The sequence below is a fragment of the Xenorhabdus hominickii genome (assembly GCF_002632725.1).
In the GTDB taxonomy this organism is placed as follows: domain Bacteria; phylum Pseudomonadota; class Gammaproteobacteria; order Enterobacterales; family Enterobacteriaceae; genus Xenorhabdus; species Xenorhabdus hominickii.
The window spans coordinates 12,483-125,113 of record NZ_NJAI01000005.1 but is presented as its reverse complement, the minus strand read 5'-3'; the positions used below and the strand labels follow the sequence as shown (position 1 = coordinate 125,113).

General features: G+C 43.2%; 84 protein-coding genes, 1 tRNA gene and 5 pseudogenes. 44 read left to right on the top strand and 46 right to left on the bottom strand.

Features of this window, described 5'->3' with window-relative positions:
- Window positions 1-757: 757 nt before the first annotated feature.
- The 4 genes from Xhom_RS39980 to Xhom_RS15440 all read left to right on the top strand — a co-directional run bounded on the left by Xhom_RS39980 (window position 758) and on the right by Xhom_RS15440 (window position 3,145).
- Window positions 758-889: a hypothetical protein gene (locus Xhom_RS39980; protein ID WP_257784750.1), complete on the top strand. Its 132-nt coding sequence runs from the start codon at window positions 758-760 to the stop codon at window positions 887-889.
- Window positions 890-1,439: 550 nt separating this feature from the next.
- Window positions 1,440-2,111 (top strand): CsgG/HfaB family protein, encoded by a 672-nt coding sequence (locus Xhom_RS15450; protein WP_069318138.1) that lies wholly within the window; start codon window positions 1,440-1,442, stop codon window positions 2,109-2,111.
- A gap of 21 nt (window positions 2,112-2,132) precedes the next feature.
- Window positions 2,133-2,489: a DUF4810 domain-containing protein gene (locus Xhom_RS15445; RefSeq protein WP_069318139.1), complete on the top strand. Its 357-nt coding sequence runs from the start codon at window positions 2,133-2,135 to the stop codon at window positions 2,487-2,489.
- Window positions 2,489-3,145 carry a DUF799 domain-containing protein gene (locus Xhom_RS15440; RefSeq protein WP_069318140.1) on the top strand — a complete coding sequence of 219 codons (657 nt, stop codon included), beginning with the start codon at window positions 2,489-2,491 and terminating at the stop codon, window positions 3,143-3,145. Before Xhom_RS15445 ends, Xhom_RS15440 begins: the two co-directional genes overlap by 1 nt.
- Before the next feature lie 92 nt (window positions 3,146-3,237).
- Here the strand turns inward: Xhom_RS15440 and Xhom_RS15435 are convergent, their stop codons facing one another.
- The 9 genes from Xhom_RS15435 to Xhom_RS15395 form a co-directional block, all read right to left on the bottom strand.
- Window positions 3,238-4,578: an MATE family efflux transporter gene (locus Xhom_RS15435; protein WP_069318141.1), complete on the bottom strand. Its 1,341-nt coding sequence runs from the start codon at window positions 4,576-4,578 to the stop codon at window positions 3,238-3,240.
- Between the two features lie 787 nt (window positions 4,579-5,365).
- Window positions 5,366-6,406 carry a ferric ABC transporter ATP-binding protein gene (fbpC, locus tag Xhom_RS15430; protein WP_069318142.1) on the bottom strand — a complete coding sequence of 347 codons (1,041 nt, stop codon included), beginning with the start codon at window positions 6,404-6,406 and terminating at the stop codon, window positions 5,366-5,368.
- Between the two features lie 15 nt (window positions 6,407-6,421).
- Window positions 6,422-8,500: an ABC transporter permease gene (locus Xhom_RS15425; RefSeq protein WP_069318143.1), complete on the bottom strand. Its 2,079-nt coding sequence runs from the start codon at window positions 8,498-8,500 to the stop codon at window positions 6,422-6,424.
- Window positions 8,501-8,607: 107 nt separating this feature from the next.
- Window positions 8,608-9,639, bottom strand: coding sequence for an ABC transporter substrate-binding protein (locus Xhom_RS15420; RefSeq protein ID WP_069318144.1), 1,032 nt, complete (start codon window positions 9,637-9,639; stop codon window positions 8,608-8,610).
- A gap of 1,283 nt (window positions 9,640-10,922) precedes the next feature.
- Complete coding sequence (gene uhpC / locus Xhom_RS15415; protein WP_069318145.1) at window positions 10,923-12,251, bottom strand: MFS transporter family glucose-6-phosphate receptor UhpC; 1,329 nt, start codon at window positions 12,249-12,251, stop codon at window positions 10,923-10,925.
- A gap of 77 nt (window positions 12,252-12,328) precedes the next feature.
- Window positions 12,329-13,876 (bottom strand): MASE1 domain-containing sensor histidine kinase, encoded by a 1,548-nt coding sequence (locus Xhom_RS15410; protein WP_069318146.1) that lies wholly within the window; start codon window positions 13,874-13,876, stop codon window positions 12,329-12,331.
- Between the two features lie 3 nt (window positions 13,877-13,879).
- Window positions 13,880-14,509 carry a response regulator transcription factor gene (locus tag Xhom_RS15405; RefSeq protein WP_069318147.1) on the bottom strand — a complete coding sequence of 210 codons (630 nt, stop codon included), beginning with the start codon at window positions 14,507-14,509 and terminating at the stop codon, window positions 13,880-13,882.
- A gap of 291 nt (window positions 14,510-14,800) precedes the next feature.
- Entirely contained in the window at window positions 14,801-15,019 is a 219-nt protein-coding gene (locus Xhom_RS15400) for a hypothetical protein (RefSeq protein ID WP_069318148.1), read from the bottom strand.
- Between the two features lie 60 nt (window positions 15,020-15,079).
- Window positions 15,080-15,520, bottom strand: a complete 441-nt coding sequence (locus Xhom_RS15395; RefSeq protein WP_069318149.1) for a hypothetical protein — start codon at window positions 15,518-15,520, stop codon at window positions 15,080-15,082.
- 468 nt (window positions 15,521-15,988) lie between these two features.
- On the opposite strand from Xhom_RS15395, the gene Xhom_RS15390 reads away from it, so the two are divergent.
- A complete protein-coding gene (locus Xhom_RS15390) occupies window positions 15,989-16,537 on the top strand; it encodes a cysteine hydrolase family protein (protein ID WP_071933902.1) in 549 nt (182 codons plus the stop codon).
- A gap of 99 nt (window positions 16,538-16,636) precedes the next feature.
- On the opposite strand, the gene speD is transcribed toward Xhom_RS15390, so the two are convergent.
- The 3 genes and pseudogenes from speD to Xhom_RS15375 all read right to left on the bottom strand — a co-directional run bounded on the left by speD (window position 16,637) and on the right by Xhom_RS15375 (window position 18,804).
- Complete coding sequence (gene speD, locus Xhom_RS15385; RefSeq protein WP_069318150.1) at window positions 16,637-17,431, bottom strand: adenosylmethionine decarboxylase; 795 nt, start codon at window positions 17,429-17,431, stop codon at window positions 16,637-16,639.
- A 25-nt stretch (window positions 17,432-17,456) separates the two neighbouring features.
- A pseudogene (gene speE / locus Xhom_RS15380) lies at window positions 17,457-18,316 on the bottom strand (polyamine aminopropyltransferase).
- A gap of 140 nt (window positions 18,317-18,456) precedes the next feature.
- Entirely contained in the window at window positions 18,457-18,804 is a 348-nt protein-coding gene (locus Xhom_RS15375; RefSeq protein WP_069318151.1) for a YacC family pilotin-like protein, read from the bottom strand.
- Window positions 18,805-19,079: 275 nt separating this feature from the next.
- Here Xhom_RS15375 and hpt point away from each other — a divergent pair, with 275 nt between their 5' ends.
- Window positions 19,080-19,619 (top strand): hypoxanthine phosphoribosyltransferase, encoded by a 540-nt coding sequence (gene hpt, locus Xhom_RS15370; RefSeq protein ID WP_071933903.1) that lies wholly within the window; start codon window positions 19,080-19,082, stop codon window positions 19,617-19,619.
- A gap of 140 nt (window positions 19,620-19,759) precedes the next feature.
- On the opposite strand, the gene can is transcribed toward hpt, so the two are convergent.
- The gene (gene can / locus Xhom_RS15365; protein WP_069318153.1) at window positions 19,760-20,413 is read right to left on the bottom strand and encodes a carbonate dehydratase; all 654 of its coding nucleotides are present in this window, start codon (window positions 20,411-20,413) and stop codon (window positions 19,760-19,762) included.
- A 181-nt stretch (window positions 20,414-20,594) separates the two neighbouring features.
- Between can and Xhom_RS15360 the strand changes: the two genes are divergently transcribed.
- The 6 genes and pseudogenes from Xhom_RS15360 (at window position 20,595) to Xhom_RS30340 (ending at window position 25,284) form a co-directional block, all read left to right on the top strand.
- Window positions 20,595-21,518: an ABC transporter ATP-binding protein gene (locus Xhom_RS15360; RefSeq protein WP_069318154.1), complete on the top strand. Its 924-nt coding sequence runs from the start codon at window positions 20,595-20,597 to the stop codon at window positions 21,516-21,518.
- Complete coding sequence (locus tag Xhom_RS15355; protein ID WP_069318155.1) at window positions 21,518-22,288, top strand: ABC transporter permease; 771 nt, start codon at window positions 21,518-21,520, stop codon at window positions 22,286-22,288. Before Xhom_RS15360 ends, Xhom_RS15355 begins: the two co-directional genes overlap by 1 nt.
- A 795-nt stretch (window positions 22,289-23,083) precedes the next feature.
- On the top strand, window positions 23,084-23,206 hold the full coding sequence (locus Xhom_RS45970; RefSeq protein ID WP_418384816.1) for a hypothetical protein: 123 nt from the start codon (window positions 23,084-23,086) through the stop codon (window positions 23,204-23,206).
- 140 nt (window positions 23,207-23,346) lie between these two features.
- A pseudogene (locus Xhom_RS15350) lies at window positions 23,347-23,862 on the top strand (LLM class flavin-dependent oxidoreductase); the annotation flags it as partial.
- 144 nt (window positions 23,863-24,006) lie between these two features.
- Complete coding sequence (gene sfnG / locus Xhom_RS15345; RefSeq protein ID WP_099139802.1) at window positions 24,007-25,098, top strand: dimethylsulfone monooxygenase SfnG; 1,092 nt, start codon at window positions 24,007-24,009, stop codon at window positions 25,096-25,098.
- Between the two features lie 39 nt (window positions 25,099-25,137).
- Window positions 25,138-25,284 carry a hypothetical protein gene (locus tag Xhom_RS30340; RefSeq protein ID WP_157104632.1) on the top strand — a complete coding sequence of 49 codons (147 nt, stop codon included), beginning with the start codon at window positions 25,138-25,140 and terminating at the stop codon, window positions 25,282-25,284.
- A 70-nt stretch (window positions 25,285-25,354) separates the two neighbouring features.
- Here the strand turns inward: Xhom_RS30340 and Xhom_RS30335 are convergent.
- The 8 genes and pseudogenes from Xhom_RS30335 to sfsA all read right to left on the bottom strand — a co-directional run.
- Window positions 25,355-25,471: pseudogene (locus Xhom_RS30335) on the bottom strand (hypothetical protein); the annotation flags it as partial.
- Window positions 25,472-25,689: 218 nt separating this feature from the next.
- On the bottom strand, window positions 25,690-26,547 hold the full coding sequence (gene panC, locus Xhom_RS15340; protein ID WP_069318157.1) for a pantoate--beta-alanine ligase: 858 nt from the start codon (window positions 26,545-26,547) through the stop codon (window positions 25,690-25,692).
- A gap of 38 nt (window positions 26,548-26,585) precedes the next feature.
- Entirely contained in the window at window positions 26,586-27,380 is a 795-nt protein-coding gene (gene panB, locus Xhom_RS15335; RefSeq protein WP_069318158.1) for a 3-methyl-2-oxobutanoate hydroxymethyltransferase, read from the bottom strand.
- A gap of 234 nt (window positions 27,381-27,614) precedes the next feature.
- Complete coding sequence (gene folK, locus Xhom_RS15330) at window positions 27,615-28,097, bottom strand: 2-amino-4-hydroxy-6-hydroxymethyldihydropteridine diphosphokinase (RefSeq protein WP_069318159.1); 483 nt, start codon at window positions 28,095-28,097, stop codon at window positions 27,615-27,617.
- Between the two features lies 1 nt (window position 28,098).
- Window positions 28,099-29,460 carry a polynucleotide adenylyltransferase PcnB gene (pcnB, locus tag Xhom_RS15325; protein WP_211287899.1) on the bottom strand — a complete coding sequence of 454 codons (1,362 nt, stop codon included), beginning with the start codon at window positions 29,458-29,460 and terminating at the stop codon, window positions 28,099-28,101.
- Between the two features lie 305 nt (window positions 29,461-29,765).
- Window positions 29,766-30,650, bottom strand: coding sequence for a tRNA glutamyl-Q(34) synthetase GluQRS (gene gluQRS / locus Xhom_RS15320; protein ID WP_069318161.1), 885 nt, complete (start codon window positions 30,648-30,650; stop codon window positions 29,766-29,768).
- A 55-nt stretch (window positions 30,651-30,705) separates the two neighbouring features.
- Window positions 30,706-31,161, bottom strand: coding sequence for an RNA polymerase-binding protein DksA (gene dksA / locus Xhom_RS15315; protein ID WP_069318162.1), 456 nt, complete (start codon window positions 31,159-31,161; stop codon window positions 30,706-30,708).
- Between the two features lie 194 nt (window positions 31,162-31,355).
- Window positions 31,356-32,066, bottom strand: a complete 711-nt coding sequence (gene sfsA, locus Xhom_RS15310) for a DNA/RNA nuclease SfsA (protein WP_069318163.1) — start codon at window positions 32,064-32,066, stop codon at window positions 31,356-31,358.
- Window positions 32,067-32,227: 161 nt separating this feature from the next.
- Between sfsA and hrpB the strand changes: the two genes are divergently transcribed.
- Window positions 32,228-34,717 (top strand): ATP-dependent helicase HrpB, encoded by a 2,490-nt coding sequence (hrpB, locus tag Xhom_RS15305; protein WP_069318577.1) that lies wholly within the window; start codon window positions 32,228-32,230, stop codon window positions 34,715-34,717.
- Window positions 34,718-34,777: 60 nt separating this feature from the next.
- Window positions 34,778-37,231, top strand: coding sequence for a bifunctional glycosyl transferase/transpeptidase (gene mrcB / locus Xhom_RS15300; protein WP_069318164.1), 2,454 nt, complete (start codon window positions 34,778-34,780; stop codon window positions 37,229-37,231).
- A 79-nt stretch (window positions 37,232-37,310) separates the two neighbouring features.
- Here mrcB and Xhom_RS15295 read toward each other — a convergent pair whose 3' ends face one another.
- Both Xhom_RS15295 and hemL read right to left on the bottom strand, forming a co-directional pair.
- Window positions 37,311-38,060, bottom strand: coding sequence for an NAD-dependent epimerase/dehydratase family protein (locus tag Xhom_RS15295; RefSeq protein ID WP_069318165.1), 750 nt, complete (start codon window positions 38,058-38,060; stop codon window positions 37,311-37,313).
- 332 nt (window positions 38,061-38,392) lie between these two features.
- Complete coding sequence (hemL, locus tag Xhom_RS15290) at window positions 38,393-39,676, bottom strand: glutamate-1-semialdehyde 2,1-aminomutase (RefSeq protein WP_069318166.1); 1,284 nt, start codon at window positions 39,674-39,676, stop codon at window positions 38,393-38,395.
- Window positions 39,677-39,931: 255 nt separating this feature from the next.
- Here hemL and erpA point away from each other — a divergent pair, with 255 nt between their 5' ends.
- Window positions 39,932-40,276, top strand: a complete 345-nt coding sequence (gene erpA / locus Xhom_RS15285) for an iron-sulfur cluster insertion protein ErpA (protein ID WP_069318167.1) — start codon at window positions 39,932-39,934, stop codon at window positions 40,274-40,276.
- Window positions 40,277-40,374: 98 nt separating this feature from the next.
- On the opposite strand, the gene Xhom_RS15280 is transcribed toward erpA, so the two are convergent.
- The 4 genes from Xhom_RS15280 to mtnN form a co-directional block, all read right to left on the bottom strand.
- Window positions 40,375-41,274: a DMT family transporter gene (locus Xhom_RS15280; RefSeq protein WP_069318168.1), complete on the bottom strand. Its 900-nt coding sequence runs from the start codon at window positions 41,272-41,274 to the stop codon at window positions 40,375-40,377.
- A 169-nt stretch (window positions 41,275-41,443) separates the two neighbouring features.
- Window positions 41,444-42,337: a hypothetical protein gene (locus Xhom_RS15275; RefSeq protein WP_069318169.1), complete on the bottom strand. Its 894-nt coding sequence runs from the start codon at window positions 42,335-42,337 to the stop codon at window positions 41,444-41,446.
- 403 nt (window positions 42,338-42,740) lie between these two features.
- Window positions 42,741-43,610: a vitamin B12 ABC transporter substrate-binding protein BtuF gene (gene btuF, locus Xhom_RS15270; RefSeq protein WP_084023267.1), complete on the bottom strand. Its 870-nt coding sequence runs from the start codon at window positions 43,608-43,610 to the stop codon at window positions 42,741-42,743.
- Window positions 43,611-43,637: 27 nt separating this feature from the next.
- Window positions 43,638-44,336 carry a 5'-methylthioadenosine/S-adenosylhomocysteine nucleosidase gene (mtnN, locus tag Xhom_RS15265; protein ID WP_069318170.1) on the bottom strand — a complete coding sequence of 233 codons (699 nt, stop codon included), beginning with the start codon at window positions 44,334-44,336 and terminating at the stop codon, window positions 43,638-43,640.
- 136 nt (window positions 44,337-44,472) lie between these two features.
- Here mtnN and dgt point away from each other — a divergent pair, with 136 nt between their 5' ends.
- Window positions 44,473-46,008: a dGTPase gene (dgt, locus tag Xhom_RS15260; RefSeq protein ID WP_069318171.1), complete on the top strand. Its 1,536-nt coding sequence runs from the start codon at window positions 44,473-44,475 to the stop codon at window positions 46,006-46,008.
- On the opposite strand, the gene Xhom_RS15255 is transcribed toward dgt, so the two are convergent.
- On the bottom strand, window positions 45,992-48,403 hold the full coding sequence (locus Xhom_RS15255; RefSeq protein ID WP_069318172.1) for an ATP-binding protein: 2,412 nt from the start codon (window positions 48,401-48,403) through the stop codon (window positions 45,992-45,994). The genes dgt and Xhom_RS15255 overlap by 17 nt on opposite strands.
- Window positions 48,404-48,456: 53 nt before the next feature.
- Between Xhom_RS15255 and rlmD the strand changes: the two genes are divergently transcribed.
- From rlmD to Xhom_RS15210, 9 genes are all read left to right on the top strand, one after another.
- Complete coding sequence (rlmD, locus tag Xhom_RS15250) at window positions 48,457-49,794, top strand: 23S rRNA (uracil(1939)-C(5))-methyltransferase RlmD (protein ID WP_069318579.1); 1,338 nt, start codon at window positions 48,457-48,459, stop codon at window positions 49,792-49,794.
- 13 nt (window positions 49,795-49,807) lie between these two features.
- Window positions 49,808-52,045: a GTP diphosphokinase gene (gene relA / locus Xhom_RS15245; RefSeq protein ID WP_069318173.1), complete on the top strand. Its 2,238-nt coding sequence runs from the start codon at window positions 49,808-49,810 to the stop codon at window positions 52,043-52,045.
- Between the two features lie 23 nt (window positions 52,046-52,068).
- On the top strand, window positions 52,069-52,902 hold the full coding sequence (mazG, locus tag Xhom_RS15240; protein WP_069318174.1) for a nucleoside triphosphate pyrophosphohydrolase: 834 nt from the start codon (window positions 52,069-52,071) through the stop codon (window positions 52,900-52,902).
- Window positions 52,903-53,152: 250 nt separating this feature from the next.
- A complete protein-coding gene (gene pyrG, locus Xhom_RS15235; RefSeq protein ID WP_069318175.1) occupies window positions 53,153-54,790 on the top strand; it encodes a glutamine hydrolyzing CTP synthase in 1,638 nt (545 codons plus the stop codon).
- Window positions 54,791-54,878: 88 nt separating this feature from the next.
- Window positions 54,879-56,180: a phosphopyruvate hydratase gene (gene eno / locus Xhom_RS15230; RefSeq protein WP_069318176.1), complete on the top strand. Its 1,302-nt coding sequence runs from the start codon at window positions 54,879-54,881 to the stop codon at window positions 56,178-56,180.
- Between the two features lie 351 nt (window positions 56,181-56,531).
- Complete coding sequence (locus Xhom_RS15225; RefSeq protein WP_069318177.1) at window positions 56,532-57,917, top strand: SLC13 family permease; 1,386 nt, start codon at window positions 56,532-56,534, stop codon at window positions 57,915-57,917.
- Window positions 57,918-58,106: 189 nt separating this feature from the next.
- Window positions 58,107-59,072 carry a ferrochelatase gene (gene hemH, locus Xhom_RS15220; RefSeq protein ID WP_069318178.1) on the top strand — a complete coding sequence of 322 codons (966 nt, stop codon included), beginning with the start codon at window positions 58,107-58,109 and terminating at the stop codon, window positions 59,070-59,072.
- A 99-nt stretch (window positions 59,073-59,171) separates the two neighbouring features.
- A complete protein-coding gene (wzz(fepE), locus tag Xhom_RS15215) occupies window positions 59,172-60,275 on the top strand; it encodes an LPS O-antigen length regulator Wzz(fepE) (RefSeq protein ID WP_069318179.1) in 1,104 nt (367 codons plus the stop codon).
- A 157-nt stretch (window positions 60,276-60,432) separates the two neighbouring features.
- Window positions 60,433-61,743 carry an inosine/guanosine kinase gene (locus Xhom_RS15210; protein WP_069318580.1) on the top strand — a complete coding sequence of 437 codons (1,311 nt, stop codon included), beginning with the start codon at window positions 60,433-60,435 and terminating at the stop codon, window positions 61,741-61,743.
- An 89-nt stretch (window positions 61,744-61,832) separates the two neighbouring features.
- On the opposite strand, the gene ybaL is transcribed toward Xhom_RS15210, so the two are convergent.
- Window positions 61,833-63,545, bottom strand: a complete 1,713-nt coding sequence (gene ybaL, locus Xhom_RS15205; RefSeq protein WP_069318180.1) for a YbaL family putative K(+) efflux transporter — start codon at window positions 63,543-63,545, stop codon at window positions 61,833-61,835.
- Between the two features lie 726 nt (window positions 63,546-64,271).
- Between ybaL and ushA the strand changes: the two genes are divergently transcribed.
- Window positions 64,272-65,930, top strand: a complete 1,659-nt coding sequence (gene ushA, locus Xhom_RS15195) for a bifunctional UDP-sugar hydrolase/5'-nucleotidase UshA (RefSeq protein WP_069318182.1) — start codon at window positions 64,272-64,274, stop codon at window positions 65,928-65,930.
- 328 nt (window positions 65,931-66,258) lie between these two features.
- Here ushA and ybaK read toward each other — a convergent pair whose 3' ends face one another.
- The 3 genes from ybaK to copA form a co-directional block, all read right to left on the bottom strand.
- Entirely contained in the window at window positions 66,259-66,735 is a 477-nt protein-coding gene (gene ybaK, locus Xhom_RS15190; protein ID WP_069318183.1) for a Cys-tRNA(Pro)/Cys-tRNA(Cys) deacylase YbaK, read from the bottom strand.
- Window positions 66,736-66,787: 52 nt separating this feature from the next.
- On the bottom strand, window positions 66,788-67,600 hold the full coding sequence (locus Xhom_RS15185; protein WP_069318184.1) for a TraB/GumN family protein: 813 nt from the start codon (window positions 67,598-67,600) through the stop codon (window positions 66,788-66,790).
- A 131-nt stretch (window positions 67,601-67,731) separates the two neighbouring features.
- Window positions 67,732-70,509, bottom strand: coding sequence for a copper-exporting P-type ATPase CopA (gene copA, locus Xhom_RS15180; RefSeq protein ID WP_069318185.1), 2,778 nt, complete (start codon window positions 70,507-70,509; stop codon window positions 67,732-67,734).
- Window positions 70,510-70,588: 79 nt separating this feature from the next.
- Here copA and cueR point away from each other — a divergent pair, with 79 nt between their 5' ends.
- The gene (gene cueR, locus Xhom_RS15175; RefSeq protein WP_069318186.1) at window positions 70,589-70,993 is read left to right on the top strand and encodes a Cu(I)-responsive transcriptional regulator; all 405 of its coding nucleotides are present in this window, start codon (window positions 70,589-70,591) and stop codon (window positions 70,991-70,993) included.
- Here the strand turns inward: cueR and Xhom_RS15170 are convergent.
- From Xhom_RS15170 to Xhom_RS15160, 3 genes are all read right to left on the bottom strand, one after another.
- Window positions 70,984-71,445, bottom strand: coding sequence for an NfeD family protein (locus Xhom_RS15170; RefSeq protein ID WP_069318187.1), 462 nt, complete (start codon window positions 71,443-71,445; stop codon window positions 70,984-70,986). The two genes, cueR and Xhom_RS15170, sit on opposite strands and share 10 nt — an antisense overlap.
- A gap of 2 nt (window positions 71,446-71,447) precedes the next feature.
- Window positions 71,448-72,377: an SPFH domain-containing protein gene (locus Xhom_RS15165; RefSeq protein ID WP_069318188.1), complete on the bottom strand. Its 930-nt coding sequence runs from the start codon at window positions 72,375-72,377 to the stop codon at window positions 71,448-71,450.
- A gap of 170 nt (window positions 72,378-72,547) precedes the next feature.
- Window positions 72,548-73,426 carry a co-chaperone YbbN gene (locus Xhom_RS15160; protein ID WP_069318189.1) on the bottom strand — a complete coding sequence of 293 codons (879 nt, stop codon included), beginning with the start codon at window positions 73,424-73,426 and terminating at the stop codon, window positions 72,548-72,550.
- Between the two features lie 306 nt (window positions 73,427-73,732).
- Between Xhom_RS15160 and Xhom_RS36735 the strand changes: the two are divergent.
- From Xhom_RS36735 to Xhom_RS15100, 12 genes and pseudogenes are all read left to right on the top strand, one after another.
- A pseudogene (locus Xhom_RS36735) lies at window positions 73,733-74,169 on the top strand (IS1634 family transposase); the annotation flags it as partial.
- A 354-nt stretch (window positions 74,170-74,523) separates the two neighbouring features.
- A complete protein-coding gene (blsG, locus tag Xhom_RS15150) occupies window positions 74,524-75,705 on the top strand; it encodes an arginine 2,3-aminomutase (protein ID WP_069318190.1) in 1,182 nt (393 codons plus the stop codon).
- Between the two features lie 122 nt (window positions 75,706-75,827).
- Entirely contained in the window at window positions 75,828-77,000 is a 1,173-nt protein-coding gene (locus Xhom_RS15145; RefSeq protein WP_232326182.1) for a pyridoxal phosphate-dependent aminotransferase, read from the top strand.
- A gap of 25 nt (window positions 77,001-77,025) precedes the next feature.
- Complete coding sequence (locus Xhom_RS15140; protein ID WP_069318191.1) at window positions 77,026-77,988, top strand: TauD/TfdA family dioxygenase; 963 nt, start codon at window positions 77,026-77,028, stop codon at window positions 77,986-77,988.
- 91 nt (window positions 77,989-78,079) lie between these two features.
- Window positions 78,080-83,047, top strand: coding sequence for a type I polyketide synthase (locus tag Xhom_RS15135; protein ID WP_069318192.1), 4,968 nt, complete (start codon window positions 78,080-78,082; stop codon window positions 83,045-83,047).
- A 4-nt stretch (window positions 83,048-83,051) separates the two neighbouring features.
- Window positions 83,052-88,724 (top strand): non-ribosomal peptide synthetase, encoded by a 5,673-nt coding sequence (locus Xhom_RS15130; RefSeq protein WP_069318193.1) that lies wholly within the window; start codon window positions 83,052-83,054, stop codon window positions 88,722-88,724.
- Window positions 88,721-89,971, top strand: a complete 1,251-nt coding sequence (locus tag Xhom_RS15125) for an MFS transporter (protein ID WP_069318194.1) — start codon at window positions 88,721-88,723, stop codon at window positions 89,969-89,971. The genes Xhom_RS15130 and Xhom_RS15125 overlap by 4 nt, the downstream gene beginning before the upstream one ends.
- Before the next feature lies 1 nt (window position 89,972).
- Window positions 89,973-90,995, top strand: a complete 1,023-nt coding sequence (locus Xhom_RS15120) for a ketopantoate reductase family protein (RefSeq protein ID WP_069318195.1) — start codon at window positions 89,973-89,975, stop codon at window positions 90,993-90,995.
- Window positions 90,995-92,203 carry an aromatic ring-hydroxylating oxygenase subunit alpha gene (locus tag Xhom_RS15115; protein ID WP_069318196.1) on the top strand — a complete coding sequence of 403 codons (1,209 nt, stop codon included), beginning with the start codon at window positions 90,995-90,997 and terminating at the stop codon, window positions 92,201-92,203. The genes Xhom_RS15120 and Xhom_RS15115 overlap by 1 nt, the downstream gene beginning before the upstream one ends.
- Window positions 92,196-95,588, top strand: a complete 3,393-nt coding sequence (locus Xhom_RS15110; RefSeq protein WP_232326183.1) for a non-ribosomal peptide synthetase — start codon at window positions 92,196-92,198, stop codon at window positions 95,586-95,588. The genes Xhom_RS15115 and Xhom_RS15110 overlap by 8 nt, the downstream gene beginning before the upstream one ends.
- 23 nt (window positions 95,589-95,611) lie before the next feature.
- Window positions 95,612-96,352 (top strand): thioesterase II family protein, encoded by a 741-nt coding sequence (locus tag Xhom_RS15105; protein ID WP_069318583.1) that lies wholly within the window; start codon window positions 95,612-95,614, stop codon window positions 96,350-96,352.
- A 125-nt stretch (window positions 96,353-96,477) separates the two neighbouring features.
- Window positions 96,478-96,624: pseudogene (locus tag Xhom_RS15100) on the top strand (DUF4225 domain-containing protein); the annotation flags it as partial.
- Window positions 96,625-97,551: 927 nt separating this feature from the next.
- Here Xhom_RS15100 and tesA read toward each other — a convergent pair.
- On the bottom strand, window positions 97,552-98,181 hold the full coding sequence (gene tesA / locus Xhom_RS15085) for a multifunctional acyl-CoA thioesterase I/protease I/lysophospholipase L1 (RefSeq protein WP_198148727.1): 630 nt from the start codon (window positions 98,179-98,181) through the stop codon (window positions 97,552-97,554).
- On the opposite strand from tesA, the gene ybbA reads away from it, so the two are divergent.
- Together ybbA and ybbP are read left to right on the top strand one after the other, a co-directional pair.
- The gene (ybbA, locus tag Xhom_RS15080) at window positions 98,152-98,838 is read left to right on the top strand and encodes a putative ABC transporter ATP-binding protein YbbA (RefSeq protein ID WP_069318198.1); all 687 of its coding nucleotides are present in this window, start codon (window positions 98,152-98,154) and stop codon (window positions 98,836-98,838) included. The two genes, tesA and ybbA, sit on opposite strands and share 30 nt — an antisense overlap.
- The gene (gene ybbP / locus Xhom_RS15075; protein ID WP_069318199.1) at window positions 98,835-101,267 is read left to right on the top strand and encodes a putative ABC transporter permease subunit YbbP; all 2,433 of its coding nucleotides are present in this window, start codon (window positions 98,835-98,837) and stop codon (window positions 101,265-101,267) included. Before ybbA ends, ybbP begins: the two co-directional genes overlap by 4 nt.
- A 146-nt stretch (window positions 101,268-101,413) precedes the next feature.
- Here the strand turns inward: ybbP and Xhom_RS15070 are convergent, their stop codons facing one another.
- On the bottom strand, window positions 101,414-102,691 hold the full coding sequence (locus tag Xhom_RS15070; RefSeq protein WP_198148728.1) for an MFS transporter: 1,278 nt from the start codon (window positions 102,689-102,691) through the stop codon (window positions 101,414-101,416).
- A gap of 54 nt (window positions 102,692-102,745) precedes the next feature.
- The gene (locus tag Xhom_RS15065; protein WP_069318201.1) at window positions 102,746-103,558 is read right to left on the bottom strand and encodes an outer membrane protein OmpK; all 813 of its coding nucleotides are present in this window, start codon (window positions 103,556-103,558) and stop codon (window positions 102,746-102,748) included.
- Between the two features lie 471 nt (window positions 103,559-104,029).
- Between Xhom_RS15065 and Xhom_RS15060 the strand changes: the two genes are divergently transcribed.
- A complete protein-coding gene (locus tag Xhom_RS15060) occupies window positions 104,030-104,644 on the top strand; it encodes a riboflavin synthase (RefSeq protein ID WP_069318202.1) in 615 nt (204 codons plus the stop codon).
- 220 nt (window positions 104,645-104,864) lie between these two features.
- Here the strand turns inward: Xhom_RS15060 and purK are convergent, their stop codons facing one another.
- The 4 genes from purK to ppiB form a co-directional block, all read right to left on the bottom strand.
- Complete coding sequence (gene purK, locus Xhom_RS15055; protein ID WP_069318203.1) at window positions 104,865-105,932, bottom strand: 5-(carboxyamino)imidazole ribonucleotide synthase; 1,068 nt, start codon at window positions 105,930-105,932, stop codon at window positions 104,865-104,867.
- On the bottom strand, window positions 105,929-106,507 hold the full coding sequence (gene purE, locus Xhom_RS15050; protein WP_084023269.1) for a 5-(carboxyamino)imidazole ribonucleotide mutase: 579 nt from the start codon (window positions 106,505-106,507) through the stop codon (window positions 105,929-105,931). The genes purK and purE overlap by 4 nt, the downstream gene beginning before the upstream one ends.
- Window positions 106,508-106,644: 137 nt before the next feature.
- A complete protein-coding gene (locus Xhom_RS15045; protein ID WP_069318204.1) occupies window positions 106,645-107,367 on the bottom strand; it encodes a UDP-2,3-diacylglucosamine diphosphatase in 723 nt (240 codons plus the stop codon).
- Window positions 107,368-107,390: 23 nt separating this feature from the next.
- Window positions 107,391-107,885: a peptidylprolyl isomerase B gene (ppiB, locus tag Xhom_RS15040; RefSeq protein ID WP_069318205.1), complete on the bottom strand. Its 495-nt coding sequence runs from the start codon at window positions 107,883-107,885 to the stop codon at window positions 107,391-107,393.
- Window positions 107,886-108,428: 543 nt separating this feature from the next.
- Here ppiB and cysS point away from each other — a divergent pair.
- Window positions 108,429-109,811, top strand: a complete 1,383-nt coding sequence (cysS, locus tag Xhom_RS15035; RefSeq protein WP_069318206.1) for a cysteine--tRNA ligase — start codon at window positions 108,429-108,431, stop codon at window positions 109,809-109,811.
- A gap of 127 nt (window positions 109,812-109,938) precedes the next feature.
- Here cysS and sra read toward each other — a convergent pair whose 3' ends face one another.
- From sra to folD, 3 genes are all read right to left on the bottom strand, one after another.
- Window positions 109,939-110,175 carry a stationary-phase-induced ribosome-associated protein gene (gene sra, locus Xhom_RS15030; RefSeq protein ID WP_071933904.1) on the bottom strand — a complete coding sequence of 79 codons (237 nt, stop codon included), beginning with the start codon at window positions 110,173-110,175 and terminating at the stop codon, window positions 109,939-109,941.
- 735 nt (window positions 110,176-110,910) lie between these two features.
- Entirely contained in the window at window positions 110,911-111,123 is a 213-nt protein-coding gene (gene ybcJ, locus Xhom_RS15025; protein ID WP_069318207.1) for a ribosome-associated protein YbcJ, read from the bottom strand.
- A complete protein-coding gene (folD, locus tag Xhom_RS15020; protein WP_069318208.1) occupies window positions 111,123-111,998 on the bottom strand; it encodes a bifunctional methylenetetrahydrofolate dehydrogenase/methenyltetrahydrofolate cyclohydrolase FolD in 876 nt (291 codons plus the stop codon). Before folD ends, ybcJ begins: the two co-directional genes overlap by 1 nt.
- Before the next feature lie 188 nt (window positions 111,999-112,186).
- Here folD and Xhom_RS15015 point away from each other — a divergent pair.
- Window positions 112,187-112,263, top strand: a tRNA-Arg gene (locus tag Xhom_RS15015).
- Window positions 112,264-112,333: 70 nt separating this feature from the next.
- Here the strand turns inward: Xhom_RS15015 and Xhom_RS15010 are convergent.
- Window positions 112,334-112,516, bottom strand: a complete 183-nt coding sequence (locus tag Xhom_RS15010) for a helix-turn-helix transcriptional regulator (RefSeq protein WP_069318209.1) — start codon at window positions 112,514-112,516, stop codon at window positions 112,334-112,336.
- Window positions 112,517-112,631 lie beyond the last annotated feature (115 nt).

The window sequence follows — 112,631 nt, the reverse complement described above, 5'->3', positions numbered from 1 at the left end:
GCGTCCAGCCGTATCCGGATGGATCTTCAATAATTGACCGATTTCGCGAAAGGTTTTTTTCTCTTGGCGAAATCGAATAGCTTGCTGCCTCAGCAGCTCTAGTTGCTCAATCGTGAGCTTGCGTGCATCTGTTTTCATTGACACAGTATATCAGATATAAATAGCCGCCGAGTTAATAATATTATGGAGTAATTAAGAATATTAATCTAGATTTTTTTGATGATGAAATTGCACGATGTTTAACCTGATACCTGTATCCAGATTGGATTTAGTTATAGTTACACTTGCTTTTTCTAATGATTTTTCTTATTAATAAACGCCATCTTATTGTGGTTTTTTGTAGGTGGCAATTTTTAACACCTCAAATTAGGGTTCTATGTTTAAGACATGATATGTGAATTTTACTCATCTGCTAGGAGAGTGTTTTTATCGGTTATTTTTTAAGGTATTTTAAATTAATTTAAAAAATGTGAGTTTTTTTATATTATATGTTTTTTTAGTGATGAAATTTGATATGACAATTTCATATATAAAATAGCTTTAGTAATTTATGCTATATCTCTTTGCCTAATTGAAAATTATTTTTGTACTGAGGTGATGTTGAATTAATTTCTCCAGAGGTCGGAAAATATCAAGTTAGCTTTTATGTGGCACTTGTGCATGTACATGCTGGATATGAAGTGCCAAAAGTATTCAAAAAGGATTATATTGCAGTCGTGACCTCCACAAGATTTTTATCCATACAGGAGCACCTTGCATGTGGGATCGGTTTGGAAAAGAAATTAATGCTGCGGATAAAATCCATCATGTTGGTCATAAAATAGGAAATATTATTACCGTATCTGTTCCATTTGATATTGCACATGCCATTACAAAATGGGTTAGTTGAAAGAGATCAGCTCTGTATGGGATGGACAGGTAGTGGCGGTATGGTTTTTTCTGCATTGTCATTTAAATTGTAATTTATCAATAAATATAACAATAATTCAGGTTAATATAATCAATAAAATTATGCATTTTTCTTTTTAAGAATAAATATGTCTTTCTAATATTTTTTTCTAATGTCTATTATTCCTGCTATCTGTTCTCTCTACTATTTTTTTACTATCTGTTTATATAATGACAGAAATTTAAATTAACTTATCCGCTAATTCTTCATATGAATGATTAGAAAAAATACCAAATAATTTACTTTCTGTGAGGCTCAACCACGGTAGTTTTCAGGTGATTAATGAATAAATGTATTCAATTCATCAATGGGAGGATGCTTCACCTATTTAATTGAATAGACTTTTCCTATAACAATATTTATTATTCGATCACTTTATGTTGTCGGTATCTGCCTTATCCCCAATAAATTTCAAGTAAAACTTGAAAGATGAAGGGCATATCAGAAATTGGACAGGCATATTTGATCACTCATTAAGGGAGACACAATAATGAAAAGCAAACTCACATTAGCCTCGCTGTGCCTGGCTTCTCTCATGTTGTCTGGTTGCGCGACTGAATCTTCATCAACGCTGCAAGTGCAAAAAGTTTCGTCTTATAACACCACTTATACAGGAATTCGTAGCCCGATCGCTGTAGGCAAATTTGAAAACCGTTCAAGTTACCAAAATGGCATTTTTTCTGATGGTATTGATCGTTTAGGAAACCAGTCAAAAACGATCCTTGTAACCCACTTACAGCAGACTGGGCGTTTTAACGTTTTGGAACGCACCAATCTGGCAGAATTGAAAGCAGAAGCGGGGTTGCAGGGTAAGGCCCAGAAATTAAAAGGGGCTAATTATGTGATTACAGGATCTGTGACTGAATTTGGCCGCAAAGAAGTCGGTGATCATCAGTTATGGGGCATTTTAGGACGTGGTAAATCACAGGTTGCTTATGCAAAAGTGATGCTGAATGTCGTGAATGTTGAAACATCTGAAGTTGTTTTCACTTCTGCAGGGGCAGGGGAATATAAATTGTCCAGCCGAGAGGTTATTGGTTTTGGTGGCACTTCCAGCTACGATTCAACCCTGAATGGCAAGGTATTAGATCTGGCGATCCGCGAAGCGATCAATGATTTGGTTGCTGGTATTGAAAATGGTGCGTGGGAGCCAGTTAACTAATTATATAGGAAAGTGAATCGCATGTTTGTGATGAAAAAGGTAGGGATGTTGTTAGGCGTATTCTTATTGGTGGGATGCGTACAGGCGCCTGAGGCCATGTACGTGTGGGGAGATTATCAGCCAACCCTTTATCAGTATTACCAGCAGGACAAAATGGGGCCACAGGAACAGCTTCAGGCTTTGCAAAAAGTTATCGAGCAGGCTAAGTCCAAAGATAAACCTGTTCCACCTGGGCTACATGCACAAATGGGACTGCTTTATAGCAAAATAGGTAATATTGAAGACGCCTTCCAGCAGTTCGAAATAGAAAAAAAACTATTTCCTGAGTCAGCACCTTATATGAATTTTCTGCTAAGCAAGAATAAGGGAGTGAAATAATGAAGCGTTTTTTAGCGTTCAGTGCCTTATTATTGCTGATCCTAACAGGATGTGCCGAACACACACCCTATGATTATTCAGCGTTGAGGGAAAGCTCACCTAAATCTATCTTGGTTCTGCCTGCCGTGAATGCATCTGTGGAAGTACAGGCGTCTGGTAGTTTGCTGTCTCAGGTGACTTATCCGTTGGCAGAATCCGGTTATTATGTTTACCCCGTTGCGTTAGTTGAAGAAACATTTCGCCAAAATGGGATGACAGAAGCACAGGATATCCATAACGTCAGTTATAAAAAGCTGTATGACATTTTTGGTGCTGATTCCGCCCTTTACCTGAATATCACACAGTACGGTACGCAATACCAAATCATTAACAGTGATACCCGCGTCAGTGCGACAGCCAGATTGGTCGATTTGCGTACAGGTAAACAACTGTGGAGTGGAGTCGCGACGGCATCTTCTGTTGAGAATGACAACGATTCAGATGGCGGGCTTGTAAGTATGATGATATCGGCAGCCATCTCCCAGATTGCAAATACTGTGATGGACAGAGGCCATGATATTGCAGGCATTACCAGCCACCGTTTGTTGAGTGCAGGTGGATATGGTAGCTTGCTGTATGGGCCTCGTTCGGAATTCTACGGCAAAGAACAACAATAATTTGCTGACTGAAATAAAAATGCCGCAAACAAACTTGCGGCATTTTTTTACATTTAATTCAAAACGAAATTTAATTTAAAACTTGGTTTAAATCAGACATTCAGCCGCTTGGTTTGCCACCTTTTTGACTTCCAACGCCAAGCGTTAACCAGCCCTCTGATCCATTCGTCGCAGAAAAAGCCAATCCAGATCCCCAAAATGCCCATACCCATCGTAATTCCGAGAAAATAACCTAGAGGAATGGAGATACCCCACATGAAAATAATCGCAGTATAGAACGGGAAACGGGCATCACCGGAAGCACGTAAGGCATTGACCATCACAATGTTGAAAGTACGCCCCGGCTCCAAAAAGACCGAGAGCAGGAACAATGGCAGCAGAAGTTCGATAATCTTCTGATCCTCTGTCATGATGGCGAGGAGTGGTTCCCTGAAAATCCAGAATGCCAATACGACCCCCACTGTGACAATAACACCAATCCGCAGACTTTTTAGCCCTCGAATATAGGCATCCTCGAAGCGTTTTGCCCCAACAAGATGACCGACCATAATCTCATTACCAATACTGGTGGAGATACCGAACAGCATAATAAATAGAGACAATTGGAAATACAGCGTTTGCGCAGCCAGAGACGTTTCACCCATCAGGCCGATAAACGCCTGTGCGGTCATATATTGCAGGATCCACACTAAATTTTCACCGGCGGCCGGTAAGCCGATATGCAGGATTTTGCTCAGTATATTTTTAGACCATTGTACGAACAATTTAAATTCGATCTTGATATTCAAACCACAGAACAGTAATCCACAGAGCAAAATAACGGCGATAGTACGACCAAATACCGTAGACCACGCTACGCCTTCCAGCCCATATTGAGGCAATCCGAAAAAGCCATACAAAACAATCATATTACCGACAATCGTAAGTACGTTGGCAATCAACGTGACATACATTGCTGATTTTGACTTGCCATAAACCCGCAGACACGCCGCCAGAATAATTGAAATGGCTTCGGGGATTAGACAGATGCCGAGAACATGCAGATAAGCAAACCCATCTTCCATCAGATTCTCGGGCAGGTTCATGATATACAGGATCTTATAACCGAAGAATACCGTAATCAGGGCACAGAAAAACCCCAGCAAAAAATTAAAGGCAATGGAAATGTGGATTGCCTGACTGGCTTTTTCACGTTTTCCTGATCCCAAATATTGTGCGATGACAACGCTGCAACCGACACTGATAAAATTGAAAATCGTAATAAAAAGATCAAAAACATGATTACCTACGCCCATCGCGGCGAGATAAGCAGAAGAAATATGGCTGATCATGTACGTATTGATTAATAACGTCGCCATATGCAGAAAGATATCAATGAAAATCGGCCAACTTAATGAAAAAAGCGAGCGATCAACAACATCAGACTGATGCATTGTAAAACCTATGTATTGAAGTGAAATGAAGGGTCTTTTTGTGGTGTGACATACCCAGAAAGCATAGAAGATTTTACAGGGTTTATTGAGGGGGAGATAGACAGAATGGGGTATTTATCGCTATGGTTTGCGGAAGAGTCTCATTGAGCAAAAAAAACATTACCCTGAGTTGTGAAACCCATCGATTTTTTAGCCGATTTTTTATCGCTTTCTGGTTATATAGACAATCTGTTTTTCGAGTTGTTTTCAGAGGTAAGAAAAGCGGAATTATTTCATTATGACCAAAAAAATCTCCTGCGGTGAGAGCCGCAGGAGTCTGGTGTTGTGGAGCTGTTCTCCAAAAAAGAATTTAACAAACACAGCAAGTTTGGTTGTTTTATAGTGAGTTTGTTAATTCTAATTTTCCAGTTTTTTTATTATTGAGGTGTTCTGAAGCTTCCTTCATATTACTGATCATTGGTATTTGAACATCCTGAGTTGAATTGCTGTTTCTCGGGATGTCAGTAAAAACTTCATTGAAGTTGCATCCACAGAAGCCATGATAGCCAGAGCTGTTTTTCTGAATATACTAATCATTCTTTGCTGTTGCAACCGAGTTACTATTCATAATGGAAATAATATTCAAGGTGTTTATTTAAACCGCGAGGGTTAGCTCTCAATAGAGTATCTGGAGACATCGTGGGATGGTCAGGGTTGAATCCAATTTGTTGAAGTTAAATAAATAATCGTTATATGCCCTGACCAAAAAGTCAGGACATAATTTCATATCAATCGCACCTTGTGTCTATCACTCCAAAACAAACATTCCAATTGGGTAAATTTCCAGATAATAGTCCTCACCCACTTTGGGCTGCAATTGCGTTGCATTGATTTGCAATAATAGAGTTTGCCCATGCCAGTCAACGGTTACCTCATATTGTGCACCCATATACGCGACATGATTGACCGTACAACGTTGGCCTTCATTTCCTTGTTGGCTTAGGGTAATAGCTTCCGGGCGGACGCCAACGGTAATAGAGGTCCGAGTTGTTGTGAAATTGGCAGGGCGTGGTAGGCGATATTGGAAAATTTCCACATAGTCCTCTCCTTGTATAGCTGGAAAAATATTGGCATCCCCCATAAAACTCGCCATAAATTTTGATGCTGGCTGGAGATAGAGAGCCTGTGGTGAGCCAATCTGCATAATCTTGCCCTTGTTCATGACCAATACTGTATCAGAAACGGCAAAGGCTTCACTTTGATCATGCGTTACATAGAGCGATGTAATATTGAACTGTTGCTGCAATTCACGGATTTTTTCACGCATACTGCGGCGCAGGTTGGCATCAAGGTTGCTCAACGGCTCATCAAATAAGAGCACTTTGGGTTTGAGGATCAAAGCTCGCGCTAAGGCAACACGCTGTTGTTGTCCGCCGGAGATCTGGTCAACATAACGATCTTCAAATCCTTCTAAATCAACTAATTCCAATGCTTCTCTGACGCGTTCTCGGATCTCTGCTTTTGGTCTTCCCTGCATTTTCAGCCCATAACCAATGTTTTCTCCCAACGACATATGTGGGAAAAGGGCATAAGACTGAAAAACCATACAGATATCCCGCTGTTGAATTGAGCGGTCAGTGACATCTTCGCCATCAATGAAAATATTACCTTCAGTTGGTTTTTCTAACCCGGCAACCAGCCTGAGAACCGTTGTTTTACCGCATCCTGACGGTCCCAGCAAAGTGACCATGTGTCCTTGTGGGATGGATAAATTCAGCAAGTCGATTACAGAGTTATTACCGAAACGTTTCGTTACATTTTTTAATTCGACAAAATGTTGCTGTGTCATATCGTCACTCCATGATTACTGGGTATTTTGGGCTTTTGAACGAGAAACCCGTGCTTCGCCAACAAAATAGTCAAATAGGAAAATTACCGCCAACATGACCACAATCAGAATTGAGCCATAAGCGATTGCCAGACCGTACTCTCCATCTTCAACACGGTTCAGGATATAGGCTGTTGCCACACGTGTATCTGGCGTGACTAAAAACACGATAGCGCTGACCGTGGTTATGGCGCGGACAAAGCTATAAATCAGCGCGGATAAGATCGCCGGGCGTAAGAGTGGCAGCAGAATATGCAGGATAGTTCTCATCGAACCCGCCCGTAGGCTGAGAGAGGCTTCATCCAGCGACTTATCAAGCTGCCCGAGTCCTGCAATACCAGCCCGAATACCGACAGGTACGTTTCGCATTGTCATAGAGATGATGATAATGAATGCCGTACCTGTGAGATAGAATGGCGCATTATTGAAAGCCAGAAGATAAGATATTCCTGCTACTGTGCCGGGAACGGCAAAACAGAGCATGGTAGTGAATTCAATGACTTTCTTGCCTCGGAATTGTTGGCGTACCACGATATAGGCAATCAACAGCCCGAAAATGGCGGTGATTGGCGCGGCAATTCCAGCGTATAACAGAGTATCCAATAGAGAAGGCCATGCTCCGTCACTCATTCCTTGACCGAATAGTTTGATAAAGTTATCCAGCGTCAGGGTGTAATCCACTCCCCAATTCACGGTGAAACTGCCATAGAAAATACTGCCATAGAGCAGGATATTGAAAATCACCCAGATAAACAGCATGGTGCAAACACTCCACACCAGCGAAACTGGCAAGGGTTGTACATCACCACGGTAAGATTTACCGGAAACCGTGACATAGGAACGTTTGCCAATCCAGAGATATTGAATGCAGAAAACTAACAGTGAGAAAACCAGCAGCGATGCCCCCAATGTGCTGGCTGACTGATAATCGAGCTGTGAGCCTGTGATATAGAAATAAATCTGGGTGGCTAATACGTCAAAGTTACCTCCCAAAACCAGTGGATTGCTGAAATCAGCCAACGATTGAACAATCACAATCAGAAAAGCGTTGGCAAGAGCAGGTTTCAGTAGCGGGATAAAAACATGGAAAAAAGTTTGGTAACGATTGGCTCGTAGCGTGTACGAAGCCTCTTCCAGAGAAGGATGGATCGTCTTGATGGCACCATCCAGAATCATGAACGCCATAGGAGTAAATGCCAGAACTTGGGCAATCCAGATCCCCGTAAAACCATATAGCCAGTTTGTGTTAGTTAAGCCAAACCACGTAGCCAGAAACTCCGTGATATAACCGGAACGCCCCATCATAAGTGTGACACCTAATCCGACAACAAACGGCGGAGTGACAATCGGCAAAATAGAAAATACTCGGCCAATAATAGCGGAACGTTTGGCGATTCTGGCAGTGTAAATCGCCAGTATCAGCCCAAATAACGTACAACCCAAACCAACAGTGACAGAAAGCAGCACTGAATTGGCAATAATTTTCAGGATATGGGATTGTCCGAGTATCGACAGAAATGCGAATGGCGCGAAATGACCAGACTCATCCGTAAACATAGGAATGAAGATGGCAATGCTGGGAAAAAGAATAAAAATGCTAATCAGTGCGACGATCGATACCAGCGAACCAATAACGAAACTATCACCACCAAGCCATTCTAAACGAGCAAGGGCGAGGGTAATGACTGCGCCCAGTGCAATAAACAGGATAATAGTGGAATAACCAAGCCCGCGTCCGGTTAGTGTTGCACTAGTGATAATAAACAGCGCACATAGCAAGGCATATCCTGCATCAAAATAGTGGCGCTGGCGGGCGTCCAGCTTGGCTGGAAAACGTGAGCGCAATAACAAGGCTGAAGGCAGTAAAAACCATAATATGCTGATATTAATACTGTACCAGCCGTAAGCGGCCAGAACTTCTTCCAGTGTTGAATCAAAAAGGCCGTAATCCAGACTCCATGATGGCAACAGGGCAAATGAGATCAATGCCAGTATAATCCACCAGAAAACAGAATCCCGACCTTGCTGTTTCTGCAAGGTAAGGGTGTGAGACATAATTCCCCCAATAAAAGTTCATGTTGAGCGTACATAAATCGCATTATTAGCAGCGAGCACATATTCAAGGCCCGCTACTTGAGTGGTGTTATTGATGGTTGAGGGGCTTAATTCCCCATCTTGATTTCAGTCACCCATTTGTTGATCAAACCTTTACGAATTTCATGGGAACCATATTTCTCCATATCGTAATTGATTAGGTTTAATTCAGCGGGATTCAGTGTCATGGGGGAAGATTCTGCCGTACTATTGGTGAGGATTTGGTAAGACTGCCCTTTTTTCCAACTCAACTCTTGTGCCTCTTTGGATAATACCCAATCGACAAATAATTTAGCGTTATCCATATTGCGGGCATTTTTGATAATACTGACTCCACCAATTTCATAACCGGTTCCTTCGCATGGTGCTATCAGCTTCATTGGTGCACCGTTTTCAACTTCCAGAGAATAATCATGTAGGAAGCCGATCCCAATAGCCGTTTCACCGCGAGCGGCATTGCGAGCAGGAGCAATGCCGGATTTGGTGTATTGGGAAATATTGTTATTCAATTTTTTCAGGTAATCAAAAGCTTCATTTTCTCCCCACAATTGGATAAACGTCGCGAGTGCTGTGTAGGAGGTGCCCGAACTTTGTGGATCAGCAAGTTGGATCTCACTTTTATATTCTGGTTTGGTCAGATCTTTCCAACACGTTGGGATGGGTAGGTTTTTTTCTTTCAGCCGTTCTGTATTCACGCCAAAACCTAAGATTCCCATATAAACCGCGGAAGTATAATTACCTTTGCGTTTTGCCGGATCACGGAACTGAGGCATAATTTGAGACAAATTGGGCGATTGATAAGGTTGCAGGAGATCCATTTCACCGGCTTGAGAATGCGGATCGAGCGTACCGCCATACCATATATCAGTCTGTGGATTGCGCTTTTCTGCTTCGATCTTGGCTAATGTGCTGCCTGTACCATTTCGGATAAATGTCGTTTTGACATTGTATTTTTCGCCGAAGGCACGGGTTTCTGTTTCACACAGGGCGTTGGTGCCACTGCAATAAACAATCAGCCGACCCGCTGCCTGGGCATTGCTGGTAATAGCTGCTGCTGTGAATCCTAAGGCAATGAGTGTGGAGAGATAAGTGAGTTTCATTAATGATGTCCTTATGTTCAAAATTTCTATTTAGGGTTGGCGAATATGAATATTAATAAACGAAACTCTTATACCCTTCATCTTTCAAGTTGCAGCTTTTTGTTGGTTGTCTTCACTCATCCTAGTTACATAGTTACATAGTTACATAGTTACATAGTTACATAGTTACATAGTTACATAGTTATCTATGTTCTTAGGGATCCGTTCTCTAGCCTCAGCGTGCTGTAATTTGAAATCTGTTTGGATATATTATTTATTTAATTTAAAAATAGAGTCCTGCTAATTAATTCATGATATATCATGATGTGGTTAACTATATTATGCAAATTAATAGGATAAATTTGCAAACTAGGTAACAATTTTCATTTCTTTATTAAATGTCATTGGTTTTTTAGTGTGTTTATTAATTTTTAAAGGTAGGTTTAGTATGTTAATTTTATTTGTTTTTTTATAATGATGAATTGGCGATATATTATTTTGTTTTTTGTTGTTTGTTTAATTTAAAGTGACAATCAAAGACATTAATGTTCATATGTTATTTTTTAATTTATCCATTTCAAGGGGATTTTATTATATTGAGATAAAATCATTATTTTATCTCAAAACATATTGTTTAAATTATCTAATGTCTCATTTGATTCTGGTTTTTTCTATATTTTATTACCCATAAGTGGTATTTGGCACAGAAATTATCTTGCAATAAATTATAGTCGATGTGGTTGTCTATGATTGAATAATTACAAATTATAGTTGTTCTTGTAGTTAAAAGTGTGTTTTAAATGGTTATTTTTGTTTTTTAATTCTTAATTTCATGGTATGGCAGAAAAAATATGCTGTATAATTAAATGTATATATAATTTTTTAATCTATATTATTAAAAATTAATAGAAATATAATAATATATCTTTATTTGTCATTTTTTTAATTATTTTTAAATTAAAACAATAGGTTATGTTTAATGTGTGAATTATAAGCTAGTCACTGCATGATTTTTAATAACTTTGAGATTATATTGGTTGTAAAAAATTCAATAATGTTAACCATGGGTTATCATTCTGTTTACATTGCAAATAAAGTGAGAACTATTTGGTGTAAAGGGATATGAATTCAAAGGTGCTGGAGCAGATCATCTCCATATCTCTGATATTTGAGGTAAGTCATTAAATATGAGTAAAACTTATAAGTTAGAAAAACTGCTCAATTGGCAGGAAAAGCCACTGTATATTAAGTCGGATCACTGGTGGCTTTGTGGAATAGTTCCTTCTAATTCATAGAGGGGCTACCTAGAATTTTCTAGGTGAGCTGTAGCTACTTGGTTGAGATAATTTGCTGTATTTTTTAATATCCGCTATCAATAGAGGCATAAGTAACAATCCCATTAGCGCGGCAGCTAGGGTTAGTAAAGCGAACATTCCAGACCAATCATAGTGGAGAATTATCTGACTTAACGGCCACCCTGCAATTGCAGCACTAAGGTAGGCATATAATCCTAAATATCCAGTGATCGTACCAGCTGCTTTTTTGTGGCAATATTCTGTTGCTGCTAATCCGATTAACATCTGTGGGCCAAAAACGAAAAAGCCGATGCTGAAAATACAAGTAGACAGTAAAATATAGTGTTGCATGGGAGCTAACCATAACGCTGTTACTGAAAAAAATAGGCCAATAGAAAACAGTAGGATCATCGGGGCTCGTTGACTACGAAAGAATAGATCAGACCCCCATCCTGAACACAGTGCCCCTAATAGACCACCTAGCTCAAACAGAGAAAGAGTGAGATTTGTGCTGAGTAAATTAGCACCATGTTTTTCTGATAACCAAAGATTTCCCCAATCATGTATTGCTATTCGAATGAAGTACACCAGAATATAAGAACAACCAAGGATCCAAATAGTACGATTGAAGAAAATTGTTTCTTGCAGAATCTTCATCATTGACATTGGTGGAGATAATTGTTCTTGTCTCAGTTCCATTTCATCTTGTCGCCAGCTTCCAACGCTAGGTAAACCATGCTCTTGTGGAGTACCGGGTAGCCGCCGACATAACCAGATGCCCAGTATAATGCTAATGATGCCAGGCAGTAGTAGTGCAGCTCGCCAGCTATAGGTTGTCGTTAGAACTGCTGATAGTAGCGTTAGAAGAATTCCACTTATATTGATAGAGATATTCCAACATCCCCACCAAAATCCTCGTTCATTGCGGGAATACCAGTGAGTGAGTAGGCGTGCACAAGGAGGCCATCCCCATCCCTGAAAGAAACCATTTAATGTCCAGACAATCAGCAAGGCTGTTAGGGATGAGCAAAATGTAAAAACAATATTAAGCAATCCGGTTGCTAATAATCCAACTCCCATAAACCAGCGATAGCCAGTATGATCATGGAAAATTCCTGATACAAATTTTGAGCAGCCATAAGCTAGATAAAACAGGCTAGCTATCCAGCCAATGTCATCTTTATCTAGTGTTAATTCTACCTGCATTTCTGGCATGGCAATATTTAAGCTTTTACGTGTCAGTTGAAATGCGGCATAACCAATAATCATCGATACCAGTAAGTAACTTCGCCAATAGCGATAATTCTGTGAGATCTGTTCATTGCTATTGGCTTGCATAATGTGTCTCCATCAGAGTGAGTAAACGCGGATAAAAGTATTAGGTTATCGCTTTAGAACATTGGAATTGAATTTGGTTATTTAATACATTCATTTGAATTTGTAGGTAAATTAACCACTACGTGAGTTCCTTGCTGAGTATTTAAGCTCCAATTTCCACCAAGCACTCGAACACGTTCTTCAATACCTTTTAAGCCAAATCCTGTGTTTTTCTGATCATCTATGATGCCAATTCCATCATCACTGATTTGAAGTTCGATGAAGTTTTCTTTTTGTTTTAATTCGATTGTAATGTTATTGGCATTGGCATGTTTGCTGATGTTGTTCAGTAGTTCTTGGATAAGCCTATAAAGAGTTAAAGTAGTGGTGCTATTCTTCGGTTCCTGTGGTAATTGATAATCAAACTGACAGGTAATGTTTTGTTCTGCAAAAGCGAATTCATTCACCAGATGATGAATTGCTTGTTCAAATGGCATTTCATCTAGGGCAGGAGGACGTAATTCGCGTAGAAGTTGACGAGTGGCTTGATGAATCTGTTGAGATAGATATTTGATTTGTTCTGCTGCTTTTATGACTAGCGGTGAATTTGCTGTACGTTTTACCAGAGTGGACTGAATTTGAATGGCTGTAATATTTTGCCCGATTTCATCATGTAATTCTCTGGCAATATTTTTGCGTATATCCTCCTCAATATGTACTAAGTTTTGCATCAAATTATGGCGCACAATTAATTCTTTTTCCAACTGTGTCCGATAGAGATTCAGATTACTTGCTAGTTGTTGTTGGCGACTGGTTGCTATACCAAGCCCAATTCCTAACAAGGCTTGAGTAGTTAAAAAGATCTCCATTTCTTGTAATTCATTGAATGAGCCGCTGAATTGGCGGGCTAAAGTCACTATCAAACTTCCTAACAGTGCAGAGAAAACACCGCCTTGCCAGCCATAACGATAGGCCATAAATACATTGGGAATAAGAACTAAAATTGACAAAAGTCCTTCAATTTTAGGTGATAAAAAGAATTGCCCACTGACGCCTAATAAGCTGAATAGAAAACACCACATTAAAAAAGGTGTTCGCAATTGTGGGTAAAATGATTCATCTGTTATTTGGTTGCTTTCTAAGCTTTGCTTGTATAAATAGATATATATTAGGTAAAAAAATGGAGATAATAAAACACCACCAGTAAGTGAAGAAAGGAAAATAAGACTTGTTTTGTTTGATAATGAAAAACCGAGGCAAAGAGTTTGTAACAGGCTATTTATAATAACACCAGCTAGTAGTATGGAGAGTTGTTGCCAATAAAGAGAGTAACGCTGCCATACTTTTCTAATTCCTAATATTGTAATAAAGCTAATAATAGGGGAAAGTAAGATGATAGGATTTGTGATGAGCTGATCGTTATTTAACAATGCGAGAATGCAAGTTTCACTAATAATAAGAAGTGGTAAATAACGCTTCCATAATAGGATCATTAGAACTAGCCTCAATCCTTGTGGCAAAAAAAGGACTGCTTGTTGCCCATTTTTGTGTAAATAAAAACTAATAACCCATAATGAAATCCAGATAAGTGAGTAAAAAATAAATATAAATAGAGACTGTAAACCGAACCGTGCTGTTCCATTCATCGACTAACCTGTAATAATTTGATGTTGTAATGCATAATGAACCAGCTCAATAGTAGAATTACACTGTAATTTACTAAGGATATTAGCACGATGGACATGGACTGTTTTGTGGCTCAGTTCAAGTTGTTCAGCAATGTTTTTTACGTTAGTTCCACGGATTAGCAGATTAAAAATCTCCTTTTCCCGTGAGGTTAATAATTTTAATGCATTAACCTCATGAGGTTTTTGGCGTAGTGCCTTCAATGCATCAGCACAAAGGTAAATTTCGCCTTTATGAACAGTGCGTACTGCCTGAATAAGTTCTTCTGGCCCACAACATTTTGTCAGATAACCGCGAGCACCAGAGTCAAGCGCACTTTGAACCAGAGCGGCTGTGTCATAAATACTGAGCATGATAGTCCGGAAATCAGGGTATTTGGGACGTAATCGTGTTAGGAGTTGAAGTCCATTTTCATCGGGCATGGCAATGTCCATGATAACGATATCAATTCTCTTTTTCAGTAGGTTTGGCCATGCTTCACTGGTACTACTGTATTGGCCAACGATTGTAATATCATTTTCCAGTGTTAATAATTGAGCAAAACCTGAGCGGACAACAACATGGTCATCAATAAGGACAATTTTTATCTTCATTTTTATTGTATATTGTATATTGTAGAGTAATTATTATAAATTAAGTTAGATATCATAGTGTTCATAAAAGAAAAATCATGCAAATAAATACACTAAATTTGCTATTCAGATAACAAATTTAATTGTAATTCTACTAAACTATATTTTTTTAACTATTTTTTATTGTTATTACTTTTACATATAAAAATAATTTATTGTTATTTATTGTTAGATATATTTCAAGTCGTCACTTTGTTATTACTCTGTAATTTGAAAAATGAAGGGTATACAATGGCTTTGTATTTTATAGCATTAACCGCAAGCACAATGAATTTTATTTGTTAATAAATCTATTTGAGCAACACTATCTCCTCCTATATTGAGAGAGCCGAATGATTCATCAAATTCAAAGTAATACTCGCTTAACTCATTTGGAATAGATTGAGCTGGGTGTAAAGTGCCACCAAAATGGTGTTCATAAAAATATCTTTCTAAATTTAGATTTAACTTCTCATCTACCTCATGGAACATGGGGATATACCCTTTAATATCAGATAAATTTATTCCATTGACATTTTCAATCTCATTTAGCTAATGTGGATACTCTTTTGGTTTAATGCCTGTATTGGGATCTTCTGTGTGGGATTCTAAATTGAAATATTTAGCTGGTTGATCAGAGAGAAAGCAATTGGTTTCATGCATCAAATTATAGTCAAGTGGCAAGCAGTCTTTATTTGGTAATTCACACTGCTTTTCTGAAAATTCCTCTTCTGTGATATAAATAAAACACCAACCACTGCCAATATCATCTTCTTGATATATTTCACTATGGTGAATATTATTAAGATAATCAATCAATTCACGCCAAAATAGATCATCACCCAGAGCGATATCACCTTCTTGTAAAAATTTATTTACGCCTTCGATGCTATCCTCTTCAAAATCATCGGATTTAAAAACAGATAAATATTCCGTTTTTGAGCTTCTGACGTTGTATTCGGTTGGAATTTTGATTGTAAAAATATGAGCCATTGGGATCCCATTTACTCTGCTTCTTGGCTATTGACATGGTTAATACCAGAAAGTCGCTCATAAATCCATCCATCAGTACCGGTATCAGAGAACTGTACTAAATATGTATTTAGGGGTTTTTGCATGATTTTTCCTTAAAATTTAACCAATAATTCATATTATTTTATAAAAATAATATATTATCATAATTAATTGTTTTCTTATATTTCATCTATAACGAGGTGTCTTTTTTTGGAATTTTAAATCTATTGCATATAAATGAAATTATTAAATAATGAACAGTAAATTAAATTATTATTTAATATTTATTAAAAAACAATTATATTACATTTTGTTTTTTATTTAAAGAAATTTAATATTTATTTTCTATATTGGAAATAACACGCAGTCATTATAGAATGCAATTTACTCTTTTTATTATTCTTGTTTTTTCTAAGAGCATTACCAATAAAAAATAAGGTATTACAAATGAAAGCACTTATTGTCATCGACATGTTGAATGATTTTGTGACAGGTGTTCTTGCTAATGAAGAGAACGCGAAGAAAATCATTCCGGTAATTCAACGAATGATCGAGTATGCAAGAAATCAGCACGATTGGTTAGTGGTGTATTCCAATGATGCACATCATATAGAGGATCGAGAAATAGATATTTGGGGTGAACATGCCTTGGCGGGAACATGGGGAGCGGATGTTATTGATGCTCTGGCTCCCATTGGGGCAGAGCGTGAAATTGTATCTCCTAAGCATTTTTATAGTGCTTTTGATAAAACCGATTTGGAAAATACCTTTGAGCGATATGGGGTCACTGAAGTTATTCTGACCGGTCAGCATACCCATTGTTGTGTCCGTCACACTGCTTACAGTGCATTTCTTCTGGGTTATGACATCACAGTATTATCCGATGCTGTCTGTGTTTTTCCGGGCATTGACCATCATGATGCTCTAGATTATCTGAAAATAAATTATGGCGCTAAAATTTCAACGAGTACAGTATTTGGTGTGCCGCTAAAATAATGCCTGCTGAGCGGAAGAGGGAAAAAGCTTGATAAATAAAATCATAACCACTGGCAGATTAATAACCTGCCAGTAAACGAGGTTAGAGTGTATAAATGTCTATAGATCAGATAAATTCTGACCATAATATATTTCTTGTATCTCTTTTTTAAGTAAACGGGTGATTTCTTTCTTTTCCGTTTCGCTTAATTCTTCTGCTGTGGTATTGAATAAATACTCGTTCAGATCAAATTCTTCCAACATCATTTTGGTATGGAAGAGATTTTCCTGAAAAATATTCACATCAATCATATGGTACTGAGACTGGATTTCTTCCGTCACATAATTCTGAATGGAATTGATTTCATGGTCGATATAGAGTTTTATGCCATTAACATCTCGGGTAAAACCACGAACACGATAATCCATTGTGACAATGTCAGATTCCAGTTCATAAATAAGATAATTCAAAGCATTAAGAGGGGAAATAACGCCACAGGTTGAGATTTCAATATCTGCCCTAAAAGTACAAATGCCACCATCAGGATGGCTTTCTGGATAGGTATGTACACAAATATGGCTTTTATCCAAGTGGGCGACGGCAGAGTCCGGAAGTGGCCCAGGGTTTTCCGTATTATCCACTAACTTGGGGTTTATGGGTTCTTCACTAATCAGAATGGTTACGCCCGCCCCTTGCGGGTTATAATCTTGGTGGGCGATATTAAGAATGTTTGCACCAATGATTGAATAGGTTTCACTGAGAATTTCAGTCAGGCGGGTCGCATTATACTGTTCATCAATGTACGCGATATAACTGTCGCGATCGGCCTTCGTTTTCGCATAACAAATATCATAGATACAAAAAATTAAGCTTTTTGTTAGATTGTTAAAGCCGTGCAATTTCAGCTTGAGCAATTTAGTTCACCCGGCTAATGAGGGATTATTGACTTCCAGACAGGGCATTCAGCAAGTACTGTTGCAAGGCAAAACTTCCTGCATGTATGGCTGGTGTGTAGTAACGGCAGGTTATGCCCGAATTCTCAAAACGCTGTTGTAGTGCTGCTAAAGGCACTTGTCGCAATGTTGGGTTCTGAGTAGCCCATGCAAACGTCATAATCCCACCGTAATAGGTTGGAACGGTAGCTTGATAGAAACTACTATCAGCAAAATAGTGGCTCAGTTTTTTATGGCTACTGATAGCTTCATCTTGTTGCAGGAAACATACGCCATTTTGGGCGACAAAAATACCGCCTTCGTTCAGGCAACGAGCGCAGCGTTCATAAAATTCAGAGGTAAATAAATTTTCACCAGGGCCGATGGGGTCGGTGCAGTCAGAAATGATGATGTCGAATTTGTCAGACGTTGTTTTAACGAAGTTGATACCATCATGACCAGTTTGAAGCGGGGGTCATCATAGGAGCCTGCGTTGTGGCTGGGTAAATATTGACGGCAAAATTCTACAACATCCACATCAATTTCCACCATTATGATATTGTCGAGATATTGATGACGACAAACTTCACGTAACATCCCGCCATCGCCTCCCCCAATGATCAAGACACGCTTGGCCTGACTGTGGGCAAATAGTGGAACATGGGCCATCATTTCATGATAAATACACTCATCGCGCTCTGTCGTTTGTACTACACCGTCAAGCGCCATAATCCGGCCTAACTCTGCATTTTCAAAAATAACCAGATCTTGATGCTCTGTTTTATTGTGATAGAGCACATTTTCAACGGTAAAATACTGACCAAAATTGGCATGTAATGTTTCATACCAAATTTTTTTCTGTGACATGTTCTGGTATTCCTCCATTGTAATGTTCACAGGAATTGGGTGCACATAATAGCCAACTATTAATTGGGTTGCGCCGCGAAATTTACCTGTAGAGGCATTTAACCAAAGAACTATTTAACAACAAACTGTTTTACAAGGAACTATTTTACATAGGCAAGTAAACTGAGGGAATTTCGGGCAAGCGAGCGGCATTTTAGCTCATGAGGCAGATGGATTCCTTTCAGATCGTTGTAGCCTGACTGATTTAGTTCTTCCATTAGCTGGCTGTCGTAATTGCTGAGATCCAAATTTTTATGTTGAGCAAAATAGATAATTGTACGCCGAATCTCTCGATCAGGGATTTGACTATAACCACAATCATATTTTAAGAAGATATAGACAGCTGTCAGATCAGCAAGATCTTCAGCATCTTTCTCAGATAGGGCTTGTGCGGGTTGTGCTAAACCAAACAAAACCAGGATGTAAGTCAATAAGGCAATTTTTTGCATAATTTCTATTATACTGATTTTCTACCGTTTCGCCTAAGTTAACATATTAATATCTTTGTTAGCCAAACTTTATTTTCTTAACTTTGAGAAAATTACCTTTTTTTCTGTCAGTAAAAAAATTTAACTGACCATATCACGAATAGGGTTTGTTCTGATGGCATTGAGTGTTATTTTATGCGTTTGGTGAGCTTATGGTATTGAGCAGTGTGTAAATAATCACACCAAATTTTGGTTTGCTTTGTGATTATTTAAAACAAAATCAAATGGTTATATTGATGAAGAAACATATTGTAGAAGTGATGATCTCCGAACAAGAGATTAAACAACGTGTTGCTGAACTGGGGCAACAGATTACCGAACATTATCGTGATAGCAATCGTGAACTGGTGTTGGTTGGTTTGCTAAGAGGATCATTTATCTTTATGGCAGATCTATGTCGTGAAGTACAGGTTCCTCACGAAGTGGATTTTATGACTGCATCCAGCTATGGCAATGAAATGAGTTCTACCCGCGATGTGAAAATCCTCAAAGATCTGGATGAAGACATTCGTGGCAAAGATGTGTTGCTCGTTGAAGATATTATCGACTCAGGTAATACGCTGAACAAAATCCGTGAGATTCTGGGGCTTCGTGAACCGAACTCACTGGCGATTTGTACCTTGCTGAGCAAACCATCTCGTCGTGAAGTCGATGTGCCAGTAGAATGGATTGGCTATTCGATTGAAGATAAGTTTGTGGTTGGTTATGGCATTGATTATGCTCAACATTATCGCCATCTGCCTTATATCGGGCATGTCACCCTGCTGGAAGATTAATTTTTACGATAAGTCAAAGTCGCTTAGCGAAAAATGCTGTAAATTCTTGCTTAATGTGGCGAGGAGCAATCACTAACGTAATCAGCGCAACAGTGAGAAAATGGCAGCGAAATGCTGCCATTTGTTTTTAATTCAATCTGTTATTTTTTCTGCGATAGTGTAGAAATGGCCTGACGATAATTAAGTTCCAGTGTTTCACGGCTGTTAGCCGTAATATCCAAATTATGTAATTCACCATCTTTCAAACCATACACCCAGCCGTGGATTATGACCTTTTGGCCGCGTTTCCACGCAGATTGCATAATGGTTGAGTGGCCGAGGTTATAAACCTGCTCAATCACATTCAATTCGCACAAGCGGTTCAGTCGTTCGTTCGGTGATAGCTCACCAAGCATTGAACTGTGTTTGTACCATAAATCACGAATGTGGAGCAGCCAGTTATTAATTAAGCCCAACTCAGTGCCATTCACGGCAGCTTCAATACCGCCGCAACCGTAATGACCGCAGATGATGATGTGTTCAACTTGCAAGACTTCAACCGCATACTGAACAACTGATAAACAATTTAAATCGGTATGGATCACAAGGTTAGCAACGTTCCGATGAACAAACAGATCGCCGGGTGCAGCATCAATCAATTTCTCGGCAGGTACTCGGCTATCAGAACAGCCTATCCACAGGAAATGAGGCTTTTGTGCTTTCGATAGTTCTTTGAAAAAATGCGGATTTTCTTCATTTACAGAATTTGACCACTGTTTGTTCCTGGCAAACAGTTCTTCAATTTTTCTCATCATAACTAATAGCCTGATAACGTTTATGAGATAGAATCATATACAACATTACTTGAGAATTTAATATTTAATTGAGTAATGTTTTTTATTTTATCTCTGTCACGGCGAAGAAAGGTAGGAAAAATAATGGCATAATTTCTATCTTGCACTCAAAAATAGCAAAAAATAAAGGTATTTTTTACTTATGGCTTATGCATTGGAATTGACGCAGCTCACGAAAACCTACTCGGGAGGAGTGAAAGCGCTGCGGGGGATTGATTTACGTGTAGAAGCAGGGGATTTTTACGCACTTTTGGGGCCAAATGGTGCTGGGAAATCTACTACGATTGGTATCATTAGTTCCCTAGTTAATAAAAGCAGCGGTAAGGTTAAAGTATTTGGTTACGATATTGATACTGATCTTGTCAATGCTAAACGGCAACTCGGACTTGTTCCACAGGAATTTAATTTCAACCAATTCGAAACAGTGATTCAAATTGTATTGAATCAGGCTGGATATTATGGTGTCCCGCGCAATGTAGCGCAGCACAGGGCTGAAATTTATCTTACTCAACTGGATCTCTGGGGAAAGCGTAATGAACGGGCCATTCGTTTGTCCGGAGGCATGAAACGGCGTTTGATGATTGCTCGTGCTTTGATGCACCAACCGAAGTTGCTGATCCTTGATGAACCCACTGCGGGAGTGGACATCGAACTGCGCCGCTCCATGTGGGAATTTTTAAGAGAGTTGAATGTGCAGGGAACCACTATCATCCTGACGACCCACTATTTGGAAGAAGCTGAAATGCTGTGCCGTAATATTGGCATTATCCAGCATGGCGCGCTGGTTGAGAACACCAGCATGAAAGATCTGCTCCGCCAACTTGAATGTGAGACATTTTTATTTGATTTAGTATCGAAAGGAACGATGCCTATCGTTGAAGGTTACGATTATCGTTTGATCGATGCAGCCACGCTGGAAGTAGACGTAAAACGTGGGCAAGGGTTGAATGACATTTTTTTCCAGCTGAATACGCAGGGTATTCAAATCAGCAGCATGCGCAACAAAGCGAACCGTCTGGAAGAGCTGTTTGTTGGGTTGACCAATAATAATCAAGGAGGTAGTTAATGATCCAACTGTACTGGGTGGCTTTGAAAACCATCTGGATTAAAGAAATCACCCGTTTTGGCCGTATTTGGGTGCAAACTTTGCTTCCTCCCGTGATCACCATGTCCCTTTATTTTGTTATTTTCGGCAACCTGGTTGGTTCCCGTATTGGTGAAATGGGTGGGTTTGGCTATATGCAGTTTATTGTGCCAGGGTTGATTATGATGTCGGTGATCACAAACTCCTACTCAAACGTCTCTTCTTCCTTCTTTGGCGCTAAGTTTCAACGTAGCATCGAAGAAGTATTGGTTGCGCCAGTTCCGACACATATTATTATTACTGGCTTTGTTGGCGGCGGCGTGGCACGTGGTGTATTCGTCGGGATTCTGGTGACACTGGTTTCCCTGTTGTTTGTACCGTTACAGATCCAATCATGGGGCATGGTGGTGATCACTTTGCTGGCAACGTCCATTCTGTTTTCATTGGCGGGATTGCTGAATGCCATTTTTGCAAAAAGCTTTGATGATATCAGCATCATTCCGACCTTTGTTTTGACACCTCTGACTTATTTGGGCGGCGTATTCTATTCTCTTACTCTGTTGCCTGATTTCTGGCAATCAGTATCAAAGCTTAACCCAATCGTCTATATGATCAGTGGCTTCCGCTATGGTTTTCTCGGTATTGCTGATGTTTCTGTGATGATGACATTAAGCATGTTAGGGGCCTTTATTGCCGGGTTTTATTTATTGGCTTGGTATTTAATTGAATCAGGCCGAGGTCTGAGAAACTAATAGGCAAACCAAACAAACACTCCGCCGTTAATTTCGGTGGAGTGAGCGTAACCAACAAAGCTGTAACTTGAAATATTATGAGTATATAGATAATAAAATTGATTGATCGCATCCCTCCAATTTCAATTTTGAATAATCTAATATCTCATAAATTCATTCCATCAATATCCCCAGAAAAATATATCGCCAATATAAGAAACATGTAGCGCAGCTAATAAATAACTTAATAATAAAAGTTATTCTCTTAGGTAATATATCCTTCGTTTTTCTAAATTGCCGCTTTGTTGGCTATGCTCATTCATCCCAGTCGCATAGTTAGTTAATGGTTTTCTATTGCAGTTTTTTAGATTTATAAAATACAAATATTTATTTCTCTTCTACGGTTCCGAGCTTTAAAAATGAAACCATCATTTTTAGCTGCATGGGTGGAGTTTATATGCGCATTCTCTTTTTGGGTGACAGTCCGGTTCCTGTGTCGAACTCATTTATTTTATTGGATGATGCTTGTCAGTAGCGAACCAAGAAAGGCATTGAAATTACCAGGGTCAAAGTGGGGGACTTCGATGCTGAGGCATTAATAAAAGCTGAAGAAATGATCAGTGGCGTTCATGCCTGCTATAGTCAGATTCAATACTATGATGAGAAAACATCACCTTTCATTTATACCGAAACCCTCAGCCGTCTGAAAAAAATCTCAAAGCTTTCTTTCGGGTAATTCAACGTCGTCTATTGCAGGCAATTATAGCACCTCAATTGTTAATGGTTGGAGGCACATAATACTGTAATAAGAAATCAATGATTACAGTCCGTTTTCTGCCTTGGCTGATGCCCATATTACTGGTTGTGATTTGGCAGATTGCTGGCAGTGAAGGCTGGTTGTCGAGTCATATATTACCTCCCCCTGAAAAAGTACTGTAAGCTGGATAGATACTGCTGAAAAGTGGTGAATTATGGAGCAATATCTACATTAGTACCTGGCGTGCATTGTGTGGTTTTGCTATTGGTGGAGCCATTGGTCTTGCTTTGGGATTATCAAAAACTGGTGAACGTCTGCTGGACAGTACGGTATCCGTTTGCATGTCATTGTCCGTGAAACAGAAGAAGAGGCTTGGGCGGCGGCTGAGCGTTTGATCTCTCATCTGGATGATGACACTATTACTCAGGCTCAGAATGTTGCCCGTATGGATTCAGCAGGACAAGCGCGAATGAGCGTATTACATCAAGACTTAAGGGATAATTTACTGATTGGCCCCAACTTGTGGGCGGGAGTAGGGTTGGTAGGGAGTGGCGCGGGAACCGCTTTGGTCGGGAATCCAGAACAGGTGGCAGAAAGAATACGTGAATATCAGGCGTTGGGGATCAGTAATTTTATCTTCTCCGGCTATCCACACCTTGAAGAAGCACACCGTTTTTCAGAGCTGGTCATGCCATTGTTACAAGTTAATCAGCTACAGGGAAATCAGAGTTGCTCGTCAATTCGTTCAGCTAATACGGGGCCTTTTGGCGAGACCATCGGTAACGATAAGCGTCCAGTCAAACAGGATAATGCAGTGAACAGCCCCCCAATTATGTAACAGCAGTGTCGAACCTTATTGATGATTGTTTATTAATGGCTGTTTATTGATGAATCTTTACATTTTACTAAAGGGTGAGGGCTGAAAGGTTGCTAAGGCAGTGGTCTTGTCTGGCAAACGGGATGCGTTCATATGCCAATTATGATGACAAATCAACGTCCATTGCAATTTGCCTACTGGGTACCCAATGTTTCCGGAGGGTTGGTAATCAGCAAGATCCCTCAACGTACTCAGTGGGATGCACAATATAACCGGCGTTTGGCGCAAATCGCGGAAAGTGTCGGGTTTGATTATGCTTTAACCCAAATTCGCTTTACCGCGGGTTATGGTGCAGAAAATCAGCACGAGTCAGTCACTTTCTCTCAGGATCTGCTGGCGGCAACGGAAAAACTGAAAGTCATTGCGGCGTTGTTACCCGGTCCTTGGAATCCGGCACTGGCAGCCAAACAGATTGCGACCATCAGTCACCTTTCCGGCGCCCGTATTGCGGTGAATGTGGTCAGCGGTTGGTTTCGCAGTGAATTTAAAGCCATTGGTGAAATTTGGCTCGATCATGAAGAGCGTTATCTGCGTTCTGAAGAATTTATTCGTTGTTTGCGGGGCATCTGGCAAGAGAGTCAATTTACTTTTGCTGGCGATTTTTATCGATTCCGAAATTATAGCCTGAAGCCAAAACCGCTTGATCCACAACCGGAAATTTTTCAGGGGGGGAGTTCACGCGCAGCACGGGATATGGCAGCCCGCGTTTCTGACTGGTATTTCACTAACGGTAACAGTGTAGAGGGTATACGTCAGCAGATCGACGATATTAAAGTAAAAGCCCAGCAAAATCAGCACATAGTGAAAATTGGCATGAATGCGTTTGTTATTGCCAGAGAAAGCGAACAACAGGCACAACAAGTACTTCAGGAAATCATTGACCACGCCGATGTGGACGCTGTGAAAGGTTTTCAACATGAGACACAAAATGCCGGTCAGGCTTCACCAGAAAAAGAGGGCAATTGGGCGAAGTCCAGCTTTGAAGATTTGGTGCAATATAACGATGGCTTTAAGCCTGAATTGATCGGAACGCCACACCAGATTGCTGAACGGATCATTGAGTATAAAAAAGCGGGGGTGGATCTACTGTTGTTGGGATTTCTCCATTGTCAGGAAGACGTGGCATTTTTTGGTCAGGAAGTGATCCCCCTGGTCCGGGAACTTGAACAGCAGTTAATGTTGGAATTAAAGGCATAATGTTACCTTGGTATTGTGTCTGAGGAGCGCAGGGGAAGCATGATGATAAACTTATCACCACTGGCCCGGAGGCGCTTTAGTGAGCGAATGAGGCTACCACAAGTAGCAGAACATGCAGTGGTTGTTGCTAATGAAGTATTGCATGTCCCGCACCTTACTAAAATTACTCAATGTCCTGTTTTATAACTCGGTAATGTGCTTAATTCCTCTGATTAATCAGAGGAATTAAGGTGTACCAAGTTTTTGTTATTATTGATTATTTATTTGATTGATTATCGTTATGCTGATCCAAATTCTGTTTATCCAGAGACCAGATTGCGCTGCGCACATCTACTTTGACTGGTAACAATCCAATACGGGTAAATGTATCCCAGATAACAAAGCGTGATTTGTAGGACATATTAACTCTCTTTGTGATTGATAGAGGAAAGATAACAAATCCAACTTGTCACTTTTAAATAACAAAATTGCGCTTGTTAGTGCGGATTTTTGCTAACGACAGGTTGGGGCCTAATGGGAGGGGTTTTTAATAATAAATTAAAGAGATGTGTGCCACTTTGAGTGATTACTAGCACACATCTCTAATCTCAATTATGCGTCTAAATCAACCTGCTGATTATCAATCAGGCGGGTCTGGCCTAACCATGCAGCCATCAGGATCACCGCTTTTTTGCTCTGTGGCGTTAGTGGTGCCAAGTTCTTTGCATCGCGGATAAATAGCTCATCCGGAATAAAACCGGCTTCACGTAATTGTGAAGCTGCCGTTTCAATCAACTGCTCGGTATCTCGTTCACCTTTCTTTATTTGCTCAGCGATATGCTGCATGACCTTATGCAGTGAAGGCGCAATTTTTTTCTCGTCAGGAGACAGGAGGTTATTACGTGAACTAAGTGCCAAGCCATGTTTATCACGGACGATAGGCACAGAAACCAGCATAATATCGTAAGCCATATCGGCAATCATTTTGCGGATAATCTGCAATTGCTGGAAATCTTTTTCGCCGAAATAAGTGAAATCAGGCTGAATAAGGTTAAACAATTTGCTGACAACGGTAGTGACTCCACGGAAATGCCCAGGACGGCTGGCCCCTTCAAGCATATGAGAGAGTTCAGGTACTTCGACAAAAGTCTGATTGCCGTTTAATCCATTCGGGTACATCTCGTGAGCACTAGGCGCGAAGACCAGATCAATATTGCGACGACTCAGTTTCTCACAATCTTCCTGTAACGTTCGTGGGTAAGTGGCTAAATCATTTTCGTTATCAAATTGCATCGGATTGACAAAAATACTGACGATAACGACGTCAGCCTGCGCTTTGGCAGTATCAACCAATGTCATATGACCATCATGCAGATTTCCCATCGTGGGAACAAAAGCAATGCTTTTGCCTGCCTGACGCCAACGGCGGATTTCACGGCGTAAAATAGGAATCGTTTCTATAATCAGCATTGCTGTACTCCTCTAATTCGCAGTCATGCTGGGAATTATCAGTTAAATGAGTGTGCTTGGTCGGGATAGATACCACTTTCTACCTGTTCAATATACAAACGGATGGCATCCCGGATATTTCCCGTTTCTTTGAGAAAGTCTTTGGCAAATTTCGGCGGTTTGGCGGTGATGCCCAATGCATCGTGCATCACTAAAATCTGAGCATCAGTAGCATTACCGGCACCTATGCCAATGACTGGGATCGTGGTCAGTTTTTCAGTAACCTGGCGCGCCAGTTCGGTAGGAACACACTCTAACAATAACATTTGCATACCTGAATCTTTTAGTGCGAGCGTATCGTTAATGAGTTGATTTGCCGATGATTGATCGCGCCCCTGAACTTTATAACCGCCCAGGATATTGACAGATTGAGGCATTAATCCTAGGTGAATACAAACAGGTACAGAACGTTCAGTCAACATTTTTACTGTATCACAGAGCCAGCTTCCGCCTTCGATTTTGACCATATTGGCGCCTGCGCGCATCAATTTGGCGGCGTTCTTGCAGCCTTGCTCTGGAGTGGCGTAACTCATGAATGGCATATCAGCAATTAAGAACGCATCAGGAGCGCCAGCGCGAACGCAGCGAGTATGGTAAGCGATGTCTTCAATCGTGACAGGTAAAGTTGAATTGAATCCTTGCATAGTCATGCCAAGTGAATCACCAATAAGCATGACATTAATTCCCTGTTCGGCAAAAATATGGGCGAAACTGGCATCGTAAGCTGTGATTGTAGCGAATTTGCGTTTCTCTTTTTTTAACTGCCACAGGTCAGATAGAGTTGTTGGTTTCATTATTATCTCCCGATATAGTTAGAGCCTATCCATTGGGTGATCTAAAAATACTCAATGGGATAGGCCCTGATTATCCAGATATCGGCCACGGCTGTATGAGATGTTGAGTTATTTTTCCTTCATAAAAATACTAAGTTACAACGATAAAACCGACTCATGTTATAACGCTCTGCGCTAAAATCATCTGCGCTGAAATCATCCATGCAACAATCATTTATGCAACAATCATCCGTACTACAACCAAAATGCCAGGCCATTCTCTGGAACTTGTTTCAATCGTTCTGCCAGTGTTTCTCCGTCGGGAAACACCAGATCCGGTGCAATTTCTGCAAGCGGGTAAAGCATAAATTCGCGTTGTTTTAAACCGTAGTGGGGAACGGTTAAACGTTCAGTGTCAATGATGTGATCGCCAAACAGCATAATATCCAAATCGAGTGTTCTTGGCCCCCAACGTTCACCTTTGCGGACACGGCCTTGCGCCAGTTCAATTGCTTGAGTGTGTTCAAGCAATTGAACTGGTTGTAATTGGGTTTCCAATGCGACGGCAAGGTTGAGGTAATCAGGTTGATCTTGTGGTCCCATCGGTTTAGTTCGATAAAAAGATGAGCGAGCAACAAAAGTGGTGTCAGGGATCATTTTCAGGGCAGCAAGCGCACTATCGATTTGCTGCAAAGGATCAGCCAGATTACTACCAATGGCAATGTAAACCCGTGTCATATTAACCGTTGTCCTTGTTCTGGCGGGGAGTGCGTAGACTACGGCGAGGACGTGTTCTGCGGCGAATAGGCTCATTACCCAGTTCTGATATCATTCCGCGCTGTTGAGACGGTGTTGATTGCTGGAATTCAGTCCACCAGCGCACCAGTTCTTTCAGTTCATAGCGTTGTTCAATGCTGGCACGTAATTCCAATAAATCATACGCTGCACGGAACTTCGGATGTTCCATCAGTTTATTTGCCCGTTTTCCTTGACGGCGGGGTAGGCGAAGCTGAAGTAGCCAGATATCACGCATGGTTGTGGTATGGCGTTTAGGGATTGCAATGAAACGGCACTGTTCATCAAGAATGTCATTCATTGCCAGCGCAAAGGCATCGTAATATTGTAATCCGCCTTCCTGGGACAATTTTTCCGCATGTTCAATTAATGGATACCACAGTATGGCAGCGAATAAGAACGCGGGATTAACACGTTTATCGTTCTGTAGGCGATAGTCCGTATTTTTTAATACCTGCTCCAGTAGTTTTTCCATCGGTGAGTCACAGTCTTGGGTAAAACTACGTTGGTTCAGTGGGAATAACGGTTCAAACAAATCGTATTCACGCAGCAGCTTATAAGTACTGTAACCATACCCTGTTTGTAACAGTTTCAGGGATTCTTCGAACAGGCGCGCTGATGGAATATCTTTCAACAGAAACGCAAAACGTGAGATTGGCTCGGCAGTCGCTGGCTCGATAGTCATGTTCAGTTTGCCGGCGAAACGGATGGCACGCAACATACGCACAGGGTCTTCCCGATAGCGGGTTTCTGGATCACCAATCAGACGGATGATACCTTCGTTCAGGTCTGACATTCCGCCGACGTAATCCCGCACAGCGAAATCTTCAATGCCGTAGTAGAGACTATTGATGGTGAAATCGCGACGAGCAGCATCTTCTTCGATCGAACCGAAAATGTTATCACGCAGTAACATGCCACTCTGGGCTTTATGTGATTGGTTCCGATCATTGCTTTCAATTTGCTCATGTGGCCCACGGAAAGTGGCAACTTCAATCACATCTGGCCCAAACATGATATGGGCAAGACGAAAGCGGCGACCGACAAGACGACAATTGCGAAATAGCTTACGAACTTGCTCTGGTGTAGCGTTAGTTGCGATATCGAAATCTTTGGGTTTTTTGTTCAGCAATAAATCACGAACCCCACCACCGACGAGATAGGCTTCAAAACCTGACTTGTTCAAGCGATATAGAACTTTGAGGGCATTATCGCTAATGTCCTTGCGTGAAATGGTATGCTGCTCCCGAGAGAACACCGTGCCCGGGGAGTCCGCAGGCTTTGCCTTTACGGGTTTTTTCTTCATTTTGTCGTTGTCGGCATGTGATGAAGATGAATGATTCACTCTGCGTCGTCTACGCAGAGAGCTGCTCTCTGTTTGAGCAGAATGGTCAGATATGGTAACTGGCCTTTCACCGACTGCCGGTGTATTGCACTTTGCCCTATTATCGCGGATCAGCAAATTACGGCAGAAAGTTGCTACTCGGTTAAAAATGGTACACCTCGATAGTGACTAATCAATTAAAACAAAAAAACAGCCGACAATCATAACTTACAGGACATTTTTTGAGAATGCTTGCAGCGTTAATAGAAACACTTTATTTAGCTTTGTCATTGGTTATGCTTTTTTGGCGGAACTGTGTTTATATTCCAACCAGCGATAGCCTGCTGTAGCAGTTGATCTGTGGTGATATCCTGCCAGCCTGTGATCGTGGGTTGATTTAAAAATGATAATGCATCAATAAGCAATGGTTTCGGATCACCCAGCGGGATCGGTTGGGCATGATTTTGCTTAGAAAGTTTATTTCCCTCTTTGTTTAGCACGAGAGGTAAATGCACGTAATCTGGCATTGTGAAATTTAAGTGCTGATACAGAGATAATTGGCGAACCGTGGGTTCGATTAAATCTGCTCCTCTGACAATTTCAGTAACGCCTTGGTAATTATCATCAATAACAACGACAAGATTATAGGCGAATAAACCGTCTTTGCGATGAATAATGAAATCCTCTTCCGCCATTGCAGTGGATACCGTGGTGTAACCTTGCAATTTGTCGTCAAAACCGTAAACCGGATGGTGTTGTTTTAGGCGAACAGCGGCATTGTGGTGGGGCAGGTGTAAATGCTGGCAGTGACCATCATAAAAACCGCCCAGTTGTTGAATACGCTGACGGGTGCAAGTACAGCAATAGCTATTTCCTTGCTGTTTTAACTGGTTAAGGATATCACGATAAGCTTCATGGCGCCGGGATTGATAGAGAACGTCGTCATCCCAGTAAAGACCGTAATGCTCAAGGACTTTTAATATTCGGTTGGTTGCACCGGGGACCTCTCGTGGAGGATCAATGTCATCGATGCGCATCAACCATTTTCCATGATTGGCTCTTGCTTGCAGATAACTGCCCAGTGCCGTCACTAAGGAACCGAAATGGAGATCACCTGAAGGGGATGGAGCGAAGCGCCCAATATATAACGAGGAACGTTCAGATCGAGTCATATAAGATCAATAAGGGGTATACGGCGCCATTCAGCGCCGTACTTAACCCAATCGGTTAGCCAGCCATTTGCTTTTCGCGAATTTCAGCTAACGTTTTACAGTCAATACATAAATCGGCTGTTGGGCGAGCTTCCAAACGGCGTATGCCAATTTCAACGCCACAGGATTCACAATAGCCGAAATCCTCCTCTTCGACCTTTTTAAGCGTTTTCTCGATCTTTTTGATCAATTTACGCTCACGATCCCGGTTACGTAGTTCAAGACTAAATTCTTCTTCTTGCGCCGCACGGTCAACTGGATCAGGGAAGTTTGCTGCCTCATCTTGCATATGAGATACAGTACGGTCTACTTCATCCCTGAGTTGATTGCGCCATGCTTCCAGAATCAGCTTGAAATGCTCTAACTGGGCATCGTTCATGTATTCTTCGCCTGGCTTTTCCTGGTAAGGTTCTACCCCAGCAATGGCGAGAATGCTCAAGGACGAGGTTTTACGTTTTTGCCCTTCTTGCATAATGCTTCTCCTTACACACGCACTATCAAACGACCCCCCAACAGTGGGGGGAAAAAATAGGCCGCTATAAATAGCAGATGACTGCGAGGTTGGCAATTGTTCCTGCCATTAGTTTTGCAATGGTGTGAAGGCAGCCATGTTTACTGCCTAAATATATTGCAAAACTACTTCCTCCAGCATGATTTGTTTACAAATTATCCCATTGATAAAAAAGGTAATTTGTCACTTAGAACCATTCTGTTCTCTATCATGTTGGCCCTATAACAGATTACTTCGACCCCTAAATTACAAGCTTGTTCCAAAAGACAAGCATAATCATGATCAATATGTTTTGCTGCCGCAACCTGATTGATTCCAGAATGTAAAACAGCAAATAACAGGACAGCACGCTGGCCTTGTTGTGCTATCAATGATAGCTCACGTAAATGTTTTTGCCCGCGAATTGTAACGGCATCAGGAAAATATCCATAATTATCCTGCAACAATGTCACTGACTTGACCTCAATATAGCAATCAACTCTTTGTTTTGACTGTAACAATAAATCTATACGGCTTTTCTCTTTTCCATAGCTTACTTCACGACTAATTTGCTCATATCCAGATAATTCCGAAATTACATTTTTTTCAATAGCCTGATAGGCCAATTCATTGGCTCTGAGTGTATTGACACAAATCCAGTGCCCAGTTTGAGTCTGTGTCATTTCCCAGCTATTCGGATATTTGCGTTTGGGATTGTCCGATGTGGAATACCACACGGTATCTCCCGGCGTAGCACAACCGGTCATTGCACCGGTATTGGCACAGTGTATGGTGAGCGTTTCTCCTTCAGGCGTAAGGATATCCGCGAGAAAGCGTTTATAGCGGCGAATTAAGGTGGCAGGCTTCAGGGGCGGTGAAAATTCCATAAATTTTCCTTCATAACCGGAGGTCAGTTGTCTTAATGATTTGAAATTCGATGAAATGAAATCAAAGGTGCCAATGCTACAATGGCACCTATTGAAAGTTAATTCATTATGGAGATCCTTTGTTACTATCCATTCATAACATCCCTATTCATAACGCCTCCATTCATGATGTCCCCATTTATGACGTTGTGGGATCCGTTATCGCTGAATTGCAATCATCAAAGCAGGTGTTGCTGCATGCGCCTACAGGTGCAGGAAAATCGACCGTATTGCCATTGGCGATATTGGATCAGGCACAGTTGGCCGGACGTATTATTATGCTGGAGCCGCGGCGTATTGCTGCGCGTAGTGTAGCAGAGCGCCTTGCCGAACAATTAAATGAACCCGTTGGCATGACAGTGGGTTATCGGATGCGATCGGAAACAAAAGTCAGTGCTTCTACATGTCTTGAAGTCGTGACTGAAGGTATTCTGACACGAATGCTTCAGCAAGATCCTGAATTGAGTGATGTCTCGCTTGTAATCCTTGATGAATTTCATGAACGCAGTTTACAGGCTGATTTTGCGTTGGCGTTATTGCTGGATGTGCAGGAAGGGCTGCGCGATGACCTGCGTATCTTGATTATGTCAGCAACACTGGATAATCAGCGGCTTTCCTCTTTACTGCCGGATGCCCCTGTAATTGTGTCAGAAGGGCGCAGCTATCCGGTCACGAGAGCATATCATCCGATTTCCGCTCATCAGCCTTTTGAGCAATCAGTCGCATCGGCGGTATTGCGGTTATTGCAGCAGGAGATGGGGTCACTGTTGCTGTTTTTGCCCGGTGTCGGTGAAATCCAGCGGGTGTTGGCGCTATTGGAAGGCAAGGTCGATGACGATACGTTGTTGTGTCCATTGTATGGTGCGTTATCTCTGTCAGATCAACGCAAGGCAATCTCACCAGCTCTAACGGGAATGCGCAAGGTGGTGTTGGCGACCAATATTGCAGAAACCAGTCTGACGATTGAAGGTATTCGTTTGGTGGTAGACAGTGGTCTTGAGCGCACCAGCCGATTTGAGCCTAAAAGTGGCCTGACACGCTTGATTACCCAGCGTATCAGTCAGGCGTCAATGATACAACGGGCAGGGCGTGCCGGACGATTGGAAGAGGGCGTTTGTTGGCATCTCTTTAGTCAGGAACAGGCAGAAAGGGCGACGGAACACAGTGAGCCGGAAATTCTGCATTCCGATCTTAGTGGCTTGTCGCTCTCCCTATTACAGTGGGGATGTCGTGACAATACCCAACTTCATTGGTTGGATAATCCACCGCAACCAGCGCTGGCTGTTGCCGCATCCTTATTGCTACGGTTAGGGGCATTGGATGATAACCAACAACTGACCGCCCGAGGTTGGCAAATGGCAGAATCCGGTAGTGAACCGCGTTTGGCGGCTATGCTATGTTCAGCTAGAGAAAAAAGTGTAGCTAAAGAACAGGGTACATCTAAAGAAGAAGGTCATGTGGTGCTGGCAACAGCAGCGAAACTGGTCGCCATTTTGGAAGAACCTCCGCGTCGTGGGCAACCAGATTTGACGTATTGGGTGATGTCAAACCAGCGTCACTGGCAGCAAAGGGCCAATCAGCTTATCAGGAATCTTGGTGGCAAGGTTGAAAAACAAGGCGCAGAGAACGTTAGCCCCGACCTTGTCCCTGAATTGCTGGTGCAGGGATTTCCTGATCGGATCGCCAAAAACCGTGATAATCTTGGGCGTTTTCAGTTAGCTAATGGGCTGGGTGTAGCATTAGAACGTGAAGAACCGCTTTCGGGAGAGGCTTGGCTGGTCACGCCTTCATTACAGCAAAGCAGTAAAAATCCTGATGCCCGCGTCTCGCTTGCCTGTCCATTGAACATTGAACAAACCATGCGGCAATACCCTCACCTGTTTACTCAACATACAGCCGTGGAGTGGGATGATAATAAAGGTTCGTTGCGGGCATGGAAGCGTTTGCAATGTGGGCGTTTAATCGTTAAAGCGCAACCTCTGGCAAAGCCTTCCGAGTCGGAATTGCAGGAAGCCTTGCTGAATTGGGTGCGGCAGGAAGGTTTGTCGGCCTTGAATTGGTCACCGGAGGCATTGCAGCTACGCATTCGTTTGCAAAGAGCAATAGAATGGCTCCCAGAACTAGAATGGCCTGCGGTTGATGATGAGGCTTTGCTTAATTCCCTTGAACAGTGGCTGCTTCCTACTTTAATGGGCGTTGGTGACTTGAAGGGGTTACACCAAATTGAATTGTCATCTTCCCTGATGGGTTTGCTTGATTGGCATCAGCGGCAAATACTGGATAATGAATTGCCTACTAATTACACTGTGCCAACGGGCAGCAGGATCACTATCCAATATTTCAGTGATAAGACACCAGTACTGTCAGTTAGAATGCAGGAGATGTACGGAGAGCAGCAAAATCCAGTATTGGCGAAAGGTCGAATTCCGCTTGTCATTGAATTGTTGTCTCCTGCCCATCGCCCATTACAGATCACACAAGATCTCGCTGCATTCTGGCGGGGGGCTTATCGTGAGGTGCAAAAAGAGATGAAGGGTCGTTATCCCAAACATTTATGGCCAGATGATCCTGCCAACACGGCGCCGACGAGGCGAGTGAAAAAATACATGTAATTACTTTAACTCAACTTCGATTTATCCAACTGAGTTGAATAAACATTGGGAGAATTCGGTATGTCTGATGATGATCGTCAGCCAATCGGACGCAAGGGTAAAAAATCGGGACTTCGTCGTGGGCGAACATCAAAAAAACGCAATCGGCGGGATAACTATGATGATTATGAAGATAATGATTTTGATGAGGATGAAGTCATGACTAAAAAAGGGAAAAAGCCCCGTCGATCCAAGCAAAAAGGGAATTGGGCCTTATGGCTGCTGTTAAAAATCTTTATTGTTCTGGTATTGCTCTTTGCTATTTATGGGTTTTATCTGGATAACAAAATTCGTGAGCGCATCGACGGAAAAGTCTGGGATTTGCCGGCTGCGGTGTACGGTCGCGTGGTCGACCTTGAACCGGGCATGAACTACAGCAAAAATGAAATGGTCCGATTACTGGAAGGTATGCAGTATCGGCAGGTGACCAAAATCATCGGTGCAGGGGAATTTGTTGTCAGAGGGAACAGTATTGAGATGCTGCGGCGCCCGTTTGATTTCCCTGATGGTAAAGAAGAGCAGATCTTGGCTCGTCTGACCTTTGATAACAACCACCTTTCCAGCATCGAAAATATGGAAAACCAGCGCCAGTTTGGTTTTTTCCGCCTTGATCCAAAATTAATCACCATGATGCAATCGCCGAACGGCGAACAACGGTTGTTTATTCCGCGCTCAGATTTTCCTGATTCACTGGTTCAAACCCTGCTGGAAACAGAAGATCGTTATTTCTATGAGCATGGTGGGGTTAGGCCGCTTTCCATTGCCCGTGCGGTATTGGCTAACCTGACGGCAGGACGCACAGTTCAGGGAGGAAGTACCCTGACACAGCAGTTGGTGAAAAACCTGTTCCTTTCCAATGAGCGTACATTGAGTCGCAAAGTAAACGAAGCCTACATGGCATTGCTGATGGATGCTCGGTTTAGCAAGGATCGTATCCTTGAACTTTACCTGAACGAAGTCTATTTGGGGCAGAGTGGTGATGAGCAGATTCGTGGCTTCCCGCTTGCGAGTCAGTACTACTTTGGTCGCCCGATTAAAGAACTCAGCCTTGATCAGCAAGCATTGCTGGTGGGTATGGTCAAAGGGGCATCTTGGTATAACCCGTGGCGTAACCCCCAAGCCGCGCTGGAGCGCCGTAACATCGTATTGCGAATCCTTTTTAGCCGACAACTTATTGATCAGAAAATGTATGATCTGTTGAGTGCCCGACCTCTTGGTGTAAAACCGAGAAGTGAATCGCTGACTCCACAACCCGCCTTTATGCAGTTGGTGCGTCAGGAATTGCAGGAAAAGCTGGGTGATAAAGTTAATAATCTCTCGGGCGTGAAAATCTTCACTACTCTCGATCCGGTTTCACAGGATGCAGCGGAAAAATCCGTGGAAGAGGGCATTGCTGAATTGCGGAAATCCCGTAATATGCCTGATCTGGAAGGTGCGATGGTTGTGGTTGACCGTATCAGTGGCGAAATCCGCGCGATGGTGAGTGGAGCACAGCCACAATATGCAGGATTTAACCGCGCATTGAATGCCCGTCGTTTGATTGGCTCGTTAGCCAAACCTGCAACTTATCTGACGGCGTTGAGCCAGCCGGATAAATATCGCCTGAATACTTGGCTGGCGGATGAACCGATTTCTATCCCGCAAGAGGGAGGCAAGCCATGGGAGCCGAGGAACTTTAGTCGTCAGTTCAGTGGCCGGGTTATGTTGATTGATGCATTGGCACGTTCAATAAACATTCCAACGGTTAATTTAGGGCTGGATATTGGGTTAGATCGTATTAGCAGTACGCTAGTCTCATTGGGGATTCCAGCCAAGGAAATCCGGCAGATTCCATCTATGTTATTGGGGGCGATTAGCCTGACGCCGATGGAAATGGCTCAAGAGTTCCAGACTATCGCCAGCGGCGGTAATCGAGCAAAATTGTCGGCTCTGCGTTCAATCCTTTCTGAAGATGGTACGTTGCTTTACCAGAGTTATCCACAGGCAGAGCGCGCCATTCCTCCACAAGCCGCCTATCTGACGCTGTATGGTATGCAGCAGGTTATCGCACGTGGTACAGGCCGATCACTGACCGCCCATTATGGCAAATACAATTTGGCAGGTAAAACGGGAACGACCAATGATCTTCGCGACAGTTGGTTTACTGGTATTGATGGCAAGGAAGTGGCGGTTGTCTGGACTGGACGTGATAACAATGGCCCAACTAAGTTGACGGGTTCGACGGGAGCACTGACGATTTACCGTCGTTATCTGGAAAATGAAACCCCGCTGATATTAAATAACCGCCCACCGGAGGGCATAGCGGATATGTCAATCAATGAAGATGGCAGCTTTAACTGTGAAGGCGGCGGTATCAGAGTATTACCGGTTTGGACTGATGATCCACAAGCCTTGTGCCAACAATTGGTGCAACAACCGATAGAGGAGAATCAAGAAAAAGCTCCGGGTTGGCTGCAAGAAATGTTCGGTCAGTAATAATGTTTGATTAGTAATAAAGTCTAACTCCCCGCATATTTGGCGGGGAGCTTAAGATACCTCAATATTCCAAAGCACATCACCTATCCAATAATCGTAAGTCAAACGTCTGAAACGCATCATCCTTGGGGGAATAGCCTAATACTTTTCTGGTTTGAGTGAGGTCGAGGCGTTTAAACCGGTTGTTGGAAATACCGTGGGCGATAAAGAAAGTGATACCTTCCGCTTCAATAGCACATGTGATCAACTGGACAGCATCCTCAGGACTCAGCCAGGCGCTCAGGTCTCGGGCATTTTTCAGCGCGTGATCCTCTTTAAATTGAAACGCCCCGATACGAAGTGCAACAGAAGAGAGGCCTTTTTGAGTTGCAAAATAAGCGCAGAGCGCTTCCCCATAGCATTTTGTGACACCGTAGACATTTGCAGGAGAGACTGCGATACCATCAGGTATTTGCTTATCGACTGGGTATCCTTCAATTGTTTGCGCACTGCTGGCAAAAACAAAACGACGGTATTGAGATTGAGAAGCCGCTTGAAGCAGGTAAGTCGTTGTTAAAATATTTGCTGGCAATAAATTCTCAAATTCAGCATCTGCGTGGGGAATACCAGCCAGATGAATAATATTTTCCGCATTGCTATTACTTACTAATTGCTGAGTAACAGAAGGATCAGATAAATCGGCGCAGATGAAGCGATGTGGAGCCTGAACGGGATAATCGGGATTTTTGTGATCCACTAGAGTAAAAATATAACGCTCCTGCATGGCCAGAAAAAAAGTCTGTCCTATACGATCACTTGCTCCGGTTAACAAAATAGTACGTTTTGACATTATTTTTCCTCTTTCAGAAACGAAATCAATCAAAAATTCTCATTCACAGCAGAACAAGCTCATTTCACGGAATTCAGTGAGCGAGGTTATTTTTTAACCTTATCTAGGGTACTAGACTAAACGTAACGTATCAATTAAAGCGGGTCTCAGTTCTATCATCCGCAAAAGTTTTAAACTGCTGCCTGCGGGGGTTCTTCGATATTGTTTCTAGAGAGGGAGATACACTTATTATTCTGAGTCTGTCAGTAAGTGAGACTGAAAATGTGAGTATTTATTTAAGACGCCACAGGAACGTTGGTGGTAGATAGTGGCGTCTGAGAAAGCGGGATCGCTTATTTTAGTTTAGCGAAGCTACGTGCTGCGGCATCAATGGTGCGCTGGATATCTTCATCAGAATGGGCGATGGACATAAATCCCGCTTCAAATGCAGATGGTGCGAGATAGACGCCTTCATCCAGCATTAAATGGAAGAATTGCTTGAAGCGCTCAACGTCACACTGCATCACATCCTGATAGCAAGTCACACTTTTTGCATCGGTAAAGAAAATACCGAACATGCCGCCAACGTGATTAACAACCAGTGGGATGCCTGCTTCTGATGCGGCTTTCTGCAGTCCCGCCGCCAAATTGTCGGTCAATTCGGTTAAGCGCTGATGCACACCAACTTGGGCGACTTCGATCAGGCAAGCCAGACCTGCCGCCATTGCGATTGGATTACCAGAGAGCGTTCCAGCCTGATAAATAGGGCCAGTTGGTGCCAGTTTCTCCATGATTTCCTGACGACCACCAAATGCGCCAACAGGCATACCACCACCGATGATTTTTCCCAGCGTCGTGATATCAGGTTCAACATCGTAATAAGCTTGTGCACCACCTAATGCAACACGAAATCCGGTCATCACTTCATCAATGATCAACAGGGCATTGAATTCATCACACAGCTTACGTAGACCCGTCAGGAATTCTGGCAGTGGAGGAATACAGTTCATGTTGCCGGCTACAGGTTCGACGATGATACAAGCTATTTCTTCCGGGTATTTTTCGAAAGCTTCGCGGACAGAATTCAGATCATTGTAGATGCAGGTCAGGGTATGTTTCGCAAAATCAGCCGGAACGCCCGGAGAGTTAGGCTGACCAATGGTCAGGGCACCAGAACCAGCTTTGACCAGCAGGCAATCGGCATGGCCGTGATAACATCCTTCGAACTTAATGATTTTGTCACGTTGAGTATAACCACGAGCCAGGCGGATGGCGCTCATCGTAGCTTCTGTACCTGAGTTCACCATGCGAACCATATCCATGGAAGGTACCAACTTTGTGACCAGTTCCGCCATCTCTACTTCGGCAGCGGTTGGTGCACCAAAACTCAGGCCCCGCTCTGCAGCTTCAATAACGGCATTGCGGATAGCGGGATGATTATGCCCCAATACCATTGGCCCCCAAGAGCCGACATAATCGATATAAGCATTATCATCGACATCATAAAGGTAGGCACCATTGGCACGTTGAATAAAGACAGGCGTACCACCAACACCGTTAAAAGCGCGTACAGGTGAATTGACACCGCCGGGGATCACATCTTTTGCCTGAGAATAAAGCGTTTCGGACTGGCTCATGAATAAAAGCTCCTGAAAGATAACGGTACAGATATGGGGATGCCATTCTAAAGCACCCTAATGGGGAAACCAAATCATCCTATATTTTACCGCTTTCAAGTTGCCGCTTTGTCGGCAGCGACATGCGCATTGTTACATTTGTGTGGCAAAACTTGAACGAATCAGTCAGGTATTGGATAATCGTTTTTAACTGACCAGAAAGTATCAAACGACTTTCCGAGAATTTTTGCCGGACAACCGGACTGGAGTAAAAATATGAGCGATGATGCAGTACTGCCTTTGCAGTTTACTGATGCCGCAGCCAATAAAGTGAAAGTGCTGGTTGCTGATGAAGAAAACCCGAACCTGCGTTTGCGGGTCTATATTACAGGTGGTGGCTGTAGCGGTTTCCAGTATGGTTTTACTTTCGATGACCAAATGAATGAAGGTGATATGACTATCCAGAAACAAGGGGTTGAGCTGGTGGTTGACCCAATGAGTCTGCAATATCTGGTAGGGGGTTGCGTAGATTATACAGAAGGGCTGGAGGGTTCCCGTTTTATCGTCACTAATCCTAATGCAAAAACAACTTGCGGTTGTGGTTCTTCTTTTAGTGTCTGATTGAGCTTCTGGCTATTGCGATAAATAGCCCCCTTTCCTTGTAATAGGAGTCAGGAGGGAGGCTATTTTGCAGAATATGACCGTAGTATTCATTGTACCTATGACGAAATCAATTGCGGTTGGCGGGACTTTTTAATAATACTGACTACCAAGCCAGACATAATGAAAAATGCCCCCAGTGTTCCCAACCAGCCTAACGTTTCCCCGATAAATAGGAACGCAAACAGTGTCGAAAATAACGGCTCACTGGTTTCAGTTATTTGCACGCTACTCGCTTCTCCTTTTTCTACTGCCTTAGTCGTGAAATAGAATCCCCCGATTGATGGTAGCAACACCAGCCCCAAAATTGTCAGCAATGCGATACCGGAAGGAATTTGTAATCCTTCATGTATTGCAGGAATGGCGAGGTAAATGCTGCCAAAACCAAACAACCAGACCAGAACAGAAATCCCGCTGCCAATGTTCATCAGTTTTGAGAGAAAGATAAACAGTGCATAGCCTAATCCGCCCAATAAGGCCAATACTACGCCTGTATAACTGCCATCAGTTTGTTCCGCGAAATTAAAGAGGCAATAAACGCCTACCATAATTAACACAAATGATAAGCATTTATTAATACCAATTTTTTCTCCCAGAAACAGTGAGGAAAGAATTATTGTAATGCCTCCAGCCGCATAGACCAGAAAAGAGACTAACGGAATGGGGGCTTCCTTGAATGCCCAAGTTTCGAAGAAATATAGGCAAAAAATGCCAAAGAAAGCGAGTATGGCAAATTGGAGGCTTTTATGTCGTAAAGACAAAAAAGTACGCCGTTCAGAAGGGCTTGTCAGGCAATATACCAGCAGTATCAGAAAGGCAATCAAACACTTCCAGAATGCAACCTGATGGTGGCTGATCCCTGAATTTAACCCGAAATGGGTAAATGTGCCGATTGTGCCGTTAAGTATGGCTGCTGTGAGAGCATAGAACTCAGCCCTTTGGTAAAAAGCATTGCTCATATTTTTGGAATCCATCCAGATAAGAATTTATAATCATAAAAAGTTAATATATTTTATTTGTATCGTGAAGTTATTAGTTCTTTTGTATAGAGAAAGCTGTGCATCTATAAATAACAAAGGCCACATACAGTGTGACCTTGATGAGAATATAAATCATGTTTCGGTAGGATTACTTAGGTAATATACCGTATGACTGTAAGTTACTAGTTTGTTTAATAAATTGGTTGTAATATCCATTTTCTGCCACAGTGTTGTTTGTAGCATTTTTGGTATCCGCTTTGACTAAATCTATAACGGTTTGATGGATCTCTTTCTTCAGTTTATCGTGAATATCAGGATCGTCAGACTCTTTAATTTTGTTTAATAAGGAAGTCAGTTTTTCTGCTTCTTTCTGGACTTCATCGTGTTTAAACTGAGGTTTTGGGATCGTATAGTCGAACACCATATTGACGGTGTCGTTATTTTCATCACCCACAGATGTCGGAGCTAAGTTTTCACCGTAATCTGATACGAAGTAATTCAGCAGTTCCGGTTTATCAAAGCATTTTGATTTTATGTTGCCCACTGATTGTTTATTACTGGTGGTAATTTCAGCCGGAAATGGTTTCCCCAACGGGTAGCTGCACTGGAAGAGATTACCGTCAATTACAGTTGCGGTGCTGCTTCTCAGCGGCATTTCAAGCTCATGCCCGTTAATCGTGACTTCATACACCGATGGCTTAAAGCGATCGGCCTTACCTTCAACGGCATACACTTCAGATAGCGTGTAATAGACATAATTGTTGGGATTGATAATCCCGCCTTTATTGATGTCAAATACCATGAAGCTGAATTTATTGCCATTACTGCCCTGTATGCTGTGCATACCCGGCGACAGTTTGACACTACCATTAGCACCCGGCTCAAGCGTGTAATCTTTATCATCTACTTTAAACGTGATGCTGCTGCTGGTCGGGTTACTATAATAGAATTCGTTTTTCTTGCTATCCGGATCCAATAGGTCACAGGCGGAAAGAAGTAATACCGCGCTGCTTAGCATCCCCAGTTTTAAAAATGTTTTCATTGATAACCATCCATAATAAGAAAATATTTTTTTCTGAAAAAGGCATTATAAGTTAAAAATATCTTTTTTTATCCACTCATTAAAGTGCTTAAAGACGGTATTTCATTTCCTGGATTCGGACAATAAATCTCGCCAAGTACACCCGTTCTTATATGATAAAGAACTCCTGTGAAAGTTTGGTGGTGCACTACTTAGCGATAAATAAATTTACCAATATCTTTTGTAAGAGAATAAATTTAGGTCAAGTTCTTTCTCTATTTTGTATCAATCAGCACATAAATTATTGACAATAAAATTAATGGATTATGTATTTTTATCGATTGGTATGTATTTTTATGCAGTTTTGCTTTTTAGAGAATTGAATATACATGATAAACAGGAACTTTAGTTATGAATATCGCCTCTATTCACCATCCAAGAGATTATTTTTCACTGGGTGATTTAATTGCTGACAAAGTTGCTCTGCTGCCAGAATGATCCTTGGCCCCGCACGGCTAAACCAGTCATCATTCAATATGATAATCCTGACACTCAGATGTGGCTGCCAAAAATCCGCGACCTGCTGTTTTTGTTCTTCTTTTCCGCCCATAACAATCACTGTTGGTTTGCGGGTAAGCACTTGCTCACGGTTAACCTGCGGCCACGGTACATGGCTATCAGCAAAAATATTTCTGCCGCCGCAAATGGAGACGATTTCGCTTTGGATGGTGTGATTGGATGAGGTAAAAATCGGATGCATGCCAAACTGTAAAAATACAGGCTTGGGATCTACATTGGTATACGTTTGTTTTAATTGACTGAATCTCTCTTGCATATCGGCGGCCGATTTTTTAGCAATATTCGGATGTGGGCTATAAGCCGCAAGTTGTTCTAATTCTGTGGCGACATCTTCTACTTTTTTTACGTCAGAATAAAAAATCGGGATACCCAAAGCTGCGAGTTGTTCGAGCGGGCGCTGGGGATTACCGCCTCGCCATGCCAAAATCAGGTCAGGTTTTAGGGCAATAATCCGTTCAATATTGATGCCTTGCCAGTCAGCAACTTGTTCCAGTTTTTTGGCGGCTTCAGGATAATCAGAGTAAGCACTTACTGCGACAAGTTGTTCACCGAGTCCGGCTGCATAAGCCAGTTCTGTCGTTGATGGAGCAAGGCTGATAACGCGGGATGCAGATGCATAAAGTGGAGCGTTGAAACTATATAGAAAACTGTACAGAAAGAATAAGATACCCAGCCAAATGAATCGCTGGGGGGATGTTTTCAAAAATGATTTCATAACCAATGCTCCACTTTAAATGATGGTTTATTGTTTACTGAATTCAGTCAGCATGGCATTGATCATTCGTGTAGATTCACGTGCCGCGACAACCAAAAACTCATCAAAGCTGATATGGGATTCCTGATCGGCAACGTCAGAAATAGCGCGAACGACGACAAATGGTACTTTGTATTGGTGACAGACATGACCAATGGCCGCCGCTTCCATTTCCACCGCAGCAACTTGTGGGAAAGTAGCTCGAATACGTGCCAATGGCTCTGAACCATTGATAAAAGCATCGCCACTGCAAACCAGACCACGTACCGCGTTCAAATCAAGAGATTGAATGCATTTTTCTGCCAGAGCGATTAATTGTTCGTCAGCGATAAAAGCAGGTGGACATTGCGCCATCTGGCCGGGGACATAGCCAAAAGCGGTGAGATCGGCATCATGATAGCGAACTTCTTCGGAAACCACGATATCTCCCACTTTCAGTTTGGGATCAAGGCCACCCGCTGAACCGGTGTTAATAACAATGTCTGGCTGGCAATGTTCAATTAATAACGTTGTTCCAAGTGCGGAGGAGACTTTACCAATGCCGGATTTCAGCAGGGCGATATCAACGCCATTCAATTTGCCGGTATAGATTTCACATCCGCCACGTGACAACGTTTGTAGACCTTCAATTTGATCGCGCAGCAATGTAACTTCTTGCTCCATTGCACCTATTACACCTACTTTCATTGTGTCATACTCACTTGTGATTAATGGATGGGTGCCTATATTAAGAGGCTGATTTAATCGGCAAGTGTATCATTGAATGGCCGTTGACCGGAGAGTCTAACTTTAAATAATCGTTTCATTTGGTAATGGAGGTTTAATGTCTAATATTGATTTCAAGCAGAAGTTAAATTACCAGCGTAAGTTCAGTAAATCTTCTATTCATCCAGATGATGAAGAGCAGGTGACCCGTCAATTTGAAAGTGATCGGGGGAGGATTATCAACTCCGCCGCGATTCGGCGATTGCAGCAGAAAACGCAGGTCTTTCCCCTTGAGCGTAACGCTGCTGTACGGAGTCGGTTGACTCATTCTCTTGAAGTACAGCAAATAGGACGCTATATCTCGAAAACGATTATTTCGGAGTTGGCGAAGCAAGATTTGCTGAAAGAATACGGGCTAAGTGAGCGTTTACTTGCATTTGAAAGCCTGATCGAAATGGCCTGTTTGATGCACGATATTGGCAATCCCCCATTCGGACATTTTGGCGAAGCGGCGATTAAAGATTGGTTCTCCCGCAGATTAGATCCCGATTATTCGCGAGCAGCCTCTGATAGCACCGAACGCCAAGATGGTTGCCAAGTGACGGCATTGCTCTTAACCGGTGAAGAAAAGAAAGATCTGTTCCGTCGGCAATTGCGTAAAGATTTATGCCAGTTTGAAGGTAATGCTCAAGCGATCCGTTTGGCACATAATCTACTCCGGCTGAATCTCACGTATGCTCAAATCGGCTGTATTTTGAAATATACTTGTCCAGCCTATCGTCTTGAAGATATTCCCGAAGAATTCAATTATCTGATGAAGAAAAAAGGTTATTACTGGTCAGAAGACAGTTTTATCCGCGAATTGAAAAAAGAACTGCAAATGGGGGATTTTTGCCGTTTCCCGCTGACATATATCATGGAAGCCGCCGATGACATCTCGTATTGCATTGCTGATCTGGATGATGCGGTTGAAAAGGGGATTTTTAATGTCGATCAGTTGGTGGAATACCTGAAAGAAGAGTGGGAAGAGAATGGTGGGCACAATAAAGGTGATTTGTTCGAATCGACGGTGATTCAAGCCTATAAGAAAACGTCCAACAACGAAGCCCGTCGCAATATTCACGAACAATTTTTTATGTACCTGCGGGTATTTATTACGGGTAAGTTGGTTCCTTATACCGCTAAGCTGTTTATTGAGAATCTGCCGGAAATCTATGCCGGTACATTTAACCACGCTTTATTGGAAGGAGGTGGAGATAAACACCGTTTATTGAGGACGTTGAAAAGTGTCACGCGCAAACGGGTTTTTAATCATCCTGAAGTGGAAGAGCTGGAATTACAAGGTTACCGGATTATTAATGGCTTACTTGACGTTTATAGCCCCTTACTGGCATTGTCACGGCAAGATTTTATCGAACTGAATCAAAATAATTTCCACAAAAAATACTTTATTGAAACCCGCCTTCTGCACAAACTTTCGACTAAGCATCGTCTGGCTTATGCCGAAGCTGTGGAGGGAATTATTGCCACTGATGAAGCCGAAAAAGATATCATCGAATTTTATTATCGGGCGCGTCTGATTCAAGATTACATCAGTGGTATGACTGACCATTATGCTTACGAAGAATACCGGAAGTTTATGGTAACAAAGTGAGCCGGGTAGTTTTTTTGAATATCTCGGGAGCTGCTGCGATCACATGATCAATTTCATCCAGAAGCTCCAGTAACTCCGGTTCCAGATCTACCAGAGTGAGGTTTTGCTGAAGTTGTTTTTCGACAAATCCGCAAATTGCTTTCAGTTTAGGAACACCATTGTAACAGCAACTGCCGTGTAATTGGTGAATCTGATGTTGAAAGTATTTGCGAGTTGCGCAATCATCAGTCGCTAAAGCCTGTTCAATCATATTCTTCATTTTAGGTAATGATTTTACCAACATTTCCAGCATCTCCTGTGCTAATGATTCTTTACCTGCGGTTTGCTTCAGGGCCATTTTCCAATCAATAGATGGTGATTTTTTCTGTTGGCTGTATTGATTCAACAATGTTTTCAGGCGGTTTTCATCTAATGGTTTGGAGAGACAGTCAATAAATAGTATTTGTTTGCTATTTTTTGTTTTATAAAAATTTTTTGTCTCATGAAGTTTTTTGTTTTCATGAAAGTTACTAGCTTCGCAGTAGGAGAAAGCGGTGACAGCAACAATGGGGGTCTCTTTATGCAGGGGTAATTGATGGATCTGTTCAGAGGTTTGAATTCCGTCCATATCTGCCATCTGGATATCCATTAAAATCAGATCCAGTGGCTGTTTTTGCGCTATCTCCAGTGCTTCTATGCCACTGCTGCACAGCAAGATATTTTCAACTTGTTCACTCAGTAGAGTGCCAATTAATTTCAGGTTAGCGGGATTATCATCTACTGCCATCACAGTCATGGGCAAACGCGGTGCTACCGAAGGAATGGATAGCTGCTTTGATAATGAACCCAATAAAAGCTCTTCTTTTTCCAACCAGATATCAAAATAAAAAATCGTACCCTTGGTGACTTCACTGGTAAAATCAATCTTTCCTTTCATTTCATTAACCAGCCTTTTGGTGATGCTTAAACCCAAACCGGTTCCGCCATAATGACGGGTAATACTGGCATCAGCTTGATTAAAAGCCTGAAACAGAATTGGGCGATATTCGGGTCTAATACCGATCCCCGTATCGGTCACAGTACAAGCAATCTGCACGAGATGGTGCCGTTGTTGGCGTAATTTAATATCCAGGGTCACACTGCCTTTGTCCGTAAATTTAATGGCATTGCCGATCAGGTTAGTGAATATTTGCTGCAAACGAATGGGATCACCAATCATCAAGTTAGGCAGTTTGTCATCAATAGAATGATACAGCGGCAGATTTTTCACATTGGCGGCAGGTGTTAGTAGCTCGATCACTTCATTAACGGTATCCCGCAGTAGGAAAGGGACTTGATCCAAAACGAGTTTATTTGATTCCAGTCGTGAGAAATCCAGAATGTCATTGATGATTTTTAATAGATTATTGGCAGAACGATCAATGACATATAAATATTCCATCTGTTGAAGCGTAATCGGTGTTTTTAACATCTGACGAGTAAAGCCAATGACACCATTCAGAGGGGTGCGTAATTCATGGGACATATTCGCCAGAAACTCTGTTTTGATCTTGACCGCTTCCTGTGCCCGTTTTTTGGCGATAGTCAGTTCAACATTTTGGATTTCTAACTGTTCCATCGTAATTTGCAGATCGGAAGTGGCTTGATCAATATGCAATTGCATCTCGTTTTTATATTTGGACAGCGATTCCGCCATGGTATTGATACCATTCTGAAGAGCAGCTAACTCCCCCGGCATGGCACCGGTTATTCGACTGTTCAATTGCCCTTGTCGGATGAGGTTAACGGCTTTTACCATACAATCCAGAGGCTCTGTGACTTTACGTACCAAAATGTGGGCAAACAAGGCGGTTCCCCCGAGACAGAGGATCAGCAGAATGATAGACGTGGCAATTTCTTTGTATTGTTGAAGTTGTGCCGCCCGTAGATCCAAATCAATGGCAATATATCCGATGGGTTTACTATTGTTGGTCGTATTATGCCATTCATGGAAAGAAGCGGTTTCCGAAACAATCGGCATTTTCAGGATGATACTGTTACTGTCCTCTTCCTTAGTCAATTTCGTCGGAATAGGATCATTTGGGCTGAGCCGTAGCTGATTCACATCATATTTATCATTAGAGATTTCAAATAATTTATGATGTTCATCAAAAATGGCAATGGCCATGACGATTTCAGAATTACGGCGATGTAGCCTATTTATCAATGATTTGACGCGTTGACGATCATCCAGATTGATCCCCACTTCGCTGGCAATAGATAAAGGTTCAATAATACTAATCCCACTACGGACTATTAGGCTCTTCAACTCGTAATAGCGGTATGAGATAAATGATATACTAACAAGCGTTCCGACCAGTAACACAGGAACCAATATCAGGCTCATCATACGGGTGCGTAGGCTATATTTGGTCATAAGCGTCCATTGTGGGAAAATCAGAATTCAATTTTTCAAAGTCAGTCAGAATCATGGTGCAATTTTACTCCCCAAATCGTCGTTCCGTAAACCGAGGCATTATTTCCGTTACCGCAGATAACCTTGATGCTCAAGGGCAAGGTATTGCCCGTCATCAGGGAAAAACTATTTTTATTTCAGGGTTATTGCCGGGTGAGCAGGCACAGATCCAACTGACAGAAGAAAAACGCCAGTTTGCTAAGGCAAAAGTGGTGAAACGTCTATCAGACAGCACGTATCGCGTAGCACCTCGCTGCCCTCATTTTAAAGTATGTGGTGGATGCCAACAGCAACACGTCGCCACAGAACTGCAAGCCAACACCAAAGCCAGTGTGTTGGAACATTTGATCCAACGTGAAACCGGCGTTCAAGTCAGCGCTCATCCGATTATTCACAGCCCAGACTATGGTTATCGGCGCAGGGCGCGCCTTGGTCTGCAATACCATGCCAAGCAGCGGGCGTTATTGATGGGTTTTCGTCAGAGCCAGACCAATGATTTAGTGAATATTAAACATTGCTCGGTCATGCGCCCTGAACTGGAACAATTATTGCAGCCGTTGTCTCAGTGCCTGAATAGCCTGAGTGCAGTTAAACGACTGGGGCACGTTGAGTTAGTGCTGGCAGATAATGGCCCATTAATCGTATTGCGCCATCTTGATCCACTGAAGCACGAAGATAGGGAATCCCTGCGCACATTTGCGGTGCAGCATAATGTAGCGGTCTATCTGGCGGGTGATGAAAAATCCTTAGAACTTTTGATGGAGGAGCAGCCTGAACCGTGGTATCAGGTTGATGGTTTAAAACTGGTATTCAGCCCACGGGATTTTATTCAGGTTAATGATGCAGTGAATCAACAGATGGTGAAACAGGCATTGGCGTGGCTCGATTTGCAACCAACAGACAGAGTGTTGGATCTGTTCTGTGGCATGGGAAACTTTACCCTGCCGATTGCCACTAAAGTACAGAGTGTAGTTGGTGTAGAAGGGGTTGCCGCACTGGTTTCGAGTGGGCAATATAATGCCCAGCTTAATGAACTTAATAATGTCGATTTTTTCCACGAAAATTTGGAATCGGATATTCATCAGCAGCCCTGGGCCGCTTTAGGGTTCAATAAAGTGCTGTTAGATCCCGCCCGCGCAGGGGCTGCGGGTGTTATGTCGCATATCGTAAAACTGGTCCCCGAAAAAGTGGTTTACGTTTCCTGTAATCCAACAACACTGGCACGGGACAGCAAAGTGCTGCTGGAGGCTGGTTATCATCTTGTTAGTGTGCGGATGCTGGATATGTTTCCGCACACCAGCCATCTGGAATCCATGGCGCTGTTCAGCCGTGAGCCAATGGTTATCGAGTAGGGAGGGAAAAATAATGGTTGCGGTAAGAAGTGCGCATCTCACACCGGCAGGTGAATTTGCTGTCGATAAGTGGATCGCGAGTTTAAACATCACTAATCCACAATCCAGTGAAAAATTGGCCGAAACATGGCATTACTGTCACGAAAAAGTCCGGAATCACCCCAATGCTGAGCTGTTGCTATGGCGCGGTGTAGAAATGGTGGAAATCCTATCCACATTGAGCATGGATAATGACAGTATGCGTGCTGCGCTGCTCTTTCCCATCCTTGATGCCAAGCTACTCGATAGCGAAACAATGACGGAAACTTTTGGTAAGGGCATTACGAATTTGGTGAATGGTGTACTGGAAATGGATGCCATTCGTCAACTGAAAGCCACTCACACCGATTCTACCTGCTCTGTACAAGTCGATAATGTTCGCCGGATGCTGCTGGCGATGGTGGAAGATTTTCGCTGTGTGATTATTAAGTTGGCAGAACGTATCGCCCATTTGCGTGAGGTGAAAGATGCCAGTGAAGATGAGCGAGTGCTGGCGGCCAAAGAGTGTTCCAATATTTATGCCCCTCTCGCCAATCGGTTGGGGATTGGGCAGTTAAAATGGGAGCTGGAGGATTTTTGCTTCCGTTATCTGCACCCTGATGAATACAAGAAAATTGCCAAACTGCTGCATGAGCGTCGGATAGATCGTGAACAATATATCGAGAAATTCGTTACCACCTTGCGTAAGTACATGCTGAAAGAAGACGTTCATGCCGAAATATACGGGCGCCCTAAACATATTTACAGCATTTGGCGCAAAATGCAGAAAAAATCCCTCGCTTTTGATGAGCTGTTTGACGTGCGCGCCGTGCGGATTGTGGTCGAGCGTTTGCAGGATTGCTATGCCGCGCTGGGAATAGTGCATACTCACTATCGTCATTTACCGGATGAATTTGACGATTATGTCGCTAACCCGAAACCGAACGGTTATCAGTCCATTCATACTGTTGTTTTGGGGCCGAATGGCAAAACCCTTGAAATCCAGATCCGTACTCGTCAGATGCATGATGATTCCGAACTGGGTGTGGCTGCCCATTGGAAATACAAAGAAGGTGCGGCGACTTCTGGTGGTAAAACCGGCAGTTATGAAAGCCGCATTGCGTGGCTGCGTAAACTGATCGCTTGGCAGGAAGAAATGGCGGATACCGGCGAAATGCTGGATGAAGTTCGCAGTCAGGTATTTGATGATCGTGTTTATGTCTTTACGCCAAAAGGTGATGTCATTGACTTACCTATTGGTTCCACGCCGCTGGATTTTGCTTATCACATCCACAGCGATGTCGGACATCGTTGCATTGGCGCGAAAATCGGTGGACGTATCGTACCATTTAGCTATCAGCTCCAAATGGGCGACCAGATCGAAGTCATCACTCAAAAACAACCGAATCCGAGCCGAGATTGGTTAAATCCTAACCTTGGTTATGTGACGACCAGCCGTGGTCGCGCGAAGATCCACAACTGGTTCCGCAAGCAAGATCGTGACAAAAACATTATTGCTGGTCGCCAAATGCTGGATAATGAGCTCTCGCTCTTGGGGATCACGGTTAAGGAAGCCGAAAAAGAACTGATTGCTCGCTATAATGTCCATTCGTTGGAAGAAGTGCTGGCGGGCATTGGTGTGGGGGATATCCGCCTCCACCAGTTGGTGAATTTCCTGCAAAGCAAATTCAACAAAACTACGGCGGAAGAAGAAGATCGCAAGGCACTTCGTAATCTGGAGAGTAAAACTTATACACCACGCAATACAACCAATGATAATGGAAGCGTTGTTGTAGAAGGGGTTGGCAATTTGATGCACCACATTGCCCGTTGCTGCCAACCGATCCCCGGCGATGATATTATTGGATTTATTACACGTGGGCGAGGGATTTCCATCCATCGTGCTGATTGTGACCAATTGGCAGAATTGGAGATCAGCGCCCCAGAGCGGATCGTCGATGCCGTATGGGGTGAAAATTACTCCAGTGGCTACTCTCTTGTGGTGCGGGTTATTGCCAATGACCGCAGTGGATTATTGCGTGATATCACGACCATTCTTGCCAATGAAAAAGTCAATGTGCTGGGCGTCAGCAGCCGCAGTGACGTGAAACAGCAATTAGCTACGATTGACATGAACATTGAGATTTATAACCTCCAGGTATTGGGCCGAGTACTGGCGAAGCTCAATCAACTGCCTGATGTGATTGAAGCCAGACGCCTGCATGGCTCTTAACGAACAGGGTAATTAACAAACGTATGGACAAAATGAAACCAATATCAATTGAACGGCTGAAGGGGATTATGGCGCAACTGCGCCATCCCCAGGATGGTTGCCCGTGGGACAAAGTACAGACCGCTGCCACAATTGCGTCTTACACACTGGAAGAAACCTATGAAGTCATTGACGCCATCGAACGCAATGATACTCACGGTCTGAAAGAAGAACTGGGTGATTTGTTGTTCCATATTGTGTTTTATGCGCAGATGGCCCAAGAGCAGCAGCAGTTTGATTTCGATGATATTTGTGAGGCTGTGTGTGACAAACTGGAGCGCCGTCATCCACATATATTTAACCAAAAAGCGGGAATCAGCAGTGAAAAAGCAATAGATAGCTGGGAACAGCGCAAAACCGCCGAGCGAGCAGAAAAAGATCAGCATTCGGTGCTGGATGATATTCCTGCCAGTCTGCCCGCATTGATGAAAGCCTACAAAATCCAGAAACGCTGTGCTTCCGTCGGTTTTGACTGGGATACACTTGGCCCGGTATTGGATAAAGTCTATGAAGAAATTGATGAAGTGATGGATGAAGCCCGGCAGGCTGTCGTTGATGAAACACGGCTGGAAGAAGAATTGGGTGATTTATTGTTCTCTGTTGTCAATTTATCTCGTCACTTGGGACATAAACCGGAGATGGCGCTACAAAAAGCCTGCCATAAATTTGAAAATCGTTTCCGCAATGTCGAAAAACTGATCCTCGACAAAGGTTTGTTATTGGAAACGGCTACACTGGATGAGATGGAAGAGATGTGGCAACAGGTTAAAAAACAGCAATTATCGATCAGCGATGACGACGAAGATAACGATAAATAGCATAAAAACAGAATAGAAATAGCGAAAAGGATGTTGCATGAGGGGCTGATTACCTGAATTGCGTGAAAAATTTTCATACTAATAACTTGATGAATTTAAAGAGAAAGAAGTGCATCGATTTCTCTGTGTTACTGATTGTGTGGCACTTTAACTTGTCTAGATGGTTTGTAGCGAAATTAAGGTTAGGGTATACTGCTTTCCCGTCCTGTTATATTCATTATCCTTTTAAACCTAAACTTTCAGGTTCAGCATGAAAACTAATTATATTTTTGTGACCGGCGGGGTCGTATCCTCTCTGGGTAAAGGCATTGCCGCAGCCTCTTTGGCGGCTATACTCGAAGCCCGTGGACTCAATGTCACCATTATGAAACTGGACCCGTATATCAACGTCGATCCAGGCACAATGAGCCCAACCCAACATGGGGAAGTTTTCGTTACCGAAGACGGCGCTGAAACTGATCTCGATTTAGGTCATTACGAACGTTTCATCCGAACCAAAATGACACGCCGCAATAACTTCACGACGGGTCGTGTCTATTCTGAAGTATTGCGTAAAGAACGCCGTGGCGATTATCTGGGCGCAACCATTCAGGTTATCCCTCACATTACCAATGAAATCAAAGACCGCATTATCCGTGGTGCAGAAGGCTATGATGTTGTGCTGGTAGAAATCGGCGGTACTGTCGGTGATATCGAATCCCTGCCATTCCTGGAAGCTATTCGTCAGATGGCAGTAGACGTAGGTCGTGAGAATACCCTATTCATGCACTTGACTTTAGTACCTTATATGGCAGCCGCAGGCGAAGTGAAAACTAAGCCAACCCAGCATTCCGTAAAAGAACTGCTCTCCATTGGTATTCAGCCAGATGTTTTAATTTGCCGTTCAGATCGCATCATTCCAGCCAACGAGCGAGCAAAAATTGCGCTTTTCTGTAACGTACCAGAGAAAGCGGTTATCTCTTTAAAAGATGTTGATTCCATTTATAAAATCCCAGGCCTCTTGAAATCTCAGGGCTTAGATGATTATATTTGTAAACGATTCAGCATCGAATGCCCAGAAGCTGATCTGTCCGAATGGGAACAGGTCATTTATGAAGAAGCCAATCCATCAGGTGAAGTTACCATTGGGATGGTGGGTAAATACATTGAACTGCCAGATGCTTATAAGTCAGTGATTGAAGCACTGAAACATGGCGGATTGAAAAATCGCCTGACTGTCAACATCAAGCTGATTGACTCACAGGACGTCGAAACCCGTGGTGTTGAAGTATTGAAAGGTCTGGATGCGATTCTGGTGCCGGGTGGCTTCGGTGGCCGTGGTATCGAAGGCAAGATCATGACGGCGCGTTATGCTCGTGAGAACCATGTCCCATACTTGGGAATTTGTCTGGGTATGCAGGTTGCTTTAATTGAATTTGCTCGTAACGTTGCGGGTCTGGTAGGGGCTAACTCTACTGAATTCGAACCTGAATGTAAGTTACCGGTTGTTGGTCTGATCACCGAATGGCGTGATGAGAACGGCAACGTAGAAGTACGTAGCGAAGAGGGCGATCTTGGCGGGACGATGCGTGTTGGTGGTCAATTGTGTCATCTGACTGAAAACAGTCTGGTACGTAAACTTTATGGTCATAACGATATCGTTGAGCGTCATCGCCATCGTTATGAAGTGAATAATTTATTGTTGAAACGTATTGAAGATGCAGGCCTGCGTGTTGCCGGTCGTTCAATCGATAACAAATTGGTGGAAATCGTTGAGAACCCTGCACATCCATGGTTCGTGGCGTGTCAATTCCATCCAGAATTCACTTCAACGCCTCGCGATGGTCATCCGTTATTTGCTGGCTTTGTTGCAGCTGCAGGCAAATACCAGAAAGGCCAGTTGAAATAAGATATGGGGTAATGGGTTGGTTTTAAAATAAAAATATATTTATTTTCAACCTGTTGCTCGGAATTTAACTTGTACTGAGGAAAACCTAATGTCCAAAATCGTTAAAGTGCTTGGCCGTGAAATCATCGACTCCCGTGGAAACCCAACGGTAGAAGCAGAAGTACATCTGGAAGGCGGCTTTGTTGGTCTGGCTGCTGCACCATCAGGCGCATCAACTGGTTCTCGTGAAGCGCTGGAACTACGTGATGGCGACAAATCTCGCTTTATGGGTAAAGGGGTACTGAAAGCCCTCTCTGCGGTCAATGGCCCAATTGCTCAGGCTCTGGTTGGGCAGGATGCGAAAGATCAGGCAAACATCGATAAGATGATGATTGAGCTGGATGGCACTGAAAACAAATCTAACTTCGGTGCTAACGCGATTTTGGCTGTTTCCCTTGCGAACGCCAAAGCAGCGGCAGCAGCAAAAGGTATGCCTCTGTATGAGCACATCGCTGAATTGAACGGTACCCCAGGCAAGTTCTCCATGCCTCTGCCAATGATGAATATCATCAACGGTGGTGAACATGCTGACAATAACGTCGATATTCAAGAATTCATGATCCAGCCAGTTGGCGCAAGCACGCTGAAAGAAGCTGTGCGCATTGGTTCTGAAGTATTCCACAATCTGGCAAAAGTGCTGAAAGCAAAAGGCATGAACACAGCGGTCGGTGATGAAGGTGGCTATGCGCCAAACCTGGAATCCAACGCAGCAGCGCTGGCAGCGATCAAAGAAGCTGTTGAAAAAGCGGGTTATGTATTGGGTAAAGACATCACTCTGGCGATGGACTGTGCAGCTTCCGAGTTCTATAACGAAGAAACTGGCAACTATGAACTGAAAGGTGAAGGCAAGACTTTCACTTCGCAGGAATTTACCCACTATCTGGAAGGTTTGACCAAAGAATACCCAATCGTTTCCATCGAAGATGGTCTGAACGAATCTGACTGGGACGGTTTTGCGTATCAGACCAAAGTTCTGGGTGACAAAATCCAGTTGGTTGGTGACGATTTGTTTGTAACCAACACCAAGATCCTGAAAGAAGGTATCGAAAAAGGTATCGCAAACTCCATCCTGATCAAATTCAACCAAATCGGTTCTCTGACAGAAACGCTGGCTGCAATCAAGATGGCAAAAGATGCAGGTTACACAGCGGTGATTTCTCACCGTTCAGGTGAAACCGAAGATGCGACTATTGCTGATTTAGCAGTCGGTACAGCGGCAGGTCAAATCAAAACAGGTTCTATGAGCCGTTCTGACCGTGTTGCTAAATACAACCAACTGATCCGCATTGAAGAAGCGCTGGGCAACCGCGCACCTTTCAATGGTCTGAAAGAAGTAAAAGGTCAGGCATAATTGCTGATTTTTTTCGATAAAAAATAAATATTTTTTATGTTTTGGCGAAAGGGTTTATACTCTTTCGCCTTTTTAGTAACAGGATATTTTATCTTGAGAGGTGCTTATTTATACGTTCAAGGCATGAAAGAGTGATATGACAACAGAAAATAAGTTTGTTTTTTGAACAATCATTTGGAAATTAGACAAATCCCGCGTAGTAGATCCCAAAATCATACAACTCGTATTTTTTTCTTTGTTAATACTCCTTATTATTTCACATGTAATGTAATTCTTTAACATTTATGGCAATGATTCATCAATTATTATTTTACATTGCAGTGTTATGTCTCATTGTTTTATGGAGTCTTCATGGACGCTTCTGAATCTTTAACCCCAGCGGTTGGGCCAACCCCCTCAAATAAAAGAGGCTTAATTATTCTCGCGCTGGATATTATCTTACTTATAGCTTTGTTTAAGTTTTTGCCTTATGGAGAAAAAGCAAATGCTGGCTTGGCATTGATGGCATTTGTTGGTGTGTTATGGTTGACTGAAGCTATTCATGTCACCATTACTGCATTGTGCATTCCAATTTTGGCAGTTGGAATGGGATTGATGAATACAGGGGATGCACTGAAATCTTTTGCAAATCCGATTATCTTTCTGTTCTTCGGCGGTTTTGCATTGGCAACGGCGTTACATATCCAAGGTCTGGACAGATTGATCGCCAATCGTCTTCTGATGATTGCTCGTGGTCGTTTGTCTGTGGCGGTATTACTGATATTTGGTATTACGGCACTGCTTTCCATGTGGATCAGTAATACCGCCACTGCCGCGATGATGTTACCGCTTGTCCTCGGCATTCTCGCTAATCTGGATGTACGCACTGAACGTAATACATTTGTGTTTGTTCTGTTGGGGGTCGCATACAGCGCCAGTATTGGCGGTTTGGGTACATTGGTCGGTAGCCCACCGAATGCCATTGCAGCAGCGCAATTAGGTATGGATTTCATCACATGGATGAAATATGGCGTGCCAATGGTGATGATTCTAATGCCAGTTATGATTGGGGTGATGTACATCATGCTGCGCCCAAACCTGAATCACAAATTTGATTTGGAGCTGGAGCACCTAGAATGGAATGGTAAGCGCGTTATTGCTATGGCCATTTTCCTTTTCACAGTGGTGTGCTGGATTTTCAGTTCATTTATCAGCGATGCACTGGGTGGTGTCAAAGATCTGGATACGATTATCGCGGTAAGCGCGGCTATCCTGATTGGTATCACGGGTATATCAACTTGGTCACAGATTCAAAACAACACTGAATGGGGCGTATTGATGCTGTTCGGTGGTGGCTTGACGCTGAGTGCGGTTTTGAAAAATTCGGGTGCCAGTGAAGTGATGGCAAATGGCATGGCAGCAACTTTTGGCTCAAGTCATTGGTTTGTCATCATCGTTGCGATTGCTACGTTTATTATTTTCCTGACAGAATTCACCAGCAACACGGCTAGCGCTGCTCTGCTTGTGCCTATTTTTGCCACGGTTGCAGAAGCGTTGGGAATGCCAGTCCTTATATTGACTATGATTATTGGTATTGGTGCATCTTGTGCATTTATGCTGCCTGTAGCAACACCACCTAATGCCATTGTTTATGGCTCCGGTTATATCAAACAGGTAGAAATGGTCAAAGTGGGTATCGTTCTGAATTTAGCATGTATTGCCATTATTTCTGCGGTTGCTTGGTTCTTCTGGCTGTAGCGGGTTTTAATTTAATCATTAAATAAGCCATTCATTATCGCCACCTTCGCAGTGCAGGTGGCGATTCACATCTCTTGATTTTTTTCAGTTTGTTCCCGTCGATTAGATATTCATTCCATGAAATGTTATATGTGACTATCAATCATGCTTTATACTAGATTGTTAGTTATTTTAATGGAGTACTGAGGAATGAGTAGCAAGAAGTATGGTGTCCTATTGGTCAATCTTGGTACACCGGATGCGCCAACACCTGCAGCAATAAAACGTTATCTGGCAAAATTTCTGAGTGACAGGCGAGTGGTTGATATCCCTGCCTTTATTTGGAACCCCATCTTGTACAGTCTCATTCTTCCTTTCCGTTCTTCCCGTGTTGCGAAGCTTTATCAACAAATCTGGACAGAAGAGGGCTCTCCTTTGCTGGTTTATGCTCGCCGTCAGCAAAAGTTGTTGAATGAAAAGCTGACAGAAATTCCTGTTGTCTTGGGAATGAATTATGGTTCACCTTATTTGTCTGAGGCAGTAGATGATTTGCTGCAACAAGACATTGATGATTTGATTGTACTGCCACTTTATCCTCAGTATTCCAGTACGACGTCGGCGGCGGTATTTGATAATATCAGTAAAATATTGCAGAGATATCGTACAATTCCTCATCTGCATTTTATCCGAAGCTATGCCACCCATCCTGCCTATATTGCAGCATTAAAAGAAACCATTGAACAGAGTTTTAAAAAACATGGTCATCCTGATCGCTTGATCTTGTCCTATCATGGTATTCCTGAGCGTTTGGCAAAAATGGGAGATATTTATCCACAAAATTGTGAAGCAACGAGTGAACTATTAATTCAAGCATTGGACTATCCAGCAGATAAAATTATGATGACATATCAGTCTCGTTTTGGCCGCTTACCTTGGTTATCCCCTTATACAGACAAAACTATGGCTGCATTACCAGAACAAGGCGTGGAGCATATTCAAGTGGTATGTCCCGGATTTTCCTCAGATTGTTTAGAGACATTGGAAGAAATAAAGCAGCAAAATAAAACCATTTTTTTGAAGGCGGGAGGGAAAAAGTTTGAATATATCTCTGCACTTAATGATAATGAAGCTCACATTGTGTTGCTCGAACAGTTGGTAAATAACATCATTAAATGACTCGCCACTGCTTGTTATGGTGCTTACCTGAGCGGAGTGTGGCAAGAAAAACTTGCGTATCATTGAAAAGCAAAATTATTTGGATTGGACACATAGATAATGAGTAATAAACCTATTAAACACCCCGATTTTTATGAAGATAATTCAAACTATTATCATTCGACACAGGAAGATGAAATTGATTTGTTTGAGTTATTTTCTGTACTCTTCCAATCAAAATATTTGATCATTGCAGTATCTTTTATCTTTGCAATTATTGGTTTCGGTTTCGCATCATTTTTGCCACAGAAATGGACGAGTACAGCAGCGGTGGTTAAACCGGGACTGGAAGAGTTTCAGCCATTGAAAAATGTATTAACCGATTTGCGCGTTCTGAGTCTTGAGCCGAAAGTGACGGAAGAAACGTTATATAACCGTTTTATTGAAAACTATAACTCACGTGTATTACGTGAAGAGTATCTAGTTGATACGGATTACTTTAAGGGCTTACTTGCCGAGAGTAACGATAGTTCTGCACAGGGAAGAAGAAAACTGATTGAGCAAGTTGTTAATAAAAACATCTCTTCTTCTTTACCGAAGAAAGACGATGAGGTTGATGAAACCATGCTCTCCTTCAGTGCCGGTAATGCGGAGAATGCTTACAATTTGTTGACGGGCTATATCAACTTCGTTTCTTCGGTTGTGAGTGATCAAGTGAAAAATGAGCTGAATGATATGGTTCATCAGAAACTGGTATACTCACAAAAATTATATGATATTGATTTATCGCGTATTGATAATATGCGTAATGTAAATATTGAACGATTGAAGTATGCGATTTCGATCGCTGACTCTGCCGGTGTTAAAAAACCCGTGTCGAATGGCGGGGCTATGATCAAGGATGACCCAGATTATTCTATTGCGCTGGGTTCTGATGCATTACAGCGTAAACTGCAAATTACTGAAGGTATTACCGATCCAACGAAAATTGACGCTGACCTGCGTAACCGTCAGTTATATATCAGCAACCTAGGAAAAGTGAATGTTGATAAGGTTGACTTTAAACCATTCAAGTACATGCAGGAGCCTTATGTGCCGACATCAAAAGACTCTCCTAAGCGTTTGTTGATTTTGATTGGTGCAGGTTTTATCGGGTTTATTTTGTCCATCATGTTTGTTTTGTTGCGTCATATGGTACGTAGTCGCCAGAAGCAAGAAGCCTAATATTATTTATTGATATCTAATACTTTGACAGCCAATGTTGTAATAACATTGGCTGTCAGTCTTTTTGATTGCCATATTTTTTGTTTCTCTCCGGTATTGCCCCCAGTTGTATTATGCTAATATGCCGCATATTTTGGCGCTAATACAGCAATTAATCATGAAATTCCCTGGTAAACGTAAATCTAAACACTATTTTCCTGTCAGTTTAAGAGATCCTTTACTCCAGCCTATCAAAGAGATGGTAGATACCGAAAATAACCGAGCTTATATTGTCGGCATTGACCAAACGTTGGTAGATATTGAAGCTAAAGTCGATGAGAGTTTTATCCAGCGTTATAACTTGAGCCAGGGGCATTCGTTAGTTATTGAAGATGATGTGGCAGAAGCACTCTACAAAGAACTGACCGAGAATAATCTGATCAGCCATGAATTTGCGGGTGGTACTATCGGTAATACCTTGCACAATTACTCTGTTTTGGCTGATGACAAATCCGTATTGCTTGGCGCCATGTGCAATAACATTCAGATCGGAAGTTATGCATATTGCTATCTTTGCAACACATCCAGTCGTATGGATTTGAATCACCTTCAGGGTGTTGATGGCCCAATTGGCCGCTGTTTTACCCTCGTGACAGAAAGCGGCGAAAGAACGTTTGCGATCAGTCCGGGTTTAATGAACCAACTCCGTCCAGAAAGCATTCCAGAACATATTATTGCGGAAGCCTCAGCATTAGTGATTACCGCCTATTTGGTGCGTTGTAAACCGGGCGAGCCAATGCCAGAAGCCACGATGAAAGCTATTGAATATGCGAAAAAATACAACGTACCTGTTGTGCTGACATTAGGGACAAAATATGTCATCGCTGATGATCCTCAGTGGTGGCGTGATTTTCTGGCTGAACATGTTTCTGTTGTAGCAATGAATGAAGATGAAGCCCAAGAACTGACTGGTTTCAGTGATCCTTTGTTGGCAGCAGATATGGTGCTCAACTGGGTGGATTTGGTGTTGTGTACCGCAGGGCCAGCAGGATTGTATATGGCGGGTTATACTGAGGAAGAATATAAACGTCAGACATCGCATCATTTGTTGCCAGGCGCGATTGCAGAATTTAATCGCTATGAATTCAGCCGGGCGATGCGTAAAGAAAATTGTCAGAATCCAATGCGAGTCTATTCCCACATTGAACCGTACATGGGGGGCCCTGAAAAAATCATGAACACCAATGGGGCAGGAGATGGCGCATTGTCTGCATTACTGCATGATATTACTGCAAATAGCTATCATCGCATGAATGTACCAAACTCCAGCAAACATATGCGTTCTTGTTTAACCTATTCCTCTTTGGCTCAGGTATGTAAGTACGCTAACCGGGTGAGTTATCAAGTACTGAGTCAACATTCTCCACGCTTAACCCGAGGGTTGCCGGAAAAAGAAGATAGCTTGGAAGAGTCATACTGGGAACGCTGATACTAGCGGGTGATGCCGTCCATCTTCCTTCAAGTTGCAGCCTTGTTGGCTGCAACTTGAAATCGATAGAGATAACCCTGATGGTTACATTAAGCTGTTGACGATGGTGTTGCGGCTGGAAGTGATGGTGGCGGCTCTATTGAACAACCCGACTCTTCAGGAAGTGAATCAGCCATCGCTTTTGCTATTTCATGTTCGCCAATAATAATGAGGTTAGTACCCCGCTCTTTAATATAGGTAACTTCATCATCATAATGGGCGCGCACAATGATATTAATATCTGACCGAACTTCTTTGGTGCTAGCAACAATTTCACCCGCCTCGTAACCATTGGGGATTGTCAGGAATAATGTACAGGCACAATCGAGCCGTGCCAGAGTCATAATATCTTTATTTGCTGCATTACCCATGACTGCACTAACGCCTATTTCACCTAACTCTTCAAATCGGGCACGGGTATTTTCAATAACCACCACCGGGAAGTTTTTTTCTTGTAACCGTTGGCAAAGCAGACGACCCACCCGACCATAACCTACCACAATGGCATGACCACAGATATCGACAGGGATCTGGGTTTCTTCTTCTAGAGTCTCTTCCAGTAACTGTTCTTCAATGGTTTCTGTTTTTTCCAAATAGCGATCCAGCAAACTGAATAGAACAGGGTTCAACATAATGGAAATAATGGCACTAGCGAGTACAAGATTACGGGCTTCTCCGTCCAACAATCCCAGAGTGACCCCCAATCCTGCCAGAATGAAGGCAAATTCACCAATTTGAGCGAGGCTGACAGAAATAGTCAACGCTGTACGTCTGGAATGGCCAAACATCTTAACCAGCAGCATAGCAGCCAGTGACTTGCCAACAATAATAATGGCAAGAGCTCCTAAAATGGCGAGAGGTTGCTGGAGTAGAACCATTGGGTCAAACAACATACCAACCGAGACAAAGAAAAGAACCGCGAAAGCATCCCTGAGTGGTAAGGTATCTTGTGCCGCGCGATGGCTTAATTCAGATTCATTCAATACCATACCGGCGAAGAAGGCTCCGAGGGCGAATGAAGCATCAAACAGTGTCACTGCACCATAGGCAACACCTAATGCAATGGCAAGGACGGCCAGCGTAAACAATTCACGGGAGCCAGTGCTGGCGGTTCTCGCCAGTATCCAGGGGATCAGTCGCCTACCGACGAAGATCATCAATAAAATGAAGGCAACAACTTTGCCAATAGTAATAGCTAGTTCGAAGAGTAATTGACCAATGTTGGTATTCTGATTATCCAGAATACCCGCTGCGGCAGGGAGTAGTACCAATGCCAGAACCATCGCCAAATCTTCGACAATCAACCAACCAATGGCAATTTGTCCTCTTTGGCTATCAATGAGCTGTCTTTCTTCTAATGCCCGGAGCAATACCACAGTGCTGGCCGTGGACAGGCAGAGGCCAAATACAATACCAGTGAATAACCCCCAACCAAGTAGCATTGATAATCCTACGCCCAGTAGCGTTGCGACTGCAATCTGGGCAATAGCACCTGGAATGGCTATTGATTTGACGGTTAACAAATCTTTAAGTGAAAAATGTAGACCGACACCGAACATCAGTAAGATCACGCCAATTTCTGAAAGCTCTGGGGCGAGAGAAGTATCGGCAACAAAACCGGGTGTAAAAGGTCCCGCTAATACACCTGCGACAAGGTATCCTACCAGCGGTGAAATTTTGAGGCGCTGTGCAAGCATGCCAAGCAGATAGGCGAGAACAAAACCGCCGACAATGGTCGTGATAAGAGGTGTCGAATGCTCCATCTAGGCTCCTTCTGGTTAGAGAATATATACCCTTCGTCTTTCAAGTTGCAGCTTTAGTTGGTTTCGCTCACTTATCTCAGTCACCCCGGTTACATAGTTGTCTAGGCTTCCAGAAATTCGTTCCCAAGACAGTTCCCAAGACATAAGTGCTGTAACTCCAAGTCCTTTGGGTATAACAAATTTTATGGTTAGGTGAGGTAATAATATATTTTATAAGTAATTCAACATAAATTGACTAAAAAATACATTGAATGGTAAAAATTTGAGTAATCTACACAAATGCCATTTTAATGCAATTTTGTGTAAGTCTTATTATTATTTACGCTTGTTTACAAAGTAACTAAAATAATTTGGTGAAATTATTACTTATTGAATTTTATGGTTTTTATTGTTTTTTCTTTGTTTTTTATGTGTGTAGTGTGAAAATAATAAGAATTTGTGTAAATAAATAAGGTTTTCAAATGAACAATATGCTGTTTTGATCAGTGATATAGCTGAGTGCTGTTGTGCCAATATCACCCATATCCCATGCTGAACCACAGTACATTCCAGATATAATTTGATAGCTATCTCAAAAAAGTGAAAGAAGATATTATTTAATGACGCAAGTATGTAATCCTGATCAGAAAAGTGCGGCATAGTGCCGGATGGAATGGCTTGTAAACGTTCATACAACTCACCACGATCATATAACCGATCAAATATTTCAAAAACATGGAGACTCCCATGAAATTTTCGTTTAAAGCGTCAGTATGTGCCCTTGCAGTTTCTATGTCATTGATGCCATTAGTTGCAACTGCTTGGGAAAAAGACAAAACCTACGATATTACAATTTTGCATACCAATGATCATCATGGCCACTTCTGGCAAAATGATCATGGTGAGTATGGTTTGTCGGCCCAAAAAACAGTAGTGGATTCTATTCGCCAGGAGGTTGCTAAGAAGGGAGGCAGTATCTTGCTGTTGTCTGGGGGCGATATCAATACGGGTGTACCAGAATCAGATATGCAAGATGCTGAGCCAGATTTTAGAGGCATGAATCTGGTGGGATATGATGCAATGGCTTTGGGAAATCATGAGTTCGATAAGCCGTTGAATGTGTTGTACCAACAGCAAAAATGGGCAAATTTTCCATTTTTATCTGCCAATATTTATCAAACCAGCACGGGTAAACGCTTATTTAAGCCTTATGTCATGTTTGATAAGCAAGGCGTAAAAATTGCTGTTCTTGGTTTGACAACTGATGATACGGCGAAAATCGGTAATCCGGCTAACTTTCCTGATGTTGAATTCCGAGTTCCTGCTGAAGAAGCCAAAAAAGTTATTGAAAAACTGAGAAAGAACGAAAAACCGGATGTGGTTATTGCAGCTACTCATATGGGGCACTATGACGATGCTCATCATGGCACTAATGCGCCGGGAGATGTTGAAATGGCGCGTAGTTTACCGGCAGGTTATTTGAACATGATTGTGGGGGGCCATTCACAAGATCCGGTCTGTATGTCTGTCGAGAACAAAAACTATAAACAAGTGAATTATGTTCCGGGAACGCCTTGTTCTCCAGATCGTCAAAATGGCACTTGGATTGTTCAAGCCCATGAATGGGGAAAATATGTTGGCCGTGCTGATTTTCAATTCCGTAATGGCGAATTTAAACTGGTTAGTTACCAATTGATCCCCATTAACTTAAAGAAAAAAGTAACAAAAGAAGATGGCAGCACAGAGCGGGTTTACTATACGCATGAAATTCAGCAAAACCCTGACATGCTCAAATTGTTGACTCCTTATCAGGATAAAGGCGATCAGCAACTTAATGTTAAAGTGGGCTCGGTCGATAACAAATTGGAAGGTGATCGCAGTCAGGTTCGCTTTGTCCAAACCAACATGGCTCACCTTGTACTGGCTGCCCAGATGGAACGGACAAATGCCGATTTTGCTGTAATGAGCGGTGGCGGGATCCGTGATTCGATCGAAGCAGGGGATATTACTTATAAAGATGTCCTGAAAGTTCATCCATTCGCGAACCAACTCGTTTATGTGGATTTCAAAGGTAGCGAAGTTCTATCCTATTTAACAGCCGCTGCGAATATGGAAAAAGATTCGGGTGCTTATGGACAATTCTACAATGTTAGCTTTGTTATTGATGGCAAAAATATCAGCGATGTGAAAATTGGCGGTAAGCCATTAGATCCGAATAAAACCTATCGCATGGCAACCCTGAATTTCAACGCGATCGGCGGAGATGGTTATCCACGAATCGATAATTTACCTAGTTATGTAGATACAGGCTTCATCGATGCTGAAGTACTGAAAGGTTATATTGAAAAGCATTCTCCATTGAAAGTTGCTGATTATGATCCGAAAGGTGAAGTTGTGTATAAATGATAGCAGCGGAGTAATGGGGTACAGTTAGCTATCACTATAAAAAGGCCATCTTAAAGAGGGTGGCCTTTTATTTACTATTCGGAATATTTAGACATGATATAAAATAAGATGGTTGAAATTAAATAACAATCTAATTATTAAATAGCATGGCAACTAGTGAATTGATAACCCTTCCTCCTATTTTATTTAAGTTAATGAAGTTAATTTAAAAGGTAATAAATATTATTTTGCTATGTGGAGAGTATATCGGCCTTCTTATAAGGCACAAGGCCCTGCTTTAAAGAAAACAGAGCTGGCTCGAAAAAATCAGTGGGAATTGCAACTTTTTTCAAAGTTTCGCTATATCGGCAAATGAGCAATTAAGGAGTTGACATAAATCGGTGGGTGCCAGTTCAATATCCAATCCACGTTTCCCACCAGAAATAAATAGTGTTGGCAAGGTTTGTGCCTGACTATCAATAACGGTTGGCAGACGTTTTTTCTGTCCCAACGGGCTAATGCCACCCACCAAATAACCCGTAACCTTTTGCGCTAACTGGGGATCAGCCATATCCGCTTTCTTGGCCTTGAACACTTTGGCAATCTTTTTTAAATCAAGTTGTCCAGAAACCGGCGTGACAGCAACGGCAAGGTTTTTGGGATCGCCATTCAATGAAACCAGTAACGTCTTAAAGACGTGTCCGGCATTCAAACCGAGTTTTTTAACCACTTCATCACCAAAATTATGCTCATTGGCATCGTGTTCGTAGGGATGAAGTTTGAAATTAATTTTTTGCTTTTCCAGCAAGATAATAGCGGGAGTCATATATTGTTCCTGTAATCAGTTTCCTTGTGAAAATAAAAGGAGTAATGCGTTCCTATTCCTGAATATTTGTCAGCAGTTGCCGCAAATTGTTTTCGCCATGAAGATGCAGGGCACCTACAGCAACCAGATATTTTCCTGCGGGCAAAGTATGTAATTGCTTACTCCATTGGCGATTTCGTTCAGTCATTAAGGTTTGATAAATTTCTTCGCAGAATGTCATTGGCAGTATTTGTTCTTTTTGATCGATTCTGTAGTTCATCCACCAGCTAATCATGGTTTGCAAAGCTCGGGCATTGGTATGCCAATGGGTCAGCGTGTCTTCCAACAGAGAAAGACCGCCATTGGGTAAGTTGGTAAGCAGATTGAGCTGTGTATCAGCCCCTTCCAATTCGATAATGGGTTTATTGATGGCTTTTGCGCTATTCAGCAATTGATAGTCGATGCCATATTGGGGACGCAATCCCAAATATTGGGCTTGAACAGCTTGTAAGATCAATGCAACTTGCCATGAGGGTAATGGGTTGAACTGTTCAATAGAATGATGGATCTCCCGGCAGTAATGCTGTAAGCAGTCAAAATGTTCTGTGGATAAACGTTTTGAGAGCGCAACTTGTTCAGGAAACTGTTCTTTGAAAGGAGAACCTACTTGTGTGATATCCGCTTCAACAATCAGAGCATCAGATTGCTCCAGTTGTTCCAGTAGCACCTCAGAAAGTGGGAACATGTTTTCTGTTCCCATATGAATACTGCCTACAATATGCAATTGCTTGTTTGGTGTGAGATTAATGTCAAACGCGGGATAGGGGTAATGCCGTTGGGCGTTAAGTCCTAATATATTGCTGAAATATGTTATTAGTTTTCCCATGTATCACACTCCAATCACTGGCATTAATCGGTATGCTAACATAATCTTTTGAATTCTATACTCGATCGATTTCAAGTTGCAGCGTTGTTAACTGCGCTACAACTTGAAAAATGAAGGGGCTATTTTCTATTTCAGGATTTAGGTTTGAAACGTAATAACCTATTGGCGTTACTGACAACAGTAATTGAAGATAACGCCATTGCTGCGCCTGCAACGACAGGATTGAGTAATGTACCGGTGAAAGGATATAAGATACCTGCTGCAATTGGGATGCCCAGAGTATTGTAAATAAATGCGCCAAACAGGTTTTGCTTCATATTGCGCAGTGTACCTTTGGATAATTCAACCGCATCAGCAATTCCGTGCAAGTTATTGCGTATAAGCGTAATGGATGCCGTTTCAATAGCGATATCACTGCCACCGCCCATCGCAATACCGACATCGGCTTGTGCCAATGCAGGGGCATCATTAATGCCATCACCGATCATAGCGACTTTCCGTCCTGCTGATTGGAGTGATTGAATAGCTGATGCTTTGCCATCAGGTAAAACACCGGCAATCACTTGATCAATTCCAGCTTCTTTAGCAATGGCATTCGCTGTCACAGGATTATCTCCCGTTAACATAACCAAACGATAGCCTTGATGATGCAAACGTTGCAGGGCAGAAACGGTATCTTGACGCAAAGGATCACGGATAGAAAATAGGGCTGCAATTTTCCCGTTGGCCGATAATATGACGGGAGTGATACCTTTTTCTGCTTGTGCTGTAACTAATGGTGTCAACTCTGTGGTCTCAATGTCATTTTGCTCAAGCAAGTTTTGATTACCCAATAACAGAGTGGTATCACCGATCTCACCCCGTATGCCTAATCCCGCCAGAGTGCGGAATTGTTGTACTATCGGTAATTGTTGCCCCTTAGCTTTCGTCAAAATGGCTTTTGCCAGAGGGTGGTTTGAACCCTTTTCTAATGCCCCCGCCCATTTCAATACTTGTTCTTCAGTGAAACCATTAAAGGTGTGGATCTCGGTGACTTGCGGTAACCCTTCTGTCAATGTTCCGGTTTTGTCGAAGACAAGGGTATCCAATTGGCTGGCTTGTTGCAGAGCATCAGCATCACGTACTAAGACACCCAGTTCTGCTGCTCGGCCTACGCCAGAAATGATGGACATGGGCGTTGCCAACCCAAGTGCACAGGGACAGGCGATAATCAATACTGTCGTAATGATAACTAATGCGTACATAATTTGTGGAGCAGGGCCGACAAAATACCAGATAGCACCAGCAATCAAGGCGATGGCAACGACAACAGGTACGAAGATGGATGATATTTTATCTGTCAGTTGACCGATTTCAGGTTTACTGCTCTGAGCCTGACGTACTAATTTTATGATGCGTGCCAGTGTTGTTTGGCTGCCAACAGCGGCAGCTTTAAATAATACCGTCCCATCTTGAACTACTGTGCCTGCATGAATGGTATCGCCAATGGATTTTTGTTGAGGAATCGCTTCACCTGTTAGCATGGCTTCATCCAGCCAGACTGTACCCTGAGTAACTTCTCCATCGACCGGGACACGGTCTCCCGTTGTCAGGCGCAGTGTCATATTGGGTTGTACATCGGCCAGAGGTAGTGTTTTTTCACCTTCAGGAGTAATGACTCTTGCGGTTGGTGGTGTTAAATCTAACAGCCGCTCAAGTGCTTTGGAAGAACGCTGACGAGCACGCTGTTCCAACGCATGACCGAGGTTAATTAAACCGATGATCATGGCACTGGCTTCATAATAAAGATGACGGGCTTGGGAGGGAAAAATATCCGGCCATAAATTGACGCTCATCGAATAAATCCATGCTGCACCAGTTCCCAGAGCAACTAATGTGTCCATTGTTGCACTGCCATTTTTCAGACTATGCCACGCATTGCGATAGAAATGCCCACCAGCAAAGACCATAACAGCAAGGGTTAACCAACCAATGGTCAGCCAAATAGTGTGGTTTGACGGTGTGAGCATCATATTATCACCCATCATTCCCCAAACCATAACGGGGATACCAAAAATCAAAGCAAGGGCGGATTGCCAGTAGAAACGGCGCATATTGGTTTGTGCAACTTGATACTGGCGCTCACGGCGTTCTGTTTCATCCTGAATGATTTCTGCACCATAACCAGCTTTGATGACAGCTGTAACCAAGGCCTCTGGTGAAGCGCTGCCAGTGACCAATGCACTCCTTTCTGCGAGATTGACTCTGGCTTGTTTCACACCATCAACGGATTGCAGTGCTTTTTGTACCTTATTGACACAACTGGCACAGCTCATACCATCCAGCAGGAGCTGAATACTGTCATCCTCAATGACTGCATTCTGATTGTGTTCAACCGGAGCATTTTTTACTGGAGTTGAAGAGGTTGCCGCTGCCAAAGATTCCCGGTTTTGTGGGACGAATGCTTGTGGGACAGATGTTGTCAGCGGCTCAGTTTTTGGGCAGTATTCCACTGTTGTTAAGCTTTCGGCTGTTGCTAATTCGGCATGATATCCGGCTTGTTTGACAGCATTAATTAAATCGCCATTATTTGCCTTACCGTAGATTTTTGCCGTTTTGGTATTGACTTCGGTAGCGATGACCCCTTCCACAGCTTCTAATGCTTTTTGTGTTTTACCGGCACATTTCATGCAGCTTAAACCTGATAGTCGCAATTCAGTATCGGGTTGTGTGGCGATGGTGGCTTCGTAACCTGCGGAGATAATAACCGCAATCAATACATCAGATGAAACATCACCGATAACTTTGGCATAATTCAGACTGACATTCGTTTGTTCAACACCGGGTATTTTTTCCAGCGCTTTTTTGACACTGCCGACACAATGCAGACAAGTCAAGCCTTGAAGTGCGAGAATGGTGGTTGTAGACATAACAATATCTCCTGATACAGAGTGATATACTTATCATTAAGGCTAAACCTTCCTGCAAGGGGAAGGTCAAGGGGAAACTATGAATATTAGTGAAATTGCCCAGAAGATCGGTTTAACCAGCAAAGCTATCCGGTTTTATGAAGAAAAAGATCTGATTACAGCACCAGAGCGCGGGGATAACGGCTATCGTTATTACCAGCAAAAACACATCGATGAGCTGATGCTTTTGCGTCAGGCGAAAGAAGTCGGATTTACACTGGAAGAATGCCGCGATTTATTGCGATTGTTCCGCAATCCCGAACGTCACAGTGCAGATGTAAAAACGGCGACGTTGCAAAAAGCGATGGAAATAGAAAAAACAATCGCAGAATTACAGAAGATAAAAGAGAAATTGCTGGCACTGGCGGCTGAATGTCCGGGAGATGATGGGGCTGATTGCCCCATCATTGAGCACTTATCGGGGGGCTGTATGCATCACGGTTGATGGGAAATGGCTTTCACCTTCAACGTGATCCCGTCGACAGCAATAATTTCGACTTCTGTATTAGCAGGCAATTCTTGGTCGCATTGAATGCGCCAACTGCCATCAGCCAGTTTGACTCGTCCATAACCGTTTTCGGTATCTGTGATTAAGCGGGCATGAAGCCCAATCAATTGGTGATTTTTCTGATTGAGAACTTTATCACTGGCCTGACGTGGGCGATAGCGTAGCCAGCTACGCCATGCAATAACCGAACACAAGGTCAAAACAGCAAACAGAATACCTTGTAGTTCCCAGCCCATACCAGGGAAAACCCATGTGATCAGGGCAACAACAACGGCTGCTGTTCCTGTCCACAGCAGATATCCGCCTGTTCCCAGCAGTTCTGCAATCAGAAGCAGGCCACCAAAACAGAGCCAGAACCAGGCTGGTTGAGTGGCGATCTGTTCAATCATGATTATTTATCCTGTTTGCTTTTCTTGCTTTCGCCAATTAATTCAGCAATACCACCTATAGCTCCCATCAAATTGCTGGCTTCCAGTGGCATCATAATGACTTTACTGTTATTTGATGAGCCAATATTGGTCAGGGCATCCGTATATTTTTGGGCAATAAAGTAGTTAATTGCCTGCATATCACCATCAGCAATAGCATCAGAAACCATTTTAGTTGCACGTGCTTCAGCTTCTGCGGCACGTTCACGGGCTTCTGCTTGCAGGAACGCTGACTGACGCTCACCTTCTGCTTTCAGGATTTGTGACTGTTTTTCTCCTTCCGCTTTCAGAATAGCGGCCTGACGAATACCTTCCGCTTCAAGAATATCTGCACGTTTGGTACGTTCTGCCTTCATCTGGGCGTTCATCGCAGAGATCAGCTCCTTCGGTGGACGTACATCACGGATTTCGATACGCGTGATCTTGACCCCCCAAGGGTTGGTGGCCTCATCAACAATTGTCAGCAGACGGCTATTGATGGAATCGCGCTGAGACAACATCTCATCCAGCTCCATTGAGCCGAGCACGGTACGGAAGTTGGTCATGGTCAGGTTAATGATGGAGAGTTCCAGATTACTGACTTCATAAGCAGCCCGAACGGGATCGACAACCTGAATAAAACAGACGGCATCAATGGTTACGTTGGCGTTATCACGTGAAATGACTTCTTGAGATGGGATATCCAGTACCTGTTCCATCACATTGATTTTACGTCCAATACGATCAACAAACGGCATAATGAGATGCAGACCGGGTGTTAATGTACGGGTATATCGTCCAAAGCGTTCGACTGTCCATTGATAGCCTTGAGGGACAGTTTTGACACAAGTAAAGACGATAACAACAGCAACAATAATTAGGATCGGTACAGCACTTAGAGAGAATATATCCATAAAAATTCCTTATTATCTCATTATGGAATGTATACCCTTTACCTTTCAGGTTGTCTCTTTGCCGGTTGTACTGAATCACCCCAGTACCGAAGTCAATTATGCTTCTGGGGATTCATTCAATTGCCGCCTTGATGCAACTCGAAATTTACTGGGTATATAAATAATATTACTTAATAGAGCAAGGAGTATACATGACGACGATATTTTGATGCTAGTACATCTCCGGAACCCAGTGCGGAAATAATATCCAGCATCGCTTTTTTCACAGCGCCATCGGCTGCAGAAAGATCCTTTTTCAGAAAACCAAACAGCAATTCTAGAGCTTCTTCATCACGACCAACTTCATGTAATTTCGAGGCAAGGTTAATTGCCAATTCTGCATTTTCTGGTTGAGCGGCTAAATCCTGCTGAAGTTGTCTAATTTCAGGTGAATCAGCGGCTTCTTTCTGAAACTCGATGTGTTCAAGTAATTCATGATAGCGTTGGTCTTGCTCTTCTAATGGGATGGTATCCAGTAGTTTTTGCGCTTCTTCAAGGTGATTGAGCGAAATGTTAACTTGAGCCAGCAGTAATGTAATATCCGTATCTGGAGAATTTTTCTGATAAATCTCTTGTAGCACAATTAATGCTTCCTGATTATTGCCTGCTAAAAGCAGGTCATTCACCTGTTCGATTGGTGACTTTTCTTCTTGGACTAAGAGTTCGGAGAAAATTTTTCGGATGGTTTCGTCAGTTTGAACACCTTCAAAACCTTGAACCGGGCGGGCTTCTACAACAAACAGTACAGTAGGTAAGCCACGCACACCAAATTGTGCGGCGAGATGAGGAAATTGGTCACAGTTGACTTTTGCCAGAATAAATTTCCCTGCATATTCGTGAGCAATAGTATTCAGTGTCGTTTCCAGTTCATGACAATGTAAGTTCTGTGGCGACCAGAAGTAGAATACGACGAGCTGAGTAAGTGAGTGCTGAACGATTTGAGCAATATTCGATTCATCAATATTAATGATATAGGCGTTGTTATCGTTTGTATTTACTGTTGATTCCATGAGCATTTCCTCTGGTTCGTTGTAAGGCGATGACATTAATAAGTAAGTTTAGTTTATGTTAGGTTCTTATTTGGCTTTGCCTGTGTGCGGTTTTATCGAGCTATTTTTCTGGAAGTCTATGACTCATCACGTTCATTGCATGAGTCAATAATGTAACAGAATAACGTTGTCTTAGGTTGGGATTTTCCTGAGTTTGGCGAAGGGACTAGCGAGAAGAGAGAGGAGATCGAAAGACTATATAAAATTTATGGTTTCTGCCATGAATGAACCAACGTAATTTGTATTTCTCTATTTTAAGTTTGCATATTCATTTTAGTCACCAACGAAATGGACGATGAAACGCGTGATGTGGAAGCTCTGCTGGCAAGCTTGCAAATTACGAGGCGCAACAAAAGGTTGAGCGTGGCTTTCTGTTCCTGAAAATCCCGGAATTCCTAACTTCCTCGATTTTCTTGGAAAAGCCAGAACGGATAGAAGCGTTATTGATGGTGATGACTTGCTGATTAATGGTGTATGCAGTGTTAGAGCATAAAATCCTCCCTAGGTTTAAACAAAAAGTGCCGTTCTACCCGGAGATGAAGAAGCAGGAGACATAGTCATCCACGGCAGGTTGGGTATTTTTGACCTTCGAAGAGATTAACACCTTCGAGTTTCAAGAGCACCGGATGGTTATGGGGCTACAGCCGTACCAACATAATCTTCTGAACATATTGGGGCAATTATATGAATCCATTTATTCCTGAATGGGGTTCGGAATAATGGTTTATTTTTATGTAGGGTATTTGCTTTTAAATAGCGTATTTATTTTCAATGGGGTATTTGTTTTTAAAAGTATTATTTATTTTTAAGGGGGAGATATATTTTAAAGTCTGCAATTTTTCAGGGTTTATTTATATTATCCCCTGTTGTTATTAATAAATGCTATCCAGACGTTACCAAAACACTCAGTATTATATACCCACATTTTTTCCGTGAGTTATCCCTCTGGTTGTCGATGCGAGAGCTATTTTATTACGCCTGTTTCTAAATTTTACTGTCGTGGTTTGAAGCATGACTCACACTTAATAGAGAATCCAAAAGCATATGAGGAAGATGGTATGTTCTTAAGTAAAGAATCGTTCAGTGATGAGGAGTGGAACGATCCCAAGTTTCAGTTACGTAACTTAATTAAAACATCTGAGGGGCTGGAAAAATGGGTTGCGTTAACTGACGGAGAAAGGAAAGCCATAGAAGCCGTTAAAGGAAAATATCTGTGGCAGAGTACCCCGTATTATGCCTCGCTTATGGACAAACATGATGAGAATTGCCCAATTCGATTACAAACTATTCCTCATTTAAGAGAAATGAGCGTAGCGGAAAACTCTGATAATGATCCGGTAGGAGATACAGCAAACCTCAAGACAGCCAGAGTGGTGCATAAATATCCGAATAGAATTGTTTTGCTGGTTTCGGATACCTGCCCTGTCTATTGCCGCCATTGTACGCGAAAGTTTCACACAACGGATGTCAGCGGCACCTATTTTGGTTCGGATCTTGTCGCATCTTATGAAGAAGACTTCGCTTATATCGAGAGCCATCCCGAAATTGATGATGTTCTGCTGACGGGAGGCGATCCCTTAATACATTATGACAAGTTTCTTGAAGCGATTATTAAGAGACTGAGAAGCATCAGCCACATTAATATCATTCGGATCGGAACCCGTTATCCCGTATTCGCCCCTCAGAGAGTGACAGAAAAGTTCTGTCAGATGTTGGAAAAGTACCATCCTATCTGGGTTAACACGCATTTTAATCACCCTAAAGAAGTGACCGAAGAAGCAGCCGCTGCCTGTGATCGATTACTGCGGCATGGTATCCCTGTGCAAAACCAGTCCGTTTTATTAAAAGGGATCAACGATGATGTAGAAACGATGCGGTCACTACTTAAGGCGCTCTTGAGAATCAGGGTACGTCCTTATTATTTGTACCATTGTGATAACGTATCTGGTGTCTCTCACTTCATGACCACTCTGGAGAAAGGGCAGGAAATTATGGATGCGATGGTAGGGTTCGAGACAGGTTTTAGTGTACCGCAGTATGTCGTTACGACGACATTAGGCAAATTGTCTGTTAACCGGGCACATGTCATCACTCATGAAGATGGTCGTGTTACGGCGAAGAATTATAAACAGGACTCTTTAGATATTACTGAATATATCAAGCCGCCTTCAGATTTGAATAATTATTCCGCTGAACACCGTAATAGTGAAATTATTCCCTCTAAGACGATCGATTTATAAAAAGAGCGATCTTTAGGCTGTCGATCTTTACAACTTTCGGCTCCCATAACTATCGATTTTTAACACGATAGCTTTTTAAAACGAACGATTAAGCATTGCTATATTAATTAACAGGGATATTCATGATGATACAAGAGAATCCTTTCTCATCCCGCATTGCTAACAGGGCAAAGAACATTAATGCCTCTGTGACGGTAGGGCTGGCAGATATCGTTGCCAAATTGAAAAGTGAAGGCCGTGACATTATTGGGTTGAATGAAGGTGAGCTGGATTTCAGTACTGGCGCCACTATTGTTAATGAAACCATTAGGGCATTGATAGATGGCAGGACACGTTATAGCTGGCTCAACGGTGAACCTGAATTAAGAGAGAAGATCTGCCAAAAAATATTTGAAGATAACCGGATTAAAGCGACGCCTGAAAATGTCATTGTGACCAATGGCTCCAAACAAGTTATTTATGAAATATTACAGACAGTCATTAATCCCGGCGATGAAGTCATTATTCCAGTGCCCTGTTGGGCGACATACCTTGAAGCCGTCAAATTAGCCGGAGGGAAAGCGGTATTAATTGAAAATATCGGTGTTGATCTGGATGTTGAAAAGATCAAACAGGCTATTACTGACAATACCAAACTTATCATTATCAATACGCCGAATAATCCGACCGGAGCTGTTTACTCGAAATCCGCATTACAAACACTGTGCCAAATCGTCAAAGAAAAACAGATCTTCATGTTATCTGATGAAGCCTATGAACAAATTATATTTGATGGTGAACATCATAGCCTGGCTGCCATTGATGACAATGAATACATCATCACGGTGCAAACATTTTCCAAAAGCTTTGCCATGACGGGTTACCGTATTGGTTACATGATAGCCCACCCTGAATTAATCAACAGAGTCTCTGACCTGCATGGTCATATGACCGATAATGTCTGCACTTTTGCCCAGTATGGTGCGATTGCCTCACTTGAAATGCCCAAGGATTTTTATCAGGAAAGATTAGAGATACTCAAACAACGACGGGATCGGGCATACCGATATACCCGTGAACTTTTCGAGTGTGAGCTTCCTGCTGGCGCATTTTACCTGTTCCCCAATGTTGAAAAATACCTCAATGACCGTTGTCGTGATGCCACTCAATTCTGTGAATATCTGCTCACTCATGCAGGGGTAGCCCTGATCCCGGCAGAAGCTTGTCTTTATCGTGGACATGTACGAATTTCTTTTGCTGCGTCAATGGATGCTATTGAGCAGGGATTTGAACGGATCGCAAACGTATTACGGTAATTGATGACCATAAGGATTAACAATAATGAACCAATCGATATATTCCATTGAATTGTCAAACTCAGAAGTTGATGAGATTCAGGTACTCATCGGGAGCTTACAAGAACGTTATCATTCTACTGACGATCAAGCATTTATTCGCTGCTTGCCGGAGTGGGTAGAGTCATTACCAAACCGATTACGTATCGAAGTCAAAAAATTCCGCCATCAAGGTTATCCATTAGTTGTAATAAAGGGATATCCCGATATGTCCGAGGTGATGGGGGCAACACCGAACCATTGGAAGGATGTTTACAATACGAACAGTAATTATGACTACTACTGTTGTTTGATGTCTAGCTTATGCGGTGACGTAGTCGGTTTTTCTGATTTACAAGACGGAAAACTGGTGCAAGAGATCTTTCCAATCCAAAAAGACGCCGGAAAGCAGTTAGGGACAGGCTCCGTGGATCTATTACTGCATACTGAAGATACCTCGCTGGACTATCGTGCGGATTACCTTGGTTTTATGTGTATTCGCAATATTTACCGAATCCCGACCAGCGTGTCAGTACCTGATTTTTCCAAACTCAGTGAAAAAACCGTCACTATCCTCAAGAAAAACAAATTCCGTATTTTTAACGACCGCCCTTGTTTGTCAAAAGAAGAACGAGATGAAAATTACACTGTTTGCCCTATCCTGACGGGCAGCGGCGATCATATTCATATGCGCTATGACCCTCTGTATATGGATAAAGATGCATTGGATACCGAAGAACTTGAGGCTGTGGCTGAATTGGAAGCATTAGCTGAAGCGGCGGTATTTGATCTGGTCTTAAGCCCCGGTGAAATTGCCTTTATTGATAATTACCGCTGTGCTCATGGCCGCAAAGCGTACCAACCCAGATATGACGGCACTGACCGCTGGTTGAAGCGTACCCAAATTTTAACAAGATTACGGGATTTTAAACACTTGTCGTTACCCGGCCGCATCAACGTATTGCCTTAAATTTTTACCTTAAATTTAAGTATAGAGGTTAGTTTTTGCTGCCTGAAATCGTGATGTATTTGAGTGATCTTTTTTATTTGGTTTAAGAGTTATGCGTAAACAAAAGCAAAATGCAGGAGCAGATCGTTTTGTCGAGCAATGGCGGGTCTGCCTTCAGGGACTTGATACTGATAATGTACTTATTTTGGCGTTACTGAAAAAAGCACTCAGCGATGTTGACGCAATACGGTTTAACGACTTGCAATCTGGGCGTCAGCTAAGCTGGCGCCAATTACTGTGCAGCGTTGCGCGCATTTATCGTTACTTGCATGAATTGAACGTTACTCGTGGTCAGCGGGTGGTGACAATTTCGCATAATTGCTGGGAATTACTGGCTATTGAATTTGCCTGTCAGCTTAAAGGCGCTATTTATGCTCCTATATATGCAAATTATTCTGAGGAGATGATGACTTACTGCCTGTCATTGGCAGAACCCGCATTAGTCATTACTGAAAGGACATCACTCGCGCAGACGCTGCCGCAGAATACCTCGTGGCAGGTGATGACATTGGAGCATTCCAGCACTTTCACTGACTTTGCCAGCATTGACAGCGAAACCGACCTGATTAGTCCAGATAAAGCAGTCAGTCATGAAGTTATCGGGGAGGCGTTGCTCAGAGCACTCACTACAGATTTGCAGGCCACTCAGGCAGAACAAGCATTTTGTTTGATGTTTACTTCGGGTTCCAGTGGCAAACCGAAAGGCGTGTTGCTCAGTCAGAACAATATTCTTTCACAGCAACAGGCTCTGCAAACATTATGGCATTTCGATGGCCCGCAATCTTTTCTCAGTTATCTGCCGTGGCACCACAGTTTTGGTGGATTATTTGAAAAATACACGGCCATTTTCAGTCAGGCAATGTTACATATTGATAACAGTCGGGGCATGGATATTGCCCGGCTGTGTACCAATTTGAGTCAGTTAAAACCGACACGATTTTTCAGTGTGCCAAAGATACTGACAGTAGTTGCCAACAAAATGAAACATTCAGAGGATTTTCACCGTGCAGTGGCACCGACATTGCAGATGATCTTCTCTGCCGCTTCCAAACTGCCCGCAGATATTGAAGGCTATTTTAATCATTGTGGTATCTACGTTGCTGAGGGTTGGGGGCTGACGGAAACCAGTCCATGCCTGACACTTAAAGGTTCAGACTGTGAAGAGCACAACAGCGTAGGTCGCCCTTTACCCAATGTAACTCTCTGTATTGATGAAGATAGCGGGGAGATTTTGGCAAAAGGGCCGAATGTGATGCTGGGCTATTATGCAGATGAAGCCGCTAATCGTCGCTGCTTTAAACAGGAGTGGTTCAGAACAGGCGATCTCGGCAAGATGGTCAAGGGAGAACTTGTGCTTCTGGGACGGTTGGATTCGGTCAAAAAACTGTCTAATGGAGAAAAGGTGTCCAGTGATGCCATTGAACAAAGTCTGTTTGAGAAGACCGATATTATCAACCATGTCATTATTGATATTGAACAACGTCCCTATGCTACTGCTTTATTGTTTATTAATCCTGAGCTTTGTCGCCAGCGATTTGGTGAGAATTGCACACTACAACATTCATCACGCTTGCAGGAGCATATTGTTGAGGTGGTACAACAGCATAACTATCAGGTGGCGGAGAGTTCGCTTAAATTGATTGCGGTGGCGGTCACTGAAACTTCACTGTCCCTTGCCAAAGGTGAAGTCACACCATCATTTAAAGTGTCCCAGCGTACTGTACGCGAAAATTATCAGGTTGTGCGTGATGCCTTATATGATACCAGCGAGTCTTTCCATCTAAATCCGGCATGTCATTCATTTCTGAAAATTACGGAAAATCATATTGTTTCGTCCGTTGTTTCTGAAGATACCGCGCCCAAACAGCGGATTAACTGGGAAACATTTGTTCACATCATTGGCCAAGTGCGAGGCCAAGAGCTGGCCGAGGATGATGTACAACGTTCTTTATTGGATCTGGGTTATAACTCAGTGACCATCATCCAATTGGCGGCCAGTTTAAGTCAGGCCATCGGTCACGTTGTCACAGAAGTTGTGTTGTTCTCCGGTTCGTCAATTCATCAGCTTTGGCAAAGACTGGTAGTACAAACATCAGCAGTACAAGCCATAGATGAAAGTCACCTACGCACTGAGGCCACAACATCCATGCCGCCTAAACAAGATAATGCTGATGTGGCGATTATCGGCTATGCCGGACGTTTTCCTGGCGCAGAAGATTGCGATCAGTTGTGGGAAAATCTGCTGGCAGGAAAAAACCAGTTCAGCCGCTGCCCTGAGGATCGTCCTTTTATGGCGCCACTATTAGCAGAGTTTGAGGCTAACGGCATTCAGTTGAGAGGGGCATTTTGCGACGATATTCGTCAGTTCAATCATAGTTTCTTCCAAATTAACCCCAAAGATGCCCGATTGATGGATCCCCAACACAGATTATTGTTGATGGTGACATGGGAGGCTATTGAGCAGGCTAACCTGAGCCTGAATGATTTGAAAGAAAGCCGAACCGGTGTATTTGTTGGCATCAGCCAGAATGGTTACCGGCAATTGTTACAGGATTATCTCACGGAGACAGGGGAAGAGGGATATCCGAGCAGCGCAATCAACAATCAGAACAGTGTATGCGCTAATCGCTTATCGTATTTTTTGGATTTAAGAGGGCCTTCGTTAACGGTCGATACTTTGTGTTCATCATCGCTGGTGGCATTGCATCAAGCTAGGTTGAGTATTGAACGGGGTGAATGTGATACCGCCATTGTAGCGGGTGTACATCTACAACTGGATATGGCTCATTTCAGGGAAATGCAGCAATTGAGCGTGTTATCCCATGATGGGATATGCCGTCCTTTTGATGCCAAGGCGAACGGAACCGTTCTGGGCGAAGGAGCAGGGGTGGTGCTCCTCAAACGTCACGATCTTGCCATTCGTGACAACAATGATGTCAAAGCAAGCCTGCTGGCTTCTGAAATTTATCATGGTGGCCGCAGTAATGGCATCACTGCCCCCGATCCGCTTGCACAGCAACAGTTGCTGGAACAGTGTTGGGCGAATGCAAATGTGAAGGCGAGCGATATCGGTTATTTCGAAACTCACGGTACTGGCACTCATCTGGGCGATCCTATCGAAATGGCGGGTATCCATGCCTGTTTTCATGACCAAAAAGCGCAGACTCCCTGTTATCTGGGCGCTATCAAAGCCAACATCGGGCATCTCGAAGCTGCCGCCGGTATTGCCGGGTTGATCAAGCTTTTGCTGATTGATAAACACAGAATGGCGCCGCCAGTGGCGGCATTCAGCGAGTTGAATCCACGGATCACTTTGGTGGAAAGGCAGCTGGCGATCCCGACCACCGCACAACCGCTCGCCCCTGAAAAAACGTGTCTGGCCGTCAGTGCATTTGGCATGGGAGGAACAGGGGCGCATGTGGTGATCAAAAGCCAAAGTAAAAAAAGACTTTCTGATACAGAACCAGAAAACGAGACATTACCTTGCGTGTTGAGCGGATGCGATCAAGCACACCTAAAGGTTATTGCCAGCCGATTATTGGTCGGTGTGCAGCAATATGTGCAACAACATGTGACACAAAAGCAATTTGTGCTTAGGCACTTTTGCCAAGCACTGGCTCAACGTACCGTATTGCCGGTTGTCTGTACATTGGGGGTAAATAGTGCTGAACAATTGGTTGAGCAGTTATCCGCAATAGCCAGAGGAGAAGTGATTGGTTATCGCGCCAGTGAAAATGGTCCATCAATTGCTGCTACAACTACTGATAAAACAACGATGGCATTAGTTTTTGCTGGGCAGGGAACTCAATCGGTAGCGATGGCGGCACAGTTGTATCGTCATAATGTGCAATTTGCCCAGTGGATTGATCAGATTGATCAATTGTGTTCGGAGATAGCATATGAAAGTGGGCAACTCAAGGTGGAGGTCAAACAACTTTTGATTGAGCCGATAGACGAACAGACGATCAACCGTACCGAGTTTGCTCAGGTTATTTTGTTTGCCTTCGAATATGCGCTCTATCAATGTCTGCGTCCCGCCATCGGGCGTATTGATATTCTGCTTGGTCACAGTCTTGGTGAATATGTGGCGGCCTGCATCGCCAATGTATTTTCCTTGAAAGAAGGGCTGAGGATTATTATCAAACGCGCTCAATTGATGGAAGCCAGCGATCCCCGCGGTGCGATGATGATGGTGAATGGCTCGGCGGAGCAAGTTAGTGCTCTGATTGAAAACGAGCTAAAGATTGAACAACAAACTGAGCTGGCGATTGCAGCAGAAAACAGTGAAACCAATACCATCATCAGTGGTATACGTTGTGTGCTTGAGCGCTTCCGGCAACAACTGGAACAGCATGGCCTCCATGCCCGCTTTATCAATACTAACCGGGCATTCCACTCTCCGATGATGAGCAATGCAGCTCAAGAATTTGGGGCGTTCCTCGCTGATATTCCTCTTAAAGCGGCAGAAGTGCCGATTTTGTCGAATCTGACGGGGCAACCGGAAACAGAGTGTTTCGCTACAGCAGAATATTGGCAGCAGCACATGTTAGGCCGCGTCCTGTTCCGACGTAATCTGGAGAACTTAACGGCGATGGCCGGGCTGAAGATCATTGAGATTGGTCCCAAAAGTATGCTCGGCACGTGGTTGATGGAGAAACAACCGCATCACCTTGCCTCCGCTTATTGCCCCTCCCAGAACAGCCAGCAACTCAATTATTGCGATTTATTGGCGGTACTGGCCAGCGACCATTTATCCGGCTCGCCGAGAGAATGGCTGACAATGTATTCACCGTTCACGTTCAATCCCACCTTATTACCGGCCAGAAAACTACTGACAGAAACGTGTTGGTTTACGGAATACACCGCCACGTTAGCGAATGGCGCAAGGCAACAGGAAAAGCCTGAAGAATATGAACAGGGCAATCTGATTGATCATGAACCTTTCTTCATCATGCAGCAGCAAATTGACTGTATGAACGCCATTTTCCAAGCCCAATTAGAACTTATGAAGGGAAAGTAACGTAATGACGCAACTGCCAAATGAAATTAAACACTCTCTGCAAAGTTGGTTACAGTCGGAATTAGCGAGTGAGCATGTGCCTACCGATACTGACTTTCTGGCGCTGGGTATTGAGTCTCTCACATTGATTAGACTTAAAAACAATATTAAATCCCAATATGGGGTGGATATCGGTATCGGGAAATTTTTTAAGGGATTGTCGAATATTGATAAGGTTGCCAATTTCGTCAGTCAGCAGGCCCAACCTGCTCCGGCTGGTAGCGTTAATGATAAGCTGCAGATGCCGCTATCTGTGCCAGAGGTGCCAACGCCACAACAATCACAAGCACAGGTACAGCCACAGGCAACCGTCAATATGCAGCATGAGCCGATAGCTTTACCAACATCTCCATTAGCATCATTGTCGTCCCCTGTGTCGCCTATTGCGATGGCGTTCAACGGCCCTATGGTTAACGAATCTATAGTTAACACACCTATTGCTACTGTCCGCGAAACCAAACACGATATTGATACTAAACAGGGCATTATGGTGGCTCAGTTAAACGCTATGCAGCAACTGTTCCAACAACAGTTGGCGGTATTGCAGAATGTCAGGGGAGGAACCACGAACTTTGCAACGGCGAATCAATTGCCAGTGTCAGCATTATCCACAGTATCAACAGTACCTATAACATCAACTGTACCTACAACATCAAATACGGTTCCGCTAAACAGCACTCAATCAACCAAACAATCCGTCGAAGTTCCTGCTCATCATTCTGAACAGCCTCAGCCTACGGTGATTATGCCTGCAGCTTCATCGGGTGAAAAAGCCAAATTTACCTACAAACCGATTGTGCTTTCAGAGCCTGTGCAATGTGATGCCGAAACAACAGCGTTTATTCAACAATACAATGCGAAAACCAGCGCTTCAAAAACCACTATTCAGAAGTATCGGACAGCTCTCTGTGATAACCGCAATGCGATCCAATTCAACAGCAAACTGAAAGAACTGTGTTATCCGATTGTGGGGAAAACGGCAAAAGGGGCACACTTTACCGATCTGGACGGTAACGTTTTTATCGATATCGCGATGGGATTTGGCGTCAACTTTTTTGGGCATAATCCCGATTTTATCCAACAGGCGTTGCAAAAGCGGCTCCAGCACGGCTTTCATCTTGGGCCTGTTGATGAGTCCGCGATGGTTGTTGCGGATCTCATTACCGAAATCACTGGCGTTGAACGTGTCGCTTTCACCAATTCAGGCACTGAGGCGATTATGCTTGCCTGCCGTGTGGCGAGAGCTGCCAGTGGGAAACAAAAAGTTGTCATCTTCAATAATGCCTATCACGGTCATTATACGGAAATCCTCTTTATGGGCGGCATGAAGCCAGGAGAGCGGTTTCCTCAATCCAGCGGTATTCCTGATAATTTGGGACAGGATATTGTGGTGCTTAATTATGGCGAACAGCAAAGTCTGGATTACATTATGGCCCACGGGCATGAAATCGCCATGGTTATGGTTGAACCCGTCCAATCACGCAATATCACTTTACGACCAAAATCTTTTATTCAGACGTTACGAAAAATCACCTCACAACAGAATATCGTCCTGTTATTTGACGAGATCATTACAGGATTCCGTTACCACGCCCGAGGCGCCCAACATTACTATCAGGTCAAGGCAGATTTGGTGACCTATGGCAAAGTTATCGGTGGCGGCCTACCCGTTGGTGTGCTGGCCGGAGATGCTGTAGTTATGGATTATATTGATGGCGGTTTCTGGCAATTTGGTGACGCCTCTTACCCGCCTAATGAAACCACTTTCTTTGCTGGAACGTTTTGTAAACATCCTTTGGCAATGGCAGCCGCAGAAGCAACGCTGTTACATATGAAAGCAAAAGGGCCATCGTTACAAGCTGATTTGAATGACAGAACTACAGGATTCGTTAAACGGCTTAATGGTTTATTCACGGCAGCAAATAGTGGGATAGAAGTTGCGAATTTTGGATCACTTTTTAAATTCAGCCAGAAGAAAAATCACGAACTGCTCTTCCATCATTTATTGATGAATGGGGTTTATACGTGGGAAGGACGCACTTGTTTCCTCTCTACCGCTCATGATGATAATGTACTGGAGGCATGTTTCAACGCCTTCGAGAAAACTGTTGAGGGAATTATCGTTTCTTCTCGCTCTTCTTTTTCTCGCCCGCTGGATAGACCAACTGCCCCGAAAATGCAGGAAACAACGGTCTTGGCTGAACCCAGAATGCAGAAAAATCTGGCGATGGCGAGTTGGTACGATCCGGCAGCCTCAAAATCTTACAATGAATTCATTCAGTGTGTGATTACCGATGAATTGCAGCCCCATCGTTTGAACAGCACTATTGAGTATTTATTCAATCGTCACCAACAGCTGCGACAGGTATTTTGCCCTGAAACGTTTAAAACGACAGCGGGACAATTTGATTATCATGCTGTAATGCGTGCTGAGCAGTCGCTCCTCGATTCACCAGAGAAATTTTCTCAATGGCAACAAGCATGTCTGGATGAAGAATTTATACTCGACCGTGGGCCGATGTTCAGAGTACATGTGGCGCAAATTGATCTGTCCCGACCATTATGGGATGGAACTCCTTTGGCGCAATACGCATCGGATCATTGCCGGGTGGATATCATACTTTTGGTTGCCCACCATACTGTTGTTGATGGCGTCTCTTTTGATATCTTCATTGACGAGTTGGTAGCTGTTTATCATGGTGCCAGTGACTTGCCACCCGCTTTGCAATATCAAGATTATCTGGGACGGTTGGCTGCATTCAAAAGGACACCAGACTTTATTCATCAAAAATCATTCTGGCATAAATATTTATCTGGTTGGCAGACGGATTTGGCTAATTTACCAGCCCCGGCACCTGCCGTGCTCACTGAAGAAGGTGACGTGCTTGCTACGGGGGGCTTCCATCTGGAGAAATTACCGACTGAATTGACGGCCAAGCTTTTGCATTACGCCACCGAACATCGCGTGACACCTTACATGTTGATGTATACCGTCTACTCCATTTTTTTGGGTTCGGTACTTAAACAATCTCAGTTCGTTATGTCCACATCGGTGTCCGGGCGCAACTTTGATAACTTCGATAATCTGGTGGGATTAACGACAGCAATGTTGCCCGTTCGGGTGAATATCCGTAACGAACAGCAGCTTTTCAGCGAATATCTTGACCTGACCTGTGAGCAATTGTTGGAGATTCTTTCCCATCAGGATGTGACCGTTGACGATCTGACGATGCAAAATTGCAGCTTGGGCAATCGTTCGGAAATGCTGACCCGTTATCTCAATTACGATTTCAATTTCAGCACCCGTAAACTCAGGCTTAATGACAGTGGTAGTTGGTCGGTATTGTTAGATAATCCGAAACGCTACATTATTGGTCAATTGTCTTTGGATGTGTTCCAGAGCGAAAATGACCTGTATCTGCACTGGGAGTACGCGGCACAAGCCTACAGCAAGGTACAAGTTAAAATACTGTCCGGCAAAATGGGGCAATTATTGAATTATTTGGTGAATGTGCCAGAGCAGGATGCACTGACCCTGACCGATATTGCCACTTATCTGAAATCACTGGACGCCCCTTCTATTGCTATAGGAACAGTGCGGAAGGATTTTCTGTATCAGGCACCGATCCATGCTTTGTTTGAACGGCGCGCAGCCGATGCACCACAGGCATGTGCATTAGTTGATACTGGTTTGCCAGAAGGGATGAAGCAACTTTCATTTGCTGAGCTGAACCGTCAGGCGAATGCGTTGTCCCATCACTTGTTACAGCAAGGATTACAGCCGGAAGAGCCTGTTTTTGTCCGGGTGCGCCGTGGTGTTCCTTTGGCAATCTCCGTATTAGCCATACTGAAAGCAGGGGGCGTATATGTTCCTATCGATAAAAAACTCCCTGTTACTCAGGTTGAATATCTGCTCTCAATATTGACCCCGCGATTTGCCCTTATCGACGAAGATTATGGCACCTTCAACACACTCTCTCATGTGCAATATTTCAACTTTTACGATGAAGATACGCTGTTGCGTCAATGTGGTGTGGATGAGGAAAACGCGGCGTTACTGCAAAATCCCGAAAAAGTGATTCCAGCAGGGCAGACTGCTTACATTACCTGTACCTCAGGCAGTACCCAAAAAGCGAATTGCGTGATGAATTCTCATGGTGCCATCGCCCACCACTGTTTGATGATGAAGGAATATCTGGCGATCTGCCCCGAAGATCGGATGCTTCAATTTACCGATTTGTGCTGGGATATTGTCCTTGAAGAACTTTTCCCTGTCTGGACTGCGGGCGGTCGGGTTGTCTTTTTCGGTGATACACCGCCAAATACCTTCGCTGATTTCAATCAATTGCTGATTGAGCAACAGATTACGCTGGCTGATTTACCGTCTACCTACTGGCAAGGATGGGTGGAGAGTTTGGACGATCCTGCGATGGATTATCCATCCCACTTACGACGCATTTTAGTCGGGACTGAAAAAGTTGACCCACAGACGCTTAAAAAATGGCAGCAGCACGTTCCGAAAGGGGGGATTTTCTCCAATGCTTATGCTCAGACCGAAACCACCATTACTGCTACGGATTCGGTAATTACCTCTGATACATGGGTAGGTGAAACAGTGCCGCTCGGCAAACCATTGGCGAATACTGGTTTTTATGTGCTGGATGAAGCGGGGCAGCCAGTGCCGCGTGGCGAGTCTGGTGAACTGTATATTGGCGGTCCGCTGGTATCCAAAGGGTATTACGGTAATAACACCCTGACCGCCGCCAAATATGTGACTGATCCGTATATTCCGCTTGAAGCTTGCAATCATGCAATTCCGCGCATGTATAAAACCGGTGACTTGGTCAGCATGGATGAACAGGGGTGTTTGTCATTCCTCGGGCGTACCGATTTTCAAATTAAGGTACGTGGTTATCGGATTGAGCCGACTCAGTTGGAAAGTATCATCGGCCAATGGGAAGGAATCGAACAGGTTGTACTGACGACAAACAGTGTGATTGATCCACGCATTCCGGTGGCGGAAACAAAATTACTCTGTTATGTAAAAACTCAGGCTGAAAAAGAGGAACAAAAGGCGTTAAGCGAGCGGATACGCCAGTTTATTAGTCGCAACTTTGCTCACTATATGCAGCCACATGCCATTATCTATCTGGCTGAATTCCCTAAAACTACCAATGGCAAAGTATCGATAAAACGATTTCCTTTGCAAGCTAGCTCATCACCAAACCACGTATTACAACACAGTTTATTACCGCCGCATTATTCTGAAAGTGTCGATCAACCGCCATCACGAGTCGATCTTAACAGCGCTGCGGGTCGTTTGCTGATGACTCATCTTGGGCAACATGGGTTAAATATGAATGAAAGTTTTGTGGCGTTGGGCGGAGATTCGTTAACCGCGATCAAAATTTTGTCTGCATTGCAAAAAGAGCATGGCATGACTCTGAGACTACCGGAGTTTATGGCTTGCGAAACATTGACCGATCTGATCGAGTGGATTGAATCGGCGTTGGCTGAGAGCAGGAATACAGCCGGGTCGCAGGCATCCTCACCGAATAGCCATGCAGAGATGACAGGGCAAAAAGCAAAACCCGTATTACAGGCCCGTAGTCGTAAAAAAAAGGTAATGGTTGAATGAAGGGGATCAATGGGTTTTATCCGCTGTGGATTGGCATTGCCGTGTCGATTTTTGGTAGTGAGCTGACCGAATTTGCGTTCGGATTGTGGTTGCTAGAGAAACAAATGTCAGTCACTGCCTACACTAACATGTATTTGGTCTTAGTGCTTCCGGCCTTTTTACTGATGCCGTTAGTCGGGTATGTGATTGATCATTACGATAAACGTAAGGTGTTATTACTGACAGAAGGAATTGCGGGTTTAGCCTTGGCGATTGTGCTTATCTTCAACCACTTTGGCTATCTCAATAACATCGTGGTTTATCTCTATATTGCATTGACCAGTGTGTTGACTGCGTTGCAGATTGATTGTTACAGCACGCTGGTTTTCCGGCTGGTTCCGGCCGCTTCGCTGAATCGGGCTAATTCGTTGGGCAGCCTCAGCGATTCATTACCACAAATGCTTGCCCCGATCATCGGCGCGTTTCTGTTCTCACACTACGGTTTGGGGATTGTGCTGACGATCGATCTGTTGACCTTCATGATCAGTGCATTTGCTGCCGGGTTATTGTTCAGGGTCAGCGCAGTGCAGTTTCTGCCGCACGATGATGGCACACTCTCTAAATTGAACTGGAAGGCTATTTTTCCGGATGTCGGGTGCGTTCGGTTGGTCAAGGCATCGCCGGAAATGACTTATATGATTGCGTATACCTTTTTCAAAGCCATTTTGGTGGGGGGAGCGTTAATCACTATTGTACCTTATTTCACTACCTACTTTTCTGTCGCAGATGCAGGCTACATGATGTCTATCGGTGGCGTCTCCATGGTGATCGTCAGCCTTATATCGGCATGGCGGCCCTCTATATTAAGACGTACGCCGCTATTAGCATTGGAATTCCTGTTCGCGGCGGGTTTTGTGGTATTGACGCAGATAAAGAATATTTATGTCGCCGGTGCTTGTATTGCGATTAGCTTTATCACGATGCGGATAAGCATCATTAAAATGCAAACGTTATGGCAAACCACAGTGCCGAAAATATATCACGGTCGTGTCTTCGCGCTGCGTAATCTGGTTAAGACATTCAGTAGTTTCATTATTTATCTCATCACTGGAATTGTATTGGATCTCTTACTGGCTCAGGAGGGAGGATGGGCGATTTGGGGGCCGGGTAATCCAATGGATCTTTACTTTATTGGGATCACCTTACTGATATTACCTCCCTTGCTTATCTCGACACGCCGGTTATTAGCCGCTATAGGGGGAGAATAATATGCTCAGGATAGGCATTATCGGTACGGGTGCTGTTGCGTGTTATTTAGCCCATCAATGTAAGCAACAAGGGTGTCAGGTTTTTTTATTATCTTCACGCGGTACAAGACATCAAGCGCAACCGATCAGCCAAATACAGCTGATCGATGAGACAAAACCTGAACAAGCAGCGAGTCAAGATCTCGGTAGCATTGTTGTCGATGAGCACCTTACAGACTACAGCGCTTTTTTGGCTAAAGAGTTTGATCAACTGTATGTGTGCAGTAAAACTGTCTCCAATCCGCATATTTGTCAGCAATTATCGCGTCATAAACACTGGCTTCGTGGCCCGGTTATCTTATTTCAGAATGGTTTTGCCACAGAACGGCCATTTATTGATGAAGCACTGGATGTCACGATTATTCGTGGGGTGCTCAATTTCTCTGTGACTCAGCATGGCAAACAAAAACTGAAATTGAGGTTCCTTAAAACCAGCTATCTTGGCGTCCCTGAACAGACCGAAGAACGGGCAGAAGCGGACATCTTAGCGGCGTTGGATTTACTCAATCGAGCGGGCATTCCCTTCGAAGGATGTACAGATATAGAGCATAAAGCATTTGCTAAAAACACACTGAATGCGGCGGCATCCGTGTGTGGATTAGTCCGTTCAGGCGTAGAAACGGCGATGCGTAATAGCAGTTCCCGAACCGTGATCCAAGCGATTATTGACGAATGTACGGCCATTGGCGAGAAAGCCGGATACATCGGCGATAGTGAAAATTTTCGGCGTCAGTCAATGGGATATTTGATGTCCATTCCTGATTTTAAATCCTCTTTGGTGCTGGATATTCTTCATGGCAAAGAAACAGAGGCAGACACCTTACTCGCTTCCTTTATCAGACTCAGCCAACACGTGGGCATTGCGGTGCCAAATCTGGATTTTGTTTATCGTTATTTCGATTTTTACAATACCTATATAACCCAATCGTACATAACCCAATCTTATACATTCACGGATATGACTCTGGTCGAAGGAGATGCTTAATGAGCGATACTACAGTAAGGTTACTTGACGGTGGTGAAAGCGTTCTGAATAACGTATTTTCTCCTTATGCTGATTATTTCATCGACATGCTTAGTCAGCGTAACTCTTTTATTGCAACTGAACCTGTTGGGATCTATGAGAGCCAAGTTAAGCATTACATTTGTCAGGATTATTTTAATGATGAACAGAAAGATCTGTGGAAAAAGATCCCGCAGTTTATAGCGCCCATTCAGGCACTGGAAAATATCGGTGATTTTATCACGGTTGATTACCAAGGCCGTGTTCCCATGATCGTGAGCAAAGTAGACAATGATCGCTGTGCTGTATTTGAAAACGTGTGTCCACATCGGGGAGCCAGGCTTGAAAACCACACGGAAGGATGCAAAAAAGCCTTTGTTTGCCCTTATCATAGTTGGTCATTCAGCCATCAGGGGCATTTGATTGCTGCTCGTTGGCGGGAAGCATTTCCCGAAATACCAGACCAATATCGTTCGCTGAATTCAATTAGTGCCCAACAAAGATTCGGTATGTTGTGGCAAATACCGAGCGATCCTAAGCCTGACTTTTCGCTGGATAATTGGTTCGCTGCTATTGAAGATCAAATTTCCGCAATCGATTTTGAACAGCATCAACTGCTGAATTCCCGAGAAAGAATGGTGCAAGCTAACTGGAAGCTGCTGATCGAAAACTTTATCGAATATTACCATGTCCAGTCTTTACACCGGAAAAGTCTGGCACCCACATTGAATGGTCAATTATACTCACTGGATTCTTTTGCCCAGCACGGCCGTATCCTGACCCCACTGAAAAATCTGGCTCAGGTTCGCCAGCAAACACCCCATAAGATACGTCGGGAAATGGTTGCTACTTATTTACTGTTCCCTAACGTGATTATCGGGGTGCAGCCTTATCATGTTTTTGTCTCTTTTTACCATCCTGTATCGGCCAACCAAACTTGGTCGAAGACCTTCAACTTTATCCATAAAGCGGATGAAGAGATCAAGGAGGTATGCCAATTAGATGTGGAATATTTGGCGGAAGCGTTGGAAGAGGATTACGAAGCTATCGAACAAGTCCAGAAAAATCTGGAAACAACCAGCGCTCCGAGCCTGTTGTATGGTGAGGCAGAGTCTCTTATCAGCCAGTTGCACCGCAACTTAGCGGCGATTCTGCATCCAAATGGCAGGGAGGCAAACCGGTATGAATAAGGTGAAAGACCAGATGAATACTGATACTGAGATGGATAGTACTTTTGAGCTGGATAGTGCTTTTGAGGTTGGTGCTACTTTTGAGATTGATGAAATACAGGCATCTGCTGGTCAGCAAGACTTATGGTTGGCGGAGCAATTAACCGAAAAACAGCTCTACATTGTGCCGGTCACCTACGAGTTAGTCGGAGCGTTGGATCAGGCGAGATTATTGGATGCAATTGCACAGACGATCCAAAACAGTGAAGCTTTCCGTACGGCATTTGTCGAAACTGAACAGGGGCTGGTGCAGCATATTTATCCTGCGGTTGAATTGCCTGTTATCGTTGTGGATCTGTCTGAGCCAAACGGGGCTTCGGATGATGATGATCAGTCACAACTACAACGGGCACTGACTTACTGTCAGCACAACTTGGAGACACCATTTACATTGAGCCAGCCCGGTTTGGCCCGTTTTCTGCTGATCAAATTAGGGGAGCAACGCCATATTCTGCATTTTTGCCTCCACCACCTGATTTGTGACAATGATTCTGTCGCCTTAATTCTCAATAATATTGCGACTGCATACGCAGGAGAGCCGTTATTCAGTGACAACACAGGAGCCGATATCCTCGAATATGCTGAATTTGCGGCTTGGCAGGATGAATTACTGCGTGGTGACTACTTGGACAGTGATGAAGCTTATTGGCTGAAGGAGTTGTCAGGAGTAGATGGCCGGTTGGAACTCTCTATCGGTAATCCCATACCATCAAAGAATGAACAGGGAGGTATGGTTCGGCGTTTGCTGGAACCGCATTTAGCTAACTCCTTCAATCATTGTGCCTCTAGCTTGGGTATTTCACCGGCACTCGCTTACTTTATCGTATATGCTGCGCTACTGTACCGATTGACGGGACAACAAACGATTGTGTTCGGTGTCCCCACGTCTTTGCGGGATGATAAGTGTCTGGAGAAAACGATAGGTTACTTTATCAATGTGTTACCAATTAAAGTGATCTTCCACCCGAAAATCAGTTTTGCCGATATTGCCACTCAGTTGAGTAGCCAGCTTTACACCGGTATGCAACATCAGCAATTTCCTTACAGCCATATTGTGCGCAGTGTCAGCCATGCGCAGCAGATCCCTCAGGCTCCGCTATTCAATGTCATGTACAACTATTTTGTCGGTCAGGCAGATTGGACATTACCCGGAACTCGTGCTTATCAACATGAATTAACCCCGGTTGGGGGAAAATTCCCATTGACGTTGTTTGTGGTTAATCACATTGACACCGTGGAGCTATGTTTTGAATATCAATATGACCATGTTGCGACAGACTATTCTGGTGTATTAAGCAACAGTTATCAGCGATTGTGTACCGCGATGATCCTCAATGCCGATCAAGAGGTATTGGCTCAGTCTTTGCTGAGTGAGGATGATTATCAACGTCAGGTGATGACATTCAATCAGACTGGTATTCTCTTTCAGGAAGACTTCTGTCAGCATTTCTTCCGCCAATTGAACACAGAACCTGAGTTAACAGCAGTTGAATACCTAGTTGGATCGCATTCGGAAAGAATGAGTTATGAAAAATTATACTCTCTGAGCCAGAAAGTCGCAGATGAATTACGCCGACATATTATTTCAGAAACGGCGCAGCAGGCCAGAGTTGTGATTTTCTCTGGTGCCAGTCCCTTGGCTCTAGCCACTATCATTGCCTGTTTGACGGAAGGTATTGTATGGATACCCGTCGATAGCCACTTACCTCTTAACCGTCTATTGCTGATTATCGAGGATGCTTGTCCTGATGCCATCGTGATTGAGGGAAATGTCGTGGAGGGCAAAAATGCGTCGTTGGTCGCGGAGATGGCGTGTTTTAATACCCCAGTCATTGAGCTGACGCGCGAATGGGAAGCAGTGAACAGAGACAACAACAGGAACTTTGGCCCTTTAGCACCTCAATGGGAACGCATCACCCAAAATAACTGCCTTTGCTACATGATTTATACCTCCGGTACGACAGGCAAACCGAAAGGCGTTGAAGTTTATCGCAAAGGGCTGAATAACTATCTCAACTGGGCAGCACAAACCTATATGCCGACAAAGGCCCATGATTTGGGGGGGCTGGGTGTCCCCGTGACAACTTCCTTCGGGTTTGATGCCACCATCACCAGTTTGCTCTTGCCATTGATGGCACGCGGACACGTCATGTTGTTCTCCTCGCAAGTCAGTCAGGATAGTCAAGATGGGCCATTGCTGCGCTTATTAGAACTGAACAAACCACTGGGATTAATGAAAACGACACCTTCACAACTGGAGCATCTGGCGCTCAGTTTGGGGCAGCGGCAGACATCGCTGGACGTGAAAGTGATCGTTGTCGGTGGCGAGCAGATGAGTCGCACCCATCTGGATTATCTCAACGCTATTGCTCCTGAAAGCGTGTGTTTTAATGAATATGGCCCGACAGAGACGGTTGTGGGTTGCTGTGTAGAACGATTGAACATCGTGGCAGATCCGCAAAGGAGTCAGGGGGTGTTACCCATCGGTTCTCCCATTGCCAATACACGGATGTATGTTCTCAATGAACGGTGTTGCCATCAACCAGCAGGGGTGGTCGGTGAATTATTCATCGGTGGTGCGGGGGTAGCCAAAGGATATTGGCAGCGTCCCGACTTAACGAAGGCGGCGTTTATTGAAGATACTTTCTCCCATATCAACGGGGAACGGCTTTATAAAACCGGCGATTTGGGTTGTTTTACCATGGATAACACGTTGCTGTGTCTGGGGCGAAAGGATAAGCAGATCAAACTTCGAGGCTATCGAATCGAGCCGGAAGAGATTGAAGCATGGATTAAGCAAGTGCCGGATATTGATAAAGCTGTGGTCGTAGTTGAAAAACAGCCCCATGAGCGGCTCTGTGGTTATCTGGTGGCGGCTTCAGGGTTTGCGGGCAGTACTCATAAACTCATTGATCAGGTCAAACAGCATCTGCAAGGTCAATTACCGGATTATATGATCCCAACGCAATGGCGGGTGATTGACGCTATCCCTTATACCATTAACAATAAAATTGATACCGCGTCTTTATTGACGTTAGGGCAGAACCAATATTGTCTTGTGGCAGAAGAACATGTGGAATGTGAATTTAGCTCTGATATTGCCAGACAGCTCTGTTCCCATTTCAGTGAGGCGCTAAATCGCAGCACTGTTTTGCCAGAGGATAATTTCTTCGAGCTGGGAGGGGATTCTCTGATGGCTGTGCGTCTACTGGCAAAAATTAATACCCATTTTACCATTGAGCTAAAACTCAAAGCCTTTTATCAGCGTCCATCTCTGACAAATTTGATTGCGTTAGCGGAGGAACAGTTACGTCATAGCAATTCGAATATGCATATCAATAGGTAATTTTGGAAAAACAGGAGCGTAGTTTGGAACGTAATAAGCTGTTTATTATACCGGAGCCGGTCAATAGCCCGAGGCTGAGAATATTCTGTTTTCCCTATGCGGGGGGATCTGCCAAGACATACCTTGATTGGGCCGAACATTTTACGGATGACATTGAAATTGTTGCCGTACAGCCGCCGGGTCGAACAACTCGGCTTGATGAAGCGCCGTATGAAGATTTGCACTCGCTGGTGGATGAGTTAATGCTTCATGCGGAATTTATCACGAAGATCCCGTATGCTTTCATTGGACACAGTCTGGGCTGTCGGGTGGCATTTGAGCTTGCCTGCAAATTACAATCCTGTGGTTATCCGGTTCCTGTGCATTTCTTCGCATCAGGCTGCACAGCCCCGCATTTGAGACATAATTTCCCCAATACTCACGACTTACCTCACGATGAATTTATCCGTGAGTTACGGAAAATGAATGGCGCTACGGATGAAGTCCTGCTAAACAGCGAGCTTATGGATTTCTTGCTGCCGGTTTTAAGGGCTGATTTTAAAATGGCTGAAACTTATCAGGCAAAACGGTGCCTGCTGAAAAGCCCGATAACAGTTTTAAGCGGAGATTCTGACCCGGACATTAAACCGATTGAACTCTATGCCTGGTCAGAATTATCCAGCGAAGGTCTAACTGTACAATATATTCCGGGCGATCATTTTTTTATCGATCAAAATAAAGAGAAGGTTATTGAGGTTATGTTAGCGTTACTATCTCAGATATAGCCCTATGAATTTCAAGATACAGCATTTATGTTTTGGAAACGAATCCTCAGGAGAATCAATACGAGATGGCGATGAATACGAAGGAATAAGTCCCTTTTTCTTCTGAATTTTTAGGTTATGGGTTATTTAGAAGCACACTGAAACCAAAAGTATGGAGATTATTCCATTATATAAACCAAGATTATGTTCGTAGTTACCAGATTATGCATGTATACGCAATTAACTTGAAGATGCAGGAATTAAAGTCTGGAAATTATCTGTCAGCCGGGTAGTCAGTTCCTGTACTTTTTCTGGTAATGTGGCATGAAAAAAATGATGAAATGTTTCACGGAATGTTTTTGCATCCGGAAATTACAAAAAAATAATAAAGATATAAACATCTATCCTTTATGTTTTCTTATCAACATAAAGGATTTTTATTTTAATCCTTGGAGAGTGAAAGAATAACAAAATAAAAATCGAAATAAAAAATGTCAATATAATACTCAAATAATCAACATCTGGAACAAAGGTAATGGCAGAAAGAACAGAAAATAAAATAACCAGAAAAGCTAATATCAAACCATAAAATCCAGTGCTTAGAATAAAAATTTATTTTTTATATCGTGGCTCAGCTCGCTGAGCCGCAGACTTTATTAGATTAATTTCCTTTAATGTAAACCATATTCCATCATTAATCCCTCTGTGATTTTTTCCATATTTACTTACCTCTGATTTTTATCAAAATACTGCATAATTACACAAATAATAAACGGAATGATTTTTATATTACTATCATACTATTTCTTCTTTAGTCTTTCGTAATTATCTAAAACCTGATTACGGTCACCATTCCGTTCCTTAAACTGCGTTTCTAACTGTGCGACTTTCTGATAAGTGGCTACAATTGTGTTGTAATTTCTGTCTACGTCTTGGCTAAAGAAAAATTTGGTACTTAAACTAGTAATAATCGCTGTAGACAGCATCGCGCCGCAGATAATCCACCAAAAGTAGCGCTAAAGACGGTCATAACGCAATTTAAGATTATCTTCGGCCACGGCTACGCTCACACATCTTGTCAACCTGTGTGGCTGTTGCGTCCATTTGTGCATCCGTGCTCCGCCGAACAGCATCTGCAATATTGGTGTGTTGGATAACGGCCATAATATTCTGGCCAAGTTATCGGCTAAAAACCTGCTCTGGTAAATTATCCTGATAAATTAATGAATAATGTACAACGATAGTTTTTTAGACATCCAATCAGCAATAAAGGGCTGTGCATTTTGATTAGGGTGAAGTCCATCGTCTTGCATCCACTCCGGTTTGATAGCAACATGCTCCATGAAAAATGGCAGCAGGGGAATTTGGTTACGTTCAGAAAGCGCCGGATAAATTTTTGCGAAAGAATCGGTATAGCGTTTCCCATAATTGGGAGAAATCCGAATTTGCATCAATAAAGGTTGTGCATCGGCTTTTTGGATTAAAGTAATGCTCTGCTGTAAATCTTGTTCTATGTTTTGAATGGGCAAGCCACGCAATCCATCATTCGCGCCAAGCTCTATCAAAACCCACTTTGGATTGTGCTGCTTCAATAATTCAGGCAGACGATCAAGACCCTGTGCCGCAGTATTTCCGCTGATACTGCCGTTAATGATGGTTGTTTTTTTGCCGGCTTGTTGCCATTGTTTCGCCAGTAAAGCAGGCCATGACTGCTCAACAGGAAGGCGATATACGGCACTGAGGCTATCCCCTAATATAAGCAGGGTATCCGCCGCTACCGCTCTGGCACTGCATAACAACAAAACTAAAAGGAAAAATACATGGCTGTAGAAAGTATTCTTGAAGTTCATAATCTCACTAAACATGTAGGTCAAGGGGAACAGGTAATCAATATATTGCAAGGTATTGAGTTGGTTGTCGAGCCAGCACAAACAATTGCATTGATTGGTGAGTCAGGATCAGGAAAGTCAACGTTGCTGGGAATTATTGCCGGATTGGATGATGGCAACAACGGTGAAGTCCACCTGTTGGGGCAGAATATTAGTCGTATGAACGAAGAACAGCGGGCACAGTTACGGGCAGAGAATGTCGGTTTTGTTTTCCAATCGTTTATGTTGATCCCGCCCCTGAATGCACTGGAGAATGTGCAACTTCCGGCGCTATTGCGGGGCGAATCGGAAAACCAAAGCCGCCAGCAGGCCATTGAGTTACTGGAACAGTTGGGACTGGGAAAACGCCTCAAACATATGCCAGCCCAGCTTTCGGGCGGAGAACAGCAGCGGGTGGCTTTGGCTCGGGCATTCTGTACTCGTCCAAAAATCTTGTTTGCTGATGAACCAACGGGAAATCTTGATCGCCAAACAGGTGATCGCATTGCTGACTTACTGTTTTCCCTCAACCACGATTACGCCACCACATTAATTCTGGTCACGCATGATAGCCAACTGGCCGCTCGTTGCCAGCGTCGCTTACGTTTGGTAGATGGAAAATTGAGGGAAGAAGCATGATTTGGCGCTGGTTTTGGCGTGAGTGGCGTACACCCTCGCTTTTAATTGTCTGGTTGTCTCTGACATTGGCAGTAGCTTGTGTCTTGGCCTTAGGGCGTATTAGTGATCGCATTGATAAGAGTGTACATTATCAGAGCCGTGATTTTCTGGCGGGGGATCTGGTTTTAAGGGCTTCATATCCCGTTGATGAAGATTGGTTGAAAAAGGCACAAGAACAAGGTCTGACACTCAGTCGCCAAATCTCATTTTCGACCATGACTTATGCGGGAGATATTCCACAATTAGCTCAGGTGAAAGCGGCAGATGATCGTTATCCTTTGTATGGGGAACTGGAAACCAACCCACGAGGATTAAAACCAGAAAAAGGTGCGGTATTGGTCGCGCCACGATTGCTGACATTATTGGGCATCAAGGCCGGGGATACGCTTGACGTAGGGGATACCACGCTGAAAGTGAGTGGAGAACTACTGCAAGAGCCGGATAGTGGCTTTAGCCCCTTTCAAATTTCTCCGCGTATTTTAATCAATATTGATGATGCTCAGGCAACGGGTGCGATCCAACCCGGCAGTCGATTGACGTACCGCTATATGTTTTCCGGCTCTCCCGCCATACTTCAATCATTCCAACAGTTTGTTGATCCGCAATTAAAAGTCGATCAACGTTGGCTAACACTGGAACAGGATAACAGTGTACTGGCGCAATCTATTGCGCGGGCGCAGCAGTTTTTACTGTTGTCAGCATTGCTGACATTATTGCTGGCCGTGGCGGCGATGGCGGTTTCCATGACGCATTATTGCCGTAGCCGACATAACCTGATTGCCATCCTGAAAACGCTGGGGGCAGGGCGTTGGGCGTTGCGTCAGTGGATCATCGGGCAATGGTTGATGATCTTGCTTGCTGCGATTGTTGTGGGTTCCAGTTTAGGTTTGGTTTTTGAATCGGCATTGATTCATATTTTAGCCGGAATGTTGCCCAAAATGTTACCGGCAGCAGGAATGTGGCCGTGGGGATGGGCAATTGGTGCTCTGCTTGGTATTACGTTGCTGGTGGGAGTTCGACCCTACCGTCAATTAATGGCGACTCAGCCTTCGCGGGTATTGAGAAGTGATGTCACGGCAGCTATCTGGCCATTGCATTTCTACCTGCCGGCTGTGGCATTGATTGTGACAGGAGGATTGGTATTATTGGCAGGCACCAAACCCTTGTTATGGTCATTATTGGCGGGAGTGCCGATTGTCGCACTGCTGTTGGCATTATTGGGTTGGAGTGGTTTATGGCTGCTACGCCGCGTGACCTTTCGTCAATTAAGTCTGCGTTTGGCGGTTAATCGGTTGCTGTGTCGCCCATTTCAGACCATGACACAATTGGCGGCTTTTTCTCTGTCATTTATGTTGTTGGCTTTGCTGATTATGGCAAGAGGGGATTTGTTGAATCAATGGCAGCAGCAATTGCCGCCCGATAGCCCGAACTATTTCCTGATTAACATGACACAACCACAGATTACCCAAGTCAATGAATTATTGACGAAATATCAGGTAAAACCGACCGAGTTTTATCCAGTGATATTGGCACGTTTGACGGAAATCAACGGACAATCGGCGCTTGAATGGGCGGATAAAAAACACCCCAATAGTACGACTGTGCGCCGTGAGTTGAATTTAACCTGGAAGGCAGAATTGCCGCCTTTTAACACCCTGATTGCGGGCACATGGCCACCAAAGCCGAACGAAGTTTCTATGGAGCAGAGCGTTGCTGAACGATTACATATCAATGTGGGCGACCAACTCTCATTTACCGGGGATACCCGAACATTTTCTGTCACGGTAAGCAGCATTCGTAAGGTAGATTGGGAAAGTGTGAATCCAAATTTCGTGTTTATCTTCGCCAAAGAGACATTGGAAAATCAGCCTAAAACGTGGCTGACCAGTTTTCATTATGAAGGGAATGGACGACTGTTAACGGAAATTAATCGTCATTTCCCGACCATCAGCATGTTGGATGTCGGCTCGATAATCAAACAGATACAGGGTATTTTGCAGCAAGTCAGCAAAGCAATGGAAATCATGGTTGTTCTGGTGATGGTTTGTGGCGCATTACTTTTACTGGCGCAAATTCAGGTCGGTATGAGCCAACGCCAGCTTGAATTGGTAGTATACCGAACATTGGGGGCGAGCAAAAAACTCCTGCGCCGCACATTATGGAGTGAATTTGCCTTGCTTGGTTTTATGGCGGGTTTGGCGGCGGCCTTTGGTGCCGAAATTGCGCTTTGGTTGTTGCAGACTCAGGTGTTTAATTTCCCGTGGCAACCGCAATGGCCGATGTGGCTTCTTCTCCCAATAATCAGTAGCTTATTGCTTTCATCATGTGGCAGTTGGTTGGGTATTCGGTTATTACGAGGGCAGGGGCAATATCGGCGCTTGCCGGAGTAAACGAAAATCTGCTTGTAATGGGGAGGCCTTGAATAGGGACTCCCCATTGTTGTAAATGAGCTACCTATCTTTGATGACGGCAGAAATATCCCGAACTCTTTCTTTGATACCACTGTTTCCTTGTTGGTGCGTTATCCCAGTTTATGCTATTCAGCAAATTGCGTGTCTTTGCCTGATTGTTTTCTCAATTTCTGAGTGGGTGGCCTCATCATTAAAGTGACGATAAGAACAGCCACAACTGGGATTGCAATAATCAGGAATGCGGGCGTAAAGCTACCTGAATAATCTTTCATTGCTCCCGCAAAAAAGGGTGCCAAACAGGCCAAAGTAGAAATCAGGTTCATGATTGAGAACAGTTCCAGATAAGGTTTGCGGCCAAAATAGTTAGAGAGCAGCACACTGGAAGCGAGGAAAGTCATTCCATATCCCATGCCGACAAACAGGGTGAATGCAAGCAAAAATGGCCATGACGAGGCGATACTCAGTGCAATCAAGCCAAGAATAATAACGCTCAGACTGCCAATCAATAATTTTTTCGGATCAACCCATTCCCCGACTGCGCCCCCGGCCAATCGGGAAAAGGCATTGATAAAGGCCATTGTGCTCAGTAGTCCGGCGGCGAGAGCCTCACTGAAACCATTCTCAATAATATGGGCAACTGCGAAACTGTTGACCGTAATACCACACCATAAAAACGCGGTGTAAGTTGCTGCAATCAGATAGAATTGCCATGTACGCAGTGCTTGATGTGCAGTCCAGTGTTGTTTGGTTCGATAAATGCTTGATGAGTCCTGACTATTGTGTTTTTGATTTACCGCCTTGGCATGAGAGACTTCTCGTTTTCCTTCCTGAAGGGTAATAATCGTCAGGATAACGAAAATGGAGAGTGCAATGGCGGAAATCATCCAGTGCATGCGCCATGTCCCCCAAACCCGAGTTGCCAGAAAATAGATCCACGGGCCAATTACGCCGCCCAATCCACCTATCGTGAAATAGAAGCCAAAAGCCAGGGATTGTCTTTCATATAACCGCGAAATTACATAAGTGCCCGGAACCGTTGCCAAAAAGGTAAAACCGACCCCGATTAAAGCAGTACCGATAAAATAAGATGAAATCGCGTGTGTGTGATAAAGATTGTAGAAACCAGCCAGAAAAATCAGCAGGCCAATGGACAGCGTGAAACGAACACCAACTTTTCGAATGGATACCGTTGGCAGAAAACTGGATAACCCACAAGTCAGGCCAAGCAGCGTGAACCCTAAACCTGCATTAGTCCAGCTCCAGCCCAGTTCATTAATCATACTGGGCAGGACAACACCCAATGACGTAAAGGTTGTTGCTGTGGATAAAAAATAGACCATGCCTAAAAGTATCAGCAAAAACCACTGATAAGTACGTCCGAATTTGTCGTGTTGAATGGACATTTTGACCCCATCAAGGATATAAACCATTAAAAGCAGCGCTATTTTATGTGTTTATTAGAAAAAGCTGTATCGAATAAACATCCCATAGCTAAATTGGTTGGTGCGGAAGTACGGCGTATCTTTTATTTTGTACTTATTTTTGACCGGATTCACGACAACACCAGCCCATAAATGGCCGGATTGATACCCCAATTTTTTCCCCAAGTCATAATGCAATTCAGGTTTGAATTCGATCATCTCAGGATTATCGCCTAACCCCAGTGTATAATCGAAAGTCCCAACGACACGGAAATCTCCCAGACGATTACTGAAAGGAATGCCATAATCGATGTGGATACGCTGATCATCCCAGTTCCCTTTGGCATTATTTTCAAAATAGAAAATGGTGCGCAACCAACTGAATCCATCCACTTGCCAATCGAGGCTGATGCCGGGGAAATAGTCATATTTTTTTACGTTTTTGGTTTTGGCAATCCACTGGGCAAAAAGCACATCTTTTAATGGGCCATAGGAAAAATCATACCCGGTGATTTTGCTGGCACTGAGCCTTGGCACAAACTTATAGTAATAGGTGCTCTTATCGTCCGGATAATCAGATTGCAGCGAATTCTGCCAAATGCTGTAGACATACATATCGCCAATTTTGTAATCACCAAAGGCTTCGATAATGGGGGAGACGGTTTTTTGAGGGGCTACTTTGTTTTCGAATTGAAAGTAGAGGCTAGTATCAATCGATTGAAAATTAACAAAACCATCTGCTTGTGCAGGTGTTGAGAAAAGAAAAAAGAATGGAATGGCAGATAACCCCGCAGTCGTTGTAATAGGCCTTAAGGTGTTGCTGACTCTTTGTTTCCTTAGAGGTGGCACGTAGTGTCTCCTTGTTATCTCATCGGTAATTGACTGTAGGGTAGTAACATTTATTGAATTGTAGTCCGATGTCAAATAATTATTATTTTTGTTTGTTTTTTTTTATAATTTATTGGGTATAACATATAACGCAATAATCAATGTAAAATAAATTTATTTTTTAATAATTAAAATAGTTTAATCTTTTAAATTAAGATGAATTGCAGTGTGGTGTTTAATTTTTTTATGGATCTCCATCTGATAAATTTTTATTTACCGTATCTATTCCATGATATATGGATGTTATTCATTGTTTTTTTATTTTATATTAAAATAATTTATTGTAACAGGGTTGTTGGGTGAAAATTATTTTGGTTATGGGGATGATGAGATTGAAAATAAAATCTATTTGTAATAATGTAAATACTGAATATTAATCTGGAATGAAAATTTGATTAAATTTTTAACGAAATAAGCTTTGGGAGGTATATTATGTATACAGGTATTGTGCAAGGTAAAGAGAGTGTATTATTACTCAATAAAAATAATGGATTTAGCACACTGATAGTTAGCAATAATAAACATTTTTTTGACGATATCAATATCGGAGCCAGTGTTGCGATTGATGGCACATGCCTGACTGCGACTCAATTTAGTGGGGATAGCGTCTCTTTTGATATTTCTGATTTTACGACTGATACCACAACGTTAAAATTTCTCTCTATTGGAGATGAAGTCAACGTTGAACGGTCACATCAAATGAATCGGGAAAACGGTGGACATAGCTTATATGGGCATGTGGAAGGGATAGCAGAAGTTGTTGAGTTTATTCCAACAGGTGAAACTTACCGGTTGGTTATCCGAATTCCTCAAGATAACATTAAGTATTTCTTTCTAAAAGGCTTTATTGGTCTTCATGGCTGTAGTTTAACTATCAATGGCATTGATGAAGAAAACAATACAATTGCTTTAAACCTGATCCCAGAGACGTTAAGGATGACTAATCTCAGTAAGATCAAGGCGGGTGATTTTCTCAATTATGAAATAGACCAAACGACAAGAACCATTGTGGATACGCTATCCCGGACACTATCAAAAACAAAGTAACTATCAATATACCAATGGATTTCAAGAGTCAGCGCTTATGTCTTGGGCACAAGCTCCCAGAAATATAGCGAACTTGATGTTTATCACTACGTGACTGGGGGAGTGAGCGTAGCCAACAAAGCGGCAACTTGAAAGACGAAGGATATAGAGCTGGAATAGGAAGTGGTAGCTTATTTTTAACTATTACCACTTCCTTGAGTTAGTTATCGAATATGATCGATCAATTCAATTTATCTTGTGCCCATTCAAGGCCACTTTGATATTCAGCAGGTAATAATGAGGCTAACCTTTGTAACTCTGCTTTCAATATGCTCTTATCTGCATGAGTTAAATTTAAGTGCCCTACTTTGCGCCCCGGGTGAACTTCCTTTTCATACCAATGTAAACAAACCAGCGATAAACTGAGCCACGCGAGGTTTATTTCTGTACCAATCAGATTGATCATAACGGATGGCGCGAATATTTCTGGCTGAGGTATGGGCAGATCTAAAATCGCCCGTAGATGAAGCTCAAACTGGCTGATAGAAGCGCCGTTCTGTGTCCAATGACCGCTATTATGAACCCGTGGAGCCAGTTCGTTGATCAACAAATTATCGCCAACAATAAAGCATTCCATCGCCATAACGCCGATGTAATTTAAATGGTTCATGATAGTAGACAGCATGGTTTCTGCTTGTTGCTGCAAACGATTATCCGTGTTGGGCAAGGCGACACTGGTACGCAAGATACCTTCCTGATGCAGATTATGAGTCAGTGTATAAAATACCGACTCACCTTTGGCATTACGAGCACCAATCAGCGAGACTTCCCCTGAAAATGGGATACCCTGTTCTACAATACATTCACCGTAAATTTCAGGTGGCAGTTCGGCTTCATCACCCGGTCGAATACGCCATTGACCACGCCCATCGTAACCGCCTGTCCGGCGTTTGACGATAATGAAATCCCCTAACTCAGCAAACAGTTGCGGCCATTGGCTGGCATCAGAAAGCAACCGCCATGGTGCAGTTGCTAAACCTAACGTATCCAGAAGCTGCTTTTGTGGCAAACGATCTGCCAGTTGAGGAAAAATATCACGATTGACAAAATCCCTGTGGTGGGCCAGTTCGCGAGTTAATGCCGTTTCGGGCCAGCGCTCAATTTCTGCGGTGATCACGCTGCTTCGATAAGGCACTGCTTCCGGTTCTGCATTTAATCCAACCGGATAGACAGCAATCCCTAACGGCTCACCTGCCTGACGCAACATCCGACCCAACTGACCGTTACCCAATACGCAAACAGGCTTCATGCATCCTCCCGCGGATCAGGATTATCCAAAACATCCTGCGTTTGTGTTTGACGCCATTCTGACAAGCGTTGAAACAATGCATCATCATGCAAAGCCAGTACTTGGGCGGATAACAATGCTGCGTTTGCTGCACCTGCTTTGCCAATAGCCAGAGTGCCGACAGGGATGCCTTTCGGCATTTGGACAATAGAGTAAAGGCTGTCGACACCACTCAGTGTTGCACTTTGTACAGGTACCCCAAACACAGGCACTAATGTTTTTGCTGCCAGCATCCCTGGTAAATGTGCGGCCCCACCTGCGCCTGCGATAATGACATCAAAACCGTTTTCTCTCGCCTGTTCGGCAAAACGAAAAAGCTTATCAGGTGTTCGGTGTGCTGAAACAATTTCAACATGGAAAGGAATATTAAGAGAGGTCAATATATCGGCAGCGTGTTGCATCGTTGCCCAGTCACTTTTTGACCCCATAACAATGGCGATTTTAGTGTGCTGTTGTACTTCTGTAGAGATAATGGTTGCTGTGGAAGTAATAGCTGTTGTGGAAGTCGCGTTTGCGGGATCAGGACTGGCCGTCATAAATCAGATGCTCCTGTATTGGATGTCCACCAGAACAAAGATGATGTTTGATGTGATGGATCATATCATGCGAATCGCATAAGGAAAACGTTTGCGTTGCTTGATTTACTGATTTATTCCAAATAAGCGAGAAGGTTTCAAAAAGGGAACGGTATCAACTCAATGGATGCTTCTGTCACCTTGAACATCGAGCCTTGATGATGCCATGCGCCTAACACACCGCGATGCACGGTTCTGTTTCCAACTTGAATATCATGTATTGCCGGACGGTGGGTATGCCCGTGGATCACCCAGTCAGCCTGGTATTTTTCGAAGTGTTCGATAACTGCCTGTTGATTGACATCCATGATTGATTCGGATTTTTGAGTGTTGGCGTATTGGCTACCCGCACGCATTTTGGCCGCGATTTTCAGCCGGATAAATAAAGGAAGCCGTAAAAATAGCCATTGTATCCAAGGAGTGTGCACCCGCTTACGGTATTTCTGATAACCGACGTCATCGGTGCAGAGTGTATCGCCATGCAGGATTAGAATGCGTTTGCCGTGCAATTCCAGCACTTTTTCCTGTGGCAGCAGTGTCAGACCACTTTCTTTGGCAAAGCGGGAACCGAGCAGGAAGTCACGATTACCATGAATGAAATAACAAGGAATACCTTTTTGGTTCAGCTCGCTGAGGGCTTGGGCGATTTTAGTATGCAGTGGATTAGGGTCATCATCACCAATCCAGTAATCAAAAAAATCACCGAGGATATACAGGCTCCCAGCATGGATCGCATCTTCACGTAAAAAACGCAGAAAACCGGCAATTACTGCCGGTTCTTGCTCATTGAGATGCAAATCTGCAATAAACAGTGTACTCATGTAACGATTCGCGTTAACGGTTATTATTCGCTAACGGTAATACGTTCAATGATCACATCTTCATGTGGCACATCTTGGTGCATGCCGCTGCGGCCAGTGGAAACACCTTTAATTTTATCAACTACTTCCATGCCTTCAACCACTTCGGCGAATACGCAATAACCCCATCCGTCTGGACGCTCTGAACGGAAGTTCAGGAAATCGTTATCAACAACGTTGATGAAGAACTGAGCGGTTGCAGAATGTGGATCATTAGTACGTGCCATTGCGAGGGTGCCACGGCTGTTTTTCAGGCCATTATTGGCTTCGTTCTGGATAGCTTCCTTAGTTGTTTTCTGCTTCATACCCGGTTCAAAGCCACCGCCTTGAATCATGAATCCATTGATAACACGGTGAAAAATGGTGTTGTCATAAAAACCTTCAGAGCAGTAAGCCAAGAAATTCTCAACAGTTACAGGCGCCTCATCTGCGAAAGTTTTGATCACGATATCACCAAAGTTGGTGTGGAAAGTCACCATAATAGAAATCCTAATAATAGTTTTGATTGACCCTGTATTTTAGGGGATTCGGAAAAACCGCTGTTATACCATATCTGAGATTTTGAGTCAGTATTGTGACTGCTTCCCGCTGTCTTTAATTGTTTGATATTCGTTGTTTGATAATGTTAACGTCTCGACAACCATGGCTTGATTTTCATCAGTGATTGCTCAAGATACGCTGTGTTTAACCTTCTAGCTGTCATCAATAGAGTATGAAAACCCTATCAGGATTTTCGCCTTATGTCCCCACCCGTATTGAGTGAGAGTGTACGACATTTTTCGCTAAAACCGTATCAAAACAGGATACTGGTAGCACTTCCAAAGCATTTCGTATCAGGGTGAAATACTTTGTTTGATTTTTTACTTTTGAGTTTAGTCTGTTTAAATTCAACTCGCAGTCAACATTATGCAACTCGAAAAATGGGCGGAATGTTGGTTTATATCGCTGATAAAGAAGCCTATAATCAGCAGACTTATTCGATTTTTTTACACGTACATTAATTTTTTACGGAAAACCTACTGATGCTAAAAATTTTCAATACTCTAAGCCGTCAAAAAGAAGAATTTAAGCCGATCCATGAAGGAAAAGTCGGCATGTACGTGTGTGGTATTACCATTTATGACCTGTGTCACATTGGTCACGGCAGAACATTTGTTGCATTTGATATTATTGCACGTTACCTGCGTTATCTGGGATATGACCTGACGTATGTCCGTAACATCACTGATGTGGATGACAAAATTATCAAACGCGCAACTGAAAATAATGAAAGCTGTGACGATCTGACCACACGTATGTTGGCAGAAATGCACAAAGACTTTGATGCACTGAATATCCAACGCCCAAATTCAGAGCCGCGTGCAACACGACATATCCTAGAAATTATTGAAATCACGGAAGCGCTGATTAAACGTGAGCATGCTTATGTTGCAGCCAATGGGGATGTGATGTTTTCCATTGACTCCAATCCTAATTATGGCCTGCTTTCCCGTCAGGATTTGGAACAATTACAAGCAGGTGCCCGTGTTGAAGTGGCTGATGTAAAACGCAACCCAATGGATTTCGTGTTGTGGAAGATGTCTAAACTGGGTGAACCGAGCTGGGAATCTCCGTGGGGAGCAGGTCGTCCGGGCTGGCATATTGAGTGTTCGGCCATGAACAGCAAAGCATTGGGTCATCACTTTGATATCCACGGTGGTGGTTCGGATTTGATGTTCCCACATCATGAAAATGAGATTGCACAATCTACCTGTGCTCACGATGGACCTTACGTCAATTATTGGATGCATTCCGGCATGGTTATGGTTGATAAAGAGAAGATGTCCAAGTCATTGAACAACTTCTTTACCGTTCGTGATGTGCTGGAATATTACGATGCTGAAACTGTGCGCTATTTCTTGCTTTCGGGTCACTATCGCAGCCAACTGAATTATACAGAAGAGAACCTGAAACAGGCGCGTACTGCCCTTGAGCGTCTGTATACTTCGTTGCGCGGTACGGATAAATTGGCCCAGCCAGCGGGTGGAGAAGCATTTGAAACGCGTTTCACTGAAGCGATGAACGACGATTTTAATACACCAGAAGCGTACTCCGTTTTGTTTGATATGGCGCGTGAGATTAACCGTCTGAAAGCAGAAAATCTGACTGCGGCGAGTGGTTTGGCAGCAGAACTACGTAAATTAGCTGGCGTTCTCGGACTTTTGGAACAAGATCCAGAAAGTTTCTTGCACGGCAGCGCACAGGCGGACAATGATGTTGCCCAAATCGAAGCACTGATCAAACAACGGAACGATGCGCGTAAAAACAAAGAGTGGGCATTGGCTGATTCGGCACGTGATCAATTAAATGAAATGGATATTGAGTTGGAGGATAGCCCACAGGGAACGACATGGCGCCGTAAATAATCACTTTTGACTGATTCATTAATCCGGAACCGCCCCCTTAATAGTGGGCGGTTCGGCTTTTATCGTGTTTATGCTTTCACAGCGATATTTTTAGTTGTAATACGTTATCGGAATAAAAACAGCAAATTTATCGATGAATATTTAGAAATTCAGGGTAGAACGCATTGCCAGCGTGATAGGTGACTTTTCCTGAAGCCGCATCTCGCTTCATGGCAACAAAAGAAGAATGACTTAGATGCTCTGGTACTTGATGTGTACTATCGCTGGAGGAAAGGTTGATAAGTGAAACTTTTACATTACGTTTAGAATTACTTAATTTATAAGGCATACCCAACAACCTTCTTGCAGCTCTATTACTTAACATAATTAACTCCGTTTCAGTTGTACGTAAGCCCCTCAGTATAGCAACTTATTAGAAAACCAAAACATTGCTGACATGATTGTTTATCAAGACATCGTCAATGTCACATATTTTGAGGATAAAACCAGATAAATTGACTATCAGAAACATCAATATCATGGTGCCTATTATTATCTACCCGTATTTTTGTTTTGGGAGTTTTAATAATTATAGAACGATTATTGAGGTGTTTTTTAGAAACAATAGATGCAGTTACATTTAGTTGTCCTGTTGCAGCTTTAACTGGTTTATTGGTGAGGTTAGCAAGTTCTTGAGCGAAGCCTGTTCTTCCTGGATGACAACAACAAAGCCTTATACTATTAATAGTATATTTATCTAATAGTTATTTTATGCTATCAAATAATTGTTGTGGTGTTAGACAAGAAACATGACGTTCTCTATTAGAATAGGTATTTCTGTGTCGGTTACCATGACCAACAATATTTAACTTCATAGGTAATTCATGTTTAGGGATATCAATAACGCATTGAATTTAAGTATATATTTTTTTGGATCGACACTTTGGTTTTCCCAATTTAGTATTTCTTCTGGGTTTACTCTTGGATTTATTCTTGAATTGGTGATAAAATAAGCACAATTGGTTTCTATTTATAAAATAAAAAAACAGCACCTTAAATATATAAACACATAAGGTACTGTTTTTCCGAAAGGCCTTAGCGGTAATATTTACCTACCGCATTACTCTTCAACGCGAATGGATTCACCATTAAAGGTAACAACTTTTCCGGCAACAATTTTGCAGCGTTTACGGGTTTCAATTTGAGAATCAACTTCTACCAAGCCTTCTGCAATGACTGCTTTTGCCGCAGCACCACTTTCGCTCCACCCTTGCAACTTCAGCAAATCACATAGCTCTACATAAGGGTGTCCATCTAAAGAAAAAATTTCCATTAGTATCCTTCAGTCTTATCTACATCATGATATTCCTCGCAAGCTTGCAAGGTATTTTGAATCAATGTCGCAACAGTCATTGGGCCAACACCTCCCGGAACCGGGGAGATCCAACTTGCTCGTTCGGATGCGTTATCGAAATCCACATCGCCAATGACTTTGCCATTCTCCAGCCGATTGATGCCGACATCAATGACAATTGCACCGGGTTTAATCCACTCACCGGGAATAAAATTCGGCTTCCCAACGGCAACAACTAATAAATCAGCCTGTTCAACATGCTGACGTAAATTTTTGGTAAAGCGATGAGTTACTGTGGTAGTACAACCTGCCAGCAATAACTCAAGGCTCATTGGGCGCCCAACGATATTGGAGGCCCCAATAATAACTGCATTTAGCCCATAAGTATTGATATTGCAGCGCTCAAGCAGCGTTACAATACCGCGAGGGGTACAGGGGCGCAATTTAGGGGCACGCTGACATAGACGGCCGATATTATAGGGGTGGAAACCATCCACATCTTTATCGGGATGAATACGTTCCAGTACTTTGACATTATCAATGCCGGCAGGTAAGGGAAGTTGAACCAAAATACCATCGATTTCCGGGTCGGTATTCAGGTTATCTATCAGAGAGAGTAATTCGGCTTCGCTGGTGGTATCAAGTAGGTCATAAGAGCGGGACATAAAACCGACTTCTTCACAGGCGCGGCGTTTGCTCGCGACATAAATCTGAGAAGCAGGGTTTTTTCCCACTAAAATAACAGCAAGACCAGGAGCGCGTTTTCCAGCAGCAACACGCTGCCTGACTTTTTCTGCAACTTCGCTTCTGATTGTCTGCGCAATCGTTTTCCCATCAATAATTTGTGCTGACATGTATTTAAGATTCCATCATCAAGTATAGGAATAAGCGCTATTTTGTCAGAACATGAGCCATCTGTCAGTTTTATTGATAATCATAAAATGAGCATATAAGCGAAAAGGCCATTGACTCAATCCATTATGCCCGTATAATCCCTCCCAACATCAACGCATTAATGATGTTTCTTATTTCACATCTCAATGCGCCCTTAGCTCAGTTGGATAGAGCAACGGCCTTCTAAGCCGTAGGTCACAGGTTCGAATCCTGTAGGGCGTACCATAAAATCAAAGAGTTAAGAACAAAAAAGAAAAACCCGTCAAATTAACGGGTCAGGTAACGGGTCAAGTTGTTACTTCTTCTTTTCTTTAACCCAAGCCTCATAAACTTCTTCAGACCACCCAAGAAAAATTCCGCTTGCTGTTCTTTCTGGTTTGGGAAATTCATTCCTTTTTGCATACATTCTCCAAAGAGTGGGTTTGCTTGTTCCTGTAAGCTCCATCATTTCTTTGTACTTAATATATCTTGTTGCCATCACACACCTCCTTTCCGATACCCGTTCTCCAAAATCAATCTTGCCACCATTGCCGGTGTTGCCTTATCACTCCATGTCGCTTCAAAAATAATGGTGTTCAGCTCAGTACGAAGAA

What these genes read in the sequence shown, in the direction of transcription:
- Xhom_RS39980 (WP_257784750.1), top strand. Translation starts at nt 758, where the DNA reads ATGTGGGATCGGTTTGGAAAAGAAATTAATGCTGCGGATAAAATCCAT.
- Xhom_RS15450 (WP_069318138.1), top strand. Translation starts at nt 1,440, where the DNA reads ATGAAAAGCAAACTCACATTAGCCTCGCTGTGCCTGGCTTCTCTCATG.
- Xhom_RS15445 (WP_069318139.1), top strand. Translation starts at nt 2,133, where the DNA reads ATGTTTGTGATGAAAAAGGTAGGGATGTTGTTAGGCGTATTCTTATTG.
- Xhom_RS15440 (WP_069318140.1), top strand. Translation starts at nt 2,489, where the DNA reads ATGAAGCGTTTTTTAGCGTTCAGTGCCTTATTATTGCTGATCCTAACA.
- Xhom_RS15435 (WP_069318141.1), bottom strand. Translation starts at nt 4,578, where the DNA reads ATGCATCAGTCTGATGTTGTTGATCGCTCGCTTTTTTCATTAAGTTGG.
- fbpC (WP_069318142.1), bottom strand. Translation starts at nt 6,406, where the DNA reads ATGACACAGCAACATTTTGTCGAATTAAAAAATGTAACGAAACGTTTC.
- Xhom_RS15425 (WP_069318143.1), bottom strand. Translation starts at nt 8,500, where the DNA reads ATGTCTCACACCCTTACCTTGCAGAAACAGCAAGGTCGGGATTCTGTT.
- Xhom_RS15420 (WP_069318144.1), bottom strand. Translation starts at nt 9,639, where the DNA reads ATGAAACTCACTTATCTCTCCACACTCATTGCCTTAGGATTCACAGCA.
- uhpC (WP_069318145.1), bottom strand. Translation starts at nt 12,251, where the DNA reads ATGCAAGCCAATAGCAATGAACAGATCTCACAGAATTATCGCTATTGG.
- Xhom_RS15410 (WP_069318146.1), bottom strand. Translation starts at nt 13,876, where the DNA reads ATGAATGGAACAGCACGGTTCGGTTTACAGTCTCTATTTATATTTATT.
- Xhom_RS15405 (WP_069318147.1), bottom strand. Translation starts at nt 14,509, where the DNA reads ATGAAGATAAAAATTGTCCTTATTGATGACCATGTTGTTGTCCGCTCA.
- Xhom_RS15400 (WP_069318148.1), bottom strand. Translation starts at nt 15,019, where the DNA reads ATGTTCCATGAGGTAGATGAGAAGTTAAATCTAAATTTAGAAAGATAT.
- Xhom_RS15395 (WP_069318149.1), bottom strand. Translation starts at nt 15,520, where the DNA reads ATGGCTCATATTTTTACAATCAAAATTCCAACCGAATACAACGTCAGA.
- Xhom_RS15390 (WP_071933902.1), top strand. Translation starts at nt 15,989, where the DNA reads ATGAAAGCACTTATTGTCATCGACATGTTGAATGATTTTGTGACAGGT.
- Xhom_RS15375 (WP_069318151.1), bottom strand. Translation starts at nt 18,804, where the DNA reads ATGCAAAAAATTGCCTTATTGACTTACATCCTGGTTTTGTTTGGTTTA.
- hpt (WP_071933903.1), top strand. Translation starts at nt 19,080, where the DNA reads ATGAAGAAACATATTGTAGAAGTGATGATCTCCGAACAAGAGATTAAA.
- can (WP_069318153.1), bottom strand. Translation starts at nt 20,413, where the DNA reads ATGATGAGAAAAATTGAAGAACTGTTTGCCAGGAACAAACAGTGGTCA.
- Xhom_RS15360 (WP_069318154.1), top strand. Translation starts at nt 20,595, where the DNA reads ATGGCTTATGCATTGGAATTGACGCAGCTCACGAAAACCTACTCGGGA.
- Xhom_RS15355 (WP_069318155.1), top strand. Translation starts at nt 21,518, where the DNA reads ATGATCCAACTGTACTGGGTGGCTTTGAAAACCATCTGGATTAAAGAA.
- Xhom_RS45970 (WP_418384816.1), top strand. Translation starts at nt 23,084, where the DNA reads ATGATTACAGTCCGTTTTCTGCCTTGGCTGATGCCCATATTACTGGTT.
- sfnG (WP_099139802.1), top strand. Translation starts at nt 24,007, where the DNA reads ATGACAAATCAACGTCCATTGCAATTTGCCTACTGGGTACCCAATGTT.
- Xhom_RS30340 (WP_157104632.1), top strand. Translation starts at nt 25,138, where the DNA reads ATGATGATAAACTTATCACCACTGGCCCGGAGGCGCTTTAGTGAGCGA.
- panC (WP_069318157.1), bottom strand. Translation starts at nt 26,547, where the DNA reads ATGCTGATTATAGAAACGATTCCTATTTTACGCCGTGAAATCCGCCGT.
- panB (WP_069318158.1), bottom strand. Translation starts at nt 27,380, where the DNA reads ATGAAACCAACAACTCTATCTGACCTGTGGCAGTTAAAAAAAGAGAAA.
- folK (WP_069318159.1), bottom strand. Translation starts at nt 28,097, where the DNA reads ATGACACGGGTTTACATTGCCATTGGTAGTAATCTGGCTGATCCTTTG.
- pcnB (WP_211287899.1), bottom strand. Translation starts at nt 29,460, where the DNA reads ATGAAGAAAAAACCCGTAAAGGCAAAGCCTGCGGACTCCCCGGGCACG.
- gluQRS (WP_069318161.1), bottom strand. Translation starts at nt 30,650, where the DNA reads ATGACTCGATCTGAACGTTCCTCGTTATATATTGGGCGCTTCGCTCCA.
- dksA (WP_069318162.1), bottom strand. Translation starts at nt 31,161, where the DNA reads ATGCAAGAAGGGCAAAAACGTAAAACCTCGTCCTTGAGCATTCTCGCC.
- sfsA (WP_069318163.1), bottom strand. Translation starts at nt 32,066, where the DNA reads ATGGAATTTTCACCGCCCCTGAAGCCTGCCACCTTAATTCGCCGCTAT.
- mrcB (WP_069318164.1), top strand. Translation starts at nt 34,778, where the DNA reads ATGTCTGATGATGATCGTCAGCCAATCGGACGCAAGGGTAAAAAATCG.
- Xhom_RS15295 (WP_069318165.1), bottom strand. Translation starts at nt 38,060, where the DNA reads ATGTCAAAACGTACTATTTTGTTAACCGGAGCAAGTGATCGTATAGGA.
- hemL (WP_069318166.1), bottom strand. Translation starts at nt 39,676, where the DNA reads ATGAGCCAGTCCGAAACGCTTTATTCTCAGGCAAAAGATGTGATCCCC.
- erpA (WP_069318167.1), top strand. Translation starts at nt 39,932, where the DNA reads ATGAGCGATGATGCAGTACTGCCTTTGCAGTTTACTGATGCCGCAGCC.
- Xhom_RS15280 (WP_069318168.1), bottom strand. Translation starts at nt 41,274, where the DNA reads ATGAGCAATGCTTTTTACCAAAGGGCTGAGTTCTATGCTCTCACAGCA.
- Xhom_RS15275 (WP_069318169.1), bottom strand. Translation starts at nt 42,337, where the DNA reads ATGAAAACATTTTTAAAACTGGGGATGCTAAGCAGCGCGGTATTACTT.
- btuF (WP_084023267.1), bottom strand. Translation starts at nt 43,610, where the DNA reads ATGAAATCATTTTTGAAAACATCCCCCCAGCGATTCATTTGGCTGGGT.
- mtnN (WP_069318170.1), bottom strand. Translation starts at nt 44,336, where the DNA reads ATGAAAGTAGGTGTAATAGGTGCAATGGAGCAAGAAGTTACATTGCTG.
- dgt (WP_069318171.1), top strand. Translation starts at nt 44,473, where the DNA reads ATGTCTAATATTGATTTCAAGCAGAAGTTAAATTACCAGCGTAAGTTC.
- Xhom_RS15255 (WP_069318172.1), bottom strand. Translation starts at nt 48,403, where the DNA reads ATGACCAAATATAGCCTACGCACCCGTATGATGAGCCTGATATTGGTT.
- rlmD (WP_069318579.1), top strand. Translation starts at nt 48,457, where the DNA reads ATGGTGCAATTTTACTCCCCAAATCGTCGTTCCGTAAACCGAGGCATT.
- relA (WP_069318173.1), top strand. Translation starts at nt 49,808, where the DNA reads ATGGTTGCGGTAAGAAGTGCGCATCTCACACCGGCAGGTGAATTTGCT.
- mazG (WP_069318174.1), top strand. Translation starts at nt 52,069, where the DNA reads ATGGACAAAATGAAACCAATATCAATTGAACGGCTGAAGGGGATTATG.
- pyrG (WP_069318175.1), top strand. Translation starts at nt 53,153, where the DNA reads ATGAAAACTAATTATATTTTTGTGACCGGCGGGGTCGTATCCTCTCTG.
- eno (WP_069318176.1), top strand. Translation starts at nt 54,879, where the DNA reads ATGTCCAAAATCGTTAAAGTGCTTGGCCGTGAAATCATCGACTCCCGT.
- Xhom_RS15225 (WP_069318177.1), top strand. Translation starts at nt 56,532, where the DNA reads ATGGACGCTTCTGAATCTTTAACCCCAGCGGTTGGGCCAACCCCCTCA.
- hemH (WP_069318178.1), top strand. Translation starts at nt 58,107, where the DNA reads ATGAGTAGCAAGAAGTATGGTGTCCTATTGGTCAATCTTGGTACACCG.
- Xhom_RS15210 (WP_069318580.1), top strand. Translation starts at nt 60,433, where the DNA reads ATGAAATTCCCTGGTAAACGTAAATCTAAACACTATTTTCCTGTCAGT.
- ybaL (WP_069318180.1), bottom strand. Translation starts at nt 63,545, where the DNA reads ATGGAGCATTCGACACCTCTTATCACGACCATTGTCGGCGGTTTTGTT.
- ushA (WP_069318182.1), top strand. Translation starts at nt 64,272, where the DNA reads ATGAAATTTTCGTTTAAAGCGTCAGTATGTGCCCTTGCAGTTTCTATG.
- ybaK (WP_069318183.1), bottom strand. Translation starts at nt 66,735, where the DNA reads ATGACTCCCGCTATTATCTTGCTGGAAAAGCAAAAAATTAATTTCAAA.
- Xhom_RS15185 (WP_069318184.1), bottom strand. Translation starts at nt 67,600, where the DNA reads ATGGGAAAACTAATAACATATTTCAGCAATATATTAGGACTTAACGCC.
- copA (WP_069318185.1), bottom strand. Translation starts at nt 70,509, where the DNA reads ATGTCTACAACCACCATTCTCGCACTTCAAGGCTTGACTTGTCTGCAT.
- cueR (WP_069318186.1), top strand. Translation starts at nt 70,589, where the DNA reads ATGAATATTAGTGAAATTGCCCAGAAGATCGGTTTAACCAGCAAAGCT.
- Xhom_RS15170 (WP_069318187.1), bottom strand. Translation starts at nt 71,445, where the DNA reads ATGATTGAACAGATCGCCACTCAACCAGCCTGGTTCTGGCTCTGTTTT.
- Xhom_RS15165 (WP_069318188.1), bottom strand. Translation starts at nt 72,377, where the DNA reads ATGGATATATTCTCTCTAAGTGCTGTACCGATCCTAATTATTGTTGCT.
- Xhom_RS15160 (WP_069318189.1), bottom strand. Translation starts at nt 73,426, where the DNA reads ATGGAATCAACAGTAAATACAAACGATAACAACGCCTATATCATTAAT.
- blsG (WP_069318190.1), top strand. Translation starts at nt 74,524, where the DNA reads ATGTTCTTAAGTAAAGAATCGTTCAGTGATGAGGAGTGGAACGATCCC.
- Xhom_RS15145 (WP_232326182.1), top strand. Translation starts at nt 75,828, where the DNA reads ATGATGATACAAGAGAATCCTTTCTCATCCCGCATTGCTAACAGGGCA.
- Xhom_RS15140 (WP_069318191.1), top strand. Translation starts at nt 77,026, where the DNA reads ATGAACCAATCGATATATTCCATTGAATTGTCAAACTCAGAAGTTGAT.
- Xhom_RS15135 (WP_069318192.1), top strand. Translation starts at nt 78,080, where the DNA reads ATGCGTAAACAAAAGCAAAATGCAGGAGCAGATCGTTTTGTCGAGCAA.
- Xhom_RS15130 (WP_069318193.1), top strand. Translation starts at nt 83,052, where the DNA reads ATGACGCAACTGCCAAATGAAATTAAACACTCTCTGCAAAGTTGGTTA.
- Xhom_RS15125 (WP_069318194.1), top strand. Translation starts at nt 88,721, where the DNA reads ATGAAGGGGATCAATGGGTTTTATCCGCTGTGGATTGGCATTGCCGTG.
- Xhom_RS15120 (WP_069318195.1), top strand. Translation starts at nt 89,973, where the DNA reads ATGCTCAGGATAGGCATTATCGGTACGGGTGCTGTTGCGTGTTATTTA.
- Xhom_RS15115 (WP_069318196.1), top strand. Translation starts at nt 90,995, where the DNA reads ATGAGCGATACTACAGTAAGGTTACTTGACGGTGGTGAAAGCGTTCTG.
- Xhom_RS15110 (WP_232326183.1), top strand. Translation starts at nt 92,196, where the DNA reads ATGAATAAGGTGAAAGACCAGATGAATACTGATACTGAGATGGATAGT.
- ybbA (WP_069318198.1), top strand. Translation starts at nt 98,152, where the DNA reads ATGGCTGTAGAAAGTATTCTTGAAGTTCATAATCTCACTAAACATGTA.
- tesA (WP_198148727.1), bottom strand. Translation starts at nt 98,181, where the DNA reads ATGAACTTCAAGAATACTTTCTACAGCCATGTATTTTTCCTTTTAGTT.
- ybbP (WP_069318199.1), top strand. Translation starts at nt 98,835, where the DNA reads ATGATTTGGCGCTGGTTTTGGCGTGAGTGGCGTACACCCTCGCTTTTA.
- Xhom_RS15070 (WP_198148728.1), bottom strand. Translation starts at nt 102,691, where the DNA reads ATGTCCATTCAACACGACAAATTCGGACGTACTTATCAGTGGTTTTTG.
- Xhom_RS15060 (WP_069318202.1), top strand. Translation starts at nt 104,030, where the DNA reads ATGTATACAGGTATTGTGCAAGGTAAAGAGAGTGTATTATTACTCAAT.
- purK (WP_069318203.1), bottom strand. Translation starts at nt 105,932, where the DNA reads ATGAAGCCTGTTTGCGTATTGGGTAACGGTCAGTTGGGTCGGATGTTG.
- purE (WP_084023269.1), bottom strand. Translation starts at nt 106,507, where the DNA reads ATGACGGCCAGTCCTGATCCCGCAAACGCGACTTCCACAACAGCTATT.
- Xhom_RS15045 (WP_069318204.1), bottom strand. Translation starts at nt 107,367, where the DNA reads ATGAGTACACTGTTTATTGCAGATTTGCATCTCAATGAGCAAGAACCG.
- ppiB (WP_069318205.1), bottom strand. Translation starts at nt 107,885, where the DNA reads ATGGTGACTTTCCACACCAACTTTGGTGATATCGTGATCAAAACTTTC.
- cysS (WP_069318206.1), top strand. Translation starts at nt 108,429, where the DNA reads ATGCTAAAAATTTTCAATACTCTAAGCCGTCAAAAAGAAGAATTTAAG.
- sra (WP_071933904.1), bottom strand. Translation starts at nt 110,175, where the DNA reads ATGTTAAGTAATAGAGCTGCAAGAAGGTTGTTGGGTATGCCTTATAAA.
- ybcJ (WP_069318207.1), bottom strand. Translation starts at nt 111,123, where the DNA reads ATGGAAATTTTTTCTTTAGATGGACACCCTTATGTAGAGCTATGTGAT.
- folD (WP_069318208.1), bottom strand. Translation starts at nt 111,998, where the DNA reads ATGTCAGCACAAATTATTGATGGGAAAACGATTGCGCAGACAATCAGA.
- Xhom_RS15010 (WP_069318209.1), bottom strand. Translation starts at nt 112,516, where the DNA reads ATGGCAACAAGATATATTAAGTACAAAGAAATGATGGAGCTTACAGGA.